The sequence below is a fragment of the Arthrobacter sp. A5 genome, from assembly GCF_051131705.1.
GTDB lineage: Bacteria > Actinomycetota > Actinomycetes > Actinomycetales > Micrococcaceae > Arthrobacter_M.
This window is the reverse complement of record NZ_CP180316.1, coordinates 2679748-2795090: the sequence shown is the minus strand read 5'-3', so window position 1 is coordinate 2795090 and position 115343 is coordinate 2679748. Positions and strand designations below refer to the sequence as shown.

The 115343-nt window shown below is 62.6% G+C and carries 94 protein-coding genes, 2 tRNA genes and 1 pseudogene (2 of these 97 only partly in view); 54 read left to right on the top strand and 43 right to left on the bottom strand.

The window, feature by feature from the left end; all coding sequences use genetic code 11:
- From gltX to ACLLJI_RS13175, 3 genes are all read left to right on the top strand, one after another.
- On the top strand, positions 1-698 hold the final stretch of the coding sequence (gene gltX / locus ACLLJI_RS13185) for a glutamate--tRNA ligase (RefSeq protein ID WP_283560392.1). The gene continues 802 nt to the left of window position 1, outside the view; only the last 698 of its 1500 coding nucleotides appear in the window; its start codon lies off the left edge, out of view; the stop codon is at positions 696-698.
- Positions 699-981: 283 nt separating this feature from the next.
- A tRNA-Gln gene (locus ACLLJI_RS13180) sits at positions 982-1053 on the top strand.
- A 60-nt stretch (positions 1054-1113) separates the two neighbouring features.
- Positions 1114-1186, top strand: a tRNA-Glu gene (locus tag ACLLJI_RS13175).
- 262 nt (positions 1187-1448) lie between these two features.
- Here the strand turns inward: ACLLJI_RS13175 and ACLLJI_RS13170 are convergent.
- Together ACLLJI_RS13170 and ACLLJI_RS13165 are read right to left on the bottom strand one after the other, a co-directional pair.
- Positions 1449-2072 carry a DUF1697 domain-containing protein gene (locus tag ACLLJI_RS13170; RefSeq protein ID WP_434612921.1) on the bottom strand — a complete coding sequence of 208 codons (624 nt, stop codon included), beginning with the start codon at positions 2070-2072 and terminating at the stop codon, positions 1449-1451.
- Between the two features lie 9 nt (positions 2073-2081).
- Positions 2082-2813, bottom strand: coding sequence for an IclR family transcriptional regulator (locus ACLLJI_RS13165; RefSeq protein ID WP_283560394.1), 732 nt, complete (start codon positions 2811-2813; stop codon positions 2082-2084).
- A gap of 223 nt (positions 2814-3036) precedes the next feature.
- Between ACLLJI_RS13165 and leuC the strand changes: the two genes are divergently transcribed.
- Entirely contained in the window at positions 3037-4644 is a 1608-nt protein-coding gene (leuC, locus tag ACLLJI_RS13160; RefSeq protein WP_434621517.1) for a 3-isopropylmalate dehydratase large subunit, read from the top strand.
- Positions 4645-4653: 9 nt separating this feature from the next.
- Complete coding sequence (gene leuD / locus ACLLJI_RS13155) at positions 4654-5253, top strand: 3-isopropylmalate dehydratase small subunit (protein ID WP_434612919.1); 600 nt, start codon at positions 4654-4656, stop codon at positions 5251-5253.
- Between the two features lie 195 nt (positions 5254-5448).
- On the opposite strand, the gene ACLLJI_RS13150 is transcribed toward leuD, so the two are convergent.
- Positions 5449-6399, bottom strand: coding sequence for a hypothetical protein (locus ACLLJI_RS13150; RefSeq protein ID WP_434612917.1), 951 nt, complete (start codon positions 6397-6399; stop codon positions 5449-5451).
- A gap of 315 nt (positions 6400-6714) precedes the next feature.
- On the opposite strand from ACLLJI_RS13150, the gene murA reads away from it, so the two are divergent.
- From murA to ACLLJI_RS13130, 4 genes are read left to right on the top strand one after another with little or no spacing between them, the layout of a single operon-like run.
- Complete coding sequence (murA, locus tag ACLLJI_RS13145) at positions 6715-8052, top strand: UDP-N-acetylglucosamine 1-carboxyvinyltransferase (protein ID WP_283560399.1); 1338 nt, start codon at positions 6715-6717, stop codon at positions 8050-8052.
- A gap of 12 nt (positions 8053-8064) precedes the next feature.
- A complete protein-coding gene (locus ACLLJI_RS13140) occupies positions 8065-9042 on the top strand; it encodes a lysophospholipid acyltransferase family protein (protein WP_434612914.1) in 978 nt (325 codons plus the stop codon).
- Positions 9039-10085, top strand: coding sequence for an NAD(P)H-dependent glycerol-3-phosphate dehydrogenase (locus ACLLJI_RS13135; RefSeq protein WP_434612912.1), 1047 nt, complete (start codon positions 9039-9041; stop codon positions 10083-10085). The genes ACLLJI_RS13140 and ACLLJI_RS13135 overlap by 4 nt, the downstream gene beginning before the upstream one ends.
- A 17-nt stretch (positions 10086-10102) precedes the next feature.
- Complete coding sequence (locus ACLLJI_RS13130) at positions 10103-11251, top strand: D-alanine--D-alanine ligase family protein (RefSeq protein ID WP_434621514.1); 1149 nt, start codon at positions 10103-10105, stop codon at positions 11249-11251.
- Positions 11252-11577: 326 nt separating this feature from the next.
- Here the strand turns inward: ACLLJI_RS13130 and ACLLJI_RS13125 are convergent, their stop codons facing one another.
- Both ACLLJI_RS13125 and ACLLJI_RS13120 read right to left on the bottom strand, forming a co-directional pair.
- A complete protein-coding gene (locus ACLLJI_RS13125) occupies positions 11578-13368 on the bottom strand; it encodes a hypothetical protein (RefSeq protein WP_434612910.1) in 1791 nt (596 codons plus the stop codon).
- Between the two features lie 135 nt (positions 13369-13503).
- The gene (locus ACLLJI_RS13120) at positions 13504-14019 is read right to left on the bottom strand and encodes a DUF3515 domain-containing protein (RefSeq protein WP_434612908.1); all 516 of its coding nucleotides are present in this window, start codon (positions 14017-14019) and stop codon (positions 13504-13506) included.
- A 702-nt stretch (positions 14020-14721) separates the two neighbouring features.
- Between ACLLJI_RS13120 and ACLLJI_RS13115 the strand changes: the two genes are divergently transcribed.
- From ACLLJI_RS13115 to ACLLJI_RS13075, 9 genes are all read left to right on the top strand, one after another.
- Positions 14722-15129: a hypothetical protein gene (locus ACLLJI_RS13115; RefSeq protein WP_434612906.1), complete on the top strand. Its 408-nt coding sequence runs from the start codon at positions 14722-14724 to the stop codon at positions 15127-15129.
- Between the two features lie 36 nt (positions 15130-15165).
- Positions 15166-16389: a glycosyltransferase family 4 protein gene (locus ACLLJI_RS13110; RefSeq protein ID WP_434612904.1), complete on the top strand. Its 1224-nt coding sequence runs from the start codon at positions 15166-15168 to the stop codon at positions 16387-16389.
- The gene (locus ACLLJI_RS13105; protein WP_434612902.1) at positions 16386-18224 is read left to right on the top strand and encodes a glycosyltransferase family 4 protein; all 1839 of its coding nucleotides are present in this window, start codon (positions 16386-16388) and stop codon (positions 18222-18224) included. The genes ACLLJI_RS13110 and ACLLJI_RS13105 overlap by 4 nt, the downstream gene beginning before the upstream one ends.
- The gene (locus ACLLJI_RS13100; RefSeq protein ID WP_434612900.1) at positions 18224-19111 is read left to right on the top strand and encodes an ABC transporter permease; all 888 of its coding nucleotides are present in this window, start codon (positions 18224-18226) and stop codon (positions 19109-19111) included. The genes ACLLJI_RS13105 and ACLLJI_RS13100 overlap by 1 nt, the downstream gene beginning before the upstream one ends.
- Positions 19098-19985 (top strand): ABC transporter ATP-binding protein, encoded by an 888-nt coding sequence (locus tag ACLLJI_RS13095; RefSeq protein ID WP_434612898.1) that lies wholly within the window; start codon positions 19098-19100, stop codon positions 19983-19985. Before ACLLJI_RS13100 ends, ACLLJI_RS13095 begins: the two co-directional genes overlap by 14 nt.
- Entirely contained in the window at positions 19985-21892 is a 1908-nt protein-coding gene (locus ACLLJI_RS13090; protein WP_434612896.1) for a glycosyltransferase family protein, read from the top strand. Before ACLLJI_RS13095 ends, ACLLJI_RS13090 begins: the two co-directional genes overlap by 1 nt.
- Before the next feature lie 13 nt (positions 21893-21905).
- A complete protein-coding gene (wecC, locus tag ACLLJI_RS13085; RefSeq protein WP_434612894.1) occupies positions 21906-23153 on the top strand; it encodes a UDP-N-acetyl-D-mannosamine dehydrogenase in 1248 nt (415 codons plus the stop codon).
- 287 nt (positions 23154-23440) lie between these two features.
- A complete protein-coding gene (locus tag ACLLJI_RS13080) occupies positions 23441-25099 on the top strand; it encodes a glycosyltransferase (RefSeq protein WP_434612892.1) in 1659 nt (552 codons plus the stop codon).
- 133 nt (positions 25100-25232) lie between these two features.
- Positions 25233-26654: a glycosyltransferase gene (locus ACLLJI_RS13075; RefSeq protein ID WP_434612890.1), complete on the top strand. Its 1422-nt coding sequence runs from the start codon at positions 25233-25235 to the stop codon at positions 26652-26654.
- 129 nt (positions 26655-26783) lie between these two features.
- Here the strand turns inward: ACLLJI_RS13075 and ACLLJI_RS13070 are convergent, their stop codons facing one another.
- Positions 26784-28136 (bottom strand): endonuclease/exonuclease/phosphatase family protein, encoded by a 1353-nt coding sequence (locus tag ACLLJI_RS13070; protein ID WP_434612888.1) that lies wholly within the window; start codon positions 28134-28136, stop codon positions 26784-26786.
- A 1057-nt stretch (positions 28137-29193) separates the two neighbouring features.
- Here ACLLJI_RS13070 and ACLLJI_RS13065 point away from each other — a divergent pair.
- The 3 genes from ACLLJI_RS13065 to ACLLJI_RS13055 all read left to right on the top strand — a co-directional run bounded on the left by ACLLJI_RS13065 (position 29194) and on the right by ACLLJI_RS13055 (position 35657).
- Entirely contained in the window at positions 29194-31800 is a 2607-nt protein-coding gene (locus ACLLJI_RS13065; RefSeq protein WP_434612886.1) for a fibronectin type III domain-containing protein, read from the top strand.
- Between the two features lie 631 nt (positions 31801-32431).
- Positions 32432-33214: a hypothetical protein gene (locus ACLLJI_RS13060; protein WP_434612884.1), complete on the top strand. Its 783-nt coding sequence runs from the start codon at positions 32432-32434 to the stop codon at positions 33212-33214.
- Positions 33215-33353: 139 nt separating this feature from the next.
- Positions 33354-35657 carry a putative transposase gene (locus tag ACLLJI_RS13055; RefSeq protein ID WP_434612882.1) on the top strand — a complete coding sequence of 768 codons (2304 nt, stop codon included), beginning with the start codon at positions 33354-33356 and terminating at the stop codon, positions 35655-35657.
- Here ACLLJI_RS13055 and ACLLJI_RS13050 read toward each other — a convergent pair.
- From ACLLJI_RS13050 to ACLLJI_RS13010, 9 genes are all read right to left on the bottom strand, one after another.
- The gene (locus tag ACLLJI_RS13050) at positions 35654-35836 is read right to left on the bottom strand and encodes a hypothetical protein (RefSeq protein ID WP_434612880.1); all 183 of its coding nucleotides are present in this window, start codon (positions 35834-35836) and stop codon (positions 35654-35656) included. The two genes, ACLLJI_RS13055 and ACLLJI_RS13050, sit on opposite strands and share 4 nt — an antisense overlap.
- Positions 35837-35948: 112 nt before the next feature.
- Positions 35949-36638 carry an IS3 family transposase gene (locus ACLLJI_RS13045; protein ID WP_434612878.1) on the bottom strand — a complete coding sequence of 230 codons (690 nt, stop codon included), beginning with the start codon at positions 36636-36638 and terminating at the stop codon, positions 35949-35951.
- Between the two features lie 43 nt (positions 36639-36681).
- On the bottom strand, positions 36682-38991 hold the full coding sequence (locus ACLLJI_RS13040; protein WP_434612876.1) for a putative transposase: 2310 nt from the start codon (positions 38989-38991) through the stop codon (positions 36682-36684).
- A gap of 302 nt (positions 38992-39293) precedes the next feature.
- Entirely contained in the window at positions 39294-40823 is a 1530-nt protein-coding gene (locus tag ACLLJI_RS13035; protein WP_434612874.1) for a hypothetical protein, read from the bottom strand.
- A gap of 133 nt (positions 40824-40956) precedes the next feature.
- A complete protein-coding gene (locus tag ACLLJI_RS13030) occupies positions 40957-41712 on the bottom strand; it encodes a hypothetical protein (protein ID WP_434612872.1) in 756 nt (251 codons plus the stop codon).
- A gap of 206 nt (positions 41713-41918) precedes the next feature.
- Positions 41919-45746, bottom strand: a complete 3828-nt coding sequence (locus tag ACLLJI_RS13025; RefSeq protein ID WP_434612870.1) for a CDP-glycerol glycerophosphotransferase family protein — start codon at positions 45744-45746, stop codon at positions 41919-41921.
- A 77-nt stretch (positions 45747-45823) separates the two neighbouring features.
- Positions 45824-49579, bottom strand: coding sequence for a bifunctional glycosyltransferase/CDP-glycerol:glycerophosphate glycerophosphotransferase (locus tag ACLLJI_RS13020; RefSeq protein ID WP_434612868.1), 3756 nt, complete (start codon positions 49577-49579; stop codon positions 45824-45826).
- A gap of 103 nt (positions 49580-49682) precedes the next feature.
- Positions 49683-51497, bottom strand: a complete 1815-nt coding sequence (locus tag ACLLJI_RS13015) for a TIGR03767 family metallophosphoesterase (protein WP_434612866.1) — start codon at positions 51495-51497, stop codon at positions 49683-49685.
- Between the two features lie 97 nt (positions 51498-51594).
- Positions 51595-52293: an NTP transferase domain-containing protein gene (locus ACLLJI_RS13010; RefSeq protein ID WP_434612864.1), complete on the bottom strand. Its 699-nt coding sequence runs from the start codon at positions 52291-52293 to the stop codon at positions 51595-51597.
- A gap of 212 nt (positions 52294-52505) precedes the next feature.
- Between ACLLJI_RS13010 and ACLLJI_RS13005 the strand changes: the two genes are divergently transcribed.
- Positions 52506-52676, top strand: coding sequence for a hypothetical protein (locus ACLLJI_RS13005; protein ID WP_434612862.1), 171 nt, complete (start codon positions 52506-52508; stop codon positions 52674-52676).
- A gap of 275 nt (positions 52677-52951) precedes the next feature.
- On the opposite strand, the gene ACLLJI_RS13000 is transcribed toward ACLLJI_RS13005, so the two are convergent.
- A complete protein-coding gene (locus ACLLJI_RS13000; RefSeq protein ID WP_434612860.1) occupies positions 52952-53533 on the bottom strand; it encodes a YdcF family protein in 582 nt (193 codons plus the stop codon).
- A 158-nt stretch (positions 53534-53691) separates the two neighbouring features.
- Between ACLLJI_RS13000 and ACLLJI_RS12995 the strand changes: the two genes are divergently transcribed.
- From ACLLJI_RS12995 to rsmD, 4 genes are all read left to right on the top strand, one after another.
- A complete protein-coding gene (locus ACLLJI_RS12995) occupies positions 53692-54759 on the top strand; it encodes a thiamine-phosphate kinase (protein ID WP_434612858.1) in 1068 nt (355 codons plus the stop codon).
- Positions 54749-55819 carry a DAK2 domain-containing protein gene (locus ACLLJI_RS12990; RefSeq protein WP_434612856.1) on the top strand — a complete coding sequence of 357 codons (1071 nt, stop codon included), beginning with the start codon at positions 54749-54751 and terminating at the stop codon, positions 55817-55819. The genes ACLLJI_RS12995 and ACLLJI_RS12990 overlap by 11 nt, the downstream gene beginning before the upstream one ends.
- Positions 55820-55832: 13 nt before the next feature.
- Positions 55833-58046 (top strand): ATP-dependent DNA helicase RecG, encoded by a 2214-nt coding sequence (locus ACLLJI_RS12985; RefSeq protein WP_434612854.1) that lies wholly within the window; start codon positions 55833-55835, stop codon positions 58044-58046.
- Positions 58047-58127: 81 nt separating this feature from the next.
- A complete protein-coding gene (gene rsmD / locus ACLLJI_RS12980) occupies positions 58128-58709 on the top strand; it encodes a 16S rRNA (guanine(966)-N(2))-methyltransferase RsmD (RefSeq protein ID WP_434612852.1) in 582 nt (193 codons plus the stop codon).
- A 641-nt stretch (positions 58710-59350) separates the two neighbouring features.
- Here the strand turns inward: rsmD and wecB are convergent.
- Complete coding sequence (gene wecB, locus ACLLJI_RS12975; RefSeq protein ID WP_434612850.1) at positions 59351-60496, bottom strand: non-hydrolyzing UDP-N-acetylglucosamine 2-epimerase; 1146 nt, start codon at positions 60494-60496, stop codon at positions 59351-59353.
- A 410-nt stretch (positions 60497-60906) separates the two neighbouring features.
- Here wecB and ACLLJI_RS12970 point away from each other — a divergent pair, with 410 nt between their 5' ends.
- The gene (locus ACLLJI_RS12970) at positions 60907-61443 is read left to right on the top strand and encodes a DUF421 domain-containing protein (RefSeq protein ID WP_434612848.1); all 537 of its coding nucleotides are present in this window, start codon (positions 60907-60909) and stop codon (positions 61441-61443) included.
- Positions 61444-61534: 91 nt separating this feature from the next.
- Here ACLLJI_RS12970 and ACLLJI_RS12965 read toward each other — a convergent pair whose 3' ends face one another.
- On the bottom strand, positions 61535-62770 hold the full coding sequence (locus ACLLJI_RS12965) for an IS110 family transposase (RefSeq protein ID WP_434612846.1): 1236 nt from the start codon (positions 62768-62770) through the stop codon (positions 61535-61537).
- Between the two features lie 418 nt (positions 62771-63188).
- Between ACLLJI_RS12965 and ACLLJI_RS12960 the strand changes: the two genes are divergently transcribed.
- Positions 63189-64274 (top strand): IS630 family transposase, encoded by a 1086-nt coding sequence (locus tag ACLLJI_RS12960; RefSeq protein WP_434612844.1) that lies wholly within the window; start codon positions 63189-63191, stop codon positions 64272-64274.
- Positions 64275-64422: 148 nt separating this feature from the next.
- Here the strand turns inward: ACLLJI_RS12960 and ACLLJI_RS12955 are convergent, their stop codons facing one another.
- Both ACLLJI_RS12955 and ACLLJI_RS12950 read right to left on the bottom strand, forming a co-directional pair.
- Positions 64423-65247 carry an N-acyl homoserine lactonase family protein gene (locus ACLLJI_RS12955; protein WP_434612842.1) on the bottom strand — a complete coding sequence of 275 codons (825 nt, stop codon included), beginning with the start codon at positions 65245-65247 and terminating at the stop codon, positions 64423-64425.
- Between the two features lie 87 nt (positions 65248-65334).
- Complete coding sequence (locus tag ACLLJI_RS12950) at positions 65335-66366, bottom strand: LacI family DNA-binding transcriptional regulator (protein WP_434612840.1); 1032 nt, start codon at positions 66364-66366, stop codon at positions 65335-65337.
- Between the two features lie 144 nt (positions 66367-66510).
- Here ACLLJI_RS12950 and ACLLJI_RS12945 point away from each other — a divergent pair, with 144 nt between their 5' ends.
- The 6 genes from ACLLJI_RS12945 (at position 66511) to ACLLJI_RS12920 (ending at position 73517) form a co-directional block, all read left to right on the top strand.
- Entirely contained in the window at positions 66511-67323 is an 813-nt protein-coding gene (locus ACLLJI_RS12945) for a glutamine amidotransferase (protein WP_434612838.1), read from the top strand.
- The gene (locus ACLLJI_RS12940; RefSeq protein WP_434612836.1) at positions 67316-68476 is read left to right on the top strand and encodes a M24 family metallopeptidase; all 1161 of its coding nucleotides are present in this window, start codon (positions 67316-67318) and stop codon (positions 68474-68476) included. Before ACLLJI_RS12945 ends, ACLLJI_RS12940 begins: the two co-directional genes overlap by 8 nt.
- Before the next feature lie 8 nt (positions 68477-68484).
- Entirely contained in the window at positions 68485-69597 is a 1113-nt protein-coding gene (locus ACLLJI_RS12935; protein WP_434612833.1) for an ABC transporter ATP-binding protein, read from the top strand.
- A 31-nt stretch (positions 69598-69628) separates the two neighbouring features.
- Positions 69629-70690, top strand: a complete 1062-nt coding sequence (locus ACLLJI_RS12930) for an ABC transporter substrate-binding protein (protein ID WP_434612831.1) — start codon at positions 69629-69631, stop codon at positions 70688-70690.
- On the top strand, positions 70687-72492 hold the full coding sequence (locus ACLLJI_RS12925; protein ID WP_434612829.1) for an ABC transporter permease subunit: 1806 nt from the start codon (positions 70687-70689) through the stop codon (positions 72490-72492). Before ACLLJI_RS12930 ends, ACLLJI_RS12925 begins: the two co-directional genes overlap by 4 nt.
- Before the next feature lie 89 nt (positions 72493-72581).
- Positions 72582-73517, top strand: coding sequence for a ribokinase (locus ACLLJI_RS12920; RefSeq protein ID WP_434612827.1), 936 nt, complete (start codon positions 72582-72584; stop codon positions 73515-73517).
- A 91-nt stretch (positions 73518-73608) separates the two neighbouring features.
- On the opposite strand, the gene ACLLJI_RS12915 is transcribed toward ACLLJI_RS12920, so the two are convergent.
- From ACLLJI_RS12915 to ACLLJI_RS12900, 4 genes are all read right to left on the bottom strand, one after another.
- On the bottom strand, positions 73609-74571 hold the full coding sequence (locus ACLLJI_RS12915) for an IS3 family transposase (protein WP_434612825.1): 963 nt from the start codon (positions 74569-74571) through the stop codon (positions 73609-73611).
- Positions 74572-74597: 26 nt separating this feature from the next.
- Entirely contained in the window at positions 74598-75098 is a 501-nt protein-coding gene (locus ACLLJI_RS12910) for a transposase (RefSeq protein WP_434612823.1), read from the bottom strand.
- A 408-nt stretch (positions 75099-75506) separates the two neighbouring features.
- Positions 75507-76265 carry a hypothetical protein gene (locus ACLLJI_RS12905; protein WP_434612821.1) on the bottom strand — a complete coding sequence of 253 codons (759 nt, stop codon included), beginning with the start codon at positions 76263-76265 and terminating at the stop codon, positions 75507-75509.
- Between the two features lie 498 nt (positions 76266-76763).
- The gene (locus ACLLJI_RS12900) at positions 76764-76964 is read right to left on the bottom strand and encodes a hypothetical protein (RefSeq protein ID WP_434612819.1); all 201 of its coding nucleotides are present in this window, start codon (positions 76962-76964) and stop codon (positions 76764-76766) included.
- Between the two features lie 263 nt (positions 76965-77227).
- Between ACLLJI_RS12900 and istA the strand changes: the two genes are divergently transcribed.
- The 3 genes from istA to ACLLJI_RS12885 are packed head-to-tail and all read left to right on the top strand — an operon-like array spanning position 77228 to position 79282.
- Positions 77228-78694: an IS21 family transposase gene (gene istA / locus ACLLJI_RS12895; RefSeq protein ID WP_434612817.1), complete on the top strand. Its 1467-nt coding sequence runs from the start codon at positions 77228-77230 to the stop codon at positions 78692-78694.
- Positions 78691-78900 (top strand): hypothetical protein, encoded by a 210-nt coding sequence (locus ACLLJI_RS12890; protein WP_434612815.1) that lies wholly within the window; start codon positions 78691-78693, stop codon positions 78898-78900. The genes istA and ACLLJI_RS12890 overlap by 4 nt, the downstream gene beginning before the upstream one ends.
- Positions 78854-79282: an ATP-binding protein gene (locus ACLLJI_RS12885; RefSeq protein WP_434612813.1), complete on the top strand. Its 429-nt coding sequence runs from the start codon at positions 78854-78856 to the stop codon at positions 79280-79282. The genes ACLLJI_RS12890 and ACLLJI_RS12885 overlap by 47 nt, the downstream gene beginning before the upstream one ends.
- Here ACLLJI_RS12885 and ACLLJI_RS12880 read toward each other — a convergent pair whose 3' ends face one another.
- From ACLLJI_RS12880 to ACLLJI_RS12870, 3 genes are read right to left on the bottom strand one after another with little or no spacing between them, the layout of a single operon-like run.
- On the bottom strand, positions 79283-80272 hold the full coding sequence (locus ACLLJI_RS12880) for a tyrosine-type recombinase/integrase (protein WP_283562473.1): 990 nt from the start codon (positions 80270-80272) through the stop codon (positions 79283-79285).
- Positions 80269-81201 carry a tyrosine-type recombinase/integrase gene (locus tag ACLLJI_RS12875; RefSeq protein ID WP_434612232.1) on the bottom strand — a complete coding sequence of 311 codons (933 nt, stop codon included), beginning with the start codon at positions 81199-81201 and terminating at the stop codon, positions 80269-80271. The genes ACLLJI_RS12880 and ACLLJI_RS12875 overlap by 4 nt, the downstream gene beginning before the upstream one ends.
- Complete coding sequence (locus tag ACLLJI_RS12870) at positions 81198-82400, bottom strand: tyrosine-type recombinase/integrase (RefSeq protein ID WP_434612234.1); 1203 nt, start codon at positions 82398-82400, stop codon at positions 81198-81200. The genes ACLLJI_RS12875 and ACLLJI_RS12870 overlap by 4 nt, the downstream gene beginning before the upstream one ends.
- A 192-nt stretch (positions 82401-82592) precedes the next feature.
- Here ACLLJI_RS12870 and ACLLJI_RS12865 point away from each other — a divergent pair.
- From ACLLJI_RS12865 to ACLLJI_RS12845, 5 genes and pseudogenes are all read left to right on the top strand, one after another.
- Positions 82593-82834: pseudogene (locus ACLLJI_RS12865) on the top strand (ATP-binding protein); the annotation flags it as partial.
- Between the two features lie 414 nt (positions 82835-83248).
- Entirely contained in the window at positions 83249-83428 is a 180-nt protein-coding gene (locus tag ACLLJI_RS12860) for a transposase (protein ID WP_434612811.1), read from the top strand.
- Positions 83377-83541: a hypothetical protein gene (locus ACLLJI_RS12855; RefSeq protein WP_434621759.1), complete on the top strand. Its 165-nt coding sequence runs from the start codon at positions 83377-83379 to the stop codon at positions 83539-83541. Before ACLLJI_RS12860 ends, ACLLJI_RS12855 begins: the two co-directional genes overlap by 52 nt.
- Positions 83542-83594: 53 nt before the next feature.
- Positions 83595-83855, top strand: a complete 261-nt coding sequence (locus tag ACLLJI_RS12850; RefSeq protein ID WP_434612809.1) for an integrase core domain-containing protein — start codon at positions 83595-83597, stop codon at positions 83853-83855.
- Between the two features lie 235 nt (positions 83856-84090).
- Complete coding sequence (locus ACLLJI_RS12845) at positions 84091-84399, top strand: hypothetical protein (protein ID WP_434612807.1); 309 nt, start codon at positions 84091-84093, stop codon at positions 84397-84399.
- A 444-nt stretch (positions 84400-84843) separates the two neighbouring features.
- Here ACLLJI_RS12845 and ACLLJI_RS12840 read toward each other — a convergent pair whose 3' ends face one another.
- The 5 genes from ACLLJI_RS12840 to ACLLJI_RS12820 form a co-directional block, all read right to left on the bottom strand.
- The gene (locus tag ACLLJI_RS12840) at positions 84844-85128 is read right to left on the bottom strand and encodes a helix-turn-helix domain-containing protein (RefSeq protein WP_434612805.1); all 285 of its coding nucleotides are present in this window, start codon (positions 85126-85128) and stop codon (positions 84844-84846) included.
- Positions 85125-85271 (bottom strand): hypothetical protein, encoded by a 147-nt coding sequence (locus ACLLJI_RS12835; RefSeq protein WP_434612803.1) that lies wholly within the window; start codon positions 85269-85271, stop codon positions 85125-85127. Before ACLLJI_RS12835 ends, ACLLJI_RS12840 begins: the two co-directional genes overlap by 4 nt.
- Positions 85272-85306: 35 nt before the next feature.
- A complete protein-coding gene (locus tag ACLLJI_RS12830) occupies positions 85307-87574 on the bottom strand; it encodes a putative transposase (RefSeq protein ID WP_434612801.1) in 2268 nt (755 codons plus the stop codon).
- 266 nt (positions 87575-87840) lie between these two features.
- Positions 87841-88662, bottom strand: a complete 822-nt coding sequence (locus ACLLJI_RS12825) for a phage integrase N-terminal SAM-like domain-containing protein (RefSeq protein WP_434612799.1) — start codon at positions 88660-88662, stop codon at positions 87841-87843.
- Positions 88663-88900: 238 nt separating this feature from the next.
- Positions 88901-89152, bottom strand: a complete 252-nt coding sequence (locus ACLLJI_RS12820) for a PDDEXK nuclease domain-containing protein (RefSeq protein ID WP_434612797.1) — start codon at positions 89150-89152, stop codon at positions 88901-88903.
- Between the two features lie 38 nt (positions 89153-89190).
- Between ACLLJI_RS12820 and ACLLJI_RS12815 the strand changes: the two genes are divergently transcribed.
- Positions 89191-89427, top strand: a complete 237-nt coding sequence (locus ACLLJI_RS12815; RefSeq protein ID WP_434612795.1) for a PDDEXK nuclease domain-containing protein — start codon at positions 89191-89193, stop codon at positions 89425-89427.
- Between the two features lie 1043 nt (positions 89428-90470).
- Here the strand turns inward: ACLLJI_RS12815 and ACLLJI_RS12810 are convergent.
- Complete coding sequence (locus tag ACLLJI_RS12810) at positions 90471-91319, bottom strand: spermidine synthase (protein WP_434612793.1); 849 nt, start codon at positions 91317-91319, stop codon at positions 90471-90473.
- A gap of 3 nt (positions 91320-91322) precedes the next feature.
- Positions 91323-92519 (bottom strand): aminotransferase class I/II-fold pyridoxal phosphate-dependent enzyme, encoded by a 1197-nt coding sequence (locus tag ACLLJI_RS12805; protein WP_434612791.1) that lies wholly within the window; start codon positions 92517-92519, stop codon positions 91323-91325.
- Positions 92520-92641: 122 nt separating this feature from the next.
- Between ACLLJI_RS12805 and coaD the strand changes: the two genes are divergently transcribed.
- From coaD to mutM, 5 genes are all read left to right on the top strand, one after another.
- The gene (gene coaD / locus ACLLJI_RS12800) at positions 92642-93142 is read left to right on the top strand and encodes a pantetheine-phosphate adenylyltransferase (protein ID WP_434612789.1); all 501 of its coding nucleotides are present in this window, start codon (positions 92642-92644) and stop codon (positions 93140-93142) included.
- 232 nt (positions 93143-93374) lie between these two features.
- Positions 93375-93872, top strand: coding sequence for a YceD family protein (locus tag ACLLJI_RS12795; protein WP_434612787.1), 498 nt, complete (start codon positions 93375-93377; stop codon positions 93870-93872).
- A 50-nt stretch (positions 93873-93922) separates the two neighbouring features.
- On the top strand, positions 93923-94126 hold the full coding sequence (rpmF, locus tag ACLLJI_RS12790) for a 50S ribosomal protein L32 (protein ID WP_196396088.1): 204 nt from the start codon (positions 93923-93925) through the stop codon (positions 94124-94126).
- Between the two features lie 10 nt (positions 94127-94136).
- Positions 94137-94904, top strand: a complete 768-nt coding sequence (rnc, locus tag ACLLJI_RS12785; protein WP_434612784.1) for a ribonuclease III — start codon at positions 94137-94139, stop codon at positions 94902-94904.
- 2 nt (positions 94905-94906) lie between these two features.
- Positions 94907-95854: a bifunctional DNA-formamidopyrimidine glycosylase/DNA-(apurinic or apyrimidinic site) lyase gene (gene mutM / locus ACLLJI_RS12780; protein WP_434612782.1), complete on the top strand. Its 948-nt coding sequence runs from the start codon at positions 94907-94909 to the stop codon at positions 95852-95854.
- A 156-nt stretch (positions 95855-96010) separates the two neighbouring features.
- Here the strand turns inward: mutM and ACLLJI_RS12775 are convergent, their stop codons facing one another.
- The 5 genes from ACLLJI_RS12775 to ACLLJI_RS12755 form a co-directional block, all read right to left on the bottom strand.
- Positions 96011-96280, bottom strand: coding sequence for a hypothetical protein (locus ACLLJI_RS12775; protein WP_283561422.1), 270 nt, complete (start codon positions 96278-96280; stop codon positions 96011-96013).
- A gap of 40 nt (positions 96281-96320) precedes the next feature.
- Positions 96321-97058 carry a hypothetical protein gene (locus ACLLJI_RS12770; protein WP_434612779.1) on the bottom strand — a complete coding sequence of 246 codons (738 nt, stop codon included), beginning with the start codon at positions 97056-97058 and terminating at the stop codon, positions 96321-96323.
- A gap of 155 nt (positions 97059-97213) precedes the next feature.
- The gene (locus ACLLJI_RS12765) at positions 97214-98218 is read right to left on the bottom strand and encodes an NAD-dependent epimerase/dehydratase family protein (RefSeq protein WP_434612777.1); all 1005 of its coding nucleotides are present in this window, start codon (positions 98216-98218) and stop codon (positions 97214-97216) included.
- The gene (locus ACLLJI_RS12760; RefSeq protein ID WP_434612775.1) at positions 98215-101139 is read right to left on the bottom strand and encodes an alpha/beta fold hydrolase; all 2925 of its coding nucleotides are present in this window, start codon (positions 101137-101139) and stop codon (positions 98215-98217) included. Before ACLLJI_RS12760 ends, ACLLJI_RS12765 begins: the two co-directional genes overlap by 4 nt.
- A complete protein-coding gene (locus ACLLJI_RS12755; RefSeq protein ID WP_434612773.1) occupies positions 101133-102158 on the bottom strand; it encodes a 3-oxoacyl-ACP synthase III in 1026 nt (341 codons plus the stop codon). The genes ACLLJI_RS12760 and ACLLJI_RS12755 overlap by 7 nt, the downstream gene beginning before the upstream one ends.
- A gap of 307 nt (positions 102159-102465) precedes the next feature.
- Here ACLLJI_RS12755 and ACLLJI_RS12750 point away from each other — a divergent pair, with 307 nt between their 5' ends.
- A complete protein-coding gene (locus ACLLJI_RS12750; RefSeq protein WP_434612771.1) occupies positions 102466-106275 on the top strand; it encodes an AAA family ATPase in 3810 nt (1269 codons plus the stop codon).
- 187 nt (positions 106276-106462) lie between these two features.
- Here ACLLJI_RS12750 and ACLLJI_RS12745 read toward each other — a convergent pair whose 3' ends face one another.
- The gene (locus ACLLJI_RS12745; RefSeq protein ID WP_434612769.1) at positions 106463-107803 is read right to left on the bottom strand and encodes an MFS transporter; all 1341 of its coding nucleotides are present in this window, start codon (positions 107801-107803) and stop codon (positions 106463-106465) included.
- 205 nt (positions 107804-108008) lie between these two features.
- On the opposite strand from ACLLJI_RS12745, the gene ftsY reads away from it, so the two are divergent.
- Positions 108009-109214, top strand: a complete 1206-nt coding sequence (ftsY, locus tag ACLLJI_RS12740) for a signal recognition particle-docking protein FtsY (RefSeq protein WP_434612767.1) — start codon at positions 108009-108011, stop codon at positions 109212-109214.
- A gap of 107 nt (positions 109215-109321) precedes the next feature.
- On the opposite strand, the gene ACLLJI_RS12735 is transcribed toward ftsY, so the two are convergent.
- Together ACLLJI_RS12735 and ACLLJI_RS12730 are read right to left on the bottom strand one after the other, a co-directional pair.
- Positions 109322-109735, bottom strand: coding sequence for a hypothetical protein (locus ACLLJI_RS12735; protein ID WP_434612765.1), 414 nt, complete (start codon positions 109733-109735; stop codon positions 109322-109324).
- A 70-nt stretch (positions 109736-109805) separates the two neighbouring features.
- Complete coding sequence (locus tag ACLLJI_RS12730) at positions 109806-110057, bottom strand: hypothetical protein (protein WP_434612763.1); 252 nt, start codon at positions 110055-110057, stop codon at positions 109806-109808.
- A gap of 270 nt (positions 110058-110327) precedes the next feature.
- Here ACLLJI_RS12730 and ACLLJI_RS12725 point away from each other — a divergent pair, with 270 nt between their 5' ends.
- The 4 genes from ACLLJI_RS12725 (at position 110328) to ACLLJI_RS12710 (ending at position 113898) form a co-directional block, all read left to right on the top strand.
- Positions 110328-111263 (top strand): S8 family serine peptidase, encoded by a 936-nt coding sequence (locus tag ACLLJI_RS12725; RefSeq protein WP_434612761.1) that lies wholly within the window; start codon positions 110328-110330, stop codon positions 111261-111263.
- Between the two features lie 72 nt (positions 111264-111335).
- Positions 111336-111569 (top strand): hypothetical protein, encoded by a 234-nt coding sequence (locus ACLLJI_RS12720; RefSeq protein WP_434612759.1) that lies wholly within the window; start codon positions 111336-111338, stop codon positions 111567-111569.
- A gap of 611 nt (positions 111570-112180) precedes the next feature.
- Entirely contained in the window at positions 112181-113563 is a 1383-nt protein-coding gene (locus ACLLJI_RS12715; protein ID WP_434612757.1) for an ammonium transporter, read from the top strand.
- Positions 113560-113898, top strand: coding sequence for a P-II family nitrogen regulator (locus tag ACLLJI_RS12710; RefSeq protein WP_283561434.1), 339 nt, complete (start codon positions 113560-113562; stop codon positions 113896-113898). Before ACLLJI_RS12715 ends, ACLLJI_RS12710 begins: the two co-directional genes overlap by 4 nt.
- Positions 113899-114082: 184 nt before the next feature.
- Here ACLLJI_RS12710 and ACLLJI_RS12705 read toward each other — a convergent pair whose 3' ends face one another.
- A protein-coding gene (locus ACLLJI_RS12705; protein WP_434612754.1) for a glucose-6-phosphate dehydrogenase crosses the window boundary here: on the bottom strand, positions 114083-115343 show its 3' portion. The gene runs 314 nt beyond the window's last position; only the last 1261 of its 1575 coding nucleotides appear in the window; the start codon falls outside the window, past its right edge; it ends in the stop codon at positions 114083-114085.

The following is a 115343-nucleotide window of genomic DNA, read 5'->3' as shown; positions in this document are numbered from 1 at the left end:
CCAAGCGCGATCCGGAGAGCAATCTCTTCCTGCACCGGGAGCGCGGCTTCATCCCCGAGGGACTGCTGAATTACCTCTCCCTGCTGGGCTGGTCGCTCTCGGCCGATGAAGACATCTTCACCGTGGAGCAGCTGGTTGAGCACTTTGACATCCACGACGTGCTCGCCAACCCGGCCCGGTTTGATGCGAAGAAGGCCGAGGCCGTAAACGGCACGCACGTGCGCCTGCTCGCAGCGGAGGACTTCCGCGACCGGCTGGTGCCGTACCTACAGGCCGCTGGCATTGTCGGCGAGAGCCTCACCGCCCGCGAGGATCAGATCCTCACCGAGGCCGCGCCGCTGATCCAGGAGCGGATCACGCTGCTGGGCGAGGCTCCGGAAATGTTGAGCTTCCTGTTCAAGGACGACGACGCCGTCGACGTTGCGGACGACGCCCGCAAGGGTCTGCCGGACAACCTCGCCGAGGTTCTGGCCGCGGCGGTATCGGCGCTGGAGCCGGTGCAGGAGTGGACGGCGGAGAATCTTCAGACCGTTCTGAAGCAGGTGCTGGTCGAAGAGCTGGGCCTCAAACCCCGGCTCGCCTTCGGGCCGGTGCGGACAGCGGTCTCGGGTCGCCGGATTTCGCCGCCCCTCTTCGAATCGATGGTCATCCTGGGCAAGGAATCATCGCTGGCCCGCTTGAAGAACTTTCGCGGCTAGCGGCGGGAGCTGACGGCGGCAGAGACGGCGTTGGCGTCCGTTCCCTCACCGGGCGGACGCCGGCCGCCGGGCGTGCACCTCTCCACGCTCCGGAGGCATCGGCAGCTCCCACCCGCCGCTCGCGTCTGCTGATCTTCCGCGCAACCTCCCACCTTGGCGGCTCATCCGGGCCTCCGGTTGGAGACCGTTTTGTTCTCTCCGCCGGAATCGGGTACAGTTTATTTCCGGCGCTTGAGCCGCTTGAACAGCCGGGAAACCGGTCGGAACGAGCAAAAAGCGCCATTGGGATATGGTGTAATTGGCAACACAACGGTTTCTGGTACCGTTATTCTAGGTTCGAGTCCTGGTATCCCAGCGCTCGGTGAATCCGCTTTTGAAGCGCGGTTGTCCGGCGGTTAGTACATGAAAGTATTAGGGCCCCATCGTATAGCGGCCTAGTACGCTGCCCTCTCACGGCGGTAACGCGGGTTCGAATCCCGCTGGGGTCACAACAGAAGCTCCTGTCCGGTGCAACATCCGGACGGGGGCTTTTCTCGTTTCGGCTGCGCAACGGGGATTTTGCGTAGGCGTCCGTAGCGCGCGAGGTGGCCCGATCCGGGGGGAGAGACCCGATCCCCGCGGCAGGGCCAGTGCCGCCCCGAATTCCTGTGGGCACCCCGAGTTCTCCCGACGTTTGCCACCTCAGACTTCGACAGCGGGCCTAATCATCACACTGGCTGAGCCAACCGGATACGCATGCCCGGGCAGATCTCAGAGCCGGGCGATGGCGTCCCGGACTTTCATCAGCGTTCGGAGGTTTCTCGTCGTCGTACTCGATTTGTATCGGCCTTTGGCCGACAACTTACTGAACGGACTGTCCAAGGTTCCCCCGGCGGGTGCCAGCCATGCGGTGGCTTCCGGACCGAGCCGGGTCTGCTCCACGCCGTCGAGCCGCTCGGCCAGTGTGTACAGTTCCTCGATGATCGCCTCATCTGAGCCGAGGGTGATGTAACTGTGCTGTTCGGTGGAGTCGGCGGGATAGGGGCAGGCAGCGATGATTTCCGTCAGCCGGAAGGCGCTGAGGACGACGACCCAGGCGTCGTAGCCGAAGCTGTCCCGGAGGCACTTTTCCACGGTCGACTTGATTTCGTCGCCGCTCAGGGCGGTGCGGCAGGCGATGTTTCCACTGGCAAGCAGCGTGGCGAAGCTGCGGAAGGGCAGGTGCGCCAGCTCCCGCTTCAGGTCTGCCATTTTGATGTTGATGCCGCCGACGTTGACGCCGCGCAGGAAAACAGCATAGCCGTCGTTGGGAGCGCGGGTGGAAGCGCCGGCCCCCGGGGTGACCTCACCGGCTGGGGTGGGCTCGGAAGAATCTCTGGTCGCGTCGCTGTTCATGGAGCCAGACTAGCGTGCAGCCGACTCGGCGGTCTTGCGGAGCGCTTCCGTCAGGGTCCGCGCGGCGCCGCAGACAATCTCCGCGTGCAGCCGGCCGGGCTGGCGCGTGAGGCGTTCGATCGGGCCGGAGATGGAGACGGCGGCAATGACCCTCCCGGAGGGACCGCGCACAGGTGCGGAGACGGAGGCCACGCCCATTTCCCGCTCGCCCAGGCTCTGGCCCCAGCCGCGCCGACGGACCCCGGCGAGCACTGTCGGCGTGAAGCGGGCGTTCTGCAGTCCCTCCAGTAGACGCTCGTGGTCTTCCCATGCCAGCAGTACCTGGGCCGCCGAGCCGGCCTTCATGCTCAGCTGGGTGCCCACCGGGATGGTGTCCCGCAGACCGATCGGCCGTTCGGCGGACGCCACGCAGACGCGCCAGTCGCCCTGCCGTCGGAAAATCTGCGCGCTCTCGCCGGTGACGTCGCGCAACTGCAGTAGTACCGGGCCCGAGGCGGCAATCAGCCGGTCCTCGCCCGCAGCGGATGCCAGCTCCACCAGGCGGCTGCCGAGCACAAACCGTCCCTGCATGTCGCGGCTGACCAACCTGTGGTGCACCAGGGCAAGCGCGAGTCGGTGCACCGTGGGACGGGCCAGGCCGGTGGCGGCAACGAGCTGGGCGAGGGTCGTGGGTCCGGCTTCTAAAGCGTCCAGAACCAGCGCCGCTTTATCAATGACGCCAACACCGCTAGAATTGTCCATGTACTGATATTGCCGTCTCAATATATGAGATGCAAATCGATTGGCTGGCGCGGTCCATCGCGATGCTGGTTCAGTTGACACGAGATGACATGAAGTCGCAGCGACAACAGGCATCCCTGGACGCAGCCGATCGGCGGCGCACGGCAGGTGCCATTGATGAAGGGAGCCGGCCGTGACCGAAGCAACAACTGCACGTGCAGCCGCACAACCCGCGGAAGAAGGCATGGCCGCGCAGCCCACTGTGGAGGGAACGTCGTCGACCGCGGCCGCTAAGCCCTCCGTGCAACCGGCGGATCACCGGATTGCCGGACGCCGCTCAGCCGGGGCGAAGACCCTGGCGGAAAAGGTCTGGGAGGACCACATTGTCCGCAAGGGCGAGGGTACGGGAGACGCTGCCCAGCCCGATCTGCTCTACATCGACCTTCATCTGATCCATGAGGTCACCTCCCCGCAGGCTTTTGAGGGGCTTCGCCTAGCCGGCCGTCCGCTGCGCCGCCCGGACCTGACCATCGCCACCGAGGACCACAACACCCCGACGCTGGCGATCGACAAGCCGATTGCGGACCTGACCAGCCGGACTCAGATCGAAAAGCTGCGCGAAAACTGCCGTGAATTCGGCGTCCGCCTGCACTCCCTCGGCGATGCCAACCAAGGCATTGTGCACATCATCGGCCCGCAGCTCGGCCTCACCCAGCCGGGTATGACGGTGGTCTGCGGCGACTCGCACACCTCCACGCACGGGGCGTTCGGAGCCCTGGCGATGGGCATCGGCACCTCCGAGGTAGAGCATGTGATGGCCACCCAGACGCTGCCGTTGAAGCCGTTCAAAACCATGGCCATTAACGTCGAAGGCACCCTGCGTCCGGGCGTAAGCTCCAAGGACATCATCCTGGCCGTGATCGCCAAAATCGGCACCGGCGGCGGTCAGGGCTACGTGCTGGAATACCGCGGCTCGGCCATCCGCGCGCTGTCCATGGAAGCCCGGATGACCATCTGCAACATGTCCATTGAAGCGGGGGCGCGCGCCGGCATGGTGGCCCCGGACGAGACGACTTTCGAGTTCCTCAAGGGCCGCCCGCACGCGCCGCAGGGCGCCGACTGGGATGCCGCCGTCGACTATTGGAAAACTTTGAAGACCGACGACGGCGCCACTTTCGACGCCGCTGTTGACCTCGACGCCGACACGTTGGAGCCGTTCGTCACCTGGGGGACCAACCCGGGGCAGGGCGTATCTCTCAGCGGCAGCGTGCCGTCGCCGGAGGACTTTGGCGACGAGAATGCGAAGGCCGCGGCGGAGCGGGCGCTGGCGTACATGGACCTGGCGGCCGGCACGCCGATGAAGGACATCCGGGTGGATACCGTCTTCCTGGGCTCCTGCACCAACTCCCGCGTCGAGGATCTGCGCGCCGCGGCGGACATCATCCGCGGACGCACCAAGGATCCGAAGATCCGCATGTTGGTGGTGCCCGGCTCCGCCCGCGTCCGGTTGGATGCCGAGGCCGAGGGGCTGGACAAGGTGTTCACGGACTTCGGTGCGGAATGGCGCTTCGCCGGCTGCTCGATGTGCCTGGGCATGAACCCGGACCAGTTGGCACCGGGGGAGCGCTGCGCCTCCACGTCGAACCGCAACTTCGAGGGCCGGCAGGGCAAGGGCGGGCGCACCCATTTGGTGTCCCCGGTTGTTGCCGCGGCCACGGCTGTGCGTGGAACGCTCAGTTCGCCGTCGGACCTGCCCCCGCGCACTGAGCCGGACACCGGCAGCCCGCTGGCGGATCCCGCCTCGGTGGCAGAGCCTGCCGAATCCCCGTACGCCGAGTCCACGGTCAGCTAGGAGACAGTCATGGAGAAATTCACCACGCATACCGGAATCGGCGTCCCGCTGCGGCAGAGCAATATCGATACGGATCAGATCATTCCTGCCGTGTACCTTAAGCGCATCACCCGCACCGGCTTCGAGGATGCGCTGTTTTCCAGCTGGCGGAAGAATCCCGAGTTCATTCTCAACCAGAAGCCCTTTGACGCAGGCTCCGTGCTGGTGGCCGGCGCGGACTTCGGCACCGGGTCCTCGCGGGAGCACGCCGTCTGGGCGCTGAAGGACTTCGGGTTCAAGGCCGTGCTTTCCTCCCGGTTTGCGGACATTTTCCGGGGCAATTCGGGCAAGCAGGGGCTGCTGGCCGCCGAGTTGGCGCAGGATGACATCGAGCTGATCTGGAAGGTGCTGGAGAACGCGCCGGGCACCGAGATCACCGTGGATCTGGACAGCAAAACCGTGCACTGCGGCACCGTTGTGGCGCCGTTTTCCATCGATGACTACACCCGCTGGCGGTTGCTGGAGGGGCTGGACGACATCGGCCTGACCCTGCGCCAAGAAGTGGACATCACCGCCTTCGAGGCCACCCGTCCCGCGTTCAAGCCCACCACCCTCCCGGCGCGGACGTAGCCGGGGACGGCAAGCCGGGCTGGGGACATAGCCCGGCGCGGACGTAGCCCGGGACGGGCGACCGGCTGGGATGCCGGTGAAATGGACGGGTGCCGTGGAAATTTCCACGGCACCCGTCCATTTGTATGGCCAAACACGCGGGACGCGGAGTGCGTGACGCGGAGTGCGGACGCGGCGAACTGCGTGACCACGACTTCATAGCGGCCGCAGCCCAGCGCCCAGCAGCCGTTGACGCAATAATTCGGGGTTGCTGACCTCGGTCCACATCCAGCGGGTCACCCGCAACCCCGTATCCCTGATCCGGTCCTCGCGGACCTTTTCCTTCCACAGTGCATCGGCAGGTAAGTCCCCGGCGAGGAATTCACCACGCGAGTACTTGACCCAGCCATCAAATTCGCCGACTAATCCGAGCTCCTTCCAGTAAAAGTCCGTGTAACCGATCCGGCCCTGCCCATCCCGAACCTCGTGTTGCAGCTCCGGTGCGGGGAACCCGAACTGCACCATATGGGCCCGGCTGAGCGATTCGCCTGGGGAACCGGAGAGCCCGTCGGCGAACGCCAGCACCCGTTCAACCCGCCTGATGTAATTTGCATGCGGCAGCAGTTTCATCGAAATTTCCATGTGGCTCTTCTGGATCGGGCGGGATCTTTGCTCTCCCACTAACAGCCGCGGGGACAGGATCCGATCCATTGCCGCAACGGCCTCTGGAAAAGGCAGAACCACCGCAAGATCGCGGGCCGTCTGCAGTTTGGATGTCACGGTCAGACCGTCTACCTGTGCCGTGCAGACTTTTGACAGGTCCGTTCGGTGCCGGTAAACGCCCGCCCCGGAATGTCCTCCGCCAGACCGGCCTTCAAAGGTGTCCACCAGTGCCGGAATGGTTATGACGGGGATTCCCCACACTTGCGCGGACGCACGGTGGCAGAAAATCGGAGCCGAACGGGCTGTGCGATGAACGGCTTCGATCCGCATCCGATACTGTTCCCAGGGCTTGAGGTCTTTCCACACGGGGGTCGGCAGGTACAGTCCTTGCCGGACACGCATGAGCTCGCCGGCCTTGGCGCGCAGGGACAACCTGCGGGAGAAATATTCATCGTCTGGATCGTCCGCCGAGGTGATCCATAGTGGCGGTGTGAAGTTACTCATTCCCGCAGACTGCCGGTTTGCGGCTGACTAAGCCATGGGACTGTTGCTGATTGTGAACCGGGAGGTCGCATTGTGCCCGTGGGGTGGACAAGTGCCGTGGAAATTTCACGGGCGTTCGTCCATATTCACGGCAGGACAGGATATTCACGGCGGGACAGGAACGACGGCGGCAGGACCGGGACGACAGCGGCGCTCGGTGAAAGCTACCCGGCGCGGCGGCTCGGGAGTATTTCAGTCCTGTAACGGGAGAAACTATGCTTGGCTAAGGTTCTCGCGGTATCCGGGGCCGGCATAGTGCGAGGAAAACAGGTTTAGATGAGCAGTGTTCTGACGGTCCATGGCGGTGTGCCCTTGACAGGGCGGGTAACGGTTCGGGGAGCCAAAAATCTGGTCCCGAAGGCCATGGTCGCAGCGCTGCTCGGTAATGAACCGTCGGTTTTGCGCAACGTCCCGGAGATCAAGGACGTGGACGTGGTCACGTCTCTGCTGCAGATCCACGGTGTCACCGTGATCAAGGACCCGGTCACCGGGGATCTGACGCTGGATCCGCAAAACGCCAAGACCGCCCCCAGCACGGCCATCGACACCCACGCCGGGGACTCGCGCATCCCGATCCTGTTCTGCGGCCCGCTGATCCACGCGATCGGCGAAGCGTTCATCCCGGATTTGGGCGGCTGCAAGATCGGCGACCGCCCCATTGACTACCACCTGAACGTGCTCCGCCAGTTTGGCGCCGTCGTCGAAAAGCGCCCGGGCGGCATCCACATTTCCGCGCCCAAGGGCCTGCACGGCACCAAAATCTCGCTGCCCTACCCCAGCGTCGGCGCCACCGAACAGGTGCTGCTGACGGCAACCCGCGCGGACGGCATTACCGAGCTCTCCGGCGCCGCCACCGAACCGGAGATCGTGGATCTGATCGCCGTCCTGCAGAAAATGGGCGCCATCATCAGCGTCCAGACGGACCGCACCATCCGCATTGAGGGCGTCACGGAGCTGCGCGGCTATTCCCACCGTGCCCTGCCGGACCGCAATGAAGCAGCATCCTGGGCGTCGGCGGCGCTGGTCACACGCGGGGATATTTACGTTGCCGGCGCGTCACAGCGGGACATGATGACGTTCCTGAACACCTACCGCAAGGTGGGCGGCGGGATGGACATTGACGACGACGGCATCCGGTTTTACCATCAGGGCGGCAAGTTGCTGCCGCTCGTGTTGGAGACGGACGTGCATCCGGGCTTCATGACGGACTGGCAGCAGCCGTTGGTGGTGGCGCTGACCCAGGCCGAGGGCGTGTCGATCGTGCATGAAACCGTCTATGAGAACCGGTTCGGGTTTACCGACGCGTTGGTGCGGATGGGCGCTAACATCCAGGTCCACCGCGAGTGCCTGGGCAGCGTCCCGTGCCGCTTCGGGCAGCGGAATTTTCTGCACTCGGCGGTCATTTCCGGTGCCACGCAGCTCAAGGGCGCGGACATAGACGTCCCGGATCTGCGCGGCGGATTCAGCCACCTGATCGCGGCCCTCGCTGCTGCCGGCACCTCCCGCGTCACCGGCATCGACGTGATCAACCGCGGCTATGAGCGCTTCACCTCTAAGCTTGAGGGTCTGGGCGCCGATTTCGACCTCAGTGACAGCCGCAAGATCAGGATCTAGGAGCATCAACTGTTGAGCTTACCGAAACGCGCCCGGTTTTGGATCGGGGTCGCGGCCTGGACCCTGCGCCCCGTGGCGAACGTTCTGATGCGCAAGGAGTGGCTGGGCCTGGAAAAGCTGCCCAAGGACCAGGGCTTCATCCTGTGTCCCACGCACTGCACGGAGATCGACCCGGTCGTTGTCGGTCACATGTTGTACAACCAGAACATCATGCCGCACTTCATGGCCAAGGACGGGCTCTTCCGCACGCCCTTTGTGGGCACAGTGCTGCGTGGCGCGCGGCAGATTCCGGTGCAGCGCGCGGGCGCCACGGCCGGCCGGTCGCTGGAGCTTGCCAAGGAAGTGCTGGACGAGGGCGGCGCCATCATCGTCTACCCGGAGGGCACGCTGACCCGGGATCCTGACCTGTGGCCGATGCGCGGCCATACCGGCGCCGCGCGGCTGGCCCTGATGACCGGGGCCCCGGTGGTTCCCGTGGCGCATTGGGGCGCCCAGGAGGCCTTCCCGCGCTACGCCAAGCGCGTGCACATTTTTCCCCGGAAAACCGTCCGAGTGTTGATCGGCGACCCGGTGGATCTGAGCCGGTTCAAGGGCTCTGCCCTGGATAAGGCGACGCTGGAGGCAGCCACGACGGTCATTCTCGATGACATGACGGCCCTGCTGGCCCAGCTGCGCGGCGAGGAACCGCCGGCGGTGCGCTGGGATCCGAAGGCGCACGCGCAGAAGTCGCACGGCCGTTACGTGGCCCGTGGCGCGGCCGGGGTGGCCGGAATCGCCGGCAGCGGGACGGGCGACGGCGACTCCGCCGACACCGCCGAGGCGGCCTTGGGTGCAGCGCCTGACGAGGCGGTCGACGACGGAGCTGCCTTTGGTGCAGTGCTGGTCGACGACGCAGCCGAGGCCGCCGAGGCCGACGCCGCCGCGACCGAGGGCGACGCGGCCGACGGCGACACGACTAACCCCGATAAGCCCGCCGGAGACGCCTCATGAGCCGTCGCCGCAGACCGTCTCCGGTGAAGATCGCCGTCCTCGGCGCCGGCAGCTGGGGAACAACCTTCGCGAAGGTGCTCGGCGATGCCGCCGCAGGCACCGACCGGACCATCATGGTCTGGGGCCGTCGCGCCGAAGTGGTCGAGGAAATCAACACCAGGCACCGCAATCCGCAGTACCTCGCCAGCATCCCCTTGCCGGAAAACATCACCGCCTCCACAGAGGCCGCCGAGGTCCTGCGCGGGGCGGAACTGGTGATCCTGGCCGTTCCTGCCCAGTCGCTGCGTGCCCAGCTGCACACTTGGGCGCCGCACGTCGAGCCGGGCGCCGTCGTCGTCTCCCTCATGAAAGGGCTGGAACTGGGCACCGACGTCCGGATGAGCCAGGTTGTTGCCCAGGAGCTGGGCCTGCCGGTGGAGCGGATCGCGGTCATTTCCGGGCCGAACCTGGCGATGGAGATTGCCCGGCGGGAGCCCACGGCATCGGTGGTGGCCTGCGCGGACGAAGCGACGGCGGCGTGGATTGCCACCACCTGCACGCCGCCGTATTTCCGGCCGTACACCAATACCGACGTGGTGGGCGTGGAGATCGGCGGGATCGTCAAAAACATCATCGCGCTGGCCGTGGGCATCTGCGACGGCAAGCAGATGGGCGACAATACCAAGGCGTCCGTGATCACCCGGGGACTGGCCGAAACGACGCGGCTGGCCCTGGCGCTGGGCGGCGAGCCGGAAACCATGGCCGGGCTGGCCGGGCTCGGCGACCTTGTGGCCACGTGTTCGTCGCCGCTGAGCCGGAACCGCACGGCCGGCCGGCTGCTGGGCGAGGGGCTGACCCTGGAACAGGTCGGCGGCCGGATGACGCAGACGGCGGAGGGCATCAAATCCGCCCAGGCCGTGCACGAGCTGGCCCTGCAGCTGGGCATCGAAATGCCGATCACGGAGGCCGTCGTCGCCGTCCTGGCCGGGGAACTGTCCATTGCCGAACTGGGTCCGCGCCTGATGGGCCGCGATCTGAAATCCGAAGGCGAATATCAAGCGTGAGCGTCAATAGCACTTCCATGACCGACGACGGCGGCGGCAGCGGCGCCGCCCACCCATCCCGTCGGCCGCGCGTCGTCGTCCTCTTCGGCGGACGCTCCAGCGAGCACGCCGTCAGCTGCGTCACCGCCGCCGGCGTGCTGGGCGCGATCGACCGGGACAAATACGACGTCGTCCCGATTGGCATCACTAAAACCGGCCAGTGGGTGCTCGCCTCAGGCGACCCCTCGCAGTGGTCACTGAGCTCTGCGCAGCTGCCCGAAGTGCCGCCGTCGGACAAGACGGTCTCGCTCACCGGGACCGGCGGATCGCCGCAGCTGATCGTGACCGCACCGAACCATGTGCCGGTGGAACTGGGCGAGGTGGACGTGGTGTTCCCGGTGCTGCACGGGCCCTTCGGCGAGGACGGCACCATCCAGGGGCTGCTGGAACTTTCCGACACCCGGTACGTGGGCGCCGGTGTGCTGGCCTCTGCCGTCGGCATGGATAAGCACTTCATGAAGGTTGTATTTGCCGCGGCCGGGCTGGATGTTGGCCCCTATGTGGCCGTCACGGACCGGCAGTGGACCAACGACCCGCAGACCGTGCGGGACAGCGTCGCGGCGCTGGGCTTCCCCGTCTTCGTGAAGCCGGCGCGGGCCGGGTCCTCGATGGGGATCTCCAAGGTGGAGACCCTTGCCGAGCTGCCCGCGGCGATCGAGGAGGCGCGCCTGCATGACCTGAAGCTGGTGATCGAGGCCGGGATCGTGGGCCGCGAGATCGAGTGTGCCGTGCTGGAGGGCAGGGGGAGCGGTGCCGCGCGAACGTCCATGCCCGGGGAAATCGTGGTCACGGACTCCCAGCATGCCTTTTACGACTTCGCGGCCAAATACGTCCAGGACAACGCCGCGGCCCTGACCTGCCCCGCGGACCTGTCCGACGAGGTCATCACCCGCATCCGTGACCTCGCCGCCGTGGCGTTTGACGCTGTCGGCGCCGAGGGGTTGTCCCGGGTGGACTTCTTCGTCACGGACGAGGGCGAGATCATCATCAACGAGATCAACACCATGCCCGGGTTCACGCCCAAATCCATGTACCCGCAGATGTGGGCCGCATCCGGGTTGTCCTATCCGGAGCTGATCGACGAGCTCCTGCAGCTGGGGCTGAACCGCAAAACCGGCCTGCGCTAGCGTCTCAAGCCTAATCGGTGGTCGGCCAAGGCCGCCCGCGGCCGTGTGGAGGCCCATCACCCCGTCCCGGTCGGATCCGGTTATGCGGGCTGCTGCTGCGCGCCGGCTCCCCGCCGGACCGGCGACCGCAGGAGCGTTACGACCGGGCTTCCGCCCCCGTGTTCGAGACGGAGCCGGACCCTGTTCTCGTTGGAGCTGAGACTTCGACGCAGGCTGTGCCGCTGGCGCCTCATCTGAGTCGCACTTATGGCACTCAAAACGCGTTTTGAGTGCCATATCTGCTACTCAGTTGGGGGAGGGCGGCTCGGGAGGGAGGGGAGGGCGGCTCAGAAGGTGAAGGTGAAGACGGTGGCGGTTCCGGATGTTACCGGGAGAGTCACGGATTTGTCGCCCGCGGTAAAACCCGGGATCCGGCCCTGCGTTTCCTTGGGCACGCCCGCGGATTCCAGCCCGTCAATCCGAGTCTGGGCTTCCGCGTCGAAACTCGGACCCGTCATCTGGCTCATGGTGGCGGTCGCGGCCTGTGCGGGCAGCTGTATGCTCACCGGTGCCTGCGCGTCTTTAGTGGGATCGTTCTGATTGACGACGACGACACTCATGCTGCCGTCGTCGTGCTTGACGGAGTAGCCGTAGACGTTCTCATTGCCGGATGTATCGACCTTCTGGAACGCGCCCGCGCCGATGCTGTTGGCGAGCATCATGCCGTAGTAGGCCGGCTGCATGGTGATGATTCCATTGGGCTTCTTGTACGGGCCGCTGTCGCAGATGGGGGAGAGCGGCGGACCACCCTTGCAGGCGTCGAGTCCGCTGTGCATGTCCACCTGGGAGACGCCGATCTGAGCGGCCCCAAGGGCGTAGTTGAACGTCCATAGGGCGGAGACATGTTTCTTGGTGGTCTCGTTCCCGCCGTCGCAGGAAGAAACGCCGGTCTCCGTCAGCCACGCCGGAACATTGGCTTTCTTAGCCAGGTCCACCACCACAGCCTGGAAATCGAGGCTCTGCTGGGCACGCTGGCGGGACATTGCCGTGGCGATAGTCGGCGAGTCCGATTGGCCGGTAGTCTTGCAGGCTGACATTGGGTAGTTGTGATAGCTCAAGGCTGCCAAGTTGGGCACCTTGGCCGCCACGAACTGCTTCCACCACTCTTCCGAATAAACGTCCGGACCAATGATTTTCAGGTCCGGCACGGCTGCGGTCACGGCCGATACGTAGGCCATAAGTTCCCTCTGATATTTGGGGAAGCCGTAGTCGCTGCCCCGAATGGTCATGTACTCCCGGCCCTCGCCGTAGTAGCCATTCGGCTCATTGCCCATGGTCATACCCTGCAGCCGGTCACCGAGAATCTTCTTGGCGTTCAGTGCCAGGTCGGCCGCCCTGGCGGGATCGAAGTGCCCAAGGTCCGCCGTCAACACGACGGTCGCGTTGGACGCATCGGCCACCTTCTTGATCCGCTGCAGGTCGGCCGGCGTGACCTTCAGGATCGGCCGGGTATCCCCCGAGAATGCGGGGACAAGCTTCCAGTTCGGAATCGGTTCATCGGTGGAGGTCCAGAAGAAGCGCCGGTCCACGGACTGGCCACCGAAGCGGATCACGGGCTTGTTCATATGTGCCAGCACGGCGGTGAGGTCGGAATTGGCCGGGTCGAACCGGGGATCGGTCATCACATCGGTTTCGAAGGACAGACCCATCAGGCCGTCCGGCATCGCGGTTCCCAGGGCCTGGTCCGTCACCGAGACCGTCGTGGCCGCGATCGGGTTTACGGCGCCTGCTGCCGCGCCGGCCTGCACATATTCGGGGCGGTCGAAGGGCGCGAACGTCTTGGCCGCGGTGGCCGGGGCCGACGCGGAGGCAGACGTGGTGGCGGCGGACGACGACGCCGGGGCGGACGTCCCAGCGGCCTGAGGCGAATTGCCGCCAAGGGTCAGCGAGGCAACAACGACGACGGCGACAACGGCTGCGGCGGCGCCGCCGCCAATGATCAGCCCCTTTTTGCGGGTCACCCGGCCTCTGCTGTGCCCGACACCGCTCCGGGACTGGCCCGCGCCGCCGTCGGGCCCCAGGCTCCGTCCCCCGTTGCTATCGGGATCAGGGCCGGGCGCATCAGAACTGTTCGTCATCTGTCTCCAAAGTTGGTTCCGGCTCCGTCACGGCCCGGTCAGGATCACACGCACCCAAGGTCGGGACCCGTTGGCACCATGACGCGGGGAGCGGTTCACCTGTGATTCTAGCCGAGGCGGCGGGCACCGCCGAATCTACTTGGTCGGCACCGCGGTCTCGTCCGCCGCCCCCAGGCAGGCCTTCGTCGAGGGAATTCTCAACACCGCACTGGAGAGCTGTGCCAGCACCGTGCTGGAGGCGATCTTGTCCGGATCCAGCACGATCTCCGTGGCAGGGGTGCGGCCGTACGTGGTCAGCGTCCAGGTCGAGGCGTCCTGCCGGATGACCCAGTCCACGCCGTTGACCCCCACACAGCGGTCCGTGGTCGGCCCCGGAACCGTAACCCCACAGCGCAGAATCACCAGCGAGGGATCACCCCAGGCGGCCGTTGCCTGCGTCGTCGTCGGGCGCAGGGGTGCGTCGGCCAGCAAGTCCGGCAGCGCCACCATCATCGGCGCGCAGGCCGGGTCCGTTGAGTCCGGGGCCGCGGAAACCTCCACCGCAGGGGTGCAGCCGGAAAGGACGACGGCGGCTCCGGCCAGGGCGGCCAGCGTCAGCAGGCGGGGGAGAGGGCGAAGTGGACGAGGGGCCGAACGGGCGGACGAAAGCATGCTTCAAGGCTACCGTCCGGCGCTTGCACGTCCGGCCCGGCTGCACGCCGCCGGCAGTGGGGTGCTGGAGCTGGCAGTGCGGACATAGAGAGCGGACTGAAGCCCGGCGGCCTGGGTCTGTCCCAGCGAATTTCGGCCCCGAAGGGTGGGATGCGCTACACATGCTGTAGCATGTGAAAGTTGTAATAGAAGGCCTGAAGATCCCAGCGTATAGCGGCTCTGGGCAAGCGGAACGGACGTTCACAGTCCGCCAGCACGATCGAAGCGTCTATATCACTCATCAGAGGGGGATCGTTGGGGAGTATCTCAGGTAGCGGGACACGTGGTTTAAAGGCAGCTCTTGGTGCCCTTCTCGTTGTCGTGCTGCTGATGTTCGTCAGCTCCCCGGCAATGGCCACCGATGGCGGCGGCGGTGACTCGTCGACTGCGGCACCCGGCACCTTCCTGACTTCGGATACGACTCCGTCGCTGCCTGGGGATACGACCACCCCGTCGCCTGGGGATACGACCACCCCGTCGCCTGGGGATACGACCACCCCGTCGCCTGGGGATACGACCACCCCGTCGCCTGGGGATACGACCACCCCCTCACCAGGAGAAACGCCGCCAAGTGACACGGCGCCGCCAGGTGAAACGGCGCCACCAGGGGACACGCCGGCCCCACCGTCTTTACCGGATACGCCGCTGCCGGTGGAAACACCGGTGGATCAGGCGCCGGCCGCTCCTCCTGTCGTGCAGCCGCAGCCGGCGGTGATTCCCAGTGACAACCTGCCAGTTCCGGCTGACCAGTACACCGTACCCGGGGACGTCACCGCTGATCCGCCAACAGCAACAGCGGAAGCAACAGCGTCCGATTCGGCAACCGCCAGCGCCACCGCCAGCCCCACGGCCACTCCCAAGCCGAAGGCGTCGGCTAAACCGAAAGCCGCGGTGGGTGCGGGCGGCAAGTCCGGCGGCACTCCCAAAATCGACGCAAGCCTGGCATCCAACGCGGGCAGCCCGCTGCTGCTGCAGCTGCTGGCCGTTGCCGTCCTGCTTGGACTCGGTTTCCTGTACTTCAGGTTGCTGCGCGGCAACGGCCGCCGTGGCCCGCCTGTACCTGGAAAGTAGGGCGCTGTGGCCAACGACAAGCAGTCAAGCAGAGAGTTGCCGGAAAAAGAACCGCTGAAGGTTCTGCTGCTGGCTCATTCGTATTGGCCCGAGCACAGCCCTCCGCAGCGCCGCTGGAGCGCTTTCATCCGTGATTTCCGGCATGCCGGCTGGCAGGTGGACGTCGTCGCCCCGGTGGCCCATTTTCCCGTCGGCCGCCGCGAGCTGCCCCGTCAGGAAGCCGGCGTTCCCTTCCGCACCCAGCGCGGGCGCTTTGGCGAACGCATCATGCGCGTCCCTTTCATACCGCACGGCAATTCCCAGCTGGGCCGCCTGGTCGACCAGTGTTTCTCCGCCGTCATGTCCATCCCCGGCAGTCTGCTGCGCCGCCGGCCCGATGTGATTGTAGCCACGGCCCCCAGCCTTCCCATTCTGGCCGCCGGCTTCATTGTCTCCCGCATCCGCAGGGTCCCGCTGGTCGTGGAAATGCGTGATGCCTGGCCGGACCTGGCCCGCGACGCCCGCCTGGTCCAGGGCAGCGTCAAATCCGTGGTGGAGCACGTGGTGGAGTTCATCCAGAACCGCGCGGAACTGGTGGTCACCGTCACCGAAGGGTTCGCCGACACCCTTCGGGCACGCGGTGTGCGGAACGTATCCACCGTCAGCAATGGCCTGGACGTCGACACGATTCCGGTGCTGCCGGCGCCGGACATGGACAAGGAAGTCTTCACCGCCCTGTACCTGGGCAATCACGGTGCGAGCCAGCGTCTGGACGTCATCATCCGGGCCAGTGCGCTGGTGGGCAGCTCCATGCGGCTGACCCTGGTCGGGCACGGTACACAGCGCAAAGACCTCGTCAGGCTGGCGCGCGAACTCGATGCACCGGTGACGTTCCTTCCCTCCCTGCACGGGCCGGAAGTGCTGGAACAATACGCCAAGGCGGATACCTGCATCGTTTCCCTTCGGGATGACTGGAAGTCCTTCAAAACCACCGTGCCGTCCAAGACCTATGAGGTGTTGGCCATCGGCCGGCATGTCACCGCGGTGGTCCTCGGCGAGGCCGAGCGCATTGTCCGCGATGCCGGCGCGGGGGATGTGGTCAAGGCCCATCCCGAAGCCATCGCCGCGCTGTGGCGCGGACTCGCTGCGGACCGCGGCAGGCTGATCCGCAGCGAGGACAGCCGCCAGTGGGTCAAGGAAAATGCCGATTACAGTCAGCTGTCCGCGCGCTACATGAATGTCATTTCCGAGTTGGCCGGCAGACCTCCGGGCGTGCTTTGACACAGCTGCTCCGTAACGCCGGTCTGGCGGCCCGCACCGCGTCGGAACACCTGACGGATGATCCCCTGTTGCTGTGCCTGCAGATCCTGCGCCGGCTGCCCGCCCGGCTGGTTCGCCCTCCCGCCCTGTTCGTGAGCCGCGTCGCACCGAAAAATTCCAGCGTCACGGCTGTGCTGTTGGCCTGCATTGCCGCCGGCGACAAGGCCGGGCTCGAGCGCCGCCTGGCCGCCGCCGTCGAACATGGTCTGGCAGGACAGCAGGCACGACGCGCCGCCGACGTTGCCCTCGCAGCGGATCTGCCGCAGTGGGCAGACAAGTTGCTGGACACAGTGGTTCCCGGCACTGCACGGCTGGCGGCCACGGTGGCACGACGGCGTTGGTACGGTGGCGCGATGAGCGAGGCTGTCGCCGTGCTGGACGGCCAAACGGGCCCGCTGGCACGGCAGCATGCACGGCTCGCCGCCGAGTTGTCCGTCTTCACCGGTGCCGCGACGGTGAAGCCCCCCGCGCCGACGCTTCCTGTGCCGGAGCCCCCCGCGCCGACGCGTTCAGGCCGGCAACTCCCGGCGCGGACGCAGACTCAGACGCCGACGGCGGCTCCTGCAGCGCGGGAGAGCCGCCGCGTCCTGCACCTGCTCACCAACTCGCTCCCGCACACGGCCAGCGGCTACGCCCAGCGCACCCACTCCATCCTCAGCGCCCAGCAGGCAGCCGGTTGGGATGTCCGCGCCGTGACGCGCCTGGGCTACCCCGTCCAGGTCGGCAAAATCCTGGCCCGGGAAACCGACGTGGTGGACGGCGTGCCGTATCAGCGGCTGCTCCCGGCCCGGCTGGCTTCCGGCATGGACGCCAGGTTGGCACAGCAGAGCGCGGAGCTGCTGAGGATCGGCCGCGCCTTCCGCCCCAACGTGCTGCACACCACCACGCACTTCGTGAACGGACTAGTGGCCCGCGAGGTGGCGGCAGCTTTGGACATTCCGTGGGTCTATGAGGTGCGCGGTCAGCTCGCGGACAGCTGGGCCGCCCGGCGTGGTCCGGAGGCCCGGGAGAGCGAACGCTACCGGCTCTTCCAGGAACGCGAGGTGGACGTGATGCGCAGCGCGGATCTGGTGGTGACGCTGGGGGAGACCATGAAACGGGGCATCATGGCCGCCGGCGTTCCGGAGCAGCGGATCATGATCTGCCCCAACGCAGTGGGTGGGGATTTCCTCAAAGAGCCCGGCAGCCCGCAGGCCGCCCGACGCGCCCTGGGGCTCCCGGAAACGGGCCAGTACATCGGCACGGTCAGCAGCCTGGTTGCCTATGAGGGGCTCGACGATCTCGTGGCGGCCTTCGCGTTATTGGCCCCGCACCTCCCCGATCTGCGCCTGCTCATGGTGGGCGACGGTGTGGAATCCGCTGCTCTCCAGAAGCAGGTGCGCAGCCTGGGTCTCACGGGACGGGTAATCTTTACCGGTAGAGTAGCTAGGGAGCAGACCCCGCTGTACCACCAAGCTCTGGACATCTTCGTGGTTCCGCGCAAAAACCTGGAAGTAACCCGTACGGTGACGCCGCTGAAGCCCGTTGAAGCGCTGGCCAGCGGCCGTCCCGTGGTGGCCAGCGATCTGCCGGCGCTGCGGGAAATAGTGCACGACGGCGTCAATGGCCGGTTGTGCCCGGCCGAGGATCCCGGGGCGCTGGCAGAGGCGCTGGGGACGCTGCTGGCCCAGGACGCCGTACGCTTGGAACTCGGGGTGCGCGGCCGTGACAAGGTGCTGCGGACCCGCACATGGTCGGCAAACGCCGCCTTGTATGACGACGCATATCAGGATTTCAGCTTAGGGAGGGCCAGCTAGTGTCCCCGAAAAAAACAACGCTGCCGGAACCAGCGGCAGTGCAGCCCCTCGCGGTCAACACGCGCAAACTGAGCCGGGTGGGGGCGCGGCCGGGATTTCTGGATTATTTGGTGCAGCTCTGGGATTACCGCCACTTCGTCTTCTACGATGCCCGGGCGCGCGTTCTCAATGGCACCCGGCGGGACCGTCTTGGCAGCGCGTGGCTGATCCTCAACCCGATCCTCAACGGCCTCACGTACTACGTGATCTTCGGTCTGCTCTTGCATACCAACCGCGGCATTGAGAACTTCCTCGGCTACCTGGTGGTGGGGATCTTTATGTTCCAGCTCAGCGCCGGTGCCATCACCAGCGGCGCCCGCTCCGTGCACAACAGCAAGAGCGTGGTCCAGGCGTTCAATTTTCCCCGGGCGACCCTCGTGATCGGTGCCAACCTCAGGGAACTGCTCATGGGCGTCCCGATGATCCTCGCAATGCTCCTGATCATCATCGTGTTGCCGCCCGCCGAGAGCATTACGTGGCGGTGGATCCTTATTCTTCCGGCGATCACACTGCAATTTGTGTTCAACCTCGGAGTGGGACTGATCCTGGCCCGGATTGTGTCCAGGGTCCACGATGTCACGCACCTGATCCCTTTCGGGATGCGTGCCTGGATGTACGGGTCGGCCATTTTCTATTCCTATGATCGGTTCATAACGCACCCGCAGATCCTGGCGCTGGTGAAAATCAACCCGCTTTTCAATGTCATTGACATCGTGCGCAACTGTCTCCTGTATGACACTCTGCCCGCCTGGCGGTCGTGGGGCATTCTTTCCGCCTGGGCGTTCGGAGCACTCGCGATTGGAATCGTCTTCTTCTGGCGGGGGGAGGAGACGTATGGCCGCAGTTGAGGCATTGGTGCGTGTCGAAGGCCACCCTTGCGTGGTGGTCGACCGCGTGGAGATGCAGTTCAAGGTCCCCTCTACCGAGGCGTTGGCTGCAGATGTTCAAAAACGAGGTCTGGCGCGGCGCTTGAGACGCAGGCCGCACACGGTGACCGTCAGGGCTCTCAACGAGCTGTCGCTCGTGGTTGAACGAGGGGAATCCGTCGGCATCATTGGCCGAAACGGTTCCGGGAAAAGCACGCTCATGAAGCTCATCAGCGGCCAGCTTCGGGCTACCAGCGGGTCGGTGCTGGCCTCCAGCACACCGGTGATGCTTGGTGTCAACGCAGCCTTGGTCCCCGATCTTTCGGGAGACCAGAATGTCGTACTGGGTTGTCTCGCCATGGGGCTGGCAAGGCCCGAAATCGATAGCCGCTTTGACAAAATCGTGGAGCTTTCCGGGCTGGAAAAGGCAATCTACCTTCCGATGAAGTCGTACTCGTCCGGTATGTCGTCGCGGCTGCGCTTTGCCATCGCTGCCAGCTTGGATCCGGAGATCCTCCTGGTCGATGAGGCGCTGAACACAGGTGACGCCCAATTCAGTGACCGCAGCAAGCAGCGCATGGATGAGCTGCGGGCCCAAGCGGGGTGCGTGCTTCTGGTCAGTCACAGTCTGGGGACCATCACGGATATGTGCACGCGGACCCTTTGGCTGGACAAGGGCGACCTGATTATGGACGGCGACCCGGAGGAGGCGGTGAAGGCCTACAAGGACTTCACCAGCCACCTGTCCAAGGGCAACAACATTTCTGCCGCCAAGATCAGGAGCGAAGCCCGCGCCAACCTGGTCGCCACGGAAATAAGGGAGCGCACCTCCGGCCGTCGGAAGGGTGGGCTGTAATGTACCAACTTCAGGACATTCGGGATGGTCTGTGGCATTTCCGCCGCGGCGGCCGCTCACAGTTCAACACCTGGCGTTCCCGGCGCCGCATTCACCTCGACCTTGCATCACCTGCCGGAGTGCGGGGAGCCGAGGCAGCATGGACCGGCCGGGGACGTCGTCGCCGCCTTTCCTTCGCCGCGGCAACGCCTCCGTCGCGCGGGCCCCGGCGGCCGGACATCAGGGCCGGCGTCATTTTGGACGACTTTTCCGCCCTGGCATTCGGCTACGAGTGGGATATTCTCCCGATTCACTCCCTGACCTGGCGTGCAGATCTGGCGAAGCAGGATTTGGATCTGGTCTTCGTGGAGTCTGCTTGGGCGGGCAACGGAGGACTGTGGCGCGGAAAGATCGCCGGTGACGACGGCCCCAGTCAGAGCTTCCGCGAAATGTTGGCCTGGTGCCATGGCCGGGGAATCCCCACGGTGTTCTGGAACAAGGAGGATCCGCCGCACTATGCGGACTTCCTGCCCGCGGCCCGGCTGTTCGACCACGTTTTTACCTCGGACGAAGACCGTGTGGAGCACTACGTGCGGGACCTGGGTCATGAACGCGTCTCCGCCCTGCCTTTTGCGGCCCAGCCCGCGGTGCACAACCCCGTGCGGCCGGGTACGGGCTGGCACCGGCGTGATGTGGCTTTCGCCGGCATGTACTTCGCCCACAAATATCCGCAACGCCGGGAGCAGATGGATCTGGTGCTCGGCGGTGCCCTGGACGCCTCGGCAAAAATGCAGCACGGGCTGGAGATCTTTTCCCGCCAGCTGGGCGGGGACCCGAACTACCAGTTCCCGGCGCCCATGGACTCCCGGGTGGTCGGTTCGCTGACCTATCTGCAGATGCTCTCGGCCTACAAGGCCTACAAAGTCTTCCTCAACGTCAACTCCGTGGTGGACTCGGCCAGCATGTGTGCCCGCAGAATCTTCGAAATCTCCGCCTCTGGGACACCTGTGGTCACGGCGCCCAGCCTGGCCGTGCGAAGGTTCTTCTCCGCTGACGAGGTCCCCGTCGCGTCGACGCGCCGGGAGGCGGAACTGCTGACCAGGGCCTTGGTGGCCAATGCTGAACTCAACGACCGCACCGTCCATCTCGCGCAGCGCAAAATCTGGCAGTCCCATACCTACGCCCACCGCGCGGAGACGGTGCTTTTCGGCGTCCTGCCACAACGCCACGTTGCTCTCGACAGACCATCCGTCTCCGTGCTGCTGCCGACCATCCGCCCCCAGCATCTGGACACGGTCTTCCGAACCCTGGCCGTCCAGAGTTCCGTGGCACCTCAGCTGATCCTGCTGACGCACGGGTTTACGCTGGCGCCGCAGCGGCTGGCCGAGCTGTCCGGCAGGTACGGCTTGGACCACGTGGTCCTCCTGGACGCACCCGCGGATGTTTCCCTCGGAGAGTGCCTGAACCGGTGCGTTGCTGCCGCCGACGGCGAAGTGGTGGCCAAAATGGACGACGACGATCATTACGGCCCCGAGTACCTCAGCGACCAGTTGTTTGCCATGTCCTACTCTGCCGCGGATATCGTGGGAAAGCAGGCCCACTATATGCACCTGGAGACCTCAAATGCGGCAATCATCCGCAATGCCGCCAAGGAGCACCGCTTCACGGATTTCGTGATGGGGCCCACCATCATGGCGCGCAAGGAAACGGTACTGAACCACCCGTTTCCGCATCTCGGGGTAGGTGAAGACACCGGATTTCTGCGCACCGCCGCAGCAGCGGGTAGGAGCATCTATTCCGCAGATCGGTTCAACTACTTCCAGATCCGGACAGGCACAGGACACACCTGGCAGGTAGATGACGCTGAATTGCTGGCATCCGGCGATCTGAAATTCTACGGAAGGCTGGACGAACATGTTGACATCTAGAACAGGAAATGTGGTGACCCCCATCAGTACCGTCGTCGTCGTCGGCCTTGGCTATATTGGACTGCCCACGGCGGCCATCCTCGCCACGAACGGTCTGGAAGTCATCGGCGTGGACGTGAATCCTTCCACCGTCACCGCGGTCAACAATGGGGATGTCCCCTTCGTGGAACCGGACCTCAGCATCCATGTTGCCGGTGCGGTCAGCCAGGGACGCCTGCGGGCACAGGCCGACACGCCGCACGCGGACGCCTATATCGTAGCCGTGCCGACACCGTTCAAAACGGACAAATCCCCCGATATGGCCTACATTGACGCCGCGGCCAGAGGGATAGCCCCGCAGCTGCGCGGGGGCGAGCTGGTCATTCTCGAATCAACCTCACCGCCCGGCAGTACGCGACGGCTGGCCGAGTGCATCCTGGAACTCCGACCGGATTTGAGCATCGACGGCAGCCAGGGAAAGCCGATGGTCCTGGTGGCGCACTGCCCGGAACGGGTGCTCCCGGGCCGCGTCATGATTGAACTGGTCACCAACGACCGCGTGGTGGGGGGTCTGACGCCTGAAGCAGCCGAAGCCGCGGCGGCCCTGTACGCGGTGTTCTGCAAGGGCGAGATCCACCTGACCGATGCGGCAACGGCGGAGATGACCAAGCTGGTGGAAAACGCCTACCGCGATGTGAACATTGCCTTCGCCAACGAGCTTTCCTTGATCAGCGAGAACCTGGGCATCGATGTCTGGGAGCTCATTCGCCTGGCTAACCATCATCCGCGCGTCAATATTCTGCAGCCGGGCCCCGGCGTGGGCGGCCACTGCATAGCTGTGGACCCGTGGTTCATCGTTGCGGCCGACCCGGAAAACGCGACCCTCATCCGGACCGCGCGCGAAATCAACGACAGCAAGCCCGGATACGTCGTGGAACAGGTGCTCCGGGCGGCGAAGGAATTCGACAAACCGGTAATCGCCTGTCTGGGCCTGGCGTTCAAAGCCAACATCGACGACGTCCGGCAGTCGCCGGCCGTGAATATCGTCCGGGAGGTAGCACTGAACCGCCCGGAAGCCGCGATTCTGGTGGCGGCACCCCACGAGGGCCACCTCCCGCAGGAGCTGGCCGTCCTGGGGAATGTGACAGTGGCCCAGACCGCTGCCGCCGTCGGCGCCGCGCAGGTAATTGTGCTGTTGGTAGGCCACGACAAATTCCGGGACATCGAGCCGGACAGCTTGGCGGGGAAGCACGTAATAGACACCCGAGGCTTCTGGCGTTGACTGTGGGGTGCCGTCCCCGGCCTATACCTGGATCCACAAGACTCAAATTGACTTATATACCGTTAGGAAAAAAATTGAACGCTGATCAAGGTCTGCGCGTCCTGCCGCCCGGACGGCACTTTTCCGTTACCTGGAGCCTACCGACTGAGTTTGCGGGGCGCACCAACGCCATGCTGCACCGTTCCCGGTCTTTCGCCTCCGAAGGGGGATCGCCGGTTGACATCCTGACCTTCGATGACTTTCGGGACTACTCACAGATCCGCGCCGTACTGAAGGAACGAGGGTACTTGCGCGAAGACACCTGTGTTTTGAACCTTTGGGAGGATCTGCCCGCCATGGCCGTTGCTGCCGACTCCGCAGGCAGGGCCAGCGATTCCGCCGCGGAGGACGAAGACTTCAATGCCTTTTCTCCCCTGCCACGGGAAACTGCCACGGACTGGGTGGAACTGGACGGACCTCACAAGCGTATTGCCCGTTATGCAGAGGACGGCGTCACGCTGCTCCAAATGGATCACTTCCGTTCCGACGGATCGCTACTTTTGTCTGATCGCCACGATGTGAAGCAGCCCGGTCTCCATGGCGGACGGTCCCTGACGATGTGCGGCCTTGATGGTTTACCCCTCCAGGAATGGGGTTCCGCGTGGGGACTATACCGTTCCTGGTTGGACTACCTGATTTCCGACAGCACAGCATATTTCATCGTGGACAACAAAAATACTGCCCGGTTCATGGCGAGCTACCGCCGTGAGAACGCGGTGGTCATGTACCAGATTCACGAAAATCACCTCAAATCCAGCACTGGCGAATTTTCATCGGAGTTGACGCCGTCGGCCGAGGAAGTTTTCCCCCGATTGGACTCTTTCGACGGCGTCGTTTACCTGACGGAGCAGCAGGCCGTTGACGTCCATAAAAGATACGCCGATACAGGCAAGACTTACATCGTGCCGAATGGCCGGTCCACCGATGTCTACGGAGGGAATGAAGCCGGGCGAAGCCCCCGGCTCGGCATCCAGGCGGCGACCCTCAGCCACAGGAAACGCGTCGATCACGCCATCAAAGCCGTTCATTTGGCCAACAAAAACCTCGCTGACAAGGTCCAACTTCGGATTTACGGTGACGGGTCGCAACGCGCCAATTTGGAGCAACTGCTGGTCGAACTTGATGCAGCGGTCGACGTGAAATTGATGGGGCACGTCCCTAACGCTCAGCAGCATTTCCGAGGTGCGTCCTTCTCGCTCCTGACGAGTACTTCTGAGGCTTTCGGACTGGTTATCGTGGAAAGCATGGCGGCCGGGTGTATCCCCATTGTGTATGACCTCCGCTACGGCCCGGCTTCCATCATCACTGATGGCGTCGACGGATTCCTGGTGGAATACGGCGACATTGATGCTCTGGCAAAGTGCATTTCCGACTTTGTCTCGTTGCCCGAGGAACGGATTCAGCAGATGCGGGCGGCTGCGCAAAAGAGGGCTACTGACTTCTCGGATGCTAATGTCGTAAAGCTTTGGGGAGCGGCCATAACCCATGCTGCAACCCGCAAGCGGATTAATCAGCCCCGATACAAGACGGAAATATCCACATCGGCTTGCGAATACCGCGCCGGCGGAGAGCTGGAGGTGAGAGCCCATGTGCGCGTCGAACTGGTCGAAGCGTCATCTCTGGAAGGCAGCCCCAGGTTTTTCTGCCGGATCCGAATCAGACCGGGGGAGGCTTTTTTTCGGGTAGCAGCCTCAAGCCAACGGAGAGTAGCCCCCGATACCTATTCCCTGGGCTTCGTCTTCGAGCCGAGAATCCTCGAGACCGTAGCCGGACAAACCGTGGATGTATTCTTGGAAACCCGGCTTCAGGGGACCACAAAGGTGACACGTATGCCGTTGGCGGAGGTGCGGGCAGCTCCCCGCTTCTACGCCACAGCCCACGGCAACATGAGCATCAGCTTCGCCTGAAAACATGACGACGCTACCAGACAGGTGTAATGACGCAATGCCCGCAGCAAATAATGAAAGTCAGTCCCTCCCATTGCTCCCGAGCGGATACCACTGCGCCGTTACGTGGGGAATACCCACAGACTTCGGAGGAATGACCAGCGCCCTTCTTCGCCGTTCGCGGGCTTTTGTCCGCGAGAGCGGAGTCGACGTCGATGTCCTGACGTTTGAGTACGACAACGGCTATGAAGACGTCCGCTGTGAGCTGGAGGCATCCGGCGAACTAATTTCAGGTATGCGTCTGCGCAACCTATGGGAAGAGCTCGCCACGTATTCTGACGAAGAGCTGCGTACGGCCCAATCGGGGAAAGAAGTTAAAGGAATTTTCCGCCCGATACCAGGGGCTGAGATCTCCAAAGAGGAAATCACTCCGGATGCACTCGGTCGCAGGATCCGGGAAGACGCAGCGGGCCAGGGCACCCTCCAAATCGATTATCTTCGTCCTGACGGCACAATCTTTGTCTCAGATCAACGGGACCTGAACGAATTTGGAACTGAGGGGGGCCGCCGCATCACACTCTGCGACAACGGGGGTCATCCCGTCGCTGCCTGGAACCAGATGTGGCCGCTCTACCTGTTCTGGCTGGACACCGTGACCGGAGCGCGGGAGACCTACATGATCGTTGACAGCAAGTCCACCGCTAACTTCATCACTCGGTTCCGCAGGGATCATGTGGTGACTCTGCACATGGTTCACAATTCGCATATGGCATCCGGCCAGGTCCCACCCCATGGGGAGCTCAGCTCGGTCCGGCGGTACGTCTTTGAGCGGCTGAATACCTATGACGGGATCGTGTTGCTGACCGCCCGACAAAAAGAAGACGTGGACATCGCTTTCGATGGCCCCGACAATACGTTTGTGGTGCCCAACAGCACGGAGCTGCCCCCGGCTCTTCCAACCTCGGTGGACCGAATGCAACATCATGGGGTCATGCTTGCCAGTCTGACCAGACGGAAGCGGGTCGACCATGCAATCCGGGGGATCGCCGCGGCCAACGCCGTATCGGCAGAGCCTTTTCAATTGACTATCTACGGGCAGGGACCCGAGCGTGATGCACTGACCGGGGTTATCTCCCAAGCCAACATGCAGGACTGCGTTGAGCTTGCCGGCTATGACGACGAGCCGAGGAAGCGGCTGGAGAGCGCTTCTTTCGTACTTCTGACCAGCCGAATGGAGGGACTGCCGTTGGTTCTTTTGGAAGCGATGAGCGTCGGCTGTATCCCCATCGCCTACGATATGCCGTACGGACCGGCCGACATCATTGTCGACGGCGTGAACGGATTTCTGGTCAAGGCCGGGGACGTAGCGGCCCTCGCGGACAGCATCATCCGGCAAAGCAGACTGGACCCCGAACAGCTCGAGAATATGCGCGGACAGGCCCGGCAAACTGCCGAGCAATTCAACGACCGCTCAGTAACAGCACAGTGGGGCAGAGTTATGCAGGCGGCAGTGGACATAAAACTAACGGCTATCGCTGCCGCCAATTCACGGAGGAGCGCGAAAGCTGCCGAGTAAAGCGTTAAGCTGCTTTCTGAAAGAAGTTTCAGCGAAACCTCCTCCGCGACGCAGTGTCGCCATCAGCAATAGAAAGGGCGGCCCCGCGGTCACATGACTGCGAAGCCGCCCTTTCCTCGTGCTATTGCTCTATGGGAGCTGTACCGTTGCCCGAATCATGTTGTGATCGGAAGGAATAGTCCCCACGAAATTGCCATTCGAATCGGCGTTCACAACCGTCCGCCACTCAGCGACGCGCATTTTGGATGTGAAGATGTAGTCCAAATATGTTCCATTGCCGTCGGCATTCCGTGCGTTCACCTGGCGCTTGAAGGCGTTGTAACTGTCGTAGTTTGCGCCGACAGTCTTCTCTGCCGTTGCTGCTCCGCTAGGCACATCCGAAGCATAAGTGTTGCCCAGTGGATCGATGTAGCCCGCCGCAGTCATGACGTCGTAGGGAGCGTTAGTTGGAGCAGTCCACTTATGGGAATTGAAGTCCCCAGTCACCAGGACGGGCAGATTTTCCGTGTTTCGTTTATTGATTTCCGCAGTTATAGCCTGAGTTTGCGCGGTTCGTACATTCTGGTAGTCGGTGCCGCCGCCCGGGTCCAGATGGGCATCGCCAACGAAGAACTTCTTGTTTGTCGATTTCTGTGTGAAGATTCCCCACGCGAGATAACGCGCATTGTCAGTTTGGTTGATGGAAGGTAGCGCCACCGATCCCTGGCTCACAAGATCCACAGTCGCTGAGTTGAAGAGAAGTTTGGTTCCCTGGGAGGCGCCCTGATCGGCATAAACGCAGTTGGTCGGCGTCGTGTCTTTGACGCAGTTGTTGCGTTTGGTGTTTGTCAGCTTGTAGACCGTGCCGGCCGCCTGGAGGCGTTCCTGCAGGTCCTCAAACTGCGACACGCCGCCCGGCCGGGCGTCGTCCTTGAGCCATCCTTGAGAGGCCTCCTGTACTCCGATCACATCCGGCATCTGGGATTGTATGGTGCTGACGACTGCTGCCCTCCGGTCAGCCCACGGCAGCTCATTCGCCGCGCCCGCAAAACAATTGGCACATTTCACATTGTAACTCGCCACAGAAAGCGGATTGCTTACCGGCGCAAGGGCCGCTGCGGCGTCCGTCTTGGCCGAAATGGCCGCAGAGTAGTCAGTGAGGTTAGTGCTGCCGTCGGCTGAAATTGCCCTAACACGTAGGTAATAGGTAGTGTTAGACGCAAGCCCGTGAATATCCGCTGATACAGCCGTGAATCGGTTGTAGGCTGACTCGGAAAAGTCTGGTTTGGTCGAATACTGGACGCGATAGCGGCTCGCGCCGCTGACCGAATTCCATGAAATGGATATTGATGTACTAGTCTTAGAAGATAACTTGAGTCCGGATGGCGCCGTCGTGGCGGCATTGGCGTGGGATGTCCCTGTTATGAGAAGGAGCATCGCTGCGATAATGAACGCGGCGATTATTCGACCGCCGAAACGGGCCCCGTGTTTGTTCGTTTGCATCTATACCTTAAGGTAATTAACCCTTCTAAAGGTTACTGAGACCATTTAAAAGGCGCGAGTAGGCAACATTGTTGCTTAGGGACGCCACAGTCTTTCAGGCCGGACGTAATATTACAAATCGGCAACGACGGGATGTGATCAACTTCATATCCGGGCTAGGGCGGATCCAGGAACAACCGCGGGGTGGACGCATTACTCTGTACCGAGCGCTCATTGCTGAGCGGTAGGCTCGTCAGGAGCTCTTTGTGAGCCTCAGGCCGGGCTGGATGGTTGCGAAGGCTCAGGCTGGGCCCATGACTTTCCATACCCCGTTGATGGTCGCAGTTGAGAGGACGACTATTGAAACAGAAATTTATTGTTCTGGGTCTCGCGCTGTCCGCCGTTGTCCTGGCCAGTTCTTGTTCGGCGGCTACGCCTCCGGGGACAACCACCTCTGGGACGTCGCCGGTGCCCAGCGCCAACGGTTTGGCGATCGCTAGCGCAGGGGCCCCAGCGAATGGAACGGCCAGCACGATACCCCCGACGGATGCGACCGCCAGCACGATACCCCCGACGGATGGGCCAAGTATTGCGTCTGCCGGAGCAACCGCCGGTTCCTGGGATCCGACGCGCCACCCCGACCGGACGGTTAGGCAGTACGACGACGATGCGCTGACACCGGAATACCCCATTTGGGAAGCTGGCAAGGCCTGGAAAATCCGGGGAGCCGGATATGAGCCCAACGCGAAGGTCGAACTCGAGTTTCAGCCCACAATTAGCGGCAAAGACACAAGCGCGGAAGCGGACCAATTTCAACCGCAGCCCGTTGGCGAGCCGCTGGTTATCAGCGCGGATGAAAACGGCACGGTTTCTGTCCTGGTCTTTGTTCCCTTGAGTATGCAAGCGGGCACGTACTCACTCACGGCCTATGCGGGTGACATAGCATCTTCCACGTCCCTCGAGATTGTCGCCCCGGCCTGACGGGATGATCTGCCGTGTATTTCGGCAGACGACGGGAGGCCGTTGGATAATGCGGACGTGCAGGTAACGAATCTTCATCAGCTGCCGATAGTTCAGCATGGAAGTCTCGCCAGCAGACCAAGCACTACTAAGCGCTAGTCTGTCCTGCTCGAACGCAAGGTCTCAGATGAATATCTCCCACCGCCATATTCGCCCTCGGACGGGGCCGCTCTTTGTCGCCGCCCTGGCCCTCATATTGCCCATTTTGATAGCGGCACCGCAAGCCAACGCGCTAAGCGGCGGCGCCCTGCAGAGCGAAACCATTGCGGCTCCGGTGTTTGTGGTGCCGGGGGGGTTGAAGTCGACGGGGCAGACGGATCAGTCGATTAGTTTGGCCTGGGTTGCGTCGGCGAATGTGCCGCGTTACCGGGTGCAGGTGTACAGCAAGGCCGATATGAGTGATTCGGTGTTTTACCGGTTTGAGAGTCCTGTGGCGGAGATTCGTGGTCTGGTGAAGGGTACGGCGTATCAGTTTAGGGTGCGGGGGATCAGTGCTGACGGTTCCGTGAATCTGACGGGGTATTCGGCGCCGATCACGGTCACGACGGCAGCGGCTCCGGTGTTTGTGGTGCCGGTGGGGTTGAAGTCGACGGGGCAGACGGATCAGTCGATTAGTTTGGCCTGGGTTGCGTCGGCGAATGTGCCGCGTTACCGGGTGCAGGTGTACAGCAAGGTGGACATGAGTGATTCGGTGTTTTACCGGTTCACTGATCCGGCTGCTGAGATCCGCGGGCTGGTCAAGAGTACGGCGTATCAGTTCCGGGTGCGGGGGATCACCGATGATGGTGCGAATCTGACAGGGTATTCGGCGCCGATCTCGGTCACGACGGCTGCGGCTCCGGCGTATGCGGTGCCGGTGGGGTTGAAGTCGACGGGGCAGACGGATCAGTCGATTAGTTTGGCCTGGGTTGCGTCGGCGAATGTGCCGCGTTACCGGGTGCAGGTGTACAGCAAGGCCGATATGAGTGATTCGGTGTTTTACCGGTTTGAGAGTCCTGTGGCGGAGATCCGCGGGCTGGTGAAGGGGACGGCGTATCAGTTCCGGGTGCGGGGGATCAGTGCTGACGGTTCCGTGAATCTGACGGGGTACTCGGCGCCGATCACGGTCACGACGGCTGCGAGTCCGGCGTATGCAGTACCGAGCGGCCTCAACGCCTCGGTAACCAGCCACAGCTCGATCAATGTCGCCTGGAATCCCGTAGCTAACGCCCCCGGATACCGGGTGCAGGTGTACAGCAAAGCGGACATGAGTGATTCTGGGTTTACTCGCTTCACAGGAGCGTCAGGGACTATCAACGGGCTTAAGCCAGAGACGGTGTACTTTGCCCGGGTCCGAGTTATTGGAGCGGCAGGTGAGAACCTAAGTAGCTACTCCCAGACGGTCTCCTTCACCACACCAGTGGACCCGTATCCGACCCCTGCGGGACTTGCAGCGACCTCCACATATCGGACAGTGGATCTGACATGGAAGGCGGTGCCGAACGCGCCCCAGTATCGCGTCGCCGTGGCGACACGCCCTGACATGTCCGATGCCACGTGGCACCGGTACGCCGGGGTGACATCTGCGGAGACGCGGGGGCTAAGCCCGCTGTCCACCTATTACTTCCAGGTCAGGGTGATTGACGAGGCCGGGGAAGCTCTCAGCAGTTACACTCCCGTACTCGCGGTGACAACTAAAGCGGAACCGCCGGCCCCACCGGAGCTGGTCAATCCCCTGACGGTCGCGAGCTACAACATTATGTGTGCCAATTGCGTGCCAGAGGACGAAGACAATCCGAATGCGCTGCCGTGGGCAGACCGGCGGGGAGCCGTCGTCGACACCATCAAATCGAAAATGCCGGACATCATCGGCATCCAGGAGGCATCTCAAGCCTGGCTCAATGAACCTGGGTACAAGGGCGGGATCTCCCAATTCGAGGATTTGTTGCAGCGCCTAAACGCAGCGGGAGCCCCTTATGTACCCACTAATGACAAGCGCAATAACTGTGCCAACTCGGTCACGCCGACAGAATGCGTTTACGCCGACCAAGGTGCATCACAGGGAACGCGGATCTTTTACAATCCCGCTACCGTCGAGATACTTCGGTCGGGCTCGAAGGCCTTGCCGATGGGTAGCATTTCCGAAAACCAGCGCTACCTCGCCTGGGCGGTTGCGAAGCAGAAAAACACGGGAAAATTGTTCTTCTTCGGAGATACCCACCTGTTGTCGGGCCAAGCGGACGGTTACTACGAACTTCGCAAGCAGCAGGCGGACGCAATTGTAGACATCATCAAGAATGAGAATACCGATGCTCTGCCGATATTGATGACGGGTGACTTGAATTCCAGTAAGTGGCGCGAACCGTCAAACGCACCATACGACGCCTTCACCGCGGCTGGCCTCATCGACCCCCTCGGAAACGATTACCTGCAGGAGTTCCCCAGCATGGCGGCGACTGCAGAGCGCCGGATCCACACCGACCTGAACAGCTGGAATGGGCTGGAATACACACCGCGCGCCAACCAAAACCCAGCAGCCACTGGCACGTACATCGACTACATCTTCACCTCGAAGATGCGGGTGGGCGAGTGGGAAACCGTCGCCAATCTCGACGCAGCGGGGAATTACGTTGGGACATTTCCATCCGACCATAATATGATCGTGGCGAAGGTCGGCTTGCCTTGACGCTGTCGCTTGCCACGGGCATGGGACCGTTGTAGCCCGTTTTTTGCCACTCTCATGGGACTACCTGTGTAGCCAGCCAAGGGACCACCCGGCGCGCCTTGCCGGGAAGTCGCCTTAAAGCCTGTTGGATCGTCGCGTCAGTGTTGTCGACGAGGAGGTCAATGGGGATGGGATTCTAGGAGGTCAGCGTGGTTGACATCAGGGAAGCGCTTCGAGTGCGGCTCGAAGGGGCCGGTCTGCGGACCGCGGCGGAACGGGCCGGTGTGAATCGGAAGACGGGCCGCCGCTACGTGGAGGCCGCCGAGGCGGCCTGTCCGGCACGCCCGTCGCGGGTCTTCGGCGTCGAGGTGCCCCGCCGGCCAGGACGGCTTCGGCGGCCTGGTAGGCATCGATGCGATCGGGCTTGCCATGCAGGCAGCGGTGGGTGCAGTCGGGCCGGTTGATCTCCCGGATATCGAAGCCTCAGGACTCCGGACACAAGGTGAGTCTGTGGGGATGACTTGCTTGTGATTCCGGTGTTTTTGTTGTGTGGCTGACTGTTAATTGCTTACCTGATGTAATTTCCTACCTGATGCGATAAAATCTAAGGTATAAGATTTACCGTTTGGGGCGGGGTGGGATGATGGGCACGATGACTGCTCAACTGCCCCTTCCGACCCGGTGGAGGTTCCCGGTCCCGGCGACCGAGGAAACCCGGGTCGCCGACGCGAACGGTGCACCGGTGCTGGTGGTCATGGCCGAACCCGGGGCCGCGCTGACCGGGGAACTGCGCCGGCTCCTGCCGACCCTGCGATTGATTATCGGCGATGACCGCAGGGTCCTGGTCGGTTTCGACCGGGGCGGCTGGTCCCCGGCCCTGTTCCAACACATGAGCGGGCAAGGCTTCGATGTGCTGACCTGGCGCAAGGGCACCACCGGGGACATCGACGACACTCTGCTCACAGAGGTCGCCCACACGGACGACCACGGACAAACCCGGTCTTGGCATGCCGCCGACACCCGGGTCGAGGTCCCCATAGGGAGCACCGGGGAAGTGTTCGCGATGCGCCAGATCAGCCGCAAGGTCAACACCCCGGGCGGCGGGTCCCGGCAGATCCACATCCTCACCACCGACACCGACATGCCAGCCGGGGAGGCCATCTACCGGATGGGAGCGAGGTGGCGGCAGGAAAACTACTTCCGCTACGCGAGGATGCGCTTCGCCCTGGATTCCCACGATGCCTACGCCAGTACCCATGATGATCCGGAACGGTCGGTGCCGAACCCGGCCAAACGCAAGGCCCACCAGACGGTCCTGGCCGCCAAAACCCGCTACCAGAAGACCCTGGCCGACACCGACGCCGCGCTGCTGGCCGCCCGGACCCCGGCGCCGGGAACGGCCACAGTCTTGATCACCAATGCCCAGGGCTCCTGACATAGCTGATGATTGAGTGTGTAGCTTTCGCGTAATTCCGGTGTTCTTGTTGGGCTGAAACCTGTTAATTCCGCCTCAGATACGATATAATTTATGAAAGTAAACTATGCGGGCGGAATGGGGTGGAATGATGGCTTGGATGACTGCGCAACCGCCTCTGCCAATGGCCCCCGTCGCTGCTGCCTGCCCGATTGGTGCTGCCGTCTCCCTCGTGGAGGACGATGAGGGCGGGAAGGTCTTCCTTCACGGTGAACTGGCCTACGTGTGGGTGCCCGGAGATTCAGTAACTCGCCGCTTCGCTGCCGTGAACCTGATGGAGCTCAAAGCGGCGGTCGTGGAGGAGATTGCCACCGCATTCAAGGTCGGCGCGGTGACGTTGTATCGGTGGCGCAAGCAACTGGCCACCGAGGGTGTGGCCGGTCTGATCCTGGAACAACGCGGCCCGAAGGGCCCGTCACGGTTGAGTGAAGACATGATCACTGAGATTGTTGTTCTGCGTGAGTCCGGAATGAGTCTGCAGGCCGTCGGAGACGCGGTGGGTGTCTCCGAATTCAGCGTCCGCCGTGCCCTGGCCATCACCAAGGAGCGAACCACGGCACCCACCGAGGCGGCAGCAGTGAAGGTCCCTGCGCTCGTAAGTCCAACACCGACACCGGAAGCGGCACAGCCGGCATTGTGGCAGGAAGAATCCGCCGATCTGCCCGTGTCGCCGGCGCCGACGGAACGCCGCAGTGAGCGGTCAGCAGCCCGTGCCGGTCAACTGGTGTGCGCTGCCCCGGTGTTTGCTCCGGCGGCGAAAGTGCCGTTGGCTGGGTTGTTTCTGGCCTTGCCCGCGCTGGAGCGGACCGGTCTGCTCGCCTGCGCGAAGAACACTTTTGGTGCTTTGCCGGACGGCTTCTATGGGCTCGACACGATGCTCCTGGACGCTGTTCTCCGCGCCTTGCTCGGGGAATCAAGGGCCGAGGGCGCGACCCGGATCAACCCCACCGATCTGGGAAGGGTGCTGGGGATGGATCGGGCACCGGAAGTAAAAACGATCCGCCGCAAAACAGACCTCATGGCCGACACCGGAAAAACCGGGGAGTTCCTGATCGCCCTGGCCGAACACCACCTGAACCCCGGGAACGGAAATGATCCTGACGGTGAGGAGCTCCTTGCCGTTCTCTATGTGGATGGGCATGTGCGTGCTTACCAAGGCGCGAAGAAGATCGGGAAAGTACACTCGACCAGGTTGAAGTTCCCGACCCCGGCAACGGAGGAGACCTGGGTTTCCGACTCCCACGGATCCCCGGTATTCGTCGTCATGGCCGAACCGGGTACCGCCCTGACCAAGGAACTACGCACCCTGCTTCCGGCCTTGCGGGACATCATCGGGGACCAGCGGCGAGTACTCGTCGGGTTTGACCGTGGCGGCTGGTCCCCAGCCCTGTTCCAGCACATGGAAGCGGCAGGTTTTGATGTGCTGACCTGGCGCAAAGGCACCACACCACCAATCCCCGAAGACCAATTCAGTCCGGTTTCCCATCGTGATGAGCACGGTGAAACACGTTCCTGGCTGGCGGCCGACACGATGGTTGATCTGCCCCTGCCCGCGACCGTAAAAACTGGTGAACTGTTCCGGATGCGCCAGATCAGCAGGATCGTTCCCGCACGAGGCGGCGCCACACGCCAGATCCACATCCTCACCACCAACCAGGAGATGTCCGTTGGTGAGGTGATTTACCGGATGGGTTCACGCTGGCGGCAGGAAAACTACTTCCGTTACGCCAGGATGCATTTCGACCTGGATTCCCATGATGCTTACGGCAGTACCGATGATGACCCGCACCGCTCGGTGCCGAACCCCGCGAAGAAGGAGGCCTACAAGACAGTCCTGGCCGCCCGGGCCCGCTACCAGCAGGTATCAGCCCAGACGGATACGGCGATGCTGGGCCTGAAAACACCCGCACACGGTACCGGGGGCATCATCGTCACCAACGCCATGCACAACGCGATCAACGCACCCCTCTTCGCCGCCGAAGCCGCTCAAGATACCGCGGAGGCAGCTCACCGGGAGATTCCTGCCCGGTTGCCGTTAGGTGGACTCGCCCCCGGGCAGCAGGTCCTCGATACCGAAGTCAAACTGATTACGCACGGGATCCGGATGGCCGCCTACAACACCATGATGACCCTGGCCAGGGAAATCCGCACCAACACCGGTTACGCCCGCGCCACCGAAGAAGCCCACACCCTGACCAGGTCAGCGCTGAACACCAGCGGTGACATCGACACCACGACCCCGGGCTTCCTGACCATCCGGCTGAACCCACTCCCCACAGCAAGGGCCAGCAAAGCCATCAGCGAGCTTTGCGAACACCTCACCGCCACCGAAACCCGTCACCCAGGCACCGACCTGATCCTGCGCTACACCGTCAAAAACAAAGAACCAACCAACAAAAACTAAATCGCTATGTCAGGAGCCCTGATGCCGGGCACAATGCGATCACCGCGGACCTGTTCACCGCCCAGGCCGCCCTCGAGGCGGCGCAGGCGGTGCATAAGGACATCCCGGCGCGGGTGCCCCTCGGGGACATCGCGCCGGGACAACAGGTTCTGGACACCGAGACGAAACTGCTCACCCACGCGATCCGGATGGCCGCGTTCAACACCGCGTCCACCCTGGCGAGGGAGATCCGCACCAACACCGGCTACGCCCGCGCCGACGTGGAGTGTTCCCGCTTTTGTGGACTCGAGATTAAGCCGCGAGTTCGTGAATTGATTTATAGCCTAACTCATATTCGAGCGGTGTCAAATATCCGTTAGTTGAATGACGGCGCCGCGTGTTGTAGTAGCCTTCGATCCAGAGGAATGTTTCTCTACGGAGGCGTTTCAGGTCCGGCCATGGTTTAGTGTGAATGAGTTCTTTCTTGTAGGTTGCGAAGAATGACTCGGATACGGCGTTATCGTAACATGTCCCGGTCCGTCCGAGAGAGCGTATAATTTTGTTATTCACCCAATATGTGGCGAATTCATTTGAAGTGTATTGCGTGCCGCGGTCTGAATGGAAGATTACCGGTGCCGGCGGTTGGCGGCGGGTGATGGCCATATCCAGGGCATCGGTGACCAGAGACGTGCGCATGTGGGTGTCCAGGGCCCAGCCGACCAGGGCGCGCGAATGCAGATCGATGACGGTGGCGAGGTAGGCCCACCCGTCCCAGGTCTTGATGTAGGTGATATCCCCGCACCAGGCCGTATTGGGCTCGGCGGCGGTGAAGTTGCGTTTGATCAGATCGGGTGCGTTGACCTTCTCCTCACCGGGAACGGTGGTGACCTTCCACGCTTTGGGATGACGGCCTTGCAGCCCGGCGACCCGCATCAGCCGGTGCACGCGTTTGGCGCTGATCCGCCACCCCTGAGCGGTTAATTCCGCCCAGGTCCGACGCACCCCGGGGTTGCCGTCCTGGGTTCAGGGCTCCTGACATGGCGATTTAGTTTTTGTTTGCCTGTTTGGTGTTTTTGATGGTGTAGCGCAGGATCAGGTCGGTGCCCGGATAGCGGGTTTCGGTGGTGGTGAGGTGGTCGCACAGCTCTCCGATGGCTTTGGTTGCCCGTGCGGTGGGGAGCGGGTTTAGCCGGATGGTGAGGAAGCCGGGAGTTGTGGTGTCGATGTCGCCGCTGGTGTTCAGTGCTGACCTGATGAGGGTGTGTGCTTCTTGGCTGGCGCGGGCGTAGCTGGTGTTGGTTCGGATTTCCCGGGCGAGGGTCATCATGGTGTTGTAGGCGGCCATCCGGATCCCGTGCGTGAGAAGTTTGACCTGGGTATCAAGGATTTGTTGTCCGGGGGCAAGCTCGCCTAGCGGCAACCGGGCAGGGATTGCACGGTGTGCTGCCTCCGCCGCATCGAGAGTAGCTTCAGCGGTGAAGAGGGGTGCGTTGATCGCGTTATGCATGGCATTGGTGATGATGATGTCCCCGGCACCCTGGGCTGGTGTTTTCATGGCCAGCATCGCCGCATCCGTCTCCGCCGCGACGTGGTGGTGGTGGGCGCGGGCGGTCAGGACTTGTTTGTAAGCTTCTTTCTTCGCCGGGTTCGGCACGGAGCGTGCCGGGTCATCATCGGTACTGCCGTACGTGTCGTGGGAGTCAAGGTCGAAGTGCATGCGGGCGTAGCGGAAGTAGTTTTCCTGCCGCCAGCGTGATCCCATCCGATAGATCACCTCACCCGCCGACATGTCATCGTTGGTGGTAAGGATGTGGATTTGGCGTGTGGCTCCGCCTCGGGCGGGGACGATCCTGCTGATCTGGCGCATGCGAAACACTTCACCGGTTGTCGCCGTGGCGGCCAGGGGCAGGTCGACGATCGTGTCGGCCGCTATCCAGGCCCGTGTTTCGCCGTGCTCATCAGTGTGGGCGGCCTGAACGAACAGGGTTTCGGGGATGTCGCCGGTTTTGCCTTTGCGCCAGGTCAGCACGTCAAAACCGGAGGCTTCCATATGCTGAAAGAGGGCTGGTGACCAGCCTCCCCGGTCAAAGCCCACCAACACCCGCCGCTCGTCCCCGATGATGTTCCGCAGGGTGGGTAGCAGGGTGCGTAGTTCCTTGGTCAGGGCTGTGCCGGGTTCTGCCATGACGACGAATACCGGGGCGCCGTGGGAATCAGAGACCCAGGTTTCCTCCGTGGCCGGGGTCGGGAACTTCAACCTGGTGGAGTGCACCTTCCCGATCTTCTTGCTTCCTTGGTAGGCGCGAACATGGCCATCCACATACAAAACAGCCAGAAGCCCACCGCCGTCAGCGTCCTCAGTGCGGGCGCCGTTGGTGGGGTTGAGGTGGCGCTTGGCCAGGGCTGTCAGGAATTCGGCGACTTTGCCGGTATCGGCCATAATGTCTGTTTTGCGGCGGATTGTTTTGACTTCCGGGGCCCGATCCAACCCCAACACCCGTCCCAGATCGGTGGCATTGATCCGGGTGGCGCCCTCCGCCCTGGATTCCCCCAAGAGAGCGCGTAGAACAGCGTCAAGGAGCATGGTTTCGAGTCCGTAGAAACCATCGGGCAACGCGCCAAAGACTTCTTTCGCACACTCCAGTAGCCCGGTGCGTTCCAATGCGGGCAGGGCTAGGAACAATCCAGCCAAGGGGACTTTGCCGGCCGGGGCAAATACCGGGGCCGCACTGACGAGTTGGCCTGCCCGCGCAGCTGAACGCTCGGTACGGCGTGCCACCGGTGCCGGCAATACCGGTAACTCGGTGGTGTCTTCCTGCCACAATGCCGGCTGCACGGCGTCCGGTGCCGGTGCTGGTTTTACGGGTTCCGGAACCGTCGGCGCTGCCACTACTACAGCCGCGTCGGCGCGTTCCTTGGTGAGCGCCAGGGCGCGGCGAACACTAAACTCGGAAACACCCACCGCGTCTCCGACGGCCTGCAGGCTCATGCCGGACTCCCGCAAAACAACGATCTCAGTAATGACCTTTTCGTTCAAGCGTGAGGGACACTTCGGGCCGCGTTGTTCCAGGATGAGCCCGGCCACGCCCTGCGCTGTGAGTTGCTTGCGCCACCGATACAACGTCACCGCACCAACCTTGAACACCCTGGCAATGTCCTCTGCAACTGCTGCCTTGAGCTCCATCAAGCTCACCGCTGCGAAGCGGCGAGTCACCGAATCTCCGGCCTCCCATACATAGGCCAGTTCGCCGTGAATGAAGACCTTTCCGCCCTCATCGTTCTCCACCAGGGACACGGCGGCACCCAGCAAGCTGGTGGCGGTAGGAGCCATGGGCAGGGGCGGTTGAGCAGTCATCAAAGCCATCATCCCACCCCTCCCGCACGACTAGTATACTTCCATAAATTATATCGTATTTGGGATGGGATTAACAGATTTCATCCAAACAAAAACACCGAGATTACGGGAAAGACTCTCACTTAAGCAACAGCCATGTCAGGAGGCCTGAGGTCACGAAACCACCAGAAAACCAAGGAACCCACCCAGCGATCCGCCGCTCATGTCCAGAGCCCTGGACACGGACCCGGCTTTCACCGCCAACCGCGAAGAGCTGATCACGGAAAATTCCAGCTTTTTTCCGGAAGGGTTCGTCGAGTGGACTAAGATGGTGTGCTGAACGCCATCTGACCCCGTCTGTATATATTATTTATTGTTTCCGCGATCAGATCCAAGAACCTTTCATTCGTGGTCGGAATGATGTTGATCAGATACTTTCCGCCCCGCCTCAGGGTGCCAGAGCCTTTCAGGACATCCGTAATGTATTGGAAGTCGGACGTCGTTCGACCAAGTAATTTGATTATCAAATTATCATTTTCCAAGACTATATCGAACGCAATGCGGCGGCTGTGCCATCGATAGTCCACAACCAGACAATTCGGCGAATAAAACCAAAGTCGACTGATCGGGTGCGGTATATCACCTGATGACGCTAGGTACTCCTTAAGTGCGGCCAGCTGCCAGCCGACCTGCTCAGAGCTCGATCTAACCGTCTCTGACAAATGTCCCTTTACGGACTTCTGAAGGTTTGCACGGTTAAAAGCGGATAGGAGAACTTCGTCTACCTTATGATAAAGGACATCGACATTAGTGTGCCCGGTGCGGTCTCGTTTCCAGTTTGAATTGATGCCCATAAAGTGCCGATGCATGACAGAACTGGTCTTATCCATTGGAGCCCCATTAACCCAGTGAGTCTTCCATTGGATGGCTTCCCGGATTTCGGCCGGTACGGCGGCCCATTTAGCGGTGGTCGCCGGTCTGCGAGTGTCAAGATACACGTAGTCGGCAAAGCTTGAAGCACTCGCTTCTGAGTCAGCAGCAGTCTCTATCCATCGGCCGGTATACGAGACCACGGAGTGCGGCGAGGCATCGAGGACATCAAAAACAGTACGATCAGCATCCGTGACGACCAGCTCGTCTACATCGGCGTTAATAACGCCGGCTGCATCTGATAGGAATCTTCGTCGCGCGTGTTCCATAATTCCGTACTCGCAGAAGTCCGAGTCCCAGGGCGCGTTCGTCAGGCCGTCCCAGCTGCCACCCTGCGGACCGAAAGGGAACGGCCAGTCAACTATAACTGCGCTGAGAAGTCCGGCCACATCCTGCAGGGCCTCCAGGATGTCTTCTGGCGAATAATCCGTCGATCCGTTGTCATATATAAGTACCGAGTCAATGCCCTGCGTAGCGATATGAAATTGCGCCCAATCGCGAATCCAGGAGAGTTTGTTGTTCTTAGATTTGGTGAACAAGACCCTGTGTCCAGCGAAGACGTCGCTAAGATCCTGACCAATAGAAATCGATATAGACAGGTTCGGTGACGTCAAGTGCACGTAACGCACTTTACAGTCGCCAGCGATACTGGATCGTTGTGTCCGGTCCAAATCCCCAAGCTGGGCTTCCAGCACTTCGCCACCGGGGTCTGTAAAAGCCCCCGCTCTCAGTTCCGTGTGAAGGTTGAGTAGCGGCGGACCGGATAATTCGATTCGATCGCGACTGTGAAAGACGTCGTAAAACAACGTTTGGGAGTCGAACTTTGTCATATAGTCGGCCTGCCGCTGATCAGGTCGGCGGGGCGGCTCGCGTTTCAGCGTGGATAGTCTCGGCAACACCACGGGTGATGGATGGACCACCATACGGACGGATCTCATACTAGGCAAAACGGTATCCTTCCCAAGGTCATCCAGTCGTGAAGTCGTCCCTGAGTCTGCCGGTGTGCCAGGGACGCGTCTGATTATCGCCTTTTGCAGCGCGGAATCCATTGGCAACTCACCCATCGAGTACGCCCCCATGCCTCTTATGCAGCTTCAAGTGTCGGTCGCGGTGCCCGCTTCCGTCATAGCCCGATCCATTGGATGTTTCCCCGAATCTCGGCTGGAGCCCCTCAGCTAGGATGCCGAGTAAAGATACAACAAGAGGAATATTGTAGAGCAGAGTATTAGTATGGTTTCGCGCCAGATTAGAGGCCGTAGATATCAAATTAAAATTGCCATAGCGGCGCAGATTAATCAATAGCGGGTCTAAGTAGTCTATGCAGTGAGGATCGTAGGGAGAGGTAACAATATATATGTGTCGGTCTGTCGAGGAGTCATCGCGGATAGCAGCTGGAACTAGGTCGTTAAGCCAAGCCACGTCTTGTTCCGCGCTACTGCCAGCCATATATTCCATAGTCGCCGTGCGCTTCCGATTTGCCAAATACGCACCGATGGCGATCTGGGGACCTAGAGCAACAATATTCTTCATGTTCGCTCTGATGCCGATACGGATTGCGGCCGAACCGCCCTTCGACATTCCGATCGAAGTACATTCTTCATGAGTAAGGCCCATGCTTATTCGTACATAATCGACGAGACTCACGACGGCTTCCTCGATTGAAAAGTCCCTATTTTGGCAGAAATAATAGGAATAGTCTTCGCCAAAATCGTCATAGATCCAAAGAATATTTGATCGATTATGTTGCAGCAGGGGACCATCGTGATCGAAATCGAGCCATCCCTGGTCATGCCTAATGGAACTGAACACCACGATTAGGTGTCGGACTTCTTTGCGTGCTCGAATAAGCTTATAATTGACCTGTCGGCCGCCCGACAAGTATGGACTTTCTAGATCCAAGAACTTTTACCTTTCGCTTTAGTCTAAAAAGACCAGATCAGACCCGGAGTGCCGGATGCCACGCCAATGCACGGTAAGATGCGAATGCGACCGAGATCCCGGTCCGCCTCATACAACACTCAACGGGGCAACGAAGCCGGCAGCACGTTCTCGAGAAATTGTTCGCGAGCATTGTCCATATAAAGTCGGTGATCAAATGAGTCGGTGCGTGCGTCTCCGCTGTCCACTGATTCTAAGCCGAGCAGCACGCCGGCCTCCGAATTCTCAACAATCAAGCCGTACTGATTTTGCAGAACATCTCTGGGTCCCGGCATATCAGTGCATACAATCGGACGCCCCAAGATCATGGCTTCGAATAGAACCATGGGCTGCCCTTCGTGAAGGGATGGGAGCACAAAAGAGTCTGCGGACAATATGGCTGGGTAAGGGTTTGCCCGTTGACCGGCCAGCCAGATAAATGAAGAGGCATTGAGCCGCTCTATCAAGTGTTCGAGGTCGATACGCAGGGGTCCGTCCCCGACGATGATGAGGTTGACATTTCCGGCTTGGGCTCTGAATCGAACGAACGCGCGGATCAACTTCTCATGGTCCTTTTCGGGCGAGAGCCGACCAATAGCGAGAAAATTCTTTTCCGCAGAACCGTACCAAGCGGCGACATCTGCGTCTAGGGGCTCAGAAGCGAGGGAAATCACTGCATCTGCGTCTATTTGGTTGTTGCTATAAGTGAAACTCTCCGGATCCAGTCCGTATATCTCAGCAAGACCGGCTCGGTTTTCATTCGAAACACTCGAGGACACGGATATCAGCCTATCAAAACTCCGATAGAGCCCGAAAATTATCTCGAGATTTGGGAACTTCATGTAGTATTCATTTACCATGTCGTTATGAAGATATATACATTTACGGCTTCCCGAAGCGCCGAAGGCGATAAGCGCCGACCAGAAGGCAGCGTATCCGTCGAACTCAATAACTGAGTCGAACTGCTTACCGGCTAGAATACGTTGGTATTCCCTGCGGAATGATTGCTCATAAATGGCCCATTGTGCGTCGGACGGCAAATTAAACTGAGAATCTATTTTGCTCGTCACCCATTTCTCTTCGGGGGTGACTGCCTGCACTCCCACCCGCCCGATCACTTGCACATGCTCAGGGAGAGCCCTGAGCTTCTCCAGTCTGCCGGGGTTCGCGGCCAGAACGTGAGGCTCCACGATCAGGACTATTCGGTATACCTCGGGATCAAGACTCGACATGAGGTTCGCGAACGACGTGGCGATGCCGTTCGGAATCAAACCATGATGAAAGAGAATTGGCGTCTTTGTATCGGTCGTCTTGTCGGCAGTGTCGTCCGGGTCATCCTCGAAGAAGAAGCGGGCGACTCGTGCGGCGGCTCTTCCGTCCTCGAGGGGACAATACGTCTCTTGTGCAGCTCGGTAGCGTCCGTCACATTCGAGGCGTTTCCCCACAGAGTCACAGACGGCGGCGGCCAGCTCTAGTCTGTCGGTGCACAAGCGACCAGGCATGTCTTTGATGTCAAAATAGAGCCCGCGGTCCCGCGAGTATTCCTCCAGATCGTATGCATAGAAGATGATGGGCCGGCCCGTTGACAGAAAGTCGAAAAAAATGCTGGAGTAATCGGTTATTAGCACGTCGACTGCTATTAACAAGTCGTTGGTATCAATGTCTCCAGGGACAACAGACTGTCCCGCATCAAAACCTTCAAGTAACCCTTCAGTCAAGCGGTGTGCCCTAAAGAATAGGTGATGACTTGAGCTTTGCATTGCTTTGAGGTCGGTCTGCAGCTGCGTCGCATCGACAAATCGATCGTCTGACGCTCCGCGCCAAGTCGGTGCATAGAGGACTATGGGCTTGTCGTCATCGAGGGCGATGCCAAGCATTGTCCGGAGCTCTTCACGTCTGTTTGGATCGGATCTGACGAGCGAATCGATTCGAGGCGAGCCAGTCACTGCGATCTTGCCACCAAATATGCCTGCGATGTCGTGGCGTTCAATGAGCGCCTCGCTGGTGTGCCGGTTCGGACTTATAATGTGGCTGGCTTGCAGGAAGTTCCGCGCGATATTCGCATGGGCGATAGGTCCCCCGGCCATGTCCTTGCCGAGAGTTTTAAGCGGTGTTCCATGCCATGTGTTGAGGTACTGCTGACCTTGCTTGCGGATAAAGTACGGAGGGAAAGAAACGTTGTTGACGAGAAATTGGGCCGAAGCGAGATGTCTTTTATATAGGTCGGAATGTGTTCTAACAAAAATCACATTTTTTCGTTCGCGAAGGCGGGGGGGTATGTTGGAGGTATTATTAATAGTCCAAACGTGCCGGTAGTCGGCAAACTCAGGCTTTGTGCTGACTTCGTCGAATATAGCAAGGGGATGGCAACCAATTGACGCCCCGTGGTTGCTTTCCCAGAGGATTGTCTTAGGATTGAGATCGAGTGTCTCGTAATACTCAACATATTCCATGCTGAGCTTTTGGGACTTATTTTTCAGATATTTCTCAACGTCGATCCCGTCGGAGGTCTTGAAGAGCCGGGCCTCTCTGAAAGCCGCAGCGGCTTCGATGTAGTCCCCATTCCGGTAGCGCGCATAACCCAGCAGGCAAAAACTGGTGCTATCAAAGTCCTCGCTCCTGGCCGCAGCCAATTCGAATGCGTCGCTCGCTTGGTCCCACATCCCAAGCTTCGCTGCCAATTCTCCTCGACGCCGATCGGAATCCTTTGATTGAGTCCGCGCCAGTGCGTCTGCGCTGTTGTTGAGGATCCGCTGCAGGTGTACGCGTTGGGCTTCATCAGCGGCCCCATGGGCATTGGGGTATTGCTCCAACAGCGGCAGCGGACTAGCCAACACGTATGATTCACACGCCCGCTCCGCTTCCCCCGCCGACTCAAACGCGTATCCAGCCCTATACGACCAATACCTGTTATTACTGTCAAGGTGGTGTGCGTGAGCGTAGGCCCCGGCCGCCTCAAACCACATATCTTGACGCTCATAGGAAAATCCCAGTTTGTAGTGCCAGTAAGGGACACCGGAATCGAGCACGATAGCATGCTGATAGTGACTTGCAGCAGCCTTCCACATGTAACATCGGTCGTATGCAAGACCGATGCGGTAACGCAATTCTGCGTCTGACGGCTGGAGGATGGCGAGTTCCTGATATTTCTTTGCAGCAGCTGGCCACATGCCTTTGTGCTGAAAAAAGACTCCTATGCCGAACCTGTCCGCCTTGAGTTTCTTATCTTTGCGAACCGCTTGTTCGTACGCCGCTTTAGCCTGCCGCAACATGCCCGCTTGTTCACTTGCATGGCCCTCGTAGAAGTACCAGTCTGCGTTGCCGCCGTCAAGATCCGAAGCGGATTTAAAGCTCTCGGCTGCTTCTGGGAAGCGTTTCATGGCATATTGAGCGGAACCGAGTTGTGCCAGCCATTGTGGGTCGTCCCTGTGTGCGTGCCGTCCCGCGTGCAGTATCTCTAATTCCTGCCACTTTTGTCCCTTCGCCGCTTTCAACGCCGAGAGTCTTTCGGCGTAGAATACCGGGTCATTTAGGCGCTTTTCCCGTGGAGTCATTTCCGCGGCCGCGGCGGCGTGCAAGGTTCGCGTGGCTTCCAGTCTTCGTCCCCATCTGGCTCGCGCAGGTTCAAGAGTCAGCGCGACTTCGTAGTTTTGGACCGCGGAAGATAACCGCCCAAGTTTTTCCTCAATATAGGCCAGGCGATATCGCCAAGTTGCCTGATTCGGCTCCATTGAGATGGCACGTTCGATGTGATGTGCAGCTTCACCGAGTTCATTTTGATGAAACAGCGCGTGTCCGAGGCGGAAGAGGAGTTCCGCGTCGGGCGTTGCGGTAGCCGAAAGTGACTCTGCGTAAAGTCGCGCAGCTTTGTCCCACTCACTGGCTGTTTCATGCTTCGCCGCATCTTCGACCATGTGCTGTGTTGTCATTTGGCGATCTCCTGCGGTTAACAAAAAGCTTTGCTGATACTGCGGCGAGGGCAGCGGCTCATTCGATTTTCGACCTGTCATACCGTTGAACCCATGGCCTGAGCGGTCTGATCTTCGATGGAAGCCGCAGCCGCATTATCGCCTGAGATAAGTGCGTCAAACACGCGCCTGGTAGCATTGCCGTCGCAGTGCGGTGCAAAGGTTTGGACGAACTCGCTGTACCTCTTAGCGTATCGGCGGGAGACGGAGGAGATGTTCTTGATGGACCGTACAACTTCTTCCGTGGTGTTGTGCAGCGGCCCGGGAGCCTTCTCCTCCAGATCGAAATAGAATCCCCGGGTTGCGTCCCGATACTGCGCGATGTCCGGCGTCAGGAAGATGATCGGTTTGCCCGTGACGCAGAAATCGAACATGACCGACGAGTAATCGTTCACGAGGATGTCCGCGGCAGTGTACAGATCGTTGACCTCCGGATACTCCGTGACATCGATGACGAACTTGTTCGCTGCTGTCTGGCGCTGACCGGCGATATTGTGGTGGCCGCGCAGGAGAATCACGTAATTGTTGCCAAGGAGGCGTTGGGCCGCCTCGAAGTCCAGGTAGGTGACCATCTCGTACTGCTTTGAATCGTTCTTGGCATCATCGCGCCACGTGGGTGCGTAAAGGATGGCTGTTTTTCCCTCGGGTATGCCAAGTTTTTCCCTTATCGCCGGACGAGCGAGCGCCATGCGGTCGGAGGTGAGGCTGTCATTGCGGGGGTAGCCCTCTGCTACGACACGTCCATCGAAACCGAAGCATTTTGCCAGGACTTCGGCGGCGTAATCATTCTGTGCGAGCAGGGCATCCCAGTAATCTGCTTCCCGCCACATCAGATTCCAGTACGACAGTGAAAAGTTTGTCCGGGCTACGTCGTTGCCGAGTTTCTTCAGCGGGGTGCCGTGCCAGGTTTGGATGTATTCCTGGCCTTCCCGCTTACGGAAGTAAAAGGGAAAGTTGTTGTTGTTGATCAGGATTCTGACCTCGCCGAGTAGGCGATACCACAGTTTGGAACCGATGAGTACCGGTGAAGTCCCGGCTGGAACTGGAACCGAATAGTCGGAGATGGCCCAGTACATCGGCCAGGTCGAACCGCGCCGCTGGTATTCCTCCAGTAGACGCCTAGGGCTGTCCGTTGCGCGGCGACCGCCGAAGCACATGAAAAGCACTGCGTCACGCAAATCATGGGGCGCTTGTTGGACCGTACGCAGACGGATGGCCTGCTGATTGAACCTGCCCAACTCGTCATGAGCCAAGGGCGGACGCAGATGCACAGTCAGAGCAGCATTCCGGGACGAGCGGGTGATTCCCACTTCGGTGCGACCGGCGTCAATGCGGCGCGGCATCTGCCTTTGGAGCTCCTCGCCGGCCGGGAACCAGTAACCCAGTGTGTCGTCAACACCCGGGGGGACGTATCTGACACTATAGGCGCCTGATTCGGGCATCAGTTCCTCATCGCCCCACGGCCGCTGCGGCAGATCGAATTCAGCCACGAAAGCGTTGCTGCCGTCATCGGTCCGGAGGTCCAGTGAGACGTTGGTGGCGGGGATGACGGCCTTGCCGCTCGACAGCACGAATCGTGGCGTGTGGATGACGGGAAGATCTGCGGTCCCCTTGACTGTCAGTACCCGTTGGTCGGCTGAAACGTCGATGGACGAAGCGATGACCCGCGTCCTGCGTTCTTCGATGGCAATAAAGCCATAGCCAGTGAGCCGGACCCGTAAACTCTGAGTGCCGTCGACTTGCTCCCTGAGGGACTGCGAATCCAATGGCCAGGCTACCGGCTGGGGAGCCTTGAAGCCGCTATCGAGGCGCAGCTGCCACTCGTACTCCGTGCGCAATCCGGCGTCCTGCGCCAGTTGCGGTATTTTGACCGAGTATTTCGCGGTGTTTCCGTCCACGCTGATGCATGTGGCGGTCTTTCGAATACCGAACTTTGCGCATTCCACTGCAATTTTCGCGGCCAATGGTGCTGAGTTGGCCTGCACAGTCAGTTCGAGCGTCCGTCCCTTGAGCTCGACAACGGTAGCCATGTACATCGGGACGACACGGACAAGCGTCAGGCCGGTGCTCCCAGGTCGCATTTCCACGGCGAGGCGTTCGGTGCCCATCATTGGCCCAACGTCCAGCTGACCAGTGGAGCCAGTTAGGTCGCGGCCGGCGATAATCCCTTCCAGCGTCCTGTCGTAGGCCCGGAGGGTCAACCTAATATGCCATGCAGTCACTTCAGAGTATTCCGCTGTTTCGAGCAGTTGCCGGGGATCGATGACGGTGCGGAACGAAGTTTCAGCGTAGGAAGTCCAATTGTCATTGGACTCCCAGTCAATCGTGGGGTCGCTGGCCCGGGCAACTTCGAGGGGGAGAACGATGGTCTCGTCAATATTCAACAGGGCTGCGTTAATTATCATTCCGCCAGCCACCGGATCCACTGACGAGATATAGGTGTGTCCGCCTATTTCCAGACGCCCATCGGTCAGCCAGGTGAAGTGGGTGAGTTTGCTGATCATTCGAAGATCGACGTCCTGACAGACCAACAACTCCGGATCGAACGACGCACTCAGCTCTGACAGATATGCGGGCTGAGCCAGGAGCTGGTTGTCAGTGAAGGATGTCGCGAAACTCGAACCGTAGTCGCTGCGGTTATTGCAGATGCGCTCCACGTCAACGCGGTTGTTGGCGAGCACGGAAGCCAGAATCAGCCTGTTGTGGAGCGGGATAGCAGCCCAGTCAAGGTCATGGTCGTCGGCGAGCCGTGACACGGTGCTTTGCAGGGATTCCCAGTAAGTCTCGTCCGTTCGCGGGACTACTTCAAAAAACCGGAAGAGGCGGATGCCCAGCTCATGGGACAGCCACCGCTGGTAAAGTTCCGGCGAAGTGTCCTGACCCAGCATTGCCGCCAACGATTCAAGGCGCTTCAAGCGGTCCTCAAGATACTGCTGCTGGCACAGCAGTTCCCGAGGTACGACCCGGGCGGCATCATCTTGGGAAGTGTTCGACAGCTTCACGTCGAGAAGGTCAAAGGTGGTGGCGCGGGCATACGCTACCCGCATAGCTTCGTACTGCCAATGCCCTTGGTCGGCGGCGACCGGAGCGACCTGCTCGGTCCAGAATTCCCGCGAAAACAGCTTGTTGCTCAGGAATCCATCCAAGAGCACCTCTGGCGCTTCAGCCAGCACCAAGGCCAACTGGCGTTCGCCGTGTAGTTTTCGTTGCCAGGCAGGTGTTGAGGCAATCTTGCCTTTGGTGACGCCGGACATGCCGACGACCATGTCGGATCCTGTTTCCCGGGCGGTCTGAAAAAAGAGATCCAGCTGGCTTTTCTCCACCACGTCTCCGGCCATGAGGAACAGAATGTAGGGCGCACGGGAGCTCGAAACCGCACGGGCGCGGGCCTCAGGTTCTGACATATCCGGCGCGGACATGTACTTAATTCTGACGTCCCGGGTGGCGAACGGCAGAACGGCTGCACGGACGCTTTCCCCCTCCACGATGTCGATTACGATGATCTCCATCGCTGACGGTTTCTGTCCCAGCAGGCTTCGTAAGGTGGTGGATACACCTTGGGCCTGTTCAGTGGCAAGGATGATGACAGAAACCCGTGGTTTCTGGTTGGGTGTCTTCACGATCTGCTGCACCTTGACCACGTCCGCGGGGTGAACCGCCGCGCGGATCTGGGTGCGCTGTTCCGGAGGGACGGTGCGCCAAAGGCGGCGGAGCTTTCTCTCGGCCATTGCCTTGAGGTTCGCTACTGCCGGGGTGTTCTTAAGACCTGCCATGGCGGTGTCCGATTCTCTCATCTGTTCCCGACCGAAGTGTCGGGGAAAAGTGGGCCATCATTTCGACGCCGTCACAATCGTCCCATAGCGGAAGCGGGGAGTGCCAACGCCGGGTATTCGGCGCTCAAAACGGCCTAGGTAAAAGCAAGTCGACATTTTGATCCGTCGCCTGTCCCATCACGTCCCGCGGCTTGAGGCCGGGTCGGTTGGAGGCAAGTTCCAGGCTTAGGGAAGCCAGGTATGCCGGCGACACCTGTTCACCGTCGGCGGCGGTCTCCGGGCCGGAGTGGTCAATCAGGGTTGCAACTACGGAGAGGGTGCTGTTGTTATTGTCGATTACTTCCACTATCCGGGACTGCTGCGGAAAATCGATGTGCGACGCCGTTGTTATTTCCCACATCCCGCCTGACTGGTGGGGGTTCTCGTGCTCGATCACCCGGTGCCGGTGCTGGTGGCCGTTCATCCAGAGGATCAGATTCGGAAAACGCGCCAGCATGGAAAGCAATGCCTCTTGCGTGACGGTTTCGCCGTCGTCGTCGTTATGCAAGTCCTCAGCGGACGGAAACGACGACGACGGGTGATGGGTGAAGAGGACAACAAGACGGTCTTCAACGTCTGCGTTTACCTCCTTGCCCTTGGAGCTATAGCTCTTTCTCGAGACCGAAGCGAGCTGATCCTCCATCCAGGCCGCTTGCGCTGAGTCCAAAAATCCGTCGGCTGTTCCATCCGGCGAAGCGGTGTTCAACATGATCCCCAGCAGCCCGGGAGCCATCTCAAAAGTGTAATAAGCCTTTCCGCTCTGCACGCTTTCCTCGTTGAAGCCATGCCCGTGAGGTCCGGCGGGTCCTGGGTTCCCAAGGTGGGCTGCCATGAAGTCCTTCTTCGTGAACGGCGCACGGAGTTCGGAAGATTGTACGGAGCGGGATGGCATTGATGCCAGCAGCGCACGCCGTTCGGCCTCGTTCGAATCCTTAATCGACGTCCAGAATTTTGATCTGACTGTATCTGCCGGCAGGTCCAGAGGCAATTGATTGCCCACGCGGAGGCTATCGATGAAGCTTTCCTGTGGCGATAGGGCAGTGCCCGTTCCCCTGCCGCACTCGTCATGATTACCAAAGCCGGCATACCAAGGATAGGACGATCCAGCTGTTCGGACGGGTGTTACAGCGGCTGCAAGAAAACCGGGAACCGTCGGATAGCCATAACGTGTTTTCCATTCATCAGGCGTGGCGCCAGAACTTTCCGGCTCGGGATGCCAAATGTACTTCTTGAGATCCTCGGGCGCCCAATCGTGGTCCTGCACTCCGCGGTAGCCGCCTGTGACGGGGTGGGATGATGCTTCCACTCCATTGAGGGTGTCGATTGCTGCAGACAGTTCGTCGGCTGCATACGAATTAGAGCTGTCTCCGGTGGACATGAGGAAATCCAATTTCCGCCCGCTGACGGGACCTGCCCCCACGGCGTTCAGTTTCCGGACCATCGCGTCCAATACATGAACGGTCAACAGGTCCTGGGGTCGGAATCGCCCGGATGTAGGGAAACCGTTATCGAAGTCGCCATACTGCCAAAGAAACGACATTCTGCCGGGGCTGGCGGCATCGATAATGTGCGTGTCTGATATTTGAGCAAAAGCAGCCAAGCCCACCCGTCGGGAACCCGACTGAGGTCCTGTCCGACAAAGCTCCTCGCGCACTACCGTCCCTTGGCCTGGACCAAATGCCAGGCTTCTATAGGGCAGGCCCTTGACCCGCACCTGACCGGGAACAACGGTACGGTCCAAGGTGGTGAAACTTCCGGGCCCGGCATCCGTTACCGGCACACTGCCTTGGGAACCGCTTAAAGTGCCGACTGCCAAGCCCGAGGCTCCTGCGATGGAGAGCCGGAGAGCCTCACGTCGCGAAAGTCGGAGCGATTTCAATTTGGCGCGGGGAGACGACATAGGGATGTTGCAGACCTCTATCTTTCATGCGCCACCGCAACGAGCGCGGGTTGCTGCTGGCGATTGCATCAGCTACTGGGATCGTGGGGTCGAGGGCCTAAAGGCTGGCGTTGGCCCGAACCAGGTCATCCGGGAAGTCGACCTCGACGGCATAGAACGCGCTGATGTCCACCGGCAGCCATTTGAGGCCGTCCTCCTGGATCGTCAGCTCAATGCCGCCCTCGAAGTACTCCTGGTCCCCAACCTGCTCCAAGCGGCGGATGAGCTTCTTCTTGTCCTTGGAAGCCACGTAGTTGATGCCTACTGCCTCGCCCTGGGCCAGATCTGCCTGGACGCTCTTGGAGAGTTCCTGGATCCGTCCCTCGTCGTCGACGGTGTACTTAACTTCCTCGTCGGAGACGGAGGAAACATCGACGGTGATGAAGGATTCGTCCCGCTTTATGTAGGGCGCGAGCATGTTCAGGATGTCGGGGTCGAAAACGACGTCGCCGTTCATCCACAAAACGCCACCCTTGGTCGAATTCCGCAGCGCTTTCAGCAGGCTCTTCGACGTATTGGTCTGATCGAAATTTTCGTTGTAGACGAAGGAAGCGTTGGGCACATGCTCCAGGATCATCTCCAGTTTGAAGCCGACGGCGACCGTCAGCCGCAGCTTCTTGCCAAATGCGCCCTGCAGATTCTGGACCTGTTGGTGCATGATGGTCCGGCCGTCGCGAAGTTCTGTCATAGGCTTGGGGTGCGGACGCGCGAGTCGTGTGCCCATCCCGGCGGCGAGTATTACGGCCTGTACGGTCATAGTTATTTCCTATCTCGATGAGCTCGGTCTGCCGTGGGAAATAACGGACAGCCATACGCGAAAGCGTCGGTCACAGTGCCCGGCCAACGGGCCAAAGAGTCTTCCCCGGCTCCCATCATAGCTGATCGTACGCAGGCTTCCGGATTCTCCGACGTTGTCGACCGTTAACCCGCCGTCAACCTCGCTCCCGTTCGGTGGTCAAGGTGCGGGCGATGAAGGTAGCGATTCAGTGCTGCTTCCCCGTGCACCGGCGGCGTCAGCCGGCCAGCAGCAGCGCGACGATTAGGGCGGGGACGGCCAGACTGATCAGTATGACGAGCGTCAACGCCATGGAACGCTTCCTGCCACGCGACGCCGATGACGGGCGCCCGTTCGTGGAATGAGCCGCAGATTTGGCGGTTGGTTTCGGACGGGTTGGTTTCGGACGGGTTGGGTTCGGACGGGTTCGTTTCGGACGGTAGGAGACGCGCCTACGGATACGCATATGGCGTGCGGAAGGAAGATCCGCGGACGGGGTCACGTTCGATTCCTTCCTAAGACACTGTCAGACAGTTTCGAGGGGCCGGCTTTCAATTCTTACACGACCCGTCCGGTGCGGCCGAAGGACTGAACGGTGCGGGCGCGGGCGGGGGACAGTTCATCCACGTTTCGCTGGTGGCTACTGCACCGGTTCCGGGCAGGCCGGGTGCAGCCTGGCATCGATCAGGCCGCCGGATTCGATGATGAACCGGCGCAGCCACCCGGCCGGGGAAAGCTTGGGTTCGGAGACGATCATCTGCACCTTCGCGGTGGTGCATTGAGTGATGAGGGTCCGGGCCCGCGTGGCGTGGTAGCGGGAGGTGACTACGATGACGGAGTGCCAGCCTTTTTCCTTGACGAGATTTCCGATGGCGGCTGCCTCACCTCTGGTGTCCAGCGTGGCCGGTTCGAAGCACTCGAGCGCGAACGGGATCACGCCCGGATAGTCGCACACGCCGTCGGCCAAAACATTCCCGGCGCTGCGGGTGTGCGAAATCGCCAGGACGGGTGCATTGCCGGCTTCCACCAGATCGCGTGCCACCGGGAGACGTTCGCTGCTGGCCCCACCTAGCATGATGACGGCGTCGGCCTGGTGCGGCTGGGTCTGCTCGGGATCGGCAAAGAGCTGGTAGGCGGTCAGGAACCAGACCAGTACAAGGAGGACGACGACGACGAGCCCGCCGGCGGCGAGGCGCCGGGCTGGAGAGCGGAGGACGGGCACCCGACAATGCTACCGGCCACCTGCAGCGCGGGCGGCCGGTAGAGCTGGCCCCGCCTGCAGGGCCCGGCAGCAGGTGCACACCGGCCGCAGCGGACCCTCGACTCCAGCGGCAGCGGCGCCCGGCCGGTGTTGTCGGTGCCCCGTTATACGGTTGCTTCATGACGTTAACCGTAGGGGAGCTCTCCGAGTCCGGGCTGCTGGCGCGCATTTTTCCGCGGCTTGACCGCAGCGCGTCCGTGCTGCTGGGCCCGGGCGACGACGCCGCCGTGGTGGCCGCGCCGGACGGCCGCGTGGTGGTCTCCATCGACACGCTGGTCCAGGACCGGGATTTTCGGCTGCGCTGGCCCAACGGCTACGCCTCCACCGGATACGACGTCGGCTGGAAGGCAGCGGCGCAGAATCTCAGCGACATCAACGCCATGGGCGCCGTCGCCACCAGCCTGGTCGTCAGCCTCACCCTGCCGGCGGCCACCCCGGTGTCCTGGGCCGAGGGCGTGGCCGAGGGACTGAATGCCGCCATCCGGGAACTCGGAGCGACTGACTGCTCAGTGGCCGGCGGGGACCTCTCCGGTGGCAGCGAAATCGTGGTCACGGTCGCGGTCATGGGGACGCTGCAGGGCCGGAACCCGGTGCTGCGTTCCGGCGCCCGCGCGGGGGACACTGTGGCGCTGGCCGGCACGGTGGGCCATGCGGCGGCGGGCTGGGCTGTGCTCGAAAGCACCGTGCCAACCGTGCCGCCCGTTCCCCCAGCGCCGCCCGTTCCCCCAGCGTCGCCCGTTCCCGCGGCGGACGCCGGCCTCGCGGCGGACGCCGGGCTTGCCGCCGTCGTCGGCCTCTTTTGCCGGCCGCGCCCGCCTTTGGCTGCCGGACCCGCCGCTGCCCGGGCAGGTGCCACCGCCATGCTGGACGTTTCCGACGGACTGACCCGCGATGCCGGACGGCTTGCCGGCGCCAGCGGTGTATCGCTGGATCTGGACCCGTCCGCGCTGCAGCGGCTGGCCGCCCCGCTGGCCGGAACCGCCGCGCTGCTCGGCGCCGATCCACTGGACTGGGTGCTCGGCGGCGGGGAAGACCACGGTTTGTTGTGCACATTTCCGGCCGGGGTAACACTCCCGGACGGCTTCACTGCGATAGGCTCGGTAATGCCCGGCGCCGTGTCAACTCCGCCGGTGACAATCGCAGGGTCAGCTGCGGACGCCGTGGGATGGGATCATTTTGCAGTCTAAGATTGCCGCCAATGCACTTGCGGTCCGGCGCTGGCTGGCCAAGTCAGAAGAGACGCTGGGCAACCACAGCGACCGTTTGAACGCCATTAATATCTTCCCCGTGGCCGATGGGGACACCGGCACCAACCTCTACCTGACCGTGCGCGCTGCCGCCGCGGCCACGCATGATGTGGAGCTGCCCGACGTCGGCGCGGTGCTGACCGTGGCCGGTCGGGCGGCGATGGAGAACGCCCGTGGCAATTCGGGCACCCTGTTCTCCGTTTTCCTTTCCGCCCTTGCGGAGCCGCTGATCGGCGCGACCCGGCTGAGCGGGCCGCTGCTGGCGGCCGCGCTGCAGCGGTCGCAGATCCGCGCCTGGTCCGCGCTGAGCGAGCCGATGCCGGGCACCATGCTTTCGGTACTCGAGGCCAGCGCCAACGCCGCGTCCAGGGTTGACGCGACCCAGCACGGCGACGACAGCAACCATGGCCTGGCAATGGTGCTGGATGCCGCGGTGGTGGCCGCGGTGGAGGCGGTGGTGCAGACCGAGAACCAGCTGGGGGCGCTGCGGGAAGCCAAAGTTGTCGACGCCGGCGGGGTGGGCCTGCTGCTGGTGCTGGACTGCCTGCGCTCCGTGGTGCTGGGGCAGGAGCTGGAGGCGGAACTTTTGGACGGGCTCTCCGGCTACAGCGTCCAGGATCCGCACATCCACGCGAACATGCCCGAAATCAGGGGAGTGGAGGTCATGTGCACCATCAACCTCTCGCCCCTGGACGCAGCCGGTCTGCGGATGCAGCTCGATGAGCTGGGGGATTCGGTGATCATGAGCGCGGTGTCGCCGGTGGACGTGCCCGAGGGCGGGTACCGCTGGCGGCTGCACGTCCATGTGCCCGAATCCGGACCGGCGCTTGAGCTCATCCATGCCGTCGGCGACCCGAGCAATGTCAGTGTCACGCAGTTGAGTGCGGCGATGGATACGGCCATGGAAAACGCCGCCGCAGCGAAAGATACGGCCGTGGAAAACGCCGCCGCGCTGCTGAACTTATCGGTTTTCAGCCCCGATGCCCATGAGCTCCGCTAACGCGACACCGCCCGTGCCAGGCGATTTCGACAAGCCGCTGGACCGGCTGATCGGGAAGGCCTCCGCCGCGGGGATCGAAAAGCACCTGGGGCTCACGACCGTGGGCGAGCTGCTGAACTACTTCCCGCGGCGCTATCTCAACCGCGGCGAGCTGACAGCCATCGACAAGATTCCGGTGAACGAGGACGTCACCATCCTGGCCCGGGTGCTGTCCGCGACGAAGCGCCGAATGCGCGAGCGCAAGGGCTTCATCACCGATGTGGTGGTGACGGACGATACCGGCGGCCTGAGCAGCCTGAAGATCAGTTTTTTCAACGGCCACCAGGCCGAAAGAGACCTGCGGCCAAGGGTCCTGGCGCTGTTTTCCGGAAAAGTGACCGTGTACAACGGTGCCCGCACGCTGACCAACCCGCTGTTTGAGCTGCTCCCGGATGATGAACTGGCCGGCCATGAAGCGGAATTCCATGCCCGGCCCGTGCCGGTGTATTCCGCTACGGCGAAACTGCCGAGCTGGAAAATCCAGCGCGTGGTGGAGGCGGTGCTGGTGATCGTGGACTTCAGCGGGCTACGGGATCCGCTGCCCGCGGAGATTGTGCGCCGCGGGAAATTCATGAGCCTGGAGGATGCGTACCAGCAGATCCACTCCCCGTCCGATCCGAAGGACTGGCAGCGGGCCCGGGACCGGTTCCGCTACCAGGAGGCGCTGGTGCTGCAGACTGCGCTGGCGCGGCGGCGCGCCCAGACCGCCGCGGAGGACGCCACCGCCCGGCGCGGTTCCGCGGACGGACTGCTGGCCGCCTTTGACGCCGGGCTGCCGTTCACCCTGACCCCTGGGCAGCAGTCCGTGGGCGCGGTGCTGGCCGCGGAGCTGTCCGCGCAGCATCCGATGAACCGGCTGCTGCAGGGCGAAGTCGGCTCCGGCAAGACGGTGGTGGCGCTGCGTGCCATGCTCCAGGTGATCGATTCCGGCGGTCAGGCGGCACTGCTGGCCCCCACCGAGGTCCTCGCGGCCCAGCACCACCAGTCCATCCGCGCCATTCTGGGACCGCTGGCCGAGGGCGGCATGCTGGGTGGGGCGGACGGCGGCACCCAAGTGACGCTGCTGACCGGGTCCATGCCGGCCGCGGCCCGCAAACGCGCCATGCTCGACGCCGCCGCCGGGACAGCCGGGATCGTCATCGGCACGCACGCACTGCTGTCGGACAACGTGCGGTTCTTCGACCTGGGCCTGATCGTGGTGGACGAACAGCACCGCTTCGGCGTCGAGCAGCGTGATGCCCTCCGCGTCAAGGCGCACAAGCCCCCGCACCTGCTGGTGATGACGGCCACCCCCATTCCCCGCACCGTGGCCATGACTGTCTTCGGTGACCTGGACACCTCCGTGCTGCGCGAGCTCCCGGCCGGGCGTGCGCCGATTTCCACGCACCAGGTGGGTCTGGCGGAACACCCCGCCTGGGTGCGCCGGATCTGGACCCGCGCCCGCGAGGAGATCGACGCCGGGCGCCAGGTGTACGTGGTCTGTCCGCGGATCGGGACGGACGACGACGGCGACGGCTCGGAACCGCCGTCCGACCAATCGAGCGCCCCAACCCGCGACGCCCGTGACACCCGCGAGCTCGCGGAGGTGACCGCCGTCGTCGAACAGCTCAGGACCGAGCCCGCCCTGGCCGGCGTCCGGATCGAGGCCCTGCACGGCAGACTGGACACCGACGAAAAGACCGACACCATGGCAGCCTTCGCCGCCGGCGAGGTCGATCTGCTGGTCTCCACCACCGTGATCGAGGTGGGCGTGGACGTGCACAACGCCACACTGATGGTCATCCTGGACGCCGACAGGTTTGGCATCTCCCAGCTTCACCAGCTCCGCGGCCGGGTGGGCCGCGGCGGACTGCCGGGAACCTGCCTGCTGGTGACCAGTCTGGAAGCGGGGCATCCGAGCAGGCGCCGGCTGGACGCCGTCGCCGCCACCACGGACGGCTTCATCCTCTCCCAGGAGGATCTGAAGCTGCGCCGGGAAGGCGACATCCTGGGCGCCTCGCAGTCCGGCGGCCGCTCCACGCTGCGGCTGCTGCGGGTGCTCCAGCACGAGGACATCATCTCCCAGGCCCGGGACGACGCCTGGGAGATCGTGCAGAAAGACCCGCAATTGCGGGAGAATTCCGCCCTGGAGGCGGCCATCGAAGCATATTTGAATCCGGAGAAAGAGGCGTTCCTTGAGCGTGGTTGATGGCGCCGCCGCGGCGGGGGTGCAGGGAGCTGGCCGGACGTGGCCCATGGCCTCCGTCGTTGTCCCGGCAGGGCACGTGAGGTGACGCGGATCATTGCCGGCGTGGCCGGTGGGACACCCCTGATTTCAGTCCCCGGAACGGTCACGCGCCCGACCACGGACCGGGTCAAGGAGGCACTGTTTTCGCGGCTGGAGTCCATGGATGCCCTGGCCGGGGCGCACGTGCTGGACCTGTTTGCCGGCTCCGGGTCCCTGGGTGTGGAGAGCGCCAGCCGCGGCGCGGCGTCGGTGGAGCTCGTCGAGTACGACGGCGGAGCTGCCGGCGTCTGCCAGCGGAACGCCGCCATCATCAACGATATCCTCGGCCGCAAGGTGGTCACCGTGCAGCGCTCCAAGGTGGAATCGTTTCTCGGACGGGTCCGGGACACCGGCGTGGACCGCTGGGACCTGGTCTTTATTGACCCGCCCTATCCACTAGGCGAAGCGGCCGTCACCGCGGCCCTGGCCGCGCTGGCACCCGATCTGGCCCCCGAAGCCGTGATCGTGCTGGAGCGCTCGACCCGGTCCCCGGAGCCTGCCTGGCCCGCCGCCGTCGAGCGCTTCGCCGAGAAGAAGTACGGCGAGACCAGGCTTTGGTTCGCCGAACCAGCCGACGGAGATTGATGTCCCAGGCTGCAGTTACGACGACCTTAGGCCCGGAATTCGTCGGGGCTTGAATCAGTGGCGCCAGGACGCGAAGCGGTTCTCCTGTGATTCCAGCGGGCCGACTGGGTGTGCTGTCCTAGTAGTCTTCCTCCGCTAGGGACCGCACCGAGGACGGTGTCTCGCGGCCAAGCCGAGAGTCCAGCACTACCCGGAGCTTCGCGGCAGCGACTTCGACCCGGAGCTCGGCTGCAGCATGGGGTCCGCGCTTCGGCCCGGGCGGAACCACAGCGGGAGTGCCAAAAGCGGTCGGTGCCGGTCGTTTGAAGCGGAGCGGCGGGCCCTGGCCGGTTCGCTGTATGCCAGGACAGTGAGGATGCCTATCCCCAACGCACGCCTCTCCAGATCCGCAGACATGGCGTTGTCAAGAGCCCATTGGGCTCGGCGCCACCAGTCGGAGCGGTCAGCACTTGTTTGACAACAGTGTCGGGGTGGGACGGTTCGGTGGCCGAGTTCGCGGAGTAGCGCCCGGATTTGCTGGCCGTGAGTTCCCCTGCGCCGCTCATATACTAACCGGTCGCAGTCGATGCCGTGTTGGATATGGTCCGGCGCGATCAGCGCTCGGCTTGACGGCCGGCCGGCTGGAGTGCCGTCGTCGTCGTTCAGCTGCCGTTGAAGTCCGGCAGGCGCTCGCCGACGTTCAGGAGTTCCGCAATGGCGGCCAGGCAGCGTGCCGCCGCGTCCCCGTCGCCGTATGGATTCACGGCGTTGGCCATGGCCGAAAACGCCGCCGGGTCATCGAGTAGGGCCGCGACTTCCTGGAAAATAACGGCTTCGTCGGTCCCGATCAGCTTGACCGTGCCAGCCGATACCGCTTCCGGTCGCTCGGTATTGTTCCGCATCACCAGCACGGGTTTGCCCAGACTGGGTGCCTCTTCCTGGACGCCGCCGGAATCGGTGAGCACCACGCGGGCGAGGGACAGCAGGCGGGTGAATTCGCCGTAGGCCAGCGGTTCGGTGATGATGACGTTAGGTTTGCCGGCGATCGAGGGCAGAACGGCTTCGCGGACGGCCGGGTTTTTGTGCAACGGAAGGACGATGGTCAGCTCCGGGTACGCGTCGGCGATGCGGGCCAGCGCCCGGCCGATGCCGCCCATCGTGTTCCCTTGGTTTTCCCGCCGGTGCGTGGTGACGAGCAGGACTTCCTTGCCCGAATCCGCCAGGTCCCTGAGCATCTGGTCATGGAACGGGACGCCCTTTTCGACCGTTTCCAGCAGGGCGTCGATCACGGTGTTTCCGGTGACCACAATGTCTTTGGGGTTGATGTTTTCGCGCAGCAGGTTGGCCTTGCTGACCGAGGTGGGGGCCAGGTGGAGGCTGGAGATGTGGCTGGAGATTTTGCGGTTGCCCTCTTCGGGGAACGGGGAGAAGAGGTCTCCGCTGCGCAGTCCGGCCTCGACGTGGACGACGGGGATGCCGCGGTAAAAAGCGGCGATGGCGGCTGCCGTGGACGTGGTGGTGTCGCCTTGGACGATCACGGCGTCCGGTGCGCCGGCTTGGAACAACAGGTCAAGACCGGTGAGGGTTTTGGCCATGATCGAGTTGAGGGTCTGGCGGGGCGAGATGATGTTCAGGTCGTGGTCGGGGGTGATGCCGAAGAGTTTGTTGACCTGGTCGAGCATTTCCCTGTGCTGGCCGGTCACGGTCACGACGCACTCGAAGTCGGGGGATTCCTGGATGGCTTTGATGATGGGGGCCATTTTGATGGCCTCCGGGCGCGTACCGTAGATCGGCATCAGCTTGAGCATGGGTTCCCCCGGGTGGGACGTGGTTTGGTCCTCTGGAGTCTACCGAGCTTTCCAACGCGGCGCGGGATTGGCCGCGGGGATGTGCTGCTCCGAGGCATTGCGGCAGTTCGCCGGCCGTGACGGGTGTCCGGACCATACACCTTCCATAATGGTCGGTGCCCCTATTCTCAGTTGGCGTTTCTGGCCCTATTTTCGGTTGGCGTTAACACCTGATTGGCGTTGCAAAAATGTTGGCCGTAGCCTCTACTGGATATTACGCACGGCACCATCTTCGCGTTAGTCAGAGGTCAACGGTCCTGCCGTTCTCTACATCGGCGCCGCCGCACAAACAATTGAAGACCGGCGCGTCGATTTAAGGGCAACGAAGCCCAGACACCTTCCGCGCCGGGCCGGTCAGTGGAGGAGCGAGGATGTGGCAGGCGTTGGGAGTCTCGCCGCTTGAGGCGGTGGTCGTAGTCGCATCGGCGCTCGGGATCGCCGTCGTGTTGCTGTTGCTGCTGCGGCTGCTGGGACAGCGGTCCGTGGCGCGCATGTCCACTTTCGATGTCGCCATCCTGCTCGTGCTCGGTTCCGCCGGAGGCCGTGTCATCACCGGCTACACACCTACCCTCGCTGCCGGAGTCATCGCCCTGCTCGCCCTGGTGATGTTGCGCTGGTTCACCGACAAGCTGGCGAGAACCTGGATCGGCGCGCTCCTGGTCCGCGACCGGCCGATTCTTCTGGTCGCCGGGGAGCGCATTCTGACCGGGAACCTCAAACGGGCGCGGGTCTCCGAGGAGGAGCTGTGGGAAACCCTCCGCGGCGGAGGCGTACGCAACCTCAGCGAAGTCGCGGTCGTCGTTCTGGAAGGAACCGGCTCCGTCAGCATCATCAAGCGAGGCGCCCCCCTGGACCCCCGGCTCCTGCACGGCATCCAAGGCGCCGATCAGCACGGCAATGCCATCTGAATAACCCCTCGCATTGACCACCTCTAGGGCAGAGTCCGCTTCGAGGTGTGGGTGCGGCCGCCGGTTCCTCTAGTACGAAAATAGAGGTGAGTTAGGCAGCTGCTGGTGTGATGCTGACCTCGTAACCGAGAGTTTTGAGCTGGCGGATAGCTCTGCTCTTGGCTTGTTCGGGATCGCGTTTGAGGTAGTAGTCGGCTCCGGGATCCTGGTAAATCTCGCCATTGGCGAGCATATGCCAGGTAGCGGTGAGGATGACGTGCTCGATTGCGACGATCGCTTTGACCCGGCCGCGCCGGCCGGCAATTCGCCTGTACTTGACGCTGAGGTAGGTATTTTTGCTTCGGGAAGCAGACATCGCGGCGATACCCAGAGCAGCTTTCAGGTACTTGTTGCCGGGCATGATCTTGGTCGACTTGATCCGGCCCGCGGACTCATTGGAGCCTGGACAGACACCAGCCCAGGACGCCAGATGCGCTGAGGTGGGGAAGACACTCATGTCGGCGCCGGTCTCGGCGATGATCACGTCGGCGACCAAGCTCGAGACTCCCGGGATGGTTATCAGCGCTTCCCGCGCTGCGCGAAAGGGCTCGATCATCGTCTCGACGCGCTTGGTGAAGTCCTTGATGGTCTGGTCAAGCTGATCGATGCGGTCCAGATGAATACGAACCATGAACGCGTGATGGTCGCCGAACATCCCGGTGAGCGCCTCGGTGAGCTCGGGAATCTTTGACCTCATACTCGCGCGGGCGAACTGTGCCAGTACCTGCGGGTCCCGCTCTCCCATAATTAGCGCCTCCAACATCGCCCTGGATGAGACACCGGTCAACTCACTGACAACGCCGGAGAGTTTAATGCCCGTGCTCTCGAGGAACTTCTCCAGCCGGTGCAGTTCCCGCGTCCTGTCCTGAACGGTGACAGCCCGAGCACGGGTTAGGTCCCGCAACTCCCGGATGGGCTCGGGGGGAACGAACGAGGCGCGTAGCAAGCCGTGCGCTCCGAGCTGAGCCAGCCAGGCGGCGTCGGAAACGTCGGTCTTGCGGCCGGGTAAATTCTTCGCGTGTTTGGCGTTGACCAGCATCAACGGCAGACTCCCCTCAAGGAGATAATAGAACGGCTTCCAGTAATCGCTGGTTGATTCCATCACCACAACCGTGACGTTCTGTTCCTCCAGAAACGTGCGCAAGGCCAGAATCTGATTCGTGGTGGCACCCCACGTCGTCACTGTCGAGGTGAACTGGCCCCTGACTTTACCTGGAACCCTGAGACAAACCTTCGCGTTACGTTTGGAAATATCCATCCCAACGGAGCGCTCATGCACAATGTCCATTCCCGTAACCCTTCTTCAACTCTGGGGTACATATGAGTGTCTGCCACGGGGAGGACAGGGAGAAAATCAGGAATCTAGCACTCGTGCTCGAAGCAACAATCCACGGTTCCCGTGGAAGCCCTCCACGCCACGCTGAAAAACAGGCTCCAACTCGGCACCAAGAAGAACCGGCGTCAACCGCAACAGACAAAAACAATTATTCGCCCACCATCACCCCAACGACAGGGCGGAAGCCAGCCACGGCCATATTTTCAACCCCCACGGCGCGACAGCGTCACCACACCGCTGAAAATGACAAACACGCCGCACACTTGCATCGCAAAGAGGCGACCGCAGGTCGTCCTGTTGAAGGATCCTTTATTGAGATCTAGTGGTGTGTCTCCAAAATAGTTTATGACTTGTGGATTAAGCTGGGAACATGTCGAATCCAGCTCCCGCATTGACCCTCACCGACGCCCAGCACGAGGTCTTGGAGGCCCTGTCCAAGTCTCGGCTTGCTTCACATCGCGAGGTGCAGCGGGCGCAGGTTCTCCTGATGGCTGCCGAGGGCCTGGCTAACGAGTGGATCTCCCGGGTGGTGGGTGTAAGCCCGGCGACGGTGCGGGCTTGGCGTGCCCGGTTCGTAGGGGAAGGGCTGAAGGAGTTCGGCAAGGTCAAGGAGGGGCGGGGGCGCAAGCCGGCGATCCCGGAGTCGAAGATCGCCGAAATCGTTGAATTGACGCGGTTTTCCAAACCGGAGGGTGCGACGCATTGGTCGGTGCGGTCCATGGCGGCACGTGTCGGTGTGTCTCCGGCGCAGGTGCAGCGGATTTGGGCGGCACGTGGGCTGAAGCCGCACCTGATCAAGACGTTCAAGCTCTCCACCGATCCGAACTTTGACGAGAAGCTCATTGATGTGTGCGGGCTGTACCTGAATCCGCCGGAGAACGCGATGGTTTTCTGCATGGATGAGAAGACCTCGATCCAGGCTCTTGACCGTTCCCAACCGTCCCTGCCGATGGTCAGGGGTCGGGCCGAGACCGTAACGCATGACTACAAGCGCAACGGAACCACCACGCTCTTCGCGGCCTTGGAGGTCGCCACGGGAAAGGTCCTGGGATCCTGCGTGCCCAAGCACCGGCACGATGAATTCCTGGGGTTTCTAAAAACCATCGAGAAGGAGGTCCCCAAGGGCCTTCAAATCCACCTCATAGTGGACAACTATGCGACCCATAAGCATTCGAACGTGAAAGCATGGCTGGAGAAGAACCCGCGGTTTCACCTGCATTTCACCCCAACCTCCTCCTGGCTGAACCTGGTGGAGCGCTGGTTCAGGGACCTCACGGAGAGGGCACTGCGCCGCGGGGTCTTCCACTCGGTGCCGGATTTAATCGAGAAAATCGAAGCCTACATCCGCGTCAACAACGAGAACCCCACGCCGCTGATTTGGACAGCGACCGCCGACTCCATCATCGAAAAAGTCCGCCGCGGACGCGTAGCCCTCCAAGCCACAAAACAAAACTGAGACACTACACTAGGGGGCCAGTCGCGGGGGGACACAGTGGAGTGGCAGCCGATACCAGCGGCCGCCACTCCGGGTTGCGGAGTTATGGCCGGGTCTTTTTTGAGGCAGCGGTCCTGGGTATGTTCTTCCCGTTGGTGGGGTGTGGAGTCTAGCCGAGTTGGCCTGTTGGGTAGAGTTCGCGGAATTTCCAGTCGTGTTCCGGGATGATGATGTCGGCTTCTTTCCTTATCCGGTCGTAGCCGGTCATGAGCTCGGGCAAGTCCCAGAAGGATCCCATGGGCCAGTTGAGTTCCAGGTTCTTGTAGTTGTACATGACATCGCTGGTCAGGCAAACCGTCCCGGCGTCCGTTTCCACCATGACGACCATGCAACCGGGTGTGTGGCCTCCGATCTTGACCAAGCGGACCGAGTCGTTGATGCGGTGGTCGCCGTCTATGACTTGCAGTCGTTCGCGTACCGCGTCGATCTTGTAGCTGTATTCGGGGTAGTAAAACATGCAGAAGGAGGGCGGTTCATCAGCATGGGGGAGTTCATCCTTTTGGACGATAAAAGTGGCGTTGGGGAAGAGTTCATTGTTGCCGATGTGGTCGAAATGCAGGTGGGTGAGGATGACGATGTCAACATCCTGAGGGGCAACCCCGTGTTGGGCCAGCCCCTGCACGAGGTCCTGGCCCTCGGTGCGGGATGCTACGAAGTCGACTCCGTAGCGGCTTTGCATCTGGGAGACCTCGCCGATGTCTCCGAGTCCGGTGTCCACGAGAATCACCTGGTCAGCGCCCTGGATGAGCCACACGGGCACTGGCACCATGACGCCCTGGGTGATTTCCCCGTTCTTGCGCTGGATGTCCGTCCGCCATCCGAAGGGACGCCGGTCCTCCACGGGCAGGTCCGGGTGGGCCCCGGAATTAAGCAGGGATACGGACAGGGAGCTTTCCAGTTCCCCGGTCACGATGTGTTGAATCTTTACACCCATCGAAGTGTCTCCTTTGGTTGTTGGCTGACAGTGGTGTTTTTAGAGCGGGTGGTAGGACAAGGCCTGGCGCGCGCCGAACTGCGTTCCTCATGGTTGTGGGGACGGGGGGTTTGGGCCGAACCGCGATTCGCCGGAGGAAGCACGGGCGATGAGGGTGACGGACAGGATTTCGCGGTGAGGTTGAGGCGGGGATTTGTGCTCAAGTGAATCCAGCAGGATCTCGGCGGCTTTGGAGCCCAGACCCGTGATGTCCTGATGGACGGAGGTGATGGTGGGTTGCGATCGCCGGGCCAGGGAGATGTCATCAAAGCCGACCACGGAGACGTCTTCTGGCACGCGCAGCTTCATGGCTTGCAGTTCTTGGATGGCCGCGTGGGCCATGAGGTCATTGACGGCGAAAATCGCGGTGAAGTCGTCGTCAGTAATATCGCCGATGCACGCTTGCAGGGCTGCGGTTCCACCATCGATGGTCAACGCCCCACGGCTGACGGTGGCAATGCCGCCCGCCGCGGCCCAGGCGGACAGGAATCCCTCCACCCGCTGAGTGCTGCTGATGAGGTGTTCTTCCCCGGCCAAGACCAACGCCTTGTGATGACCGTATTCCAACAAATGCTCGGCCGCCAGCCGGCCGCCGGTGACATTGTCGGAGACCACAGCAACAGTCCGTGAGCCTTCGATCTCCTCATCGACGTGAACGAGCGGAATGTCTCCCAGCAGCCTGGTCAGCTCCTCTCCCGTCATTTCGGCGCCGGCGGCGTAGATGACGCCGTCGACAGCCTTGCCGCGGAGCATTTCCAGGTAAAGGACTTCACGTTCATGGTTGAAGCCGGTGTTGCACAACAGGATGTTGTATCCCCTGGAGCTCGCAACTCCCTCGGCGCCTTTGGTGAGTATGGCGAAAAATTCATCCCCGACATCAGGCACAAGCATCGCCACAATGCGGGTCATCCCCAAGGCGAGGTTTTGTGCGGCCCTGTGGGGCAGGTAGGCGAGCTTTTCCATGGCATCGTGCACACGTTGCTGGACCTCGTCGCTGACCTTCCGCTTTCCGCTGAGGGTGTGGGAAACCGTCGTGGGGCTCACCCCGGCCAGTGAAGCAACATCGGCTATGGATACCACGGGCCCTCCTTCAGGTCGTCGTTCACGTCATTTGCAAACCGCTTTGCCAAACCTCTTGCCAAACCGCTTTGGTCAAACGTAGCCTAGGTCACAACGCCGACGCAAGACCGCCGGTATCGGCGCGTAACCCCTGAAAATTCAAGGATGATGATGATTAAAGTTCTGCTCGCTGGCGAATCCTGGATCAGCAATTCGACACATTACAAAGGGTTCGATTCGTTCAACAGCGTGACCTTCCACACCGGGCATGGTCCGTTGGTCAAGGCGCTGACCGGATCCGATATTGACCTGACGTTTATGCCGGGTCATGAGGTGGCGGAAAACTTCCCTTCGGATTTGGACTCCCTCAACAAGTTCGATGTTGTGATCATCTCGGACATTGGCGCCAACAGCCTGCTGCTTTCGGCCAGCACGTGGCTGTCTTCACAAAGGCAGCCCGATCGGCTGGAACTGTTGGCTGAGTGGACGGCCAGCGGCGGCGGTCTGGCCATGATGGGCGGCTACCTTAGCTTTCAGGGCATTGAAGGAAAGGCCTTCTATGCCGGGTCCGCGGTGGAACGTGTCCTTCCGGTGGAGATTTCACGTTTTGATGACCGGGTCGAATGTCCGGCCGGTGTCCGGCCGGTGTCGATTTTACCCACCGGCAGGGTGGACGGGCCCTTCTCTATGCCCGAGGGCCCTTGGCCCCACCTGCTCGGCTACAACAAGGTCACCGCCAAGACTGGTTCCCAGGTCCTGGCCGAGATTGGGCCGGACCCTCTGCTGGTTTTGGGAGCGGTGGAACAGGGCCGCTCGGCTGCCTGGACCAGCGACATCTCCCCGCACTGGTGCCCTGATGAGTTCTCCAGCTGGGACGGCTACCGGACCATCTTTATCTCGCTGATTACTTGGCTGGCCGGCAGCCAGGAGGCCTTGGCGTCTGTGCCGCTGATGAACAAGGAGACCACTAATGTATGAGGCCATCACCCGGGTTTCAGAGCTGACGGAGCGGCGTGACCGCTTTCAAGAGCGGATGCTCCAGGCCGGCTTTGATGCCGCCATCATTTCCTCCCCCCTCAGCGTCCACTACCTCACGGGAGTGGACCTGGGCGGGTTCCTGTCACCGCAAGCGCTGATATTTGCCGCCGACAAGGACCCCGTTCTCATCGTCCGCGATATTGAAATGACCTGGCAGGACCACTGGGCAGAAAGGTCGTGGTGCAAGACCTGGGCATCCTACAATGACGACCAGGACGCCCATGTTGTCATAGGTGAAGCTACCAGCCAGTTGGCCGGTAAGGGGGTGAAGAGGCTCGGACTTGAGCTCAACAGACCTACCATGAGCTACGACGCCGTCCAGAAGCTGCTCTCTACCATTGATCCTGGTGCGATCGGCTCGATCACCGAGACGATCGAAGGGATGCGCCGCATCAAATCCGCAACAGAGATTGGATTTATGCGGGAGGCCGGGAAGATCGCCGTGGCAGGGGTGTACGCACAGGCTGATGCCGTCCGCGGTGGCGCCACCGACACCCAGTCCGTGTCCGCGGCGTTTGGTGCCATGTTGGAGGCCGGGGCCTCCCTGCTTGCTGACCCGCCGTCGTTGCCCGTCGGTCCCGGGTCGGCGCGCGCCCACAGCCACTGGGACGGCAAGAAGCCTGCCGATGGTGACGTTGTTACCTTCTTCATGTCGGGCAGTTACGGCCGCTACCAGTGCCCGGTCGAGAGGACCTTCGTGTATGGGAACAACCATGGACGGGCCCAAAGCGTCATCGACTCCGTCGTGGAGGTACAAACGGAGATCCTGGATTTCTTAAAGGCCGGGGTGGTTTCCTCCGAAGCCGACCAGTTTGCGAAGAAGCTCTATGAAGCACGAGGCCTGGAACAATACCGGGCGTGCCGGCTGGGGTATTCAATCGGCATAGCGTACCCGCCCGGATGGTGGGAGAACGAGATCGCCCAAATCCGCCCCGGCAGCGACATGGTCCTTGAACCCGGCATGGCTTTCCATATCGTTCCGTGCCTGTGTGTTCCGGATGTGGGCTTCGTCAACCGCAGCATGGCCGTTGTCATCACGGAGAACGGCTGTGAGCCGCTCATTGACCTGCCGATAGACAAGCAGGTTCTGTGATGGAGCCGGTGACGACCGCCGAACGCCCAGCCACCTCCAGGCGGCCGGCCACTGGTGCTTCCATCAGGGTCAGGAACGCCAAGAAAAGCTACGGACCGACAGTGGTGCTCGAAAACTTGGACCTTAATATTGAGCCAGGGGAGTTCGTAACCTTGCTCGGACCGAGCGGATCGGGAAAGTCGACCCTGCTCAACGCCATCGCCGGGCTGGAAAACCTGACAGGCGGCACCATTGAAGTCGATGGGCGTGACCTGACTCGCGTTCCTGCCCACAAGAGGGGCTTCGGCATGGTTTTCCAGTCCTATGCTCTTTTCCCCCACCTGACGGTGGCCGAAAATGTCGGCTATCCACTGCGTGTCCGGCATATGGGGGCACGAGACCGGCGCCTCCAGGTGCAGAAATACCTGGAACTGGTTGCCCTCGGCCACGTGGCTGACAGATTGCCGTCCCAGCTCAGCGGCGGCCAGCAACAGCGTGTATCACTGGCCCGGGCGATGGTGTTTGAGCCAAGTGTGCTGCTCATGGATGAACCCCTCGGTGCTTTGGACCGGAACTTGCGCCAGTCGTTGCAGTTTGAGATCCGCAAGCTCCAGCTCGAAGCGGGGTCAACGGTGATCTACGTTACCCACGACCATGACGAGGCCTTGTCCATGAGCGACAAGGTGGCACTGCTCAACGACGGCAGGATCGTACAGTTGGCCTCCCCCCGGGATCTCTACCGCAACCCACGGAATTCGTATGTGGCCGCCGCTTTTGGTGAAACCAGCCTGCTGCAATGCACGCTTGACCCCGGACATGCCGGCTTGACCGCCCATCTGACCGGAAGTGGGCAGATCCTGCGCGTCCCGGAGCACACCAACCACACCTGCACCGGGGGCGAGGGATTCCTTGCGGTACGGCCAGAAATGGCGACCATCGTGGGTCCTGGCGATCCCAGGGCGCACCTCCACGGAATGCTCGAGTCAGTCGCCTTCATGGGTGACATCTGGCGGTGCGAGGTGAGGGTCGGAACGGAAACCCTCATCGCCACGGCCCCGTCAGGGGCGGCCCTTGCCTATCAGCCCGGTCAAGACATCGGGCTGACTCTCGATTTGGATTCACTGCGACTCGTAGCCATCTAGGCTCCGACATCAACTCACAGAAAGAACAACCATGAAACGAATGATTTGGGCGAACATCGCCATCGTGGCGTCCCTGGGCACTGTCCTTGCCGGGTGCGGCACCCCGGGATCCAATGCTGGTTCGGCACCCAGCCAAACTGTCACCGTGGTGGACGGCGGCGGCGCTTACCATGATGCGATGGTCAAGGCCGTGTATGAACCGTTTGAGAAAGAAACGGGGATCAAGGTAGTTTCGCAAAGCTACGACTACTCCCAGGGCGCCATCAAGGCCCAGGTATTGGGCGCCAAGCAGTGGGATGTCGTGTCCACCTCCACCATCCTGGACGACGCGGCGGCTGCCGAACTATACCAGCCCATCGACTACACGGTTGTGGACAAGGACGGATACTCGGCCACCGATGCCTCCAAGTACTTCCTGTGGTCGGTGTACTCTGCCAACGTTCTTGCCTGGAACACGAACTCCATCAAGACTGCACCCACGTCGTGGGCCGATCTCTGGGACACCGGCAAGTTCCCCGGCCCGCGGGCTCTGTGGAACAGCCCCCAGTCCGTGCTGGAAATCGCTCTCCTGGCCGATGGGGTGAGCTGGGACAAGATGTACCCGCTGGACGTGGACCGCGCCTTCAAGAAACTCGATGAACTCAAGAGCAAGACCAACATTGTGTGGTACGACTCCGGCGCCCAACAAACCCAAAACTTCTCCAGCGGCGCAGCCGTCATCGGTGAAGGATGGAACGGGCGTATCGCCTCCTCACGGGAACAAGGGCAGCCGGTGGACTACACCATCAACGGGGCCCTCTCAGGCGGAACAGCATGGGCTGTCCTGAAGACCGCACCCAACAAGACCAACGCGATGAAATTCATGAACTATGCCGGCGGCGCTGAGGCAGGAGCCGCACTGGCTCAGGCCTTCCCCGGCATGTCACCAGCCAATACCAAGTCATACCCGCTGATTCCCGAGAAGATTGCCAAGAACCTTGAGTCCAACCCCGCCAATGCTAAGGTGGTGGCCGGAAACATGGACGCACAGTGGTGGGCCACCAACTACAACGCCGTCTACGAGCGCTGGCAGAAATGGTACTCGGCCAAGTGAAACAACTGAACAAGAAGCCATCGGTGGGATGGGCGGCCATCCCACCGGTTCTCTTCCTTATCCTGTTCTTCATACTGCCGCTTTTTTACATGGTCCGTCAGAGCTTATGGCTGCCAGACTTCTCGGTCTCGAAATACGTAGAGGCTGTCACCAATTCCGCCTACACGGGCGGACTGAAAAACTCCCTGGTTCTGGCAGCGTATGCCACTCTCTACACCACCATACTGGGACTCTTCCTCGTCTATGCCATGGACCGCTGGGGAAAGAAATGGCAAATCGCCATCGGCATTTCCCTGCTCATTCCGCTCGTGACCAACGGTGAACTCGTCCGGGTCCTGGCCTGGATGATTGGGCTGAGCCCGACCGGTCCCATCACAGCTGTCGCACGCTTCTTTGGATTCCTCCACGCCGGTGAAGGCCTGGCCCCCAGCCTCGGGGCCGTCGTCCTTGGACTCGTGCACATCCTTCTGCCGTTCTTCGTTTTCGTTGTGTACTCAACCACCCGGGGAGCTGATGCCAGGATAGAAAAAGCGGCGGTCCTCATGGGAGGCAATAAGCTCCAAGCGTTCCTTTACGCAGCCCTTCCGGCCGCCATACCAGGAATTCTTGCAGGCATGCTTCTGGCCTTCATGATGACCTTGGGCTACTACGCCACCCCGGCACTGTTGGGAAATCCACAAGACACGGTCTTGCCCGTCCTGATCGCCAACCAGATCAAGCTCCTCGGGGACTACGGCCAAGCCGCAGCCCTGGGCATGCTGCTCCTCGGGGTCATCCTGCTGTTCATCCTTGCACTCAACAAATTAGGTGTCATGCAAAGTCTCTACGGAGACCCCTCCAGCAAGGACAACGGCAAAGCCGGACAGTCACGCATGAGCAACTACTGGTGCTCACTGGTATGTTCCACGCCCGTACAACGGGTGACCGCCGTTGTCAGTGGCTTCAAAGCTTTCCGATGGACCTCCTACGCCCTCGCCCGGTTGGTCGTCCTGCTGCTGCTGCTATTCCTGGCTGTCCCGCTCATTATTTCGCTGGGCGCTAGTTTCACACCGACAGAACTGCTGACCTTCCCACCCCAAGGCATCTCGCTTCGCTGGTACGAAACATTCTTCTCCGACCAGGTATGGACATCGAGTGCCCTCAACAGCCTGATCATTGCGTTCATGAGTGCTGTGGTTTCGGTGATCTTCGGCGCCCTGGCAGCAGCAGCACTGACACGCGGAAAGTTCAAGGGAAAGGGAGCACTATTTGCCCTGCTCATCGCGCCACTGGTCATTCCCTGGATCGTTCCGGCCCTGGGGCTCTACTTTGAAAGCGTTTCCCTGGGAGTCGCCTTCACCTACACCGGCATCTCCATAGGCCACGTCGTATTGGCCCTCCCATACAGCACCCTGGTGTTGAGCACCGCCTTGAGGGGATTCGATTGGCGTTTGGATCTTGCCGCACGCATGAGCGGGGCTTCCCTCGGCAGGAGGATAGTGGATATTTACATCCCTCTGCTCAGGCCAGCCATGCTCTCGGCATTCCTGTTCTCGTTCCTGACCTCGTTTACGGAATTTGTGTTTGCCTTCTTCATGAGCGACGTGCACCTCAAGACTCTGCCAGTCCAAATGTGGGAAGGCCTGACGTTCAACGTGACACCCACGGTGGCTGCGGCCGGGGGCATCTTCACCGCCCTGGCACTGCTGGCCATGATCATCGTCGGGATCTGGCAGTACATGGCAACACGACGCCTTTCTTCCAAGAAAAACTTCCCAAAGACTGCAACCCCTCCACAAAAAATAACAGTCCTTAGTTCATAAGGGATACCCGACCGGCCACGATCCATGGAAGAACGCCCGTTCCGGACGATATTCCAAAATGTCCCCCACTGCGGAAAAATGGAGAACCTATGAGTAAAACGACCACCCCTCCCACCGTGCTGGTCGTCGGGTCCCTGAATATGGACCTGTCAGTGCGCACATCGAGGTTCCCAAGTCCGGGGGAGACAGTACACGGCGGGGAGCTCAAAAAAGTCCCTGGGGGGAAAGGGGCGAATCAAGCAACTGCCGCAAGGACCCTGGGCTGTCAGGTCTCGATCATTGGAGCCGTCGGAGACGATGATTTCGGATCCACGCTTCTTGCGGCAGCACAAACCCACGGCATAGACACCTCCCACGTCAGCGCCCTACCCGGAATCGCCACAGGGTCCGCGATGATTGCGATTGCCGACGACGGGGAGAACACCATCATCGTGTCCCCGGGGGCCAACGGACGACTCCTCCCTTCCCACATAATTGAAGCCGAAGCCCTGTTTCGAGAATCAGCAGTACTGTGCCTGTCACTGGAAACGCCCCTGGCAACCGTTCAGGCCGCAGCACGAATGGGAAAAATCCACGGGATCACCAGCATCCTGAACCTCTCGCCCCACCGTGACGTCCCAAGGGATTTACTGGATACTATCGACATATTGCTTGTAAACAGACATGAAGCTGCAGGACTTCTCGGCCGTCCAGTCATCGACTCCGATGAGTGGGAAATGGTGCAATCACAGTTTTTCAGGGCCGGCTTGACCCGGGTCGTGGTAACCCTTGGCTCTCAAGGTGCCGTGGTGCTCGATTCCACCGACGATGAAAGCATGCCCTACATGGTTGAACCACTCACTGTCCAAGCCGTGGACACCACAGGGTGCGGGGACGCATTCTTCGGAGCAATCGCCCAGCAGATCGCACTCGGAGCCGGACTGACCGAAGCCGCCACCTTCGCAGCCAAAGTCGCATCCCTCACAGCAACCAGGGACGGAGCCCAAACCTCATACACCGTTCTCGCAGACATCTACCAGGACTGAATTGGACAGTGACCATGAATCGTTCATTCTCGGACTGCATTGAGCCAGAGACTCGGAATTTGTCAAGTCAAATGAGACATGGTCGTAGTAGTTAATGAACCGATAACTCGGCGCGTTTCGCTGGGTCGTTGATCGCCGCCTTGACCGGCAACGGTGGCGCGGCAGGCCGGCGGGCAAACCGTTCAGGATGCGCGCCGTAAGCGCGGTCCAGGGTGACTTGGCGTTGTTCACGCACGGCACCCGCGGTGCCGTAATGCACGCTGGCCGGAGTGTGATAACCAATTCCCGAGTGCCGGTGCTCATGGTTGTAGTAGGCGATAAATCCTTCCATCCAGGCCCTGGCCTCATTCACTGAAGCGAAGCGTTCAGGGTAGTCAGAGGTGTATTTCATGGTCTTGAACTGGGCCTCGGAGAACGGATTATCGTTACTTGTATGAGGCCTGGAATGCGACCGGGTGATGTCCATGTCCACCAGCATCGAGGCCAAGGCCTTGGACGTCATCGCCGCCCCGCCATCGGCATGCAGGTACCCCGGTGGATGCCCACCGGTATCCGCAACGATCTCCTGCACGAGATCGGCAGCGAGCTGACCGTCCTCGATACGTTCGATGCGCCAACCGACCACGTAGCGGGAGAAAATATCGAGCACCACGTAAGCGTGGTACCAGATTCCCTTGGCCGGACCCCTCATCTTCGTTATATCCCACGACCACACGCCGTTGGGTTCCGTGGCCACCAACTCGGGAATCTTCTTTGGCGGATGGGTGGCCTGCCGCCTGCGCTCCCCGCCAATTTTCGCCTCCGCCAACACGCGATACATCGTGCGCTGAGAACACCAATACCGCCCCTCGTCCAGCTCGCGGACGTAGACCTGGGTCGGTGAGAGGTTCGCGTAGTCCTCCCGGTTGAGTACCTCCAGGACCCCGGCACGTTCGGCCGCTGAGAGCTCAGCCGGGTGCTGTGCCTTGGGCCACGGACCGTGCATCCGCGGTTTCGGGTTGGCTTGGCGGTGATGGGTAGCCCGGGGCCGACCTACCAGTTTGCAGGCTTTCACTAACCCGATATGCCCGGTGAGTTCCGTTACGGTTTTTGCTTGCCATGACTGGTAGTCGGTGCCGGTGATGACGCGTTCTTGGATGAGAGAGCTTCCAAGAACGCGACCCCTTTTCCCAAGGTCTCCAGAGCCGCATCCGATGAAGCCAACTGGCCTCGAGTCTTATCATGTGCGGTGCGTTCGGCGGTCAGTTCCTTGGTCAGCTGGACGATCTGGATCTGCTCGGCGGTGTTCTTCGGCCGTCCCCTACGTGCCCCCGCTGCTGGTTTCTCCAGCGTGCCGGCTTCGATAGCGGCCCGCCATTCCTGGATGTGTGAGTCGTAGAGCCGTTCGCGGCGCAGGACCGCACCTTTGGACCCGTTCGGTGCCGTGTCGTATTCCTGGACGATCGCGCGTTTGAACGCGGCACTAAAGGTCCTGCGTGCCTGCCGATTGCTCCGAGGACCCTCGTGCGGTTCCCCTGCGTCCTGGTTGGTTGGTTCTCCCAGCTCGGGGTGGCTGGTTCCTGCTGATGTTCCGATAGTCATGGCGTAGTTTCCCTCCTGCCTTCAGCCTCTATTCTCGTTCAAGAAGCGGTATATAACGAGTCTGACCGATAGGGACTTGCCGGGGCAAGATGGACTCTCGCGAAGCCGAAGAATGCACACAGCCGGAGCGCTGGCTGGACATTGGAGCACCGACCGATTCTAGGTGAACTGGGAGCAAGGTCTAGCGACGGTAGCCCGTCAACCTTACTGGCACCTCTGCGTATCAAGTTCGGGCGGGTTCGCTCGGTGGTGAGCCCTCTGCCGTAGTGATCAGGTCCCGAGCGTCGCGTGGGGTTATGAGCTAACGAACACCAATGTCGCCGCCGATGCACCAAGGAGTTTGTAAGAAGCAGTCGAACGAAATCATCAAAACTCGTCGAGATGCACTGATCTTGTCCCTGCGGGCTTCTACGTAGCCGGGTTCTGTGCGGGCGGCTCTGTAAATTCAAACCCAACGTCTTCAAGACCAGCGGGATCCGGATCGCCTAGATCGTCCAGCTCCAAGAGGATAAGGCGCCTTAGCGCAGCGCGCGCCTGTGCAAAGGAGACCCTTGAGCGATTCCGTTCGCGGTCATCGCCAAACAAGTCATCGACAAAAGTTACCGTTTGTCTTCCCGCATGCATGAACTGTGAGCGAGCGTGGTAAGCCTTCTTGAAGGCCTGTTTTACCTTGCTTCGGTCAATTCCGAAGTGGCGATCGCGCGGCTCTCCTTCGGACCATGATCCCTCCAATGGGGCTCCGGTGGACCCGTCGATGCCCCACACATACGTCTTGACTTCCTCGTCCCAAAATCCGTCGGGGAGCCTTTCAGAGACATACGTTCCAAACGTCTCGGCAAGGCGCATGTGCTTGTCCGCGATGAGACGGTCCCGGAACGCAGACGACTGCTTCTCTGTGAGCGCTTGGCTTTTGAAGAATTTTTCCCATGAGTCGGATTGGTCCCAGGCTTCCCACGACTTAGGTGGGTTCCCGAAGCGCATAGCAAGAGTCTCTAGCCCTGCAACAACCAGAGCATATGCTCCGGTCATATCCCTGGGAAGTAGAAGGCTGGCGCAGTAATGAAGGTGCATGGCCGAACACACTACCTCCGCGTCTTCGTCATGCAGGCTACTAATGCGAGCCAGGGCATCTCTGACGTTGCGCTCCACGTCAGTCCAGTCTGGCATGGGCGCTCCGAGCAATGAGTCGAGATGACCGGTAAGCGGGTAGAAGACAGTTTGAGGTTGGCCTTGCACTGCCAGCGACATTTCGGGGAGCACTTGGCAGCGCCGGTCGGCGACTAGCGTAAGCAGACCCCCTAGGAGGGCATCACGTGTGAGCATTAGTCCCCTCACCTGGAGCTGCCTCTCCATCCAGCACGTGGAGCAGCGCGAGCGACTGGCTATTTTCGCCAGCGACGTATAGCTGCCCAATGGGTTGAACCGCCGTAATGCCGCCGCCGCTTGCAGGTACCAAGCCAGGATGGAGCATTTTTTGAACAAAGGTCCGGGGAGGCCTATCGGGGCCCAGACCTCTTAGGTTCATCGCCCATTGTTTGATGTGGGCAGCTCCGCTCGGATCTGATTTTTCACTCAGCATGAGCACAGTCAAACACATGCATCTGACATTCACTCGGCCTTCTAGGGCAGCGCGCCCGGCTTGATTCAATGTCTGCCCTGCACTGGTCAGGGATCAGTCCGCCGGTCGACGTATCGCGACCACGGTTCGCCTGCGGCGTCGGCGTGGAGGAACGCCACCTGATAGCTGTAACCGAGTGCATCGGCGACCAGTGGTGGCGGAGTGACGGAGAGGTGCTCGTCCAGGGCCGTGTTTTGTGCGCCGAGCAGTTCAATTCCGAGGCCACGGAGCCGGATGTGTGTGATCAACTATTTGTAGGCCGTTTCAGCCAAGAATGTGGGCCAAGTTGGTGGCTCGTTTTAGGCCAAAAGAGCGGTAAGAATCAGGCCAGTCGTTTCTTCCCGGAATCGTCATTTCCCGGGCTGGCTTGGAGATAGAGATCACCCGGTGGTTCGGGGCCCTGCCGAGAGTGTCAGGGACATGGGCCCGCCACCTCCCCGATAAGTTCCTTACGGCGCTGCCATTGCGAAGCGTATGCGCCGGAAGGGCTAGAAAGCAGATGACGGTACCCATGTCCGTACAAGAAAATATCAGAAGACTCGATTCCCGAGGAGTCCCGGTGCGTGAGATCGCCCGACAGTTGGGTGTCAGCCGGGCCTCGGCGGCCAAGTATGCCGGGCAGGAAGATTTCTCCCCGGCGCCCCCGGTACTCTTGGCCAGGCCCGGTGCCTCGGTGTTGACCGGGTTTGAGCACATCATTGAAGCGTGGTTGGGTGAGGATCAGCGCAGGAATGGCAAGCAGCGGCATACGGCCAAACGGATCTTTGACCGGTTGGTGGATGAGCATGGTTACACGGCCACGTATTCACCGGTCCAACGGTTCGTGAAGAAGTGGACGGCCAGGCACCGGCAGGCCGGGGAGGGCTTTACCGAGTTGGTGTGGCCTGCCGGAACGGTGCAGGTCGACTTCGGGCAGGCTGAGGCGATCATTGCCGGGATTCGACAGACCCTGCATATCTTCGTGGTCACTTTCCCGTTCTCGAACATGCGCTTCGTGCAGGGGTACTTGGGCGAGACGGCCGAGTGTGTCTGCCACGGGCTGCGCTCGGTCTTCGAGCACATTGGGGCTGTGCCCCGGCACATGGTCTTTGACAACGCCACCGGCATCGGACGCCGGGTCGGGGCCAAGGTCGTGGAAACGAAACTGTTTGGTGCGTTCAAGTTGCACTATCGTTCCGAGTCTCGGTATTGCAACCCGTATTCGGGGCATGAAAAAGGGAACGTGGAGAACGCTGTCGGGTTCCTGCGCCGCAACCTGATGGTCCCTGAACCCGAGGCGGCCACGTTGGCTGGCCTGAACGAGGTTTTGATGGCGCGGTGCGACGCGCTGGCCGGCACCACGCACTATCGCAAGGGCCTGGCCTTGGGTGAACTGTTCGCCCAGGACGTGGCGGCGTCCCTGGAACTGCCGGGGATCGGATTCGATCCGGTGCGCTACGAATCCAGGAAGGCCGACAAGACCGGGAACCTGCTCATTGACGGCAATACCTACGCCGCTGGCCCGTCCTTCCACGGGCGCAGCCTGACCGTCGGATTGCGCCACGACGTCATCGAGATCCTTGACGAGCATTCCGAACCTGTGAGGTCCTTCCCACGCGCCTTTGGGCATCAAACACAGACGATCTTCGACCCCGCCTCCCTGGTGCCGTTGCTGGTCACCAAGCCCGGGGCGTGGTCCCATTCCCAGCTGCGGCCCCTGGTCCCGGACATGGTGCGTGACTGGCTGGATCAGGCAACGGCCACCGAACGGCGCCGGTTTTTCAACGCGGTTGACGCCGCGGCAGGCTCCGCGGGCTTCGAGGCCGCGGTGGCCGCCGCAGAGACCTTGCTCCAGCGCGGGGACGCCCCCGACATGGCGATGCTGGGCATGCTCGCCCGCCGCCTGGCCGATGGCACCGAACCAGCGGCCGCCAACGTGGATTTGAGTGTCTATGACACCTTCACCACCTTGAACACCGCCACGGGAGAAGTCGCATGAATCCGATCACCGTTCAGGACATCCTCGAAGCCGGCAAGCATGCCTCGCTGACCGGCAGCGTGCTGGGTGAATGGGCCGAGAAGGGCACCCCGAAGCAGCGCGAATACCTCCACGGGGGCCGAACACGAATCCCGGCTGGAATCACGCCGCCAGCGCCTGTTGAAATCCGCGCGGCTGCCGGCCATGAAGAGCCTGACGGGATTTGACTACAGCAGTGTCCGGTTCCCCACCGACTACGGCCGGGAGGCCTTGGAATCGCTGGACTTCATCAACCACTCCCAAGACCTGGTTCTCTACGGGGACGTGGGCACCGGCAAAACCCACATGGCATCGGCTCTGGTGGCGGCCGCCTGCCGGCAAGGTATCCAAGCCAGGTTCTTCACCACCTCGTCCCTGGTGATGATGCTGCGCCGGGCCAAGGACGAAGACCGGCTGGATAAGGAGCTTGCATCCCTGGCCAAGAACCAGCTTTTGGCAATTGATCTATGCCGAGCCGGTAACTATGCCGAGGTGCTGGGAACGCGGGTACCAGAAGAGGCCCTGCCGCTGGGGTCCGGACAAGAATCGGCTGTTCCCATATCGGCATAGTTACAGGCTTTCAAGGAACGCCAGTGTCTTGTCTGTCGGGTGGTAGCGTCCTGGGGTTGCCGCTGTGGGTGTCACGAGGGCGAGTGCTTTTTCCTTGATGGTGAGGTCAGCATGGATATATGCGTCCGTGGAACGAACTCCCGCGTGGCCAAGCCACAATGCGATCACTGAGGTATCAACGCCGGCTTGGAGCAGGGACATGGCACAGGTGTGGCGGAAGACGTGGGGGTGAATTGTCTTGCCTTCCAGTGACGGGCATTGTTGCGTAGCGGTCTTGGCATGAGTGCTGACGCGCAGGGCGACGGCATCGCGGCTGAGGCGGCGTCCGATGCGTGTGGGAAAAAGTGGGTCCTGGGGTTGGACTGCTCGTTCTTTCAACCAGGCCCGCAGTAGCGCTTCGACGGGGACATTGAGTGGAACCTTACGTTGCTTGCGTCCCTTGCCTTCACATCGCACGTTGGCGCCGGTCCCCAGCGTCACGTCATTGCAATTCAGCCCGGTGATCTCCGAAACGCGCAGCCCTGTCTGAATGGCCAACAGCATCAGCGCCTTGTCTCGGCGCCCTTCCCAAGTGGATTGGTCTGGGGCGGCGATCATGGCGTCAACTTCCGGTGCCGTCAGGAAAGTGACGATGCGTTTTTCGAACCGTTTGGGCGGAATCGCCAACACTCGCTGGATCAGGAGCGCATGTTCGGGATGGCGCAGTGCCGCGTAGGAGAAGAGCGAACGGATCGCGGTGAGGCGGACATTGCGGGTTCTGACGCTATTGTGCCGCTGGTCCTCGAGATGGTTGAGAAACCGGGAGATCATGGTCGCGTCCAGGTCGTCCCAATCGAGTCGAGCTGGCAATTTCTTGGTCTGTTCATACACGAACTCCAAAAGGAGTTTGAGGGTGTCTCGGTAGGCGGCGATGGTGCGGGGACTAGCTTGGCGCTGTTGGGCGAGGCGGTCCGTGAAGAACAGTTGCAGGGTCGAGGCGATGAGCGTCATGAGCGTGCCTTCATCCACTGCGCGTCTTGACGTGCGGCGGCCACGGCAAGCAGTTCCGGCGCCGCCGAAAGATACCAGTACGTGGAAGCCGGTTCGCGGTGGCCAAGATACGTTGACAGTGACGGGATCTTGGCCTGCACGTCCTCGTCGCTGCGGTACCAACCAAGCAAGGTTTGAATGGCAAAGGAATGTCTTAGATCATGAATTCTGGGGGCGGAGGGCGAATCGGCCCCGATTCCGGCAGCAGTCACCAGGCACCGGAACGTATGCTGCACGACCTGGTAGCTGAGGCGCTTGCGGGTCAGGGACACGAAGAAACTGGCGTCGATTGATGTTGGCTGCAGTTCATCGCGCAAGGTTGCATGACTCTTCAACGCCTGGATGGTGCTCTCCTGCACTGGCACGAGCCGGGACTTGCCGAACTTGGACTCGCGGATCAACAACACTCTCTCGCTCCAGTCCACGTCCGTGCGGTCAAGTTTGATGGCCTCACCAATGCGCAGCCCAGTTGCCGCCAACAACCCAATCAAGGTTTCATAGGTAGCCGCCCGCAATGGTTGGTCAATCAAGCAGCGGGCCTGGCTCATCAACGCTCCGATATCAGTACTGGAGTAGATGAATGGCAGACGCCATCGCTGGCGGTGGGGCATCAGCTCTAAGGGCGGGACTTCGGTGCCGGGATAGATCCCGGAGAGATAGCGGGCGAATCCGCGTGCCGCGGTCATTCGCCTCGGGCCCACGCTCGAAGGTGCCGTTGTCGATGGTTGCTGCGACCACTCCAACGCCGCCTGCGTGGTTATCGTCGTGCATCCACGGGTATCAAGGAACACTACAAAGCCTGGCAGCAGCCGGTGGCTTTCAGCGAGTTCGTGCCCGAGTGAACGGCGCAGCTGCAGATAGTTCGCCAGGTCCTGCTCCAGCCCGCTCATCGTGCCGTCCCCGGCCATGGTTGGGCCACCTGGCGCAGCGAGTCAAAGTCGACCTTGGCATAAAGAGCCGTCGTGGCCAGATCCTGGTGACGCAGGACCTGGCTGATCGTCGTAAGGCCGGCGCCCTGTTTGAGCATCTCACCAGCCAAGGCATGCCTGAGCCGGTGCGGGCCAAACTTGGGTAGTCCCGCGCGTTTGCAGGCGCGTTCAATGACGTCTCCGACCAAGTCGGCACGGATCGGTCCCCGAGGAGCGCGGCAGGTCAAGAAGACATGAACGGCATCGGCGGGGTTCCGGCCACACGACAAATAGGCCACCAAGGCTTCACCGACTCCGGCGAGCAGCGGCATCCGGTCCTGCCGGCGGGCCTTGCCACGAACCACCAGTTCACCGGCACGCCAATCCATGTCACACAGTTCCAGCCGTGCGACCTCGATTGATCGCAGCCCCAGACGGGCCACCAGCATCGCAATCGCGAAATCCCGGGCGCCCAGCTGCGTGCTGCGGTCAAAACTGTCAAGCAACAACTGCACATCGGTAGCCGAGACTGTCGGTGGCGGCAGAGTTGCCAACCGCCAGCCACCCACCGGGGGTACGGCCGATCCCAGCCGCAGCTCGGTGATTCCTTGCAGATACAGGAAACGCAAAACGGCCCGTAGTTCAGCCACACGGCCCTTCGCCGAGCCGGCCGACACCCTGTTGCACTCCCGTAGCAAGAACGCATTGACATCCGCCCCCGTCAAGGCCGACGGCACGAAAACACCACTACTGTGACACTGTTCCTCGAGGAATCGTCGTGCCGTGTTCTCATATCGGTGCACCGTTGTCGGGGCGAGTCCACGTTCCTGGAACATCCAGGAACGATATTCATCCATCAGCTCGCCAAGTGCTGTCGCCAACGGGGATGCCGCCGGGGCAATACCGGAGTACCGCAAAAATTCCAGCAGTGGCACCAAAGCCCGCGGGCCAGGGAATCTCCGAGTTACCACTGCTTTCCGGGCAGACAAAAACCCGCTCAGGACCTGCTCATTCAACTCCTCGGCCCTCAACCCCTCGGAAGAGAGCCATCGACCGACCCGCCCAATGTCCTTGAGCATGTTCCGGATTGTGCCCGGCGTGTAGCCCCGCCGCACCAACCATGCCCGATACCCCTCAACCTGCGCACCCAGTTGACCGTCATTTCTCTTCGGTCCAGACATGAGATTTCGCCTCCTTCATGGAAGCACCGTTGCTTCCATGACCAGCGTCCTCCCACGGAAACTATGCCGATATGGGAACAGTCGATTCTTGTCCGGACCCCAGCGGCAGGGCCTCTTCTGGTACCCGCGTTCCCAGCACCTCGGCATAGTTACCGGCTCGGCATAGATCAATCTATGCGGATATCCGCATAGGTCGATGAACTTGGCTACCTTCCGATCGACACCGAAGGCGCGCGGCTCTTGTTCCAAGTCATCGCGGACGGCTATGAAAGACGCAGTCTCATCATCACCACGAACCTGGAATTTCCCGATGGGGAACCGTCTTCGGAGACGACAACATGGCCGCCGCTGTCATCGACAGGCTAGTGCACCACGGGCGGCTGCTGCAGTTCCGCGGCGAGTCCTACAGAGTCAAAAATGCCCTCATGAAATAGCCAACCGCTCAAATGGACTAAAAACGTGCCGAGGTGGCCTAATTCTTAGCGCCGAAACGGCCTACTTAAATTTGACGAAACACACCGGAGCATGATCGTGTTCGGATGGAGGTGCTGGCCTGCCTGGATTCCGGGGAAGAGCCACGGGCTTTCGGCGCCTGATCCTGTTCTGAGGTTGGGGCGGTTCCGGAGGTGCTGGGTGAGGAGTTCCGCGAAGGGCTGTGGGACGGGCACTGGATGCGTGCCAAAGGAGATCGTGACCGTGGCGGTGGTGTCGTTGATGTTGACCACGTCGGTTCGGAGCGCGGCGACTCGGACCAGGGGTTGAGCGTAGAGGAGGAGCAGTGGAGCGTACCCGGTTTGGTGGACACGGATGAGATTTGCTCGTGTTCCTAAACGTAGGAGACTGTTTTTATGGGTTCGACACGGAGAAGTTTCACGGATGAATATAAGCGTGACGCGGTAGCGTTGGTCGCTGATGGTGGATACACCGTCGGCGAGGTTGCAAAGAAGTTGTCGATTAGTGAGACAACGATTAGAAAGTGGTTGAAGAAATTTCAGCCGGAAGGCGAACACCGCGTGAGAAGCCATTGAGCGAGGAAGAACGCTCCGAGCTGGAACGTTTGAGAAAAGATAACGCGAAACTCGAAATGCAGTTGAGTTTCGCAAAAAAAGTCTCGACCTGGTTCGCGAACGGCCAGCAGTAAAATTTGCTGCGATCGCGGACTGGGCTGATTCCAATGAGTTTGAAGTGTCCTTCATGTGTGTGAAGCTGGACGTATCCACGTCCGGATATTACAAGTGGCGCGGTCATGTTCCGAGTGCGCGTGAGCGTGAGGACGGGTTATTGCTGGAACTGATCCACACTAAGCCATGGCCTACAATAAAACGCCTGCGTCGGGAAACATTTCTCTGGATCGAGGGTTACTACAATACCAAACGAAGGCATTCGACTCTGGGATATTTGACACCGTCAGAATATGAGTTAGGCTATAAATCTATTCACGAACTCGCAGCATAATCCCGTGTCCACTAAACCGGGAACACTCCACAGTATTCCGGCGATTCTGTAGGGCACGGATTCGCTGGTGCCGGTGAGTAGTTCCCCTAGCCAGGCAAGACGTTGCCCCTGCGGGATGGCGGGTCGGCCTTCGGGAGTCTAGGGATTTGATGGTTTCGGTGTTCTCCTGTTTGGCTCCGCGCACCGGGCCGCGGACCGTTTTGTCGGGTGTTGCCATGGCCCGGATGCGTCTGAGATGGTGCCATTTGGCGAAGTGTTCGACGGGTTTGGCGACTTCGGGCGGCAGGGGGCGGAGCTTGTCTTCGATCCAGGTTTCGAAGCGGTTCAGGTACGGGTCCTGTTGGGGGAGGAGCCCGTGGTGGATGAGCAGCGCTCGGAGGTGGTCGGCTGCCCGTCCTGCCGTTTCGCGGTGACTGTTAAGGCCTTCATGGGTCAAGGGAGTCTGGCCGGTCGAGACGGCTGTCAGGAGTGGCTGGACCTTGGCGGAGCGTTTCCAGGTGATGATGCTTTCGGGTCGATCCGCCTCGCAAAGGACGTTGACTAGCCGGGCTGCGGTTGTGGGGTCCGCCCGATCGGTGAGCAGCAGGGCGGTGAGGTCGTCCCTGAGCGCGCAGCGGGCGCAGATGCCACGGCGGTAAACTCGCCTTCATGACCACAGCGGGCGCAATGGAAGTCGTGGAGGATGCCCGCGCACGGGCCGCATCGAGGTCCGTCGACGGCTGATGGGGGACCGGGCAGCAGTCTGTTCTCGCCGCAATCGGGGCAGGTGCCGTGGATGCGGGTCGCCACGGTGAAGCAGGGACCGCATATCTTCCCTTCGGGCCAGCTCGCCCTGGCCTTGCCGGCGTTGCGGCCGCAACGGGCGCACGGACCGAGCCGCTCGTGCGGGGACGGCCTCGGACGGTGTTGCGCGGCGTGAGTCCCTCCGGGAGTTCAGTGGCCATCGTCGATGACGCGGGCCAGGCGCGGGCGGACAGTGCGGTTGAGGTCAACGACGTTGGGGCGGGGTGGCCGTTCCGGTCTTGCGTGCCCGGACGTCGGCCGCTGTGACGGTGATGAGGTCTTCGGGGCCGCAGGAGAAGATGTCGCAGATCGCCGCGATGACCTGCAGCGCGACGCGCTCGGGCTTCTGGTTGACGATCCGGTAGACCTGCGGCCGGGACAGGATGATCCCGCGCTCGGCCAGCAGGGGGATCAGATCGGTGGTGTTGTGAAGGCCCCGGGCCGCCATGAGTTCGGAGAGCCGCCACGTGTATTCGACTTCGCGCTTCACAGCTTTCCTCCCCTTTGCTGGCCCAGGGCCTCATCCATCGTGCGGTCCAGCGAGGCACGCAGAGTACTGCTGCGGAAGTCGTCGCTGACGAATTGGTAGATTCCGGTGGTGGAGGCGTACTCGTGGCCAATTTGGTATTGCACGAATCTAGGATCCCCAGGACTCCTGACCTAGCGCTTTAATCGCTGAGCGACGTTTCGCGTTTCTTTGTCTCGAATCGCAGGATCCGGTCCGTGCCTGGGTAACGGGTTTCGGTGCTGGTGAGGTGGTCGCAGAGTTCGGCGATCGCGGCCGTGGCCCGTTTGGTGGGGAGGGGGTCGAGGCGGATGGTGAGGTAGCCGTCCCGGCCGGGGTCGATGTCGCCGCTGGTCGTGAGAGCCTGCCGGATCAGGGCGTGGGCTTCGTCGTCGGCGCGGGCGTAGCCGGTGTTGGTGCGGATCTCCCTGGCCAGGGTGGACGCGGTGTTGAACGCGGCCATCCGGATCGCGTGGGTGAGCAGTTTCGTCTCGGTGTCCAGGACCTGCTGGCCCGGGGCGATGTCACCAAGGGGTACCCGGGCCGGGATCTCCTTATGCACCGCCTGCGCCTCCTCGAAGACGGTTTGGGCGGTGAAAAGGTCCGCGGTGATCGCGTTGTGCCCGGCATTGGTGATCAGGACCGTGGCCGTTCCCGGCGCCGGGGTCCGGGCCGCCAGCAACGCGGCATCGGTGTCGGCGAGGGCCTTCCCGTACCGGGTTTTGGCGGTAAGTACGTTCTGGTAGGCCTTGCGTTTGGCCGGGTTCGGCACCGACCGTTCCGGATCATCATCGGTACTGGTGTAGGCGTCGTGGGAATCCAGGGCGAAGCGGATCCTGGCGTAGCGGAAGTAGTTCTCCTGCCGCCACCTGGCACCCATACGGTAAATCGCTTCCCCGGTAGCGAGGTCTGTGTCGGTGGTGAGGATGTGGATCTGCCGTAACCCGCCTGCCGGGACCTTGACCTTGCGGCTGATCTGGCGCATCGACAACACTTCCCCGGTAGTTCCGACAGGCACCTCGACCCGGATGTCGGCCGCGGCCCAGGACCGGGTTTGTCCGTGTTCATCGGTGTGCGTGACCTCGCTGAAGAGGGAGTCGTCGATGTCCCCGGTGGTGCCCTTGCGCCAGGTCAGCACATCAAAACCTGCTGAACTCATGTGTTGGAACAGGGCCGGGGACCAGCCGCCCCGGTCGAAACCGACCAGCACCCTGCGGTCATCGCCGATAATCAATCGCAGGGTCGGCAGGAGCCGGCGCAGTTCCCCGGTCAGCGCGGCCCCGGGTTCGGCCATGACCACCAGCACCGGGGACCCGTGTCCGTCGGCGACCCAGGTCTCCTCGGTCGCCGGGACCGGGAACTTCAACCTCGTGGAATGGACCTTCCCGATCTTCCTCGTGCCCTGATAGGCGCGGACATGCCCGTCAACGTAGAGCACCGCGGCCAGACCCCCGCCCTCCTCGTCACCGCTGCCGTTCAGGTGTCTGGTTGCCATCGCGGTCAGCAGTTCCCCGGCCCTGCCGGTCCCGGCCAGGGCCGCGGTTTTGCGGCGGAGGGTTTTCACTTCCGGCGCCCGGTCCAGACCCAGCACCCGTCCCATCGCGACCGGGTCGATCCGGGTTATCCCCTCGGCCCGGGGTTCCCCGGCCAGGGCCTGAAACACCGCCCCGGTGAGGATGGTGTCCAGACCGTAAAACCCGTTCGGCAACGCCCCGAAGACATCCTTCGCACACTCCAGCAATCCGGTGTTCACCAGGGCGGGCAGGGCCAGGAACAGCCCGGCCAACGGCACCCGGGCCGCCGGGGCGAACGCCGGGGCCGCGCATTCCAGCAGCCCGGTCCGGGCCCAGGCCCGTTCCCCGGACCGGTCCGCCGCAGCCGGCAGAACCGGCAGCCCTTCCGCCGGTTCGGTGATGACGGGACCGGCTTCCGGGTCCTGCCGGGACGGGTGCGCAGTGGCCGGTTCCTGTGCGGCGGTTTCCATGGCCAATGTCCGCCGGACGGTGAATTCGGAGACACCCACTTTCGCACCGACTGCGCGCAGTGGCAGGCCGGTGGAGCGCAAGGCGCGGATCTCGGACATCATGGATTCCGTCAGCCGGCTGGGCCCCCTCGGGCCCGGCTTTTCCGGGGCCAGACCCAACACCCCATCCATGGCCAGGACCTGGCGCCAGCGCCACAACGTGCCCGGATCCACACCGAAAGCGGCAGAAATCTCCGCCACCGACGCGGCCTTAATGTCCGCCAGTTTCGCCGCCGTGAACCGGCGCGTCGCGGTGTCCCCGACATCCCAGGCGTAAGAGAGTTCCCCATGAACAAAAGCCCTGCCACCCGTCTCATCCTCGACCAGCGACACCGCCAGACCAATCGGGACGGCACCGGCGTCCATGGCCATCGGAAGGGGCAGTTGAGATGTCATCACGCCCATCATCCACCCCTCCCGAAGCCGCCGATTATCTTGCTTAGATTCTATCGCGTCTGAGGGAAAATTAACAGCCGACCACTCAACAAAAACACCGGAATCACACGGAAGCCATCGCGACAGTCACGCCCTATGTCCAGAGTCCTGATCCCATCCGTCTTCCGGCAGGTGCGTTGCGTAGGAGCGCCGCAGCGAATGCAGGTCCAGCCCGTCCGAGGGTAGGCCCAGCTCGTCGAGATACCGCCCGAGCCGCCGCAGGAGGGTGGACTCGACGATCAGACCGCCGCGTTCGCTGGGGAAGAGGTCGGGCGTGTGCAGCGTTCTCCGCCGTTGGCGAGCCAATCCTCAAGGATGCCGGCGGTCCAATCGAAGACCGTCAGGACGCTGCGGGGCTTGGGCGGTGATGCTCGGCGGGACTTGCCAAACCGGACCTTGCAGACACCGAACTTCCCGAATCTGCGCGCGTGCGGGTTGCTTGCGAGGTCGACGGTCTGCAGGTGCCGCAGCTCATTGAACCGCAACCCGTAGGAGTAGGCCACCTTGAGCATGACCGCGTCCCGGTTGGCAGCCTGCCAGCCCTTCTTGCCGGAGGCTTCAATGAGTTCGACCTCGTCGTCTGCACGGTCGAAGAGCTTCTGGAGCTCCTCCCTGGTGAAGGGACGTTTGGAGGGTCGGCCTTCGAATTCCTGCACATGCGGGGCGGTGTTCCACTCGTAGAAGACCTGGGCGGGATGTGTGCCGAAGCGCTGTTCGCAGACCCGGTCCCAGCCGTAATCGGGGTTGGCGACATAGGAGGTGAAGTGACGCAGGGCGGACTGGTGGGCCCGCAGCGTCGAGTGGCTCAGGTGCCGGATCGAGCGCAGATCCCCGAAATACTCCTCGACGTCGGCCGGCATCCAGTGCCAGGGAAATTCATTCACATGGTCCACGAACCTGCGAACATACCGGCTGCGCTGGTCAATCGTGTCGAACTTCAGGTTGCGTGAGAGCTGCTGGTTGCGCCAGCCGTCCAGCATCTCATCGAACGTCTGCTGTTCGGGATGGAGCAGCTGAATGGAGCCCACAAGGTGAACCCGCCCTGATCCATCGACTGCCATTCCGCCTCCCAAACCCGCTTCAAACTCTGAATCAATGATTCATTAAATGCATCATCAGGACAAATCCGCATGTCAGCGGCGTTTTATCTGCCTATCAGAGCTCGGGCGCCGTATCTCCAGGCATGGGGCGGCAACGCCGATCCGGGCCCGACAAACCTTGAAATGCCGCGGCGCAAGCGCGTCGGGTGAGGAAGTCTGGAACGACCGCACAGCGGCCTGGCGCTGATCCATCAACGCGTCACGCGTCGGGGGCGCCCGCGGGGTCGTGCCCGAGCGCTGCGGTGATGGCGGCCGGGGACGGCAGGGTAGCCTGCTCATCAGCCGGAAGTGCTTCGTACGTGTAGGACGCTACGGTCAGGGGTTGGGCTGAACCGTCGAGTGCGTAGCGCACCGTGCGCTCGTTCCTGGATCCGCACACTAGGATCCCGACAGTTGGGGTCTGCCTGGGCAGCCGGAGCATGTCGTTGACTGCGGCGACGTAGAAGTTCAACTGGCCGGCGTTATGGGCAGCTGCGCTTCTACGTCGCGTTGGTTGACGACAAACTCAAGCTCCCTGCCCATGGTGAGACGGTGGGCATTCTGATCTGCGGGAGCAAGAACGAGCATACCGTCCGGTACGCGCTGGGCAGGGCGGACTCGCCCATGGCGGTGTCCACTTACACCTACGAAACACTGCCCGCCGAGGAAAGAGATGCTCTTCCCGCAGCCGAAGAACTTTCCGCGGCGTTCGACCAGGTCGAATCACCCACCGACCAGCCGAAGTAAGACGGTCGTTCGGGGCGGTACTTGGGCGTCCCAGTAGTCGTTTTTGTAGCTGCAGTTTTGAAACGCTCGTGTGGGTATAGCTTTGGCACAGCCCGATTGGCTCTTCCCTTGCTCCGCCGCGGTCTCTGCGTGACCGTCCCGCTTCCTAGGAAATGAGACAGCATCTTGGCAGAAGCTTTCCCGGTGGGTCGTCAGCGGCCGGTGGCGGGGTCGTAGTAGCGGGCCCCGTTAGGGCCAACGTCCGTCATTCACTATTCCTCGTCATCATGTTTTCCGTGTGGCCATGATGGTGCCGAGAGTCGGTAAAGGAATAGGAATGCCACAGTCATCCCGACCACCACGACAACGAGAACGGCAAATGCAGCCCACTTTGCAAGGACCAGCGAATACACCAAACCTGCTCCATGCACGATCCCAAAAAGGAGTGAGAGCACAACGAACCCATATCCAGAGTCCTGAACACTAAATTTCACCATATCCAGAGTCCTGATGCCTTGTGGCGGAAACCCGAATTTTTTCAGTCATCTTTACTATCCATTAGCCCAAAAGATTTGAATGATCGAGCCAGAAATGAAGCCGCCAAAAAGGCCGGCAACGCCGGTGGAGATGCCGCCGGCAACGCAGGCAGGCCCGAGAATTGTTCCGCCCACAAGAGCGCCGCTCGGATAGTTCAGGTTGAGTTCGGAACCTATCGTCGCCGCAGCTGGGCTGCGGCAACGAGACCTATGCCGAGCCATACGGCAGCGAGAACAAACAAGAGCACCGGCTTCCATCGGATACTGCCTGTGGCTACGTCGATTGCTCCCAAAGTCGCCCAAAGAACGGCGCCGAGAACCGCAAATATTAAGACAACCTTTGGAGTCTCGAATTTTTTCATAATTGTCACCCCCATGGGAAGCATTATTCCAATTAGCAAGTTGCGGCGGCGACGAATACGCCCAGGGTCGCGGTCCGGGCACCGGCCACCCCACGGGTTGAAACTACTTTCGTTAGCTTCCCTCACAGCGCTCAGAGACCCGGCAGGTGAACATCGGGACGGCAGGTCAGCCGGCGATGCGGTCGAGCTCGACGCCCGTCAGCACAGTCGCCGGGTGCGGGCCGCGGGCGGTGAGTTCGGCGGTCCAATCTTCGGGCCATGGCACTGTGGTGCCGATCAAAATGATGTTGCCGGGATAACGGCCGGCGAACATGCCGGTTTCGGCAAAGGCCGCGACGTCGCCGGTCCGGAAGCTGTTCCCCGGGTCAACAGTGGCTTCAGCCGTCACATCCGTCGTCACCTCTGGTCCGGAGCCCGTCATGGCGCGCCGCAGGGCACTGACCTGGCTGCGCACCAGCGTCAGCGCGGGTTCATCTCCGACATTCACGATCAGCACGCCGCCGGGGGACAGCCGGGCGGCGGCTTCCTCGTAGAATTCGGTGCAGGCAATATGCTCGGGAGCGTCGGGGCCGGAGAAGATGTCCAGGATGATGACGTCGAAGAACAGATCGCCCGGGAGCGCGGCCTGGACTTCGCGGGCGTCGCCGATGTGCGTGGTCAGTGCGGTCCCGGCTGGCAGGGGGAGCTGCTGCAGCACATAGTCGAGGAGTTCGCGCTCCAGTTCGACGGCGTGTTGGACGGAGCCCGGGCGGGTCACCTGGATGTAGCGGGCCAGGGTGAGGGCGCCGGCGCCCAGGTGCAGGACGCGGATCGGCTCGCCCGCCGGGGCGGCCAGGTCAACGATGTGCCCGATTCTGCGCAGGTACTCGTAGAAGATTTCTTCCGCATGGGCCAGGTTGACGTGCGATTGTTCCGCGCCGCCGATGCTCAGCACGAAGGCGCCGTCCGTGAATCCGTCCGGGGAAATCGTGGCGTGCTGGCCGGTGGTGCGCAGGAAGCGTGTTTTATCCGCCACGGGCTATAGCCGGTCCTTGAGCGTGGCCAGCCGGGCTGCGGCTTCCTCCAGTACGGACGTTTTCTTGCAGAAGGCGAAGCGGAGCAGGGATTTGGTCCGTTCGGCGCCTTCGCGGTGGCAGAACACCGGGACGGGAATCGCCGCGACACCGATCAGCGATGGGAGCCGGCGGGCCAGTGCGGTCGCGTCGGTGATGCCCAGGGCCGCGGCGTCCACGTTGATGAAGTACGTGCCCTGCGACGGCAGGACCTTCAGCCCGGCCGCGCGCAGCCCTCCACTGAGGATGTCCCGCTTGCCGGCCAGATCCGTCGCAATGCCCCGATAGAAGTCGTCGCCGAGGGCGAGGCCGCCGGCGATGGCGTTTTGGAAGGGTGTGCCGGAGCTGTAGCTGAGGAACTGCTTGACGGTCCGGACCGCCGCAACCAGCTCGGCCGGCCCGCTGAGCCAGCCGATTTTCCAGCCGGTGAAGGAGAAGGTCTTGCCGGCTGAGGAGATGGTCAGGGTGCGCTCGGCCGCGCCCGGCAGCGTCGCGATGGGGATGTGCCGCAGGCCGAAGGTGAGGTGCTCGTACACCTCATCGGTAACGATAACGGCGTCGTACTTTGCTGCGAGCTCGACGATCCTGCCCAGCACGTCCGTCCCGAAGACGGCGCCGGTGGGATTGTGCGGGTTGTTGATCAGGACCACCTTGGTGCGCTCCGTGAAGGCGGCTTCCAGGGCGTCCATGTCCGGCTGGAAATCGGGGGCGAGCAGGGGAGCGGTCGTGTGCGTCGCGCCGGAGAGGCCGACGACGGCGCCATAGGAATCGTAGAAGGGCTCGAAGGTGAGCACTTCGTCGCCCGGTCCGACCAGGGCCAGCAGGGTGGCGGCGATGGCTTCGGTGGCCCCGGTGGTAACAATGATCTCGGTCTCCGGGTCCGGCGTCAGCGCGTAAAAACGCTCCTGGTGGGTGGCAATGGCGGTGCGCAGTTCCATGGTGCCCTTACCAGGGGCGTACTGGTTGGCTCCGGCGGCGATGGCGGCACGCGCGGCTTCCTTGATCGACGCCGGCCCGTCCTCGTCCGGGAAGCCCTGGCCGAGGTTGATTGCTCCGGTCTCCTGGGCCAGCGTGGTGATTTCCTCAAAGATCGTCACGCCGAGGGAGCCGTCGGCCGCCAGCAGGTTGGCTCCGTCGGCGGTCCGCTGCCACGGTGCGCTCATGCGTTGTCCTCGGTTCCGTATCATCGGCCGTGCCGTCGGTCAGCTGTCGCAAATGCGTCCTTGCCATGATATAGCCGTTGTCAGGACTTACTCCCGTGCCGCCCATGGGTTAGATTCGGAACATGCGACGCGCGGTATGCCCCGGTTCTTTTGACCCCATCCACAATGGCCATCTTGAGGTCATTGCACGGGCTTCGGGCCTTTTCGACGAGGTCATCGTGGCGGTGTCGACCAACTACGCCAAGAAGTACCGCTTCACGCTCGATGAGCGGCTGGAAATGGCCCGGGAAACCTTCGCGGCCGTGAGCGGGATCCTCATCGAGCCGATGGGGGAGGGGCTGCTGGCCCGGTACTGCCATGACCGCGGTGCGTCAGCGATTGTCAAAGGCCTGCGGTCGTCGTCGGACTTTGACTATGAACTGCCGATGGCCACAATGAACCGGCAGCTTAACGGCGTGGAGACTGTGTTCCTGCCGGGCGACGGCAGGTATCTGCACCTGTCCTCCACCCTGATAAAGGAGGTGGCGGCCTTGGGCGGGGATGTTTCCGATTATGTGCCAAAACTGGTCCTCCGCCGGCTCCTCGCTGGCGCGCCTGCCAAGGAAACAAGCCGGGGGCAGTAAGCTTGTAAAGGCCGCTTGGCCGAGCCGGAAGGATGCGGATGCATCCGAACAACCGGGTCTCCCGTGCGCTGAACCCTGTTTTTGGGTATGGCGCGGGTTTCAGGCTAAGATGATACGTCGGTCATATGTTCTACAGGAGTTTTCAATTAGTGCAAGCAAGATGGGTAACCGTCTCAACCCGGGCTCGCCCCTAACCCTTCAGGTTAAGGACATCGGGCGCAGCGCAGGCAGTATGCGGACCCTGCAGGAAGAAGTGCCCGCACCGAAGGATTTCGGTGTGCCGATCATCGGCGTGCAGGAAGGGTCCTTAATGGACCTGGATCTGAGGCTGGAGGGCGTACACGAAGGAATTCTGGTATCCGGTACCGCAGTCGTCGAAGTGACGGGTGAGTGTGCCAGATGCCTGGATCCCCTTGCGTATGACCTTGAGGTCAATGTGCAAGAGCTTTTCTCCTACGAGGAGCCGCCTCAAAGCGGTCCCCCCGTGGGAGAGGACGAAGAAGAGCAACGTTGGATCGAGCACGATCAGATCGATCTTGAACCGGTGTTGCGGGACGCAGTGGTAACCGCACTGCCGTTCCAGCCGGTGTGCCGGGAAGACTGCCAGGGATTGTGTTCCGAATGCGGAATTCATCTGGTGGATCAGCCGGGGCACCACCACGAGGTCCTGGACCCTCGCTGGGCCGCCCTACAAGGCTTAACCGGCAAAGACAGTCAGATCACGAACTGAATTAGAACCTGGGGAAAACCCGGGTTCGTCGAGAGAGAAAAGAGTTAGCCGTGGCTGTTCCCAAGCGGAAAATGTCCCGCTCGAATACACATGCCCGCCGGTCTCAGTGGAAAGCCACTGCACCCGCCCTGGTCAAGACCGTTGAAAATGGACGCGTGACCTACAGCATGCCGCACCAGGCCAAGGTCGTTACCGACTCCGCTGGCACGGCGCTGTACCTGGAGTATAAGGGCCGCAAGGTCGCAGACGTCTAAGACGTCCGCAATGAAGCATTCTGCCGGTGCTGCCGCCGGCCCGTCGGAACGGGTTTTGCCTGATCCGGAGGCCGCGCATCATTTGCTGTTGAAGCGTCTCGGTGTCGATATCGATGCCGGGACGCTTCGTCTTGCCCTGACTCATCGCTCGTACGCGTATGAAAACGGGGGGATGCCCACCAACGAGCGCCTGGAGTTCCTAGGTGACTCCATTTTGGGCTTCTCGGTGACGGACGCTCTGTACCGCGACAACCCGACCCTGCCCGAGGGCGATCTGGCCAAGCGGCGTTCGGCCGTGGTCAGCACCCGTGCGCTGGCCGTGCTTGGCCGCGAGCTGGGCATCGGTGAGCACATCTACCTCGGTGCGGGCGAGCGTCTGACCAACGGCAAAAACAAGTCCTCGATTCTCGCGGACACCATGGAAGCGCTGATCGGCGCGACCTATCTGTCCAACGACCTGGAGACCGCCCGCCAGCTCGTCATGAGATTGGTGGGTCCGCTCCTGCTCGACGCCGCTGCTCTGGGCGCCGGTACGGACTGGAAGACCAATATTCAGGAAATCGCCGCCAGCCGGCACTTGGGCCCGGTGCAGTACCTGATCACCGGCTCCGGCCCGGACCATGCGCGGTCCTTCGGCGCGACACTCCAGATCGGGGGCGTCGACTACGGTACAGGCGCCGGGAATTCGAAGAAGGAAGCGGAGCAGGAAGCCGCAGCCGACGGTTGGAAAATCCTGGGTGCCCGCTTCCCTGACAACCGCGCAGCCGGCTCGGTCTAAGCGTGCCGGAACTTCCGGAAGTTGAGGTCGTCCGCCGGGGTCTGGAACGCTGGGTCGCCGGCCGGACCATCACCGCCGTGGACGTACCCGATCCCCGCTCGATCCGCCGTCATGCCTTGGGCGTGGATGACTTCCGCAGCAATCTGGTCGGCGCCAGGGTGCTGGATGTGGTGCGCCGCGGTAAGTTCCTCTGGCTTCCGCTCAGTGACGGGGCGGACGACGACGGCGTGCCCCACACTGCGCTGATGGCTCACCTGGGCATGAGCGGGCAGCTGCTGATGCAGGATCCGGCGCAGCCGGACGAGAAACACCTCAAAGTCCGGCTGAAGCTCTCACCTGTCGACGGTGCTCCGGACGAACTGCGGTTTGTTGACCAGCGGATTTTCGGCGGCCTTTTTGTCACGTCCTTGGTGCCGACGTCGGACGGGCTTCCTGGCGGCCAAGCAGCATGCGCGCTGCCGCTGATCCCCGCAGAGGCCGCTCATATCGGCCGCGACCCCTTGGACCCTGCCTTTTCTCAGGAGACTTTTTATCAAAAGCTCCGGTCCCGCAAGACCGGGCTGAAACGGGCCCTGCTTGATCAGGGTCTGATCTCGGGCATCGGCAACATTTACGCGGACGAAGCGCTGTGGCTGGCGCAGCTGCATTTTGCCCGGCCCACGGACACGCTGCGCCGTGCCGAAGCACAACGGGTAGTGGACGCGGCCAAGGACGTGATGGGCCGCGCCTTGGATGCCGGCGGCACCAGCTTCGACTCGCTGTATGTTAATGTCAATGGCGACTCCGGGTACTTCGACCGGTCATTGAACGCCTACGGTCGCGAAAATGAACCGTGCCCGCGCTGTGCAGATATTGGCTTGGATACCCGGATCCGGAGGGACTCGTTCATGAACCGGTCGTCCTACAGCTGCCCGGTCTGTCAGCCCCGACCCCGCAACGGCCGCTGGTAGGAAGATGGACGAGGCGCTGGTAGGAAGGAACCTGCAGCCGGGGCAGTGTAGCTGGGAGGGCATGCAGGATTGGAAGGACATTGCCGGCCGCCAATTGGGAAGGGCCGGTGGCTGGCGCCCGGTGCGGCCCTGGATTCCAGGCCCACGCTGCGGCATTTAGGTAGATAACGACGGGCTGTCCGGGTCCTGCCGCGCGAGCGCATATTTGGCGATTTTAGCCCGCCGGCTTTGCAGCTCGATTTCGATGTTCGGCCGCCCGCGGACGGAATCGCCTTCGTCCGCCACCGGACCCGCGGGGCGTCCGCGGTCCAGCCGGTCGACGGCGGCGCTCAGCTCCGCATCCGGGTGCAATGCGCGCAGATTCACAATGAAAAGGTCCTCGGCCTGCCGGGGGGTTACATTTGATGAAATCAATGGCCAGACCATCCAACAGCCTCCTTCCTTGGTTGTCGCGGGTAGGTCCATTTTAGCTCTCGTCCAGGATATCCCGCAGCACTCCGGCGCACGCCGTCGCAATTTGGATGACCTGCGGTGAATCGAGCCGGCACGGCTGGTCCTTGAGCTCCGGCGCGTAGGGAACGTCGACGGCGAAGACTCCCAGTATCCGTTCGGAATCCTCGCTCAGGATCGGCACCGCGAGGCCTTCGGCATATTTCGGCGCTATCTTGCGGAACTCGTCGTAGGAGAATCCCATCCGGTCTGCTTTGGAAAGCGCGTCATAGGCCTCAGCCGGCACAATACCGGGTTCGTTCCAGGTAGCCGCAACCTGCCGCCAATCGAAATGCCGGGGCGCCAGGTCGCGGACAGCCTGTCCCACCGCGCCCTTCCCCTCAGTCCAGAAGATCCCGGAGCCCTGCGGGTATTCGTTCAGGCGGTATCGGATCCGACGCGTGAGGTGCCGGCGTTTCCACAGCCACCGGTGGCGGGGGAGGACGAAGAGGGACCCACCCAGGGCGGTCAGGTCGAGAAGGGTGATTTGCCCTATCGATTTCAGGGATGCCAGAACCGCCTTTTCCAGTTGCTTCTGGCGGTGCTCCCGCCGCGGAAGCCGGTAAAGCTGCACGCCACCGCGGATGCTCTGGACGAAGACCACGGCGCCGGCCCCGGCGATGATCCAGAATTCGAGCGTGGCGTTCGTGGCGACCCAGCCGACTTGGGTTGCTCCTTTCAGAACAACCAGGGCCAGCGCAAGTAGCGCAGCCACAACTCTGCTCACAAGACCGAACTTTCGCCCCATCCAAGAAGACTACCCACTACTCCCCGCTGATGCGGCTGATGACGTCGCCAGACAACAGCCAGTGTGCTGCCGTTGTGGCGGGTGTGGACGCGGACGGGCGCCGAATCTTGGAGATGGGGCTGTCAGGCGTGGTAATGGGCGCCGAGGCGCTGCAGACCTTCGTCCACACTGACCGCCGGCTCCCAGTCCAGCACCTCGCGCGTGTGCCGCTGGTCAAACCAGTGCGCAGTGGTGAGCTGCTCGGCCAGGAAACGGGTCATCGGCGGCTCGTCGTGGACCCAGCCGCGCTTCCCGGCGAGGCTCCAGGCCCTTTCAATGACAGAACCGGCGCCGCGCGCCAGCCAGCCGGGAACGGACCACGTAGGAGAGCCGGCGCCGGCAGCGGCGCAGATGCCGGTGATGAGCTCGCCCACGGGGCGCGGCTGGCCGTTGGTGACCACCAGCGCCTGCCCATGGGCATGATCCATTCGCTCAAGACCTCGGACGATGGCCGACGCGGCGTTGTCGATGTAGGTGGTGTCGATCAGGGCCGCGCCGTGGTCGAGCACCGGCAGCCGGCCGGAGCGGGCACGCTCCACAACCCGCTCCACCAGCTGGGTGTCGCCCGGACCCCAAACGATGTGCGGCCGGATGGCGGTCACACGGAACGCGGGAGAGTCCTCAGCCAGCGCGAGCAGCTCGGCGGTGGCCTTGGACCGGGCGTAGTTGCCGCGTGCGCGGTCCGGATCCGCCGGCCCCGCGCTGGCGCCGACGATCGAGGCGCCGAAGTGTGCCACGGAGGGCGAGGAAACGAAGACGAAATCGCGGACGCCGATGGCCTTGGCCGCGGCGAGCAGTCCGCGGGTGCCTTCGATGTTGGTGGCGGCGAACTCGCTCCAGTCGCCGGTGAAGGAGACCTTGGCCGCGAGGTGGATGACGGCGTCGACCCCGGCCACGGCGCGTGTCACGGCTTCGCCGTCGGTGACGGAACCCTGCACGAATTCCGCCGGACCTGATTCTGTTTGCAACCCGGGCGGACGGCGCTGGAAGGTCCGCAGCGCATATCCCTTGTCAATCAGGAGTTGGGCGACGGCCCGGCCGAGCAGTCCGCTGGCTCCGGTAACCAGTACCGTCCGCGTCTGGCTCATGGCCGGCCCATCTTGCCGCCGGACAGCGCGGTGGTGGCCCAGGCGGCGAGGGCGGTGCGGTCTATCTTGGAGTTGTGCCGGATGTCCGTGGGCATCGACGGGATGATGAGCACCGCGGCCAGATCCATGCCAGCACCCGGGTAGGCGGCTGCCGCTGCGCTGCCCGGGGTGCCCGCACGCGCTGCCGAGCCCGCTGCTGTGCGCGCACCCGCTGCTGTTCCCGCACCCGCTGCTGTGCCGGCGACAACGGCAGTGCGGACCTCGCCGGCGAGCTTGGGTGATGCCAGGGCAGGAGTGCTGGCGGCGGGTACGGTTTCGATGATGGCGACGGCCGCCTGTGCTCCGGCCGGACCAACACCCACGACGGCGGCCCGGCCGACGCCGTCGACCGTTTCAGCCAGCTGCTCGGCGGCAACGGGAGTCCGCACACCGGCGGCGGTGGCCAGGATGTGGCTAAGCCTTCCTTCGACCCAGAGCCGTCCTGCGTCGTCAAGGTGGCCGACGTCGCCGGTGCGGTGCCAGCCGGGGACGGAGACGCTGTGGTCCTGGGTGATCCAGAGCCTGTCGTAGCGGTCCTTGACGTGGGCGGCGCTGACGAGGATCTCGCCCGTAATGCCGGGGGAGGTGGACGGCTCGGCCGCGACGCTGCCGTCGGGGCGGATGGCGGTGATGGCCAATCGGGCTCCGGAGACCGGGGTTCCGACGCAGACGCCATTGCCCGGGCCGGCCGCGCGGATTTCCTCCAGGCTGATGTCCGTCACCGGGAGGGCTTCGGTCATGCCGTAGGGGGTGTGCAGTGACGCGGCTGGAACCAGCTTTTGCACGCGGCGCAGCAGGGGCTCCGGGATCGGAGCGCCCGCGGAAAGCAGCAGTTGTACCTGGGCCAGGGACTGCCGTTGCGCCAGGGTCAGAACCGATGCGGTGGCGAGGACGTTGACCAGCGCAGCCGGAGAGGCAAACACCGTGGTGGCCTGCACGGCCGCGGCGGCATCGGCCAGGGCGGCTGCGGTGAGCGTTGCGGGGGCGGTGACGTCCATGTCCGGCGTGACGGAGGTGGCGCCCAGGGCGGGTCCGAGCAGGGCAAACGGAGCGAAACCCGCCACCAGGGAGGTGCCTGGTTGCAGGTTGTAGGTGTTTTTCAGGGTGTCCCGCATGGCCGAGAGCTGCCGGTGCGTGTACACGACGCCCTTGGCGGGACCGGTGGAGCCGGAGGTGAAGAGCACGGCGGCGTCCGCGTCCGGATCGATGGGGCGGACGGTCGGGGCTGACGTGCCGGATGCCGGAATTGGGCCGCTCGGCACACGTGGGTCAATCGATACGCCCGCGCCGTTCGATATGCCCGGGTCAACCGACCCTGTGCGCTGTGCGTCCCGGCCGGCGGACAGCAGCTCCGGAACGGTGTGTGCCACGCCGAGCAGCCGGCGCCTGACAGCACCCAGTGGTGCAGCGCTGATCCGGATGCCGGGCCAGCCGTACAGCCGGGCGCCGAGCAGCGCGCGTTCGATGCCGATCAGGTAGGCCGGGCCGGCGCCCTTGATGGCCCGGCTCATGCCTGCTGCGCCGAGGCCGGCGTCGGCCACGACGATGACGGCGCCGAGCCGCAGACTGGCGTAGATCAGCGAGGTCAGTTCGATCCCCGGTGGAACGAGCAGACTGACGCGGTCCCCGGCCTTCACGCCGATGGAATCGAGACCGGAGGCAAGCTGGTCCACGCGTTCGGCCAACTGCGCCCAAGAGAGGGTGCGGGGGCCGGTGCCGCGGACCGCCCCCAGCGGGGCCATGTCGACGACGGCGGCCGCGGAGTCGGTGCGGCGCTCATCCAGTGCGGCGAGCATCGGACGGAAGCCGCAGGCGGTGCCGGGCTGGTCGTTGACCAGACCCCAATCGGCTCGATCAGCCGGTGTGGCTTGACCCCAATCGGCTCGATCAGCCGGCGCTGCCGGATGCCGGCCAGCACGGTCATCGGCACGGTCATCGGCACGGTCACCGTCGCGATCAGCGTTCTTTTCGAGCCAGCTGAAGATGGGGGTGGCAACGTCGCGGTCCTCGGGCAGCAGATGCCCTGCGCCCTCAAAGCGGTGCACATCGGCCTGCGGCAGCCGGTCGATCAGATCCCGCAGGTAACGGTCCGAGAACACCGGGTCCTTGGGGCCCCAGAGCAGCAGCGCCGGGACATCAAGAGTGCGGACGCCCTCGGACACGTCGGTCAGGGTGCCCCAGCTGGGATGGGATTCCGCGGCCGGGATGTCGGCGACAAAGTTGCCCACGCCCTGCCGGCGGGCGGCGTTGCGGTACGGCGCCATAAACGCGCTTTGGACGTCCTTGGCCAGGGCCGGGTGCGCCAGCGCGTGCGTCACGCGCAGGAACGCCGTCGTCGTCGTCGTTCCCCATTGATGCACGCCAGGGTGCAGTGCCAGCTGCAGCGGCGCGGGCACAGCGAACCCGGCCGGATGCACCGCGGTGTTGTTAAGCACGACGGCGGCGAGCTGGCTTCGGTGCCGGGTGGCCCAGCCAAGTGAGATGACGCCACCCCAGTCGTGGCCGACGGTGACCACCGGGCCGGTGATGCCCAGTTCATCGGTCAGGTCGCCCAGATCGGTGATGCGGTCCTCGAGCCGGCGGAAAACGCCGGTGCGGGCGGAGAAGCCCATGTCCAGCTGGTCGACGGCGACGACGCGCCACGGCCGGTCCGCGACGGACGCCGCGGCCAGCAGGGTCCGCCACAGGTAGGACCAGGTGGGGTTTCCGTGCACGCACAAGAGCGTTCCCGCTGGCTCTGCACCGCGGGCGGCCAGCTCATCGGCGTTGTCCAGCAGATGCCAGCGGTGGCTGCTGCCGGCCGGGTCCGTGAGGGATGTGGAGGGGACGTCAACAAACCGGGACCAGGAGGGATCAACCCCGGGCCAGACTTCTGCTACCACGCAATTTCCATCATGGTGGTGTTCAGCCCGGAGCCCACGCCCATGCACAGCACCCGGTCGCCCTGGCTGAGCGACTGGGCTTCCTGGGCCAGGGTCATCGGCAGCGAGGCCGGGCCCACATTGCCCCAGCGCGGGAACGTGATCGGCACCCTGCTGCGGACCAGATTCACGGCCTTGATGATCGCGTTGGTGTACGAGGTGGAGACCTGATGGGTCACGTAGCGGTCCATCGACGTCCAGTTCCAGCCGTCCTTGTGCGCCTCATTCCACGCGGTGACGACGAGCTCCAGGCCGCCGTCGAGCAGGCCCTTGGCGTCGGTGAACATGCCGTCGACGCCGCCGACGCAAAGCTCGTGGTGCTGGGTACCGGCGCGGGAGACGCCGCCGAGGATCCGGTGCGAGCCCGGATGCTCGTCCGCCGGTCCGATGACGGCTGCCGCGGCTCCGGATCCGAGCGTGAGAGTGGCGAATTCGCGCAGGTAATCCTCGCGGGTGGAATCCGGGCGGTTGAGCCGGGCGAACGTGGCCTCCTGGGTGCCTTGGGCATCCTCACCCGCCACGATCAGGGCGTACTTGATCTGGCCTGAATCGATCATATTGGCGGCCAGGGTGATGCCGTTGACAAAACCCAGGCAGGCATTGGCCAGGTCGAAGTTCATCGCGGAGGACGGCAGTCCAAGCCCGTGGTGGATCTTCACGGCCACGGAGGGTTCGAGGTTTCTGCGCGTCACGGACGTATTGATCAGGAGGCCGATCTGCCCCGGTTCAATTCCGGCCTCGGCCAGTGCCTTGGCACCCGCCTCGATGGCGGCGTCGTCGAATGCGGTACCCGGGGACCACCAGCGGCGCTCCGTGACCCCGGCGACCCGCTCCAGCAGACGTTTGGACAGGTGCAGCCGTTTAAGGCTGGGGGCCAGACGCTCGTCAAAGTCCGCGGAACTGACGACTACCGGCGCCTCCACACTGGTGACGGCCAGCAGCGCCGTGTTGTCATGTCGAAACGTCGCGTTGCCGATCAATATCCAGCCTTCATCCGTGTGTGGTCTCTTTGGCGGGGCAGGAGCGGCGCAGGCCACCCAAGATGTTAACTATGCACCTAAAACCATCGTTCCTGCACATGCACCGTATGGCATGTTTCCTGCAGCTGACTATCCTATATTCGCCGTTAATCCGATGGCGCACAGTAAATTTGGGGCAGAGGGCAGATTTAGGGCCGCCGGCAGATTTATGGCGCACGGTAGATTTGGGAGGTACACCGCCCAGCCCGGCAACCCGCCGTCGTCCAGCGCGCGTCCCGACCCGTCCCATCCGTGAGAGCCGAACACCTTGCACCTGAAAAGCCTGACCGTCCGAGGGTTTAAATCCTTCGCCTCGGCGACAACTTTTGACTTCGAACCCGGCGTCACGGCCGTGGTTGGCCCGAACGGGTCCGGAAAATCCAACGTGGTGGACGCGCTGGCCTGGGTGATGGGCGAGCAGGGGGCCAAAACACTGCGCGGCGGAAAAATGGAAGACGTCATTTTTGCCGGCACGTCCGGGCGTCCGCCGTTGGGTCGGGCCCAGGTGTCCCTCACCATTGACAACGCCGATGGCGCCCTGCCGATCGAATACAGCGAAGTCACCATTTCCCGCACCCTATTTCGCACCGGCGGGTCCGAATACGCCATCAACGGCGCCGGCTGCCGGCTGCTGGACATCCAGGAACTGCTCTCCGACTCCGGCCTGGGTCGGGAAATGCACGTGATCGTGGGGCAGGGACAGCTGGATAAGGTGCTGCATGCCACGCCCGAGGAGCGACGCGGTTTCATCGAAGAGGCAGCCGGGATTCTCAAGCACCGCCGGCGCAAGGAAAAGACGTTGCGCAAGCTGGAGGCCATGCAGGCCAATCTGGCCCGGCTGACGGACTTGAGCACCGAACTGCGCCGCCAGCTGACGCCATTGGGCAGGCAGGCTGAGGTTGCCCGCCGCGCCCAGACCGTGCAGTTTGAACTCCGCGATGCCCGGGCCCGGCTGCTGGCCGATGACCTGGTGCAGCTGCAGAGCACACTGGCGCGGGACGTTGCGGACGAGACCGCGTTGAAGGCCCGGCGGGCCGAGGTGGAGCAGACGCTGGAATCGGGCCGGCTGCGGCGGGCCGAATGCGAGCAGTTGGCGGCCGTGGCGACGCCGGCACTGAACACGGCGCGGGATACCTGGTATCAGCTCTCCGCGGTGCGGGAACGGCTGCGGGCCCTGGGAAATCTTGCGGCCGACAGACGCAGGCTTCTGGGCGCGGCGGATGCCGCGCCGGATCCGGGGCGCGATCCGGAAAAACTGCAGCAACAGGCCGCCCGGGTTCGGGCGGAGCAGGTCCAGCTGGAGGGGTCCGTGCTGGCGCGGCGCGGCGCCCTGGCGACGGCCGTGGCCGCCAAGGCGGACGCCGAACGCGCCGCCGCGCAGGAAGACCAGCGGCTCACTGCCATCCTGCGTGCCGCCGCCGACCACCGCGAGGGACTCGCGAAGCTGGCCGGCCAGGTGGCCGCGGCCCGCTCCCGGGTGGAATCCGCCGAGGCCGAGGTGGGCCGGCTGCGCGGATCCACGACCGCGGGCGAGCAGCGCCGGGCAAAGGCACAGGAGGAGTTCACCGCGCTTGAATCCCAGGTGGCGGGTGTGGAGCAGGGCGAAGAGACCCTGGACGCGGACTACGAGGGCGCCAGCCAGGTGCTGGAAACCGTGCTCGCGGAGATCGAGGACCTGACCGCTCGGCAGCGTGCGGCCGAGCGCGAACGCGATTCCCTGGTGGCCCGGCGCGATGCGCTCGCCGTCGGGCTGCGCCGTAAGGACGGCACGGGGTTGCTGCTGGCCGCCGGCCAGGAGGGAGTCCTCAGTGCGATTTCGGACCTGATCACCCTGCGGCCCGGCTATGAGACGGCGGTGGCCACGGCGCTTGGTTCGGCCGCCGACGCCGTGGCCGTGACCGATCTGGCCGCCGCCGTGGCGGCGTTGGAAGTGCTGAAGGACGACGACGGCGGCCGCGTCGAGCTGCTTATCGCCGGCGCCGCGCAGCCCGCGCATCCGCTGCCCGGAGCACCGGGTGTCGACGGGCTCGGCGCGGCATCAGATGCACCGGAGGCCGACATACCGGTGGTCCGCGGGCGCGGCGCGGCATCCGATGCGCTGGCGGCCGACGTATCGGTAGGCGGCGGACCGGGGGCCGACGAAGGTCCCTCGGCTCCTCGTCCGGCGGTCGACCAAAGTGTGTCTGTCCCGATGCTCGAGTCAGGCCGCTCCGCGACCGCTTGGGGGGAATCCGAAGGCGTAATGGCCGCAGATCTGATTGCAGTGCATCATCCCAGCGCCGCTCCCGGCCTGGCTGCCGCGCTGGCCCGGCTGCTCGCCGACGTCGTCGTGGTGGAGGATCTGACTGCGGCCATGGCCGTAGTCGGCGCCCATCCCAAGCTGCGGGCCGTGACGAGGGCCGGCGACGTGATCACCGCGGTCAGCCTCAGTGGCGGATCCGCCGGCGCGCCGTCGACCTTGGAGTTGCAGGCCGACGTCGATGAAACCGTCGCGGGGCTGGCCGGCGTGACGGCGGAGGCGGAACAACTGCGCTTCGCACTGTCCTCGGCTGTGGCACGGCGCGATCAGGCCCGCAGCCGCACCGACGCTGCCCTGGAACGGCTGCATGATTCAGATGCCAGGCTGGCTGCGGTGGCGGAACGGCTGGGCCAGCTGGGGTCATCGCTCCGCTCCGCCGTAGGGGAGAGCGAGCGGCTGGCCGCCTTGCTGGCGGCGGCGGAGGCCAATATTGGCACCGAGCAGCAGGCCCTGAACGGAATTTCCGCACGGCTGGATGCCGCACGGGTGGCCCCCGCGGAGGACGAGCCGTCCATGCAAGCGCGGGATGAGCTCGCCGCTGCCGCCATCGCCGCCCGGGCTATCGAGATGGACGCACGGCTCGGCCTGCGCAGCTCGGAGGAGCAATTGACCGCCATCTCCAACCGGGCGGCATCGCTGGAGCGCGCGGCTGTCACCGAGCGGAAGGCGAGGGAAGTGGCAGCGGAGCGTGCACGCCTTCGAGCTGCACAGGCGCGAAAGGCTGCCTCCGTGGCCGCGGCCGTTCAGCAGACTCTGGCGTTTGTCGATGTTTCGCTGGAGGCCGCCGGTCGGGAGCGGGACGATGCCGCCGAAACCCGCGCCGCCCTCGAGAGCGAATTGGCGGACATCCGTACCGGCAACGAAAAAGCCGCCCTGGAATTGGCCAAACTGACCGATTCGGTGCACCGGGATGAGCTGGCGAGGACCCAGCAGCGGCTGCGGATCGAGGCCCTTGAGAATCGTGCGATAGAGGATCTGGGCCTTACCGCCGATCATCTGGTCGCCGAGTACGGACCGGCCACCCTTGTCCCGACGGGGCCTGGCGAGGTCACGGACAAATGGGCCGCGCTGCGCGCCCCGGTGGACGCGGACGGCAACGAGGTCCGCGAAGGCCTCCCGTTTGTCCGCGCCGAGCAGGAAAAGCGTCTGCGCGGGGCGGAGCGGGACCTGAGCGCACTGGGCCGGGTGAATCCGCTGGCGCTGGAGGAATTCGCTGCTCTCGAGGAACGCCATCAGTTCCTGAGCAGCCAGTTGGAGGACCTGAAGGCGAGCCGAAAGGACCTGATGGACATAATCCGCGAGGTGGATGAGCGGGTGGAACAGGTGTTCACGGCCGCTTACACGGACACCGCCCGGCACTTCGAATCGGTCTTCGCCACGCTTTTCCCCGGTGGCGAAGGAAGGCTGGTGCTCACCGACCCGTCAGAAATGCTCACCACCGGCATCGAGGTGGAGGCTCGTCCGGCGGGAAAGAAGATCAAACGGCTGTCGCTGCTCTCCGGCGGTGAACGGTCTTTGACAGCGGTGGCCCTGCTGGTGGCGATCTTCAAGGCGCGTCCCTCGCCGTTCTATGTCATGGACGAGGTGGAAGCGGCACTGGACGATACGAATCTGGGCCGGCTGCTCACCATTTTCGAGGAGTTGCGGCAATCCAGTCAGCTGATCATCATCACCCACCAGAAGCGCACGATGGAAGTGGCCGATGCGCTGTATGGCGTGACCATGCGCGGCGATGGCGTCTCGACAGTCATCAGTCAGCGGCTCGGCGCAGACGTGTAAGTGAGGTCCTGCCAGTTCGATTCAAAACCTGCTTGCACTGATTGCAATGCATGCACTGCAATCAGTGCATGCAGGTTTCCGGACCGACCGTGCTCTGGCGGAGGTAGGGTGCGGATCAGACGGCGTCTGGGCTGACCTAGGGCTGGGACTGGACGGCATCTAGGACCCCTCGGCGCTTTCACCGGCTTTAGCCGGTCGGGCGTTGCAGGGTTTCAGTTGCCTTGAGCCACGCATCAATTCCGATGGCACCCACGACAGCCGCCATCCCAAACGCCGGACCGTAGGAGAAGGTATCAACGACGACGCCGGCGGCGATGGGACCGAGGATGGTGCCGAAATCCTGACTCATTTGGAAAGTGGCAAGCACCTTGCCGCCGGAACGCTCTGTGCCGATGATGTCCGCCACGGAGGATTGCTGTGCCGGGCCGAAGAGTCCGCTGCCCAGGCCCGCAATGGCGGAGACGATGAAGAACACCGGGACGCTGGCGGTGAGTCCGAGGACGGCCATGGCGGCGGTGTTGACTGCCAGCCCGGTGATCACCATTGGTTTTCGCCCCCAGGTATCCGCCAGCTTTCCGGAAAACGTCAGGGCAACACCAGTTCCGATGGCGAAGACGGCCAGGGAAACACCGGCCACCGCAGTCCCGCCGTGGAGCACTACCGTGGCGAACAGAGGAACGAGTGCCATCCGGATGCCGAAGGCGGACCACCCGTTGGCAAAGGCCGAGATCAGGGCGGCCCGGTAGCTGCTGTATCCCATCGCCTCCCGCACTGGCATCGAGGTCTTCACCGTCGCTGGCACCACTTTCGCCGGTGCTGCGTCGGCCGGTGCTGCGTCGGCCTGCACGGCTTCGGGCCGTGCCAAACCGGCGGTGCTCCCGGGCCGGCCAGCCAATGCCGTCGTTGTCAATCTGGTCGTGGCGGCCAGACGTGCCAGCCGTGCGGGACGCAGCGAGGTTGCCACCACGATCGCCGCCACGAGGAGCGTGCCGGCATAGATCAGGAACGGAAGCTTCAGACCCAGCCCTGCCATGAGGGCGCCGGCAGCCGGACCGGCGATGTTGCCCAACAGGAAGGACCCTGCATAGGCACTGTTCACCCGGCCGCGGGCGGTGGGCGGTGAGAGGCGGACCAGCAGCCCCATGGCCGCAACGGTGAACATGGTGGATCCAACACCACCGAGTCCGCGGAAGATCAGCAGCTGCCAGTAGTCCTGCGCGAACGCACAAGCAGCGGAAGACAGGGCGACTATCAGGATGCCCGTGATGTAAATCCAGCGCTCGCCGAAGCGCTCCACCAGTTGACCGCTAAAGGGTGCGAACACCAGCCGGGCAAACGCAAAGACACTGACCACCATGGCCGCGGCGCTGACGGGAACACCGAAGCTGCGGGCAAACTGGGGCAGCACGGGAGCCACCAGGCCGAAGCCGAGGGCGATCACGAAGGCCGCGGCGACCAGAACACTGATTTCGCGCGGTAAGGGCAGCTTGGCTGGCCGTGCGGCGGTGGGGCGGGGCTCGCGAATCATAGTGATCCGAGTCTGTCATAACACGGCCCGACTGAGGATGTGCGGCCGGACGGGGGATGGTGCGCGGCCTCCGTTAGAGGCGCGGGCCGGGGGTCGCTGCGTCGTCGTCGTTCTGCCGCCGGTCCGTGGGCCAACACGGATTCCCAAGCCACGACCGAAAAACCAAGCCCGCGCGGATGTCACCCCGCTATGAGAAGCTAGAAGCGTGAATGACACTCTTCTGATCGTCCTGTATATCGTGATCGCGCTCGCCGTCATCGGCGCGCTGATCCCGGTCCTGCTCAAGGGCCGACGCAGCAAGGGTGTCTACGGCACCACCAGGGATGCAAATGATCTGCCAGCTGCCGGCGGAGGCGCGACCCTGCTGGAGGACCGTCCGGATAAGGTCTCTCCGCCCGTCCCGCCGGCGCCGACCGCGGCAGTTCAGGACCAAGACCTGCTGGACGATCTTGCCGGTCTGGAAACACTGCCGGCAATCGAGACGCCGGCCGCGGTGGAGGGCCGCCTAGTCCGCCTGCGCGCCCGGCTGGTCCGGTCCAACAGCGCACTGGGCAAGGGCCTGCTGGCGCTGCTGTCCCGGGATAACATCGATGAAAACGTCTGGGACGAGATCGAAGAAACCCTGCTGCTGGCCGATGTTGGCACCGCGCCGACGCTTGAGCTGGTGGATTCGCTGCGGGCCCGGGTGAAGATCCTCGGCAGCCGCACGCCGGAACAGGTCCAGCAGATGCTCCGCGAGGAGTTGGTCAAGCTCGTTGATCCGACGATGGACCGTTCATTGAACATCACCCGCCATGATGACCGCCCAGCGGTGATGATGGTGGTAGGCGTCAACGGTGTCGGCAAGACGACGACCGTCGGCAAACTGGCCCGTGTACTGGTGGCCGAGGATAAGGACGTGCTGCTCGGGGCGGCGGATACCTTCCGTGCCGCGGCCGCGGAGCAGTTGGCCACCTGGGGGCAGCGCGTCGGTGTTCCCACGGTGAAGTCCGACGTTGATGGTGCTGATCCGGCATCGGTCGCTTTCGAGGCGGTCAAGGCCGGAATTGAGCAGGAGGTAGATGTCGTGATGATCGATACGGCCGGCCGGCTGCAGAACAAGGTCGGCCTGATGGACGAGCTTGGCAAGGTCAAGCGCGTCATCGAAAAACAGGCCACCGTTGATGAGGTGCTGCTGGTGTTGGACGCCACCACCGGTCAGAACGGGCTCGCGCAGGCGAAGGTGTTTGCCGACGTCGTCAATATCACCGGCATAGTACTCACCAAACTGGACGGGACCGCCAAGGGCGGCATTGTCGTCGCGATCCAGAAAACGCTGGGCGTGCCGGTCAAGCTGGTGGGTCTGGGCGAGGGTGCCGATGATCTGGCCCCGTTCGACGCCGAGGATTTTGTGGACGCCCTGCTCAATTGACACCCGTCGCCCCGAGTCGACGAGCGAGGGCCAGTGTGGCCTGTAGAACTCCGTCCCTGCTCGGACGTCGTCCCCGTGGACGAGGCTGCATCGACCCCGCTGCATCATCAGGTCCACCAGGTAGTGCGATGCGTCGTGTTCGTTGCGTATCTTATGGACCGATTCCCCGAGATCGGAACCGCCCGTCTGCCCGCCAGCGGGCTGCGCAGCACCAGGTTCGGCTTGGGTTTCTTCCGGACGGGACAGTATGTCGCTATATCGCAAACAGCCTCGGCAAGGTCCTTGAAGGCCAGACACGCTGCGGCCCGAGCGGGCTGGCCGCCGGCGGACTTTCCAGAGGGTGATGATTTCCATTCCTCGCCGCTGCCGAACGTTCGAACCGAGAGCCGGACGCGCAATGGGGCATTCCATTCGACCGACTCGCGCAGACATTGGAGGCCTTCACGGAATTTGGACAGGGTCTCGTGGTCACCTTCGTCCAAACTCCGTTCCACCGCCAATTTGACGATCAGTGCCTCCATTGCCCCCTCCATCGCCGAGGCCAGTTTCAGGAGCTCGAGACGGACGTCCAGACGGGCACGGCCTTCGAAATCATATTTGGAATTTCATCGCAGCCCAAATCTTCCAGATCGTGAAAAACTCTCCGTACAGCGAATAGAAGCGGTGGACCGCGTCCAGGTCCAGCTCGCGCTGCATCTTCCGAATATCCCAACGGGCCGAGATCCTGTTGCCGGCTATCCAGCCCAGCAGGAGCGTAAGAACGGCGGCACATGCCGCTGGAATCGCCTTGATAAACGCCTCTGCCAGTGACTCGTTCATGGTGTCCTGATCTGCCTTGTCCATCCGCCCGTGGATTGTGCGGGCGCTCTGTGGCTGGGCTCAACAGTCACCCTCACGGCGTTACTGGCGCGTTTTCTCCCCGAGGCAGGGGCAGTGCCCGCCGGCGGTCCGTTTGCGCCCTTACCACCTTGCTGATGTGGAATCAGGAGTGGAGCCGCTGCCCCGGCGCCATCCGGATGCCACGAAGTGGGAGACCGGCGCTGATGAGCCACAGCAGCCGCGACGGCGTCACGGACCTGAGCGGCCGGCTCGTCAAGGGCGCGGAGGGGACGCGTGGGGCGGCCGGCGCCGCCCGGCTTCCAGGATACGAAGGAATTCACCTGGGGTCTGCAAGCAACCGGGGTCTTTTCCTCGCCACAGTCCGGGAGCGCCATTAAGGTAGCCGTCCTCGATACCGGTTTTGATGCAGCGCACCCGGACTTCGCCGGCAGGCGGATCACGCTGGAGTCGTTCGTCCCCGGAGCAGCGGCGCAGGACGGAAACGGCCATGGCACGCACTGCATCGGAACTTCATGCGGCCCAAAATCCCCGTCCACAGGGACCCGCTATGGAATCGCCTACGAGTCGGAAATTTTCGCCGGCAAGGTGCTCAGTGATGCAGGATCCGGCAGCGACGGCGGGATTCTCGCCGGAATCAACTGGGCCGTTGTGAACGGCTGCGCGGTGATCTCCATGTCTCTGGGCGCCGATGTCGCGCAGGTCCATCCGCCGTATACGGCCGCGGGGCAACGGGCGCTGGATCAGGGCTCGCTGATCCTTGCCGCGGCCGGGAACAATGCGGACCGCCGGCGCGGCGAATTCGGTTTCGTCGGCCCGCCGGCCAGCAGTCCCTACATCATTGCCGTGGCGGCGCTGGAAGTGGCATATTTTTCCGCACGCAGCCTTCCGCAGCGGGGCGGCCAGATTGACGTGGTGGGCCCGGGCGCTGACGTGCTTTCGTCGTGGCCGATGCCCGATCGCTGCAGGACCATCAGCGGGACGAGCATGGCGACGCCGCACGCGGCGGGTATTGCTGCCTTGTGGGCGCAAGCCACCGGTTACCGGGCCGGGAGCTGTGGTCCGTCATTGTGCAGGAAAGTCAGCAGCTTGCAGCTCCGTCGCTGGACGTCGGTTCCGGGCTCGTCCTGGCTCCGCAGTAGCTCCGCACTGGCTCCGCCGTATGCAGCGGCTCCTGAGCAGGTCCGCGGTAAGTTTGCAGTAGGTCCATAGCGGCTCCGCAGCAGGTATGCACAGACCGGCGGGGCCCGGGCGGCCGCGCACTAACAGGAATATCCTTAGATCATGATCCAGATCAGCGTAACCATCGACAATGCGCACCGCTCGGCCGCCGTCGACGTTGTGGACCGCCTGCGCTCCAACGGCATGCAGGTCGATCAGGTGCTTGACGGCGTCGGAATTGTCACCGGGTCAGCGCCCGAGGACCGGCGGCCTGCCCTTGAGGCCCTTGAGGGCGTCGCTTCCGTGGATGAGGAGCTGAGCTACCAGCTTCCGCCGCCGGATTCCGCCATCCAATAGCTGCCCTTCCCTTCGGCCCTGGCCGGTGCTGGGGTTGCGCCATGTCTGCTCGGCCGGACGGGATTTGCCGCCGAGCTTCCCGAACAGCCCACGGACCCGGGCGCGGTCATTGATGAACTGGCTGCCTTGGCGGAGCCGGGGCTGATGGCGATCTCCACTCCGGTTCCTTTGATCCGTTCGGCGAGGCCGTCTCCGTGGCGCACGCGCGTGGTGCCTGGGTGCATGTGGGCGGCGCTGGGGTCCCTTGGCCGCGCTGGCACGGCCGGCATGTGCTGCGGATTTCCGTGAGCAATTGGTCCACGGACGGCGACGCCCATCGCACAGTCGTTGGCGGCCGTGCAGCGTGCTGCGAAGCAGCGTTAATCCTCGGTTGGGGCACCTCGTTGGGGAAGCCGCGCCGTCTACTGCCCCGGCAGAACAAGCTTCCATTACCTGCCGGAAACATGGTGGTCGCACAGTCTTTACGCAGCCGCCGTTGTTGTAACACGACGGCAATCCACGGCCAGCACGGACGAAACACCCCAGAGTCAATCTTGTAGAGACAGATTGCACCAAGCGGCGGCCCCCGAGCGGGGCTGGCGCAATAATTCTCTACAGAAAGGCCAGCCACCATGAACACAGGTGACACGGCGTGGGTCCTAGCCTCCGCCGCTTTGGTTCTGCTGATGACGCCCGGGCTGGCGTTCTTCTACGGCGGTATGACCCGGGCCAAGGGCGTGCTGAACATGATGATGATGAGCTTCGGGGCCATCGCCCTGGTCGCGGTGCTTTGGATCCTCTACGGCTACTCCACTTCCTTCGGCCCGGATCTCTTCCACGGCCTGCTGGGCAATCCACTGCAGAAATTTGGCTTGGAAGGCGTTCTGGACACAGGGGCGAATGCTCCGCTGGTGGGCACCATTCCGGAAATCGCCTTTGTCGGATTCCAGGCCGTATTCGCCATCATTACGGTGGCGCTGATCTCGGGCGCCATCGCTGATCGCGCCAAGTTCGGAGCTTGGCTGCTGTTCGCCGGGATCTGGGTTACCCTCGTCTACTTCCCCGTGGCGCACTGGGTTTTTGACTTCAACAAAGACGCGAACGGCAACCCGATCGGCGGGTGGATCGGCCAAGGGCTGGGCGTCATCGACTTCGCCGGCGGCACCGCGGTGCACATCAATGCCGGTGCGGCCGCCCTGGCACTGGCTCTGGTGCTGGGCAAACGCAAGGGCTTTGGCAAGGATCCGAGCCACCGCCCGCACAACCTGCCGTTGGTGATGCTCGGTGCCGGTCTACTCTGGTTCGGTTGGTTCGGCTTCAACGCCGGCTCCGCGCTGGGCGCCAACGCCGTGGCCGGTTACGCCTGGATCAATACCCTGGCGGCTCCGGCAGCGGCAACGCTGGGCTGGCTGCTGGTGGAGCGGCTGCGCGACGGCCACGCCACTTCGCTGGGTGCCGCCTCCGGTGCCGTTGCCGGGCTGGTGGCCATCACACCGGCCTGTTCCGCGCTCACGCCGATGTGGTCGATCGTTCTGGGCCTGCTCGCCGGAGGAGTGTGTGCGCTCGCTGTCGGACTGAAGTACAAGTTCGGGTATGACGATTCGCTCGACGTCGTTGGGGTGCACTTGGTGGGCGGGCTCTTCGGCACGCTCTTCATCGGACTCGCGGCGAATCCCCAATCCCCGGCGGCCGGCACGGGACTGTTCTTCGGCGGCGGTCTGGAGCTGCTGGGCAAACAGGCCATTGGCTCCTTCGCCGTCCTGCTCTATTCATTTGTTGTCGCATTTATCATCGGTTGGATCATCCAGAAGACCATGGGCTTCCGGATCCCCGTGGAGCACGAGCTGGACGGGGTCGACGTCAGCGTCCATGCGGAAACGGCCTACGACTTCGGCGGCCGGGTGGGGGGCAGCTTCCACCCCCTGGACGAAGCGCTAGCCCTCCATGGAGCAGGCCAGGCCGAAGACGGCGCCCGCCAGAGCAGTATGGGCAATAAGCTGAAGGTGGAAGCATGAAACTCATAACGGCAATCATTCGTCCGGACAAGCTCGACGACGTCCGAGGCGGCCTGGAAAGCTACGGCGTGCAGGGACTCACCGTCAGCGGTGCCCACGGATACGGGCGCCAGCGCGGCCATACCGAGGTCTATCGCGGGGCGGAGTACACCGTGGACCTGCACCCGAAGATCAGGATCGAGGTCCTGGCCACGGATGACCAGGTGGACGATCTGGTGGACGTGATTGTCTCCACCTCCAACACCGGCCGGGCCGGGGACGGCAAGGTCTGGACCGTTGATGTCCACGAGGCAGTCCGGGTCCGCACCGGAGAGCGCGGGTCTGCCGCGGTTTAGGCTGCTCCGGCCGTCAGGCGGCAGAAATAGACAATCGCCCCCGCTGCTGTGGGGGCGATTGTCCATTTCTGAGCCGATGTCCTCGACAACCCGCAACTCTTTGGGGGCACTGCCCGCGGGGTTCCCGGCCGTCGCTCAAGGGTAGCGTCGCGCAGTGGCGGTGACCGTCGTCGTCGCTATATAGTCAGCGCTTACCGGACGACTTGGACGTTTCCCAGTCGGCGGGGCCGCTCGAGCCGGCTGGGTAATCCTGCAGCGGTACCTTATTTTCCCGCCAGGCCTTCAGCGTCGGCTCCACGATCCGCCAGCACTGTTCGGCCGTATCACCGCGTACCGAGAGCAATGGGTCTCCGTTGAGCACTCCGTCCAATACCTCGCCGTAGGGGAGCAGCTCGTCGCTGGCAAGATCCGTTTCCAGAAAAACGCGGTCCAAAGTGAAGAGATCGCCGGGACCGTTGACATCCAGATCAAGTTTGAGGACGTCCGGGCCGAGGCCCAGGTGCAGCCTCGTGGGCCGGTCGACCCCCTTGAACCCGGTGGGCAGGTGCGGCACGGGTCTGTAGGTGATTACGACCTCCTTTTGCGCCTTGCCAAGGGACTTGCCTGAGCGCAGGATGAACGGGACCCCGGCCCAGCGCCAGTTTTGGATGCGCACCTCCACCTCGGCCAGAGTTTCGGTGTTGTTGGCCGGATCCACGCCGTCTTCGGCCACATAGTCCGGGACCTTGCGCGCGCCGAGGTTTCCGGTGGTGTAACGGGCACGCCGGGTGCTGGCCGTGAAGTCATCGCTGATGCTGCTGGCCCGCAGTACGGCGGCAATGCCATCGCGGACGTCGCGTTCATGCAGTGTGGCGGGGGCCTCCATCGCCATGATGGCCATGACCTGGAGCAAATGACTTTGGATCATGTCGCGCAGGGCGCCGGCTCGGTCGTAATAGCGGGCGCGGTTCTCCAGCGTCAGGGCTTCGTCAAAAACGATTTCCACCTTCGCGATGTGGCTGCTGTTCCACAACGGTTCCAGCAGCCGGTTGGCGAACCTCAGACCGAGGATGTTGAAGACGGTGGACTTACCCAGGAAATGGTCCACGCGGTGGATGTGATCCTCTGGGACCAGTCCGGCCAGGGTGTGGTTCAGCGCCCGCGCCGAGGCTTCACCCGAGCCGAATGGTTTCTCCATCACCAAACGCGTCCCCGGTGGCAGCTCGGCTGCTGTCAGGACCTCGCACGCGCGCTGGCTCACGGCCGGCGGCAGCGCAAAGTACACGGCAATGGGCGCCCGCAAAGTGGCCAGGAGTTTCGCCAGCTCACCCGGTGCGGTGACATCGAGGGTGTGGTAGCTGGTGCCCTTCTGCGTTGCCGCCAGCGCGGCTTTGCCACCAGATTTGGCCGCGGGTGCGGCTTCGGCGAAGGTCGTCGAGACGCGGTCCGTCCATTGTCCTGCCGTC

Excerpts from the sequence above, each read along its gene's own strand:
- ACLLJI_RS13065 (WP_434612886.1), top strand. The coding sequence starts at position 29,194 with ATGGAAGTCTCGCCAGCAGACCAAGCACTACTAAGCGCTAGTCTGTCC.
- ACLLJI_RS12850 (WP_434612809.1), top strand. The coding sequence starts at position 83,595 with ATGTGTGTGAAGCTGGACGTATCCACGTCCGGATATTACAAGTGGCGC.
- rnc (WP_434612784.1), top strand. The coding sequence starts at position 94,137 with ATGAAGCATTCTGCCGGTGCTGCCGCCGGCCCGTCGGAACGGGTTTTG.
- ACLLJI_RS13165 (WP_283560394.1), bottom strand. The coding sequence starts at position 2,813 with ATGGACAATTCTAGCGGTGTTGGCGTCATTGATAAAGCGGCGCTGGTT.
- ACLLJI_RS12775 (WP_283561422.1), bottom strand. The coding sequence starts at position 96,280 with ATGGTCTGGCCATTGATTTCATCAAATGTAACCCCCCGGCAGGCCGAG.
- wecB (WP_434612850.1), bottom strand. The coding sequence starts at position 60,496 with ATGCTCAAGCTGATGCCGATCTACGGTACGCGCCCGGAGGCCATCAAA.
- ACLLJI_RS12805 (WP_434612791.1), bottom strand. The coding sequence starts at position 92,519 with ATGAGCGCACCGTGGCAGCGGACCGCCGACGGAGCCAACCTGCTGGCG.
- ACLLJI_RS12910 (WP_434612823.1), bottom strand. The coding sequence starts at position 75,098 with ATGACTATCGGAACATCAGCAGGAACCAGCCACCCCGAGCTGGGAGAA.
- ACLLJI_RS13120 (WP_434612908.1), bottom strand. The coding sequence starts at position 14,019 with ATGCTTTCGTCCGCCCGTTCGGCCCCTCGTCCACTTCGCCCTCTCCCC.
- ACLLJI_RS13025 (WP_434612870.1), bottom strand. The coding sequence starts at position 45,746 with ATGACAACACAGCACATGGTCGAAGATGCGGCGAAGCATGAAACAGCC.
- ACLLJI_RS13135 (WP_434612912.1), top strand. The coding sequence starts at position 9,039 with ATGAGCCGTCGCCGCAGACCGTCTCCGGTGAAGATCGCCGTCCTCGGC.
- murA (WP_283560399.1), top strand. The coding sequence starts at position 6,715 with ATGAGCAGTGTTCTGACGGTCCATGGCGGTGTGCCCTTGACAGGGCGG.
- ACLLJI_RS12965 (WP_434612846.1), bottom strand. The coding sequence starts at position 62,770 with ATGGACATTGTGCATGAGCGCTCCGTTGGGATGGATATTTCCAAACGT.
- ACLLJI_RS13075 (WP_434612890.1), top strand. The coding sequence starts at position 25,233 with ATGACCAGCGCCCTTCTTCGCCGTTCGCGGGCTTTTGTCCGCGAGAGC.
- ACLLJI_RS12870 (WP_434612234.1), bottom strand. The coding sequence starts at position 82,400 with ATGTCTGGACCGAAGAGAAATGACGGTCAACTGGGTGCGCAGGTTGAG.
- ACLLJI_RS13055 (WP_434612882.1), top strand. The coding sequence starts at position 33,354 with ATGACTGCGCAACCGCCTCTGCCAATGGCCCCCGTCGCTGCTGCCTGC.
- ACLLJI_RS12995 (WP_434612858.1), top strand. The coding sequence starts at position 53,692 with ATGACGTTAACCGTAGGGGAGCTCTCCGAGTCCGGGCTGCTGGCGCGC.
- ACLLJI_RS12945 (WP_434612838.1), top strand. The coding sequence starts at position 66,511 with ATGATGATGATTAAAGTTCTGCTCGCTGGCGAATCCTGGATCAGCAAT.
- ACLLJI_RS12825 (WP_434612799.1), bottom strand. The coding sequence starts at position 88,662 with ATGGCAGTCGATGGATCAGGGCGGGTTCACCTTGTGGGCTCCATTCAG.
- ACLLJI_RS12730 (WP_434612763.1), bottom strand. The coding sequence starts at position 110,057 with ATGGACAAGGCAGATCAGGACACCATGAACGAGTCACTGGCAGAGGCG.
- ACLLJI_RS12845 (WP_434612807.1), top strand. The coding sequence starts at position 84,091 with ATGGTGCCATTTGGCGAAGTGTTCGACGGGTTTGGCGACTTCGGGCGG.
- ACLLJI_RS13095 (WP_434612898.1), top strand. The coding sequence starts at position 19,098 with ATGGCCGCAGTTGAGGCATTGGTGCGTGTCGAAGGCCACCCTTGCGTG.
- ACLLJI_RS13010 (WP_434612864.1), bottom strand. The coding sequence starts at position 52,293 with ATGACCGTACAGGCCGTAATACTCGCCGCCGGGATGGGCACACGACTC.
- ACLLJI_RS13020 (WP_434612868.1), bottom strand. The coding sequence starts at position 49,579 with ATGAGAGAATCGGACACCGCCATGGCAGGTCTTAAGAACACCCCGGCA.
- ACLLJI_RS12955 (WP_434612842.1), bottom strand. The coding sequence starts at position 65,247 with ATGGGTGTAAAGATTCAACACATCGTGACCGGGGAACTGGAAAGCTCC.
- ACLLJI_RS12940 (WP_434612836.1), top strand. The coding sequence starts at position 67,316 with ATGTATGAGGCCATCACCCGGGTTTCAGAGCTGACGGAGCGGCGTGAC.
- ACLLJI_RS13090 (WP_434612896.1), top strand. The coding sequence starts at position 19,985 with ATGTACCAACTTCAGGACATTCGGGATGGTCTGTGGCATTTCCGCCGC.
- ACLLJI_RS13070 (WP_434612888.1), bottom strand. The coding sequence starts at position 28,136 with ATGCAAACGAACAAACACGGGGCCCGTTTCGGCGGTCGAATAATCGCC.
- leuC (WP_434621517.1), top strand. The coding sequence starts at position 3,037 with ATGGCCGCGCAGCCCACTGTGGAGGGAACGTCGTCGACCGCGGCCGCT.
- ACLLJI_RS12960 (WP_434612844.1), top strand. The coding sequence starts at position 63,189 with ATGTCGAATCCAGCTCCCGCATTGACCCTCACCGACGCCCAGCACGAG.
- ACLLJI_RS12860 (WP_434612811.1), top strand. The coding sequence starts at position 83,249 with ATGGGTTCGACACGGAGAAGTTTCACGGATGAATATAAGCGTGACGCG.
- ACLLJI_RS12710 (WP_283561434.1), top strand. The coding sequence starts at position 113,560 with ATGAAACTCATAACGGCAATCATTCGTCCGGACAAGCTCGACGACGTC.
- ACLLJI_RS13170 (WP_434612921.1), bottom strand. The coding sequence starts at position 2,072 with ATGAACAGCGACGCGACCAGAGATTCTTCCGAGCCCACCCCAGCCGGT.
- ACLLJI_RS12715 (WP_434612757.1), top strand. The coding sequence starts at position 112,181 with ATGAACACAGGTGACACGGCGTGGGTCCTAGCCTCCGCCGCTTTGGTT.
- ACLLJI_RS12745 (WP_434612769.1), bottom strand. The coding sequence starts at position 107,803 with ATGATTCGCGAGCCCCGCCCCACCGCCGCACGGCCAGCCAAGCTGCCC.
- istA (WP_434612817.1), top strand. The coding sequence starts at position 77,228 with ATGTCCGTACAAGAAAATATCAGAAGACTCGATTCCCGAGGAGTCCCG.
- ACLLJI_RS12880 (WP_283562473.1), bottom strand. The coding sequence starts at position 80,272 with ATGACGCTCATCGCCTCGACCCTGCAACTGTTCTTCACGGACCGCCTC.
- ACLLJI_RS12795 (WP_434612787.1), top strand. The coding sequence starts at position 93,375 with ATGCGGACCCTGCAGGAAGAAGTGCCCGCACCGAAGGATTTCGGTGTG.
- ACLLJI_RS12890 (WP_434612815.1), top strand. The coding sequence starts at position 78,691 with ATGAATCCGATCACCGTTCAGGACATCCTCGAAGCCGGCAAGCATGCC.
- ACLLJI_RS12905 (WP_434612821.1), bottom strand. The coding sequence starts at position 76,265 with ATGCCAGACTGGACTGACGTGGAGCGCAACGTCAGAGATGCCCTGGCT.
- ACLLJI_RS13005 (WP_434612862.1), top strand. The coding sequence starts at position 52,506 with ATGAAGGTAGCGATTCAGTGCTGCTTCCCCGTGCACCGGCGGCGTCAG.
- ACLLJI_RS13125 (WP_434612910.1), bottom strand. The coding sequence starts at position 13,368 with ATGACGAACAGTTCTGATGCGCCCGGCCCTGATCCCGATAGCAACGGG.
- ACLLJI_RS12930 (WP_434612831.1), top strand. The coding sequence starts at position 69,629 with ATGAAACGAATGATTTGGGCGAACATCGCCATCGTGGCGTCCCTGGGC.
- ACLLJI_RS12875 (WP_434612232.1), bottom strand. The coding sequence starts at position 81,201 with ATGAGCGGGCTGGAGCAGGACCTGGCGAACTATCTGCAGCTGCGCCGT.
- ACLLJI_RS13040 (WP_434612876.1), bottom strand. The coding sequence starts at position 38,991 with ATGACTGCTCAACCGCCCCTGCCCATGGCTCCTACCGCCACCAGCTTG.
- ACLLJI_RS12765 (WP_434612777.1), bottom strand. The coding sequence starts at position 98,218 with ATGAGCCAGACGCGGACGGTACTGGTTACCGGAGCCAGCGGACTGCTC.
- ACLLJI_RS13060 (WP_434612884.1), top strand. The coding sequence starts at position 32,432 with ATGACTGCTCAACTGCCCCTTCCGACCCGGTGGAGGTTCCCGGTCCCG.
- ACLLJI_RS12970 (WP_434612848.1), top strand. The coding sequence starts at position 60,907 with ATGTGGCAGGCGTTGGGAGTCTCGCCGCTTGAGGCGGTGGTCGTAGTC.
- ACLLJI_RS13150 (WP_434612917.1), bottom strand. The coding sequence starts at position 6,399 with ATGAGTAACTTCACACCGCCACTATGGATCACCTCGGCGGACGATCCA.
- leuD (WP_434612919.1), top strand. The coding sequence starts at position 4,654 with ATGGAGAAATTCACCACGCATACCGGAATCGGCGTCCCGCTGCGGCAG.
- ACLLJI_RS12830 (WP_434612801.1), bottom strand. The coding sequence starts at position 87,574 with ATGATGGGCGTGATGACATCTCAACTGCCCCTTCCGATGGCCATGGAC.
- ACLLJI_RS13035 (WP_434612874.1), bottom strand. The coding sequence starts at position 40,823 with ATGGTGGTCCATCCATCACCCGTGGTGTTGCCGAGACTATCCACGCTG.
- ACLLJI_RS12720 (WP_434612759.1), top strand. The coding sequence starts at position 111,336 with ATGATCCAGATCAGCGTAACCATCGACAATGCGCACCGCTCGGCCGCC.
- ACLLJI_RS13015 (WP_434612866.1), bottom strand. The coding sequence starts at position 51,497 with ATGTCGTCTCCCCGCGCCAAATTGAAATCGCTCCGACTTTCGCGACGT.
- coaD (WP_434612789.1), top strand. The coding sequence starts at position 92,642 with ATGCGACGCGCGGTATGCCCCGGTTCTTTTGACCCCATCCACAATGGC.
- ACLLJI_RS12920 (WP_434612827.1), top strand. The coding sequence starts at position 72,582 with ATGAGTAAAACGACCACCCCTCCCACCGTGCTGGTCGTCGGGTCCCTG.
- ACLLJI_RS13130 (WP_434621514.1), top strand. The coding sequence starts at position 10,103 with ATGACCGACGACGGCGGCGGCAGCGGCGCCGCCCACCCATCCCGTCGG.
- ACLLJI_RS12735 (WP_434612765.1), bottom strand. The coding sequence starts at position 109,735 with ATGGAGGCACTGATCGTCAAATTGGCGGTGGAACGGAGTTTGGACGAA.